The sequence below is a fragment of the Bacillus paralicheniformis genome (assembly GCF_002993925.1).
GTDB classification, from domain to species: Bacteria; Bacillota; Bacilli; order Bacillales; family Bacillaceae; genus Bacillus; species Bacillus paralicheniformis.
The window spans coordinates 3,307,501-3,419,536 of sequence record NZ_CP023665.1; the positions used below are offsets into that span (position 1 = coordinate 3,307,501).

Below are 112,036 nucleotides of genomic sequence, written 5' to 3' on the forward strand. Positions count from 1 at the left end.
TGCTTAATGCGTTTGCTGCAGCACTAAAGGGCGGAAACCCTCTAACACTTAGCACTCATCGTTTACGGCGTGGACTACCAGGGTATCTAATCCTGTTCGCTCCCCACGCTTTCGCGCCTCAGCGTCAGTTACAGACCAGAGAGTCGCCTTCGCCACTGGTGTTCCTCCACATCTCTACGCATTTCACCGCTACACGTGGAATTCCACTCTCCTCTTCTGCACTCAAGTTCCCCAGTTTCCAATGACCCTCCCCGGTTGAGCCGGGGGCTTTCACATCAGACTTAAGAAACCGCCTGCGCGCGCTTTACGCCCAATAATTCCGGACAACGCTTGCCACCTACGTATTACCGCGGCTGCTGGCACGTAGTTAGCCGTGGCTTTCTGGTTAGGTACCGTCAAGGTATCGCCCTATTCGAACGGTACTTGTTCTTCCCTAACAACAGAGTTTTACGATCCGAAAACCTTCATCACTCACGCGGCGTTGCTCCGTCAGACTTTCGTCCATTGCGGAAGATTCCCTACTGCTGCCTCCCGTAGGAGTCTGGGCCGTGTCTCAGTCCCAGTGTGGCCGATCACCCTCTCAGGTCGGCTACGCATCGTTGCCTTGGTGAGCCGTTACCTCACCAACTAGCTAATGCGCCGCGGGTCCATCTGTAAGTGGTAGCTAAAAGCCACCTTTTATAATTGAACCATGCGGTTCAATCAAGCATCCGGTATTAGCCCCGGTTTCCCGGAGTTATCCCAGTCTTACAGGCAGGTTACCCACGTGTTACTCACCCGTCCGCCGCTGACCTAAGGGAGCAAGCTCCCGTCGGTCCGCTCGACTTGCATGTATTAGGCACGCCGCCAGCGTTCGTCCTGAGCCAGGATCAAACTCTCCATGAAATAATGGAGCGCAGATTAAGTTCGTCACATCCTGTGACAACATCTGCATGACCTGCATCGTGCAGGCCCCTGACTACGCACATTCGCATGTACGATTTATTTAATGAATTAACAGGTACGTTTTGTCTTGTTTAGTTTTCAAAGATCATTTCCGCCTCTCGAAGAAGCGACTTTACTAATATAACATTCTATCATCATGAATGTCAACAACTTTTTTCAAAAGATTTTCGAAGTTGTTTTTATAAAGCCTCCTTTTTAGGGGCGGATATTAATATAACATCTATTTTCGTTTTGCACAATAGCTTTTTTAAAAAAATAATAATCAAATGATTTGGACTCAGATGATTCCTGATCATCTCGACCTCAGGCAGTTGACAGCATTTATTTCTTCTTACTGCTTTCTTCTATATAAAAGTATACAGCGGTCTTTAAAAATTGATTTGATAAAGCTGCACATGGTCCAAAGCTTCGAGGATGACATTAAACTCTCCGTTATCAGCTTTTACTTGAATACAAAGCTCCTCATTCCGGAGCTTTGTAACAGGATATATATTCTTCTCATTTTCATTCACGCTGGTTTGCGGATAAAGATTGTGCAGCCTACCTTTTCAGCTTGGCGGTCGAATGTCTGACAACCAGTTCAGGTTTGTAGACGGTGGAATGCTCTAGCTGATTCGTGTTGCGTCCCTCAACTTTGGCAATCATCCATTTTGCCGCCTCAATCCCCATCTGCATTTTCGGATGAGTGACTGACGTCAGCTTCACTTCAGATGCCTCGCTCAAATGTGAGTCGTCATATCCGACAATCGAAATGTCTGCCGGCACTTTCAAACCGAATTCCCTCACGACATCCAACACCATAAGCGCTATCTCGTCATTATAGCAGAATATGGCAGTCGGACGATCTGATGAAGAAAGCCGCTTCCTGGCTTCAGCTATCGTTTTTTGTTTTTTGTTCTCTGTTGTGTACGTCACGACCATTTCAGGGTAAAACGACAAGCCGTTTTCTCTGAAAGCACGGATAAATCCTTTCATCCGGTTGGCGCCCTGCATATCGTCCTGTTTAAAGAAACCGAACACTTTTTCATGGCCGAGTTTAATCAAATGCTCAGTGGCGATAAAGCCGCCGTGTTCATCATCCAAAATGAAATGGGGCGGATTTAGCTCCTGATAAAATTGGTTGATCATCAAATACGGAATATGATGTTGTTCAAGCGTCAGATAGTAACTTAAATTCGGGTTAAAGCTTCCTGTTTTCGTCGGCTCCACGATCAACCCAGCAATTTTTTTATCGAGCATATTCACAAGGCATTGTTTTTCTTTTTCAATGTCATTATTGGTGCTCGCGACGACAAGGGTGTATCCTTCGCTGGACAGTGACGATTCGATTCCTCTTATAATAGAAGGAAAAATGTAATCCGAAAGGTAAGTCGTAATAACCCCGATCATCTTATTTCTTTCCCTTCCTTTTTCAGAAAGCTGAAGACGGTGAGAGCAATACGTCCCTGAGCCCTGCTCTCTGTATAAAAGCCCTTCATGAACAAGGTCGCCAATCGCTTGCCGGATCGTGTGCCTGCTTACATCAAATATTTTCATCAATTCGTTTTCCGAATGAATTTTTTCCCCCGGCTTCACTTTGCCTTCATATATCCACGATTTAATTTTATTTTTCACCATGCTGTATTTTGTAGGTTCACTCATCAGATCAACCCTTTACTGATCTTGTACGTACGAATACGTTCTATTATAAAGGAAAAGATGTTTGCATTGCTACATATTGGAGAAATTAAGCAAAATTTTTCGAAAAATCAGCTTGTCGTCCGTTTCTTTTTTTAGTATAGTAGAATATAACTAAATAACTTGATGACCACAAGGGGAGCCTCGAGGCTGAGAGTGAACGACCGTTCTGACCCTTTGAACCTGTTAGTTAACGCTGGCGTAGGGATGTGGCAAAGTCATTTCTAATTGCATCCAAAGCAGTGCGTGGAAAACTTTCCTACTCCTTCCCCGCATTGCTTTTTTTATTGGGAAAGAAGTCCAGTATCCCTTTGTTCATCAAAAGTGAGGGTTATGATGAATCAATCTAAACAACTTGTACAGCTGATTGAAATTGCGTTTATGACAGGAATAGCACTTATACTTGATATGGTGTCCGGAATGTTTTTAAAAATGCCTCAAGGCGGTTCAATCGCCGTCATGATGATTCCGATCTTCCTGATTTCCTTTAGATGGGGGCTGAAGGCAGGGCTGGCAACCGGGTTTTTAGCCGGATTGCTTCAGTTCGTCACTGGAGGATATTACGTAGTTCATCCTCTGCAGCTTTTTCTTGATTACTTTATCGCGCCTACAGCCGCGGGGATCGGCGGCTTTTTTGCCGGATCGATCAGAAATGCTTCAGTCGAGAAACAAAAAGGAAAGATCATTTTCTATGTTACGCTGGCCGTCTTTCTCGGAAGCGGACTGAAATTTCTCGCTCATGTCATCAGCGGCGCTGTCTTTTTTGGAAACTATGCGCCTGAAGGCACTCCGGTATGGATTTATTCCTTGGTATATAATGGAACATATATGCTTCCGTCTTTCATTGTCTGCACAATTGTCCTTTGTTTACTGCTGCTAACCGCGCCAAAACTCTTGGAAAACAGATCAGACATGAGATAGCATAAAAAAACAGCGGACTCGCCTGAGATTCCGCTGTTTTTTATGATTTAATCAAATCCGCGACCAATATATACCGCTCCGGTGCTGAACCGATAAAGTCAAAAGGATAGCAGGTGGAAACCGTCAATGTTGCTCTCGGCTTTGGTACAATCACCGTCCGGTCATCCGCATCCACGATCCGCACCTTTTTCACTTTGTATGTAAAAGTTCCGTAGGAAGCTTCAACAATTAACTGATCGCCTTTCCCCACTCGGCCGAGTTTTCGGAAAACCGTATCCCGGTGGCCTGATAAAACCGAGTTGTCATCTTCTCCAGGCAGAACGGAACCAGCGAAATGGCCCACGCCTTTTTGCAGCTCGTCTTCATCTGTCCCGTGATATATAGGAATCCTTGCATTGATTTTCGGAATGACAAGATCACCGATTTTCTCCCCGGTTTTAAATGTTTGATCAATCACCGTTTTTTCTTTTTTCGCCGTCTGAATCGGAGGTTTTTCAGGCTTTTCTTCTTCTTTCATCTGCTGAAATGAAAAAAGAGCGTAGCCGTGCATTAACTTGAACACATTCGTTGTTGTAAAATAAGCGCCGCACACAACCATCACAATAGCTGCGAGCCAGATGATTTTTTTTCGATGTGCCTTAATTTCCTTTCACTCCTTATAAAAACTTCCCATTCTCTACATAATTAGAATGGGAAGTGACATGTTAAGCCGCTTTGCGAAGCCTTCTGATCATGAAGAATCCGCCAAACATCAGAACGGCGCCTAAGATCGACCATTCCGCGTAATGCCCGGCTGTCTTTGGAAGCTTTGCACCTTTAACCGTCTTTTTCACATGAGATGGCTTTGAATCATGTTTGACAGCCGTTTGGGTTTGCTTCACTTTTGACCCTGTATCATGAATTAAATCAGATCCGATCATGTCAGGCGTCAGCAATACATCCAAAATGAAGTTGCCTTGCAGATCGTATACTTCCACCAGAAGGCTTGCTCCCTTCAGATCTTCCGCGCTGACAAGCGTTGTCAAAGACACTTCTTTTTTCTTTCCGTCTTTAACAAGATAGTATTTTGTTTTCACTTCAAGCGTCTTCTGAAGATCGTTTAAAATGGATAGCATTTCAGCGATATCCTGAGCTGACAGCTCTGATACAGACTCGAAATCGGCTACCGCTTCAAGACGTTCTCCAAGAGCCATCAAATCATTTTCAAGGTTTGGATTTTTATCGCGCACCTTTCGGAGATGATTCACGAGCCTTTCCCACTCCTGATCATCCACACCCAATTCTTGAAACAGGTTCCCGATCTGAAAATCGTCTTCTTCATATGTCACAGTGAAAAGCGCATCATCCAATTCGTATTCAAACATAAACACGTCGAGAATGTTTTGGCCGCTTTCCATATAGCCATTTTCAACAAAAAGGTCAGCCGCTTCTTTTTCGCTCAATCCGTATTCTTTTAAATAGGATGCCAAAAGTTGATTAGTCAGTCTTTCCCCTAAAAAATCTTTCAACTCTTCCACCGACTCAAAATCTTTTAAACTTTCATCATATGTATCCTGTAAATAAGCTTCCAATTCTTTTTCTGTCATTCCTATTTCTTCAAGATACTCTTGAAGCTCGGCCTGTTTCGGCGCGGCAAAAGCACCAGCTGCCGGCACTAAAACCAGGATGCAGACCAATAGTGACATCAGCCTTTTTTTCATTTCTTATGACCCCCTAAATTTATCTTTCATTTTGATTATAGTGGAAATATTTTTAAAAACATGTATTGTAATTGAAAATCTTTTCGTCTATAATATTTTGTTCTTTTTCCTGTTTAAACAGGCATAATCTTCCCCTCTATTGAATGTAATATAGTAAAGCGAATAGAGGAGGTATGCAAATGAACCCTTACTATATGATGCTCTTATGTTACGTCCTATCGATCATCCACTTTTTAATAGGCTACCGGGAAGCCCTGAAAATAAGCGGAGCTGACGGGCTGGTCAACGGAACCGCAATGATCTCCTGTATTCCGCTTGGCGCGGTTTTCGCTTTTTTCGCGCACTTTTTTTGGAAAATGACGATTTAATTTCAGAAATGAACTTTTCACCGGCGAACTTGCATTTCAGCGTTATTCACAGACGGCAGCAGTTTATGCTATGATTAATAGAACTTCAATTTACAAAAAATTCACAAAGATTGGAGGGAAGAGAATGGCCAAAGCCGTGGCTTCACAAGAAGTCGCCAATATGCTCAACGACTGGTACATACTGATGAAAAAACGAGACATTTCAGGCTCGATCGAAATGAAAGATGACATAGATAAAGCAATTGAAAAAATGGAAGAAGATCATGACGTTCTACTCTATTATCAAATGCTCGATTTTCGCTTAAGGCTCCTTCTTGAAGATATCTCCCAATCTTCCACCGAAAAATTGGAGGCCATCAGTTTTCAAGACAAAGATCCAAAAAGTACGGACGACAAGCTGAATTATTATTTTTACCTGTTTAAAGGGATTTATGAGGACTACAAGCAAAACCATACAGAAGCGCTCAATTTTTTCAGAATAGCGGAAAAAAGACTGAGCGTCATTCAAAATGAAATTGAAAAAGCTGAATTTCATTATAAAATCGGTGTTTTGTATTACAACTTAAAAGCGACATGGCTGTCGATTCATCACATCAACATTGCCTCCGGCATCTTTCAAGGGTATGACGGGTATGCCAAGCGGGTCATCAACTGCAAAATGCTGATCGGGCTCAATTATATTGACCAATTTAAGTTCTCCGAAAGTGAAGTATTATTAAAAGAAGCGATCGAAAAAACCGAAAAAATCGGCGACCAATTCCTTTTACCGTGTACCTACTATAATATGGGCTTTTTGAAGAGTAAGGAAGACAAGCAGGAGGAAGCGCTAAAGTATTACAATAAAGCTTTTGCAATCAAAGATTTTGAAACGAAAGCCAAGTATGCTTACCTTCTTTGCGTTTATGAAAACACAAGGTCTCTTTTCAAAACCAACGCACACAAACAAGCATTTAAATGGATCGAAGTGGGCTTTAAAAAATCCCGGGAAATGAACAGCGAAATTTTCGAATTGAAATTCAAAATTTTATATACATTATATTCTGATACACAGAATAAACTGGAAATAATCAAGGACTATGTTCACCAGTTAGAAAATGAAAAAGCCTGGGTAGATTTGGAGGAATTATTGATGGATGTAGCGAATTACTACTGGCGAGAAAAGTTATATGAAGAAGCCATATACTTTTACATTAAAACAGACAAGGCGAGCAAGCTCGCTGGAAGAGGAGGAGAATAAAATGAAAAAAGTATTATTAACAGCAGTTGTATTAGGCGCAGTTATCAGCTTTTCATTCGTAAACCATGCACCGGAAGCGGCTTCTCAAGGAGATCAGGTACTTCTGGCATCCCGGGGATCAGGAGCATAAAATATTTAAAAAAATACCCATTCAGACATCTTCTGAATGGGTATTTTGCACTTTATATTCATATTCAGGAGGGATCGATATGGGAAAGAAAGTACTGCTGACAGGTTTTGACCCCTTCGGGGGAGAAACGGTCAATCCGTCTTGGGAAGCTGTAAAACGGCTGAACGGAGAAAAAGTCGAAGGCGTCTCTATCGTGGCGGAGCAGATCCCGACCGTTTTTCATCATTCAGCGGCCGTTTTGGAAAAAGCGATCGAAAAGCACCATCCCGATATCGTCATTTGTGTAGGACAAGCAGGCGGCCGGGCTCACATTACTCCAGAACGCATCGCAATCAACATCGATGACGCCCGCATTCCGGATAATGAAAAACGGGAACCGATCGATGAACCGATCGCGGCAGACGGGCCTGCAGCTTACTGGTCCGCGCTTCCGATCAAACTCGTTGTGAAAGAGTTGAGAAAAAACGGAATCCCGGCCTCCGTCTCTAATTCAGCTGGAACATTCGTATGCAACCATCTTTTTTACCAGTTAATGCACCGTATAGACCGCACCTCGACAAACATCCGCGGAGGGTTCATCCACATTCCGTATCTCCCCGAACAAACAGTCGATAAGCACGAGCCGAACCTCAGCCTTGAAACGATCGTCGAAGGGCTGAGGATAGCCGCCGTCGTCTCTGCCCTTCACGAAAAAGACATACGCGAAACCGGAGGCTCGCTCAGCTGAAACCGAAGCCGCCTCAAGGCGGCTCTCCGGATTCGCACACTTCCGGATTCTTGTACATCCCTGTGTGTTTTTCTTTTAAAAAAGTAAACACTATAAGAAAAACAGATAAAAGGGTGAATACGGATGCAGAAATCTTATGCCGTTTTCGGGCTCGGTCAGTTCGGCGGCAGTCTTGTCAAAGCCTTCCACGCAAAAGGGGCGGAAGTCTTAGGCATCGACAAATCCGAAGAAAAAGTAAACGAATATTCTGCTTATGCAACCTACACCATTTGCGCCAATGCCGTTGATGAAAATACATTGAAACAAATCGGAATACGCAACATCGATCACGCCTTTGTATCATTCGGCGATGACATTGAAGCAAGCATTCTGACTTCGCTTTTGCTGATTGAAATGGGCGTTCCCAAAGTATGGACGAAAGCGCAAAATGACTATCACCAAAAGGTTCTCCATAAAATCGGCGTCCATCGTATCATTCATCCCGAAAAAGATATGGCCAAGCGGATAGCCAGCCATATCACCTCGGAAAAGATGATCGATTTTGTTGAGCTGTCGCCAAATTACAGCATCGTCGAAATTGTGGCAACAAAAAAGCTGGACAAAAGAAGCCTGGGGGATATCGATGTACGCGCCAACTTCGGCTGCAACATCGTCGGCATAAAAAGAGACGGGCATTTCATCATCGCACCAAGCGCTGATGACTTGATATACGAAAACGATATTTTGATTGTGATCGGGCAAAACAAAGATATTGAGACCTTTGAAAAAAAGGGCGATTAACCGTGAAGTTTAAACAGATTCAATTAAGCCCGTCCCAACTGCTCGTGCTGGTGTTTTTATTTTTCATCATATTAGGAACTCTTTTATTGAAGACCCCGGCAGCGACGTCTAAACCCATAGGCTGGATTGATACGCTTTTTACATCGACATCGGCGATGACTGTTACCGGCCTAGCCGTCGTTGATACAGGCACGGATTATACGTTGTTCGGTCAGCTCATGATCCTCGTTCTCATCCAGATCGGGGGACTCGGCATCATGTCATTTGCAGTGCTCATTTTTATCATGCTCGGGAAAAAAATCGGCCTGAAAGAACGGCTGTTGATTCAACAGTCTCTCAATCAAACTTCTTTAGGCGGGATCATTAAGCTCATCAAGAGTTTGTTTATTTACTCCTTCGCAATTGAAATGCTGGCCATGGTCATACTGGCTGTCAAATGGGTTCCTGAATACGGTTTCGCACGCGGCGTCTACTACAGCCTGTTCCACGCGGTTTCCGCCTTTAACAATGCGGGATTTTCCATTTGGCCGGACAGTTTAATACGGTATAAAAGCGATCCGCTCGTCAACTTGGTGATCAGTTTTTTGTTTATCATCGGCGGGATAGGGTTTACCGTATTGTCTGATCTATGGCATAAGCGGAGCTTGAAAAAGTTAAGCCTTCATTCGAAATTGATGATATACGGTACGTTTATCATCAATTTGTCAGCCATGATCTTTATTTTTCTGCTTGAGTATCAAAATCAAAAAACGCTCGGCATGCTTCCGCCAGCTGAAAAACTTTGGGGCGCCTATTTTCAGGCCGTGACCCCGCGAACAGCCGGGTTTAACACGACAGATATCGGAAGCCTGCACGAAAGCACGATCACACTTTTGCTCCTTCTTATGTTTGTCGGAGCGGGGAGCGCATCCACCGGCGGAGGAATCAAGCTGACGACGTTTCTTGTCATTCTCCTGTCGGTTATCACTTTTTTAAAAGGCAAAAAACATATTTCGATAGCAAAAAAAACGCTGAAAGACCAATTGATCATTCGTTCGCTCGCTATTTCGACTATCAGTGTGCTGTTGATTTTAGCGGCTGTCTTTATTTTAAATATGACAGAACCTAAGCCGTTTTTGGCGATTTTGTTTGAAGTCGTATCAGCCTTCGGCACGGTCGGCCTGTCAATGGGGATTACGGCTGACCTGACCCCTGTCGGAAAGATACTGATTATTTTCATTATGTTTCTCGGAAAACTCGGACCGCTCACATTGGCGTTTTCCCTGGCCAGACCTGAACAGGAAAACATCCGCTATTCAAGCGAAGATATTTTGACCGGATAAGGTGCAAACTTTAAAGCGCCTTATGTGTCTTCCCTTTAACGGACGGGACGGTGTTTTTCCTCATGCTTTGCGAGGCCATGAACAAAATAATACCTGAAAAAATGACCGCTCCGCCGATCACCTGCGTCATCATGACGGATTCGTCTAAAATCCAATACGCCAGCGCAACCGCTCCGACAGGTTCAAATAAAATCGCCACAGAAATCATATTTGTGCTCAGCCATTTCAGCACCCAGTTAAACAGCGAGTGGCCGAGCAAAGTCGGAATGACGGCAAGCAGAAAGAAATACCCCCAATCTGACGCAGGATAAGAAAAAAAGGCGGCGCCCGAAAACAGACAGTACAGGCATAAAGTGATGGCGCTGATTCCATACACAATAAACGTGTAAACGGTCAAACTGTGGCGTTTTCTGACATGCTGGCCAAACAGCAAATATGCCGTCACAAGCGCGCATGCCAATAGTGCAAGAATGTCGCCGTAGAGCGCCTGGCCGCTTACTTTGAAATCCCCCCAGCTGATGTACGCGCTTCCGCCGATCGCGAGAAGCGCACTGATGATTCCAGCGAACGACACTCTTTCTTTAAATAAAAAGTATGTACCGATAAAAGAAAAAATCGGCTGCAGCGTCACAAGAACAACCGAGCTCGCCACTGAGGTGTATTCAAGCGAACGAAACCATAAAATAAAATGAAATGCCAAAAAGAACCCCGCTGCCGCTGAAAACAGCCAGTCCTTTTTCGAAAAACTCAAGACTTCTTTTCTTTTTCCCCAGAAAAAAGGAAAGATCAGCAAAGCGGAAAAAAAGAGACGATAAAAAGCGATGATTCCAGCGTCAGCCGTTGACAGTCTGACAAAGATGGCGGAGGAAGACACAGCCAGCACCCCGACCACTAATGCGATATACGGGTACAATGTTGTTCTCAAATAAATCCTTCCTTCTATTCATTTTTCTTAAGCATATCCGATGGCGATGCGAAAATCGAGTGTTTTTTGGTTATTTTACCAGCCTGCGATATGGTACAGTAAAAACAGGAGGGGATATGATGAGCATTTTTAATGAAGCGAGAAAAGAACTTTGGAGCGAGATTCAAGGCCTGTCAGACGAAACGCTGAATAAAAGGCCCTCGGAGGACGAATGGAGCATTCAAGAAGTGATCGACCACCTGAAAAAAATCGACCTGATGGCACTTCAAATCCTAAAGGAACAAATCAAGCATGCACCGGTCAAAACAATCGAAGATAAACCGGTGCATCAGTCGGAAGACAGAAGCTCCAAACGAAAGGCGCCCCCATATGCAGAGCCTGAAAGAAAAACGGCGGATGCTTTAACCCTCAAAGCTGAGCTCGACAATGTCAGAACACAATTAACTTCAGTCATCGCCGCCTTCCATGATGAAGATTTTCAAAGGGTGCTGCCGCATCCGGTTTTCGAAGAGCTTACGGTCAGACAGTGGCTCGACTTCATCGGCCATCATGAAAGAAGACATATTAAACAGATCAAGGAAATCAAACAGAAACTATTATAATACACGGAAAGCCCCGGCTTTAGAGGCCCGGGGCTTTTCATCCGCTCAGGCAAACGACCTGGCGTCTTTCGTGGCAGCAGGCGAATACGCCCACACTTCTGCCTGGTCGCCTTGATGGATCAAGCCGGGGCGTTCGACGACGCAGACGATTCCCCTTCTTCCGATCGCATTGCGCACAAAGCGCGAAGCAAGCTTCGGTTTGTCGGGAAACTGCTCCTGAATGACTTCTCCGGGCTGAATGCACGGCTCGTTCTCACCCTCGCTCAACAGAGAGGCGCCGCTTGGAAAAACGATTCTGCTTCCTTCTCTTAATGAAGTTAAATCAGGCAGTCCGCTTAATGCGATATTAGCCCCGAGCCATTCCGGAAGGACCGCAGGAACGTTCAGCCGTCCGGCAATCTCAAGACACTCTTCGACCGAGACAATTGAAATCTGCCTCCTGTTGAAAATCTCCGTCCCTCTTTTATACATCGGCTCCCTTGCTCCCGCTTTTTTCGTCAGTCCAAAATGCAGATCACCCGGTATTCCCCCATAATCAATCACAATCTTTTCTTGTTTCTCTGTCACAAATGACGGTGTGTCCGCTATGTATACGTTCTCTGCAACAGCCGTGTGCTTTTTCCACATTCAACCCATCCCCTTTTTTCAAGATGTGATTTATTTTACAATGCATCCCTTTTTTTCTCAAATTGAGAAAGCCCGCTGTGCGTTCACACAGCGGGATTCATGCATTTCTTTATACAGTTTTCGGGGTTAGATTAAAGCAGCGTTTGTAAATCCAATTGTACGCTTTTTCGTTCAGGTCTCTCGGGTTTCCGACCGTTTGCGGATCTTTCATCGCTTCTTTTGAAAGGCGGTCGATCATGTCAGGTGATACGCCTTGCTCTTCAAGACTAGGAATCTCCAAGTCTTCCACAAGCTGATACATCCAGTTCACTGCAGCTTTAGCCGCTTCCACTGTAGACATGCCGCTTGTGTCAATGCCGAACGCTTTTGCAATGCGGGCAAATTTTTCAGGGTAGCCTTTCCAGTTGTATTCCATTACAGGACCCATCATCGCCGCCACACATTGGCCGTGCGCGACAGGAATGATTCCTCCGAGCGTCTGGCTCATCGCGTGAGCAGCGCCTGCAGATTCGCTTCCGTAAGAAAGGCCTGCAAGCATAGCCGCCTGCGCCATGCCGTATCTCGCTTCAAGATCTTCCCCATCGGCAAACGCTCTGCGGATGTAATGTGCGCCGTATTCGATGGCAAGAAGGGCCACCGCGTCAGTTATCGGCTGAGCAAATTTCATCGTATAGCACTCGATGGCGTGAGCCAAAGCGTCAACGCCGGTCATCGCTGTGACGTGCGGAGGCATTGATACATGCAATTCAGGATCGATAACTGTCAAGTGAGCAGCAATCAGCGGGCCGCCCGTATTGAATTTAAATTCACGCTCTTCATCTGTGATAACCGCCCATTGTGTAACTTCTGAGCCGGTTCCGGCAGTCGTCGGGATCGTTGTAAGCGGAGGAATCCGGTTTTCAAGAGGCTTCTTTCCTTCTGCCGCTTCATAGTCAAGAACCGAGCCTTCATGAGTGGCTTCGACTCCGATCGCTTTCGCCGTATCCATTGAGCTTCCGCCGCCGACTGCTACAAGGCCGTCGCAGTTTTCTTCAGCATACAGTTTGGAACCTTCAGCGACAAGACGGACAGGCGGATTCGGCTCGACTTTATTAAAGACGACAACTTCAACGCCTGCTTCCTGAAGGGATTCAACGACCGGGTTTGTTACACCTGCTTTGTAGATGCCGGGGTCTGTGACAAGCAGTGCTTTTGAAACGCCAAGTTTTTTCACTTCTTCGCCCACATGTTTAACGGCTCCGATTCCGTGCTTAATGACGGTCGGGATTTCAAACGTGTGGAATTTGTTCATCGCTTCTACTTTCATATTTAAAGTCATGAATCATTTCCTCCTTCTTATGCTTTAAACCAATTGACAGCCGCCGGTTTCGTATTGCGGTAGACGTGCTTCACTTCCGTGTATTCTTCAAGGCCCGTGCGGCCAAGCTCGCGGCCGATGCCTGACTGCTTGTAACCTCCCCAAGGCGCTTGTGCGAAATACGGGTGGAAATCATTGATCCAGACGGTTCCCATGCGCAGTTTGGAAGCGACGCGTTCCGCTTTTTCGATGTCTTTTGACCAAACGGCGCCGGCTAAGCCGTAAATCGTATCGTTTGCAAGTGAGACCACTTCTTCTTCTGTTTTGAATGATTCAACTGTTAATACAGGACCGAATACTTCTTCCTGAACGATTCTCATATCTGATGTACAGCCCGAGAAGATCGTCGGCAGATAGAAGAATCCATTTGCAAGTTCAGGGTCCTCCGGACGCTTTCCGCCTGTTTCCAGCTTGGCGCCTTCTTGCAGGCCGATTTCCACATATTTTTCAACTTTGCTGCGGTGTTCAGCTGAAATGAGCGGACCGCTCTGTGTCTCCTCGTGGAATCCGTTGCCGAGCTTGATTTTTTTCGCACGTTTGACAAGCTCTGCGACAAACTCGTCATGAATGGATTTTTCAACGAGAAGACGAGCACCCGCGGAGCAAACCTGTCCTGCGTGGAAGAATACCGCATTCAGCGCCTGGTCAACCGCTACGTCAAAATCTGCGTCTTTAAACACAATATTCGGATTTTTCCCGCCAAGCTCAAGCGCAATTTTTTTCACATTCGTACTTGCAGCCTGCATGATTTTCTTTCCGGTTTCAATTCCGCCGGTGAAAGAAATTAAGTCGACGTCTGTATTTCTGGCAAGTTCATCGCCGACAGTGGCTCCGGGGCCGAGAACAAGGTTGGCAACCCCTTTAGGCACACCGGCTTCTTCCATCAGCTTGAAGATCTTAATGGTTGTCAGCGGTGTGATTTCACTTGGTTTGACAACGATCGTGTTGCCCGCTGCCAAAGCCGGAGCGATTTTCCAGCTAGCCTGCAGAAGCGGATAGTTCCATGGTGTGATCTGCCCGCAGACACCGACCGGCTCCCTGACAATTTCGCTTTTAGAATCGGGAATCGGTGAAGAAATGACTTCTCCGCCATCTTTATCCGCAAGCCCAGCATAATATTGAAATACGTTTGCAATATCATCCATATCGGCTCTGCTTTCTTCAAGCGTCTTGCCGGTATCAAGCGATTCAAGTTCTGCCAGCTCTTCGTGGTCGCGTCTGATCAATTCCGCGATCTTTAATACAATGTTGCCTCGTTCAAGACCCGGCGTATTCGCCCACTCGCCGTCATCAAATGCGCGGCGCGCTGCGGCAATCGCCCGAACAGCGTCTTCTCTGTCTCCTTCACTGACGGTTTCAATATGCTCTTGATTGTAAGGATTGATAATTTGGCGAGTCTCGCCTTTTTTGGCGCCCACCCACTTTCCGTCAATGAAAAGTGTTTGACTCATAAAAGCAGCCTCCTCATTACGCAAAGTTTGTTAAATAAAAATTTAACGTTTTGAACACTTTGAATTTATCATGCGCCATTTTTTGTGTCAAAGGGAATCAGTCTGATTATTTTTTTGAATTTTATGTGAATGCAGAGCTCACATGGGCTGAGGCCGTTTGAAAAAAAAATTTGATTTTGACATTTGAATTTCTTTCGTTAAGATAAAGAACATACAGAAATAACTTAACAAACTTAACGCGGATTTCAGATCAATCCCCGATTTTTCGGGGGGCATTGAATCTGCAATGCTGATGTTCCGCTCCTGTGAAAGGAGGCAAGTTATGGACAATCCCCGTGATCTTTCAGCAAAAGAAGCGATCGCACAGGCAAAGGATCTTGTCATTGATTCAATCGCAGAAACGATGGATCTGTACGGCATTACCCGGAGTGCGGGTATTTTGTACGGAACCATGTACCTATCGGATGAAATGACACTGGACGAGATGCGGGAAGAACTGCAAATGAGCAAGCCCAGCATGAGCACAAGCGTAAAAAAACTCCAGGACTTAAACGTCGTCAAAAAGACATTCCATAGAGGAAGAAGAAAACACAGCTTTGTTGCTGAAAAGGATTTCTTCAAATTTTTCACAAGCTTTTTCCCGCAAAAATGGGAAAGGGAAGTCAAAGTGAATCTCATGGCTATTCAAGACGCTCAAAAAGCATTGGGGGACATCGTCGAAAGCGATGGGCTTGACGAAAGTATAAAAGAAGAAGCGAGAACTCTTTATGACCAGTTGGAACAGTCAAAACCGTATTATGACTGGCTGCTGAGACTCGCGAAATCTGTCCAATCCGGAGAGATTTTTGAGTTTATACCGATTGATAACAAGGAATAAAAAGGTTTTATCCGCTCTGAAGTCAGCAGTTTGCATACTTCCCAGAGTGGCGCAAAACCTTTTTTCATATTTTAATTTCAAGAAAATTCGAAAAATTATTACCGGAGGCGATGTGCATACATGAATTATGCTGAGAAGAAAAAAAACTGGATCAAATTAGGTATTTTTGTGTTGTTTGCGGGAGGCTTACTCGCGTATATCGGCATTTCGAATGCAGACATTCATTGGGGCGGCTTTATCTCGATGATGATATTCTTTGCTTTCACCTATTATTTAGGCGCTTTTTACGCAGCAAAGAAATCAAATTCTTTTTCTGATATGATCGTGGCAAAAAGGAGCATGCCGTTTTTCGTCGGAATGGTGACGATGGCCGCAACATGGGTCGGCGGCGGATATATTAACGGAACGGCCGAATCGGCTTACAGCGACGGTCTCATCTGGGCCCAGGCACCCTGGGGCTACGCATTAAGCCTGATTATCGGCGGTATTTTCTTCGCCAGAAAAATGCGCCGTCATCAATTTATGACCATTATCGATCCTCTCGAACAGCGCTTCGGTAAGCGGATGGCCGGTGTTTTATATATACCGGCGCTGTTAGGAGAATTGTTTTGGAGCGCCGCGATCTTAACGGCATTGGGCACGACTTTCGGAATGATTCTGAATATCGATTTCCAAACGTCGATTATTCTTTCGGCGATGATCGCCATCGCTTATACGGTGGCCGGAGGCATGTGGGCAGTCGCTTTCACAGATGTCTTCCAAATGATCATCATTTTGCTCGGGCTGTTTTTAGTCGTCCCATTTGTGTTGTCAAATGTCGGTTCATTCGATATCGTATGGGCAAATTACAGGCACGATTTCGGAAGCAGCGCCAATCTGTTTCCGCCGTTGGACGGCTGGAAAAATCCTGAATGGGGAAACCTGTTTTGGAACTGGTGGGATAATGCGCTCCTCTTAATTTTCGGTGGTATCGCATGGCAGGTGTACTTTCAGCGCGTTCTTTCGGCAAAATCGGAAAACGCCGCCATGTGGCAGTCGATTATTGCCGGAGTGATCTGTATCATTGCCGCCATTCCGTGCGTGATCATCGGAGCTGCCGGAAACAGTGCGGATTGGAGCCTGTTCGGAGCGAGCGCTCCGGATAACCCGGCGATGATTTTGCCGCAAACGCTTGCGTATTTAACGCCGGGAATTATCGCTGGCATCGGTTTGGGTGCAATTGCAGCTGCCGTTATGTCAAGCATGGACTCATCGATTCTATCGGCATCATCAATGGCCGCATGGAATATTTACCGTCCGCTGATCAAGCCGAAGGCCACCCAAAAACAGCTGCAAAAAGTCGTCAAACGCTCAATCATTTTGTTCGGCGCGGGAGCAGCGATCATCGCGCTGAATGTCAAAAGCGTTTATACTTTATGGTATTTGGCATCGGATTTAGTTTATTGCATTCTTTTTCCCCAGTTAACAATGGCCCTCTTTTATAAAAGAGCAAACCTGTACGGGTCAATTTCCGGATTTGCAGTTGCGGTCATTCTGAGGCTGGGCGGCGGTGAACCCGCATTCGGCATCCCGCCGCTTCTGCCGTATCCGATGATTGAAGACGGCACAGTCCTCTTTCCTTTCCGGACGCTGGCTGCGGTTACAGCATTTATGACGATCTTCGCTGTGTCCGAATTGACGCAGCGCAAATGCCCTCCTAAACAGCTTGTACTCCCCCAAGAAAAACAGAAAGACGATCGCGCGGCTTAAAATAGGAAAAACGCCCGGCCCCGGGCGTTTTTCTTGATTCGTGTTTAATTTTTCACGGCATGAATGTAGTGAATCGTTTCAAAGGCTGACAGATCATCTTTTCGATTTTTAAAATAACGCTCTTGAATATCCGACGGTGACAAATGCTCATAAACGAGCAGTCCGGATTGCTCCAGCATATGCTGGATTTCCTGATACGAATAGCATGACTTCATCGGTTCTCCGCCTGCCGCTGCCATTTTCACCATATTTTCCACCCTGTTGGAGAAACCTTTTTCTTTGAACAGGTTTTCATCCGCATAATCAAAAACGATCGAACTTCCTGAAGGAAGATCAGCCATTAATTGTCTCAGCAATTTTTCGGTTTCTTCCTTTGTTAAGTAGTAGGAAACGCCCAAAAAGCTAAAGAACGTTTTTTTGTTAAAATGAAAACCCTTATCAGCCAATTCTTGATAAGAAAATGCCTTGGCAAAGTCCAAAGGAATAAAATGAAGGTGGGCCGGGATGTGAAAACCTGCTTTGTCCAGCCTTTCCTTTTTCCATTTTTGTGTCGCCGGATGGTCAATTTCAAAGATATCAATTTTGCCTTTTAACTCTAGGTTCCGAAAACAAAAAGTATCCAGCCCTGCCCCAAGAATCACGTATTGTTCTGCTCCAAACCGAATCTCATGATGCAGCACGCTTTCGCAATATGCGGCACGCGCGAGCGGCGTCGGAGAGAGCTGAATTTGTGTGACCCATTTTAATATTTCTTCATCGTCTCCCTCGTATTTTTCCGCTATATCTTTGTTGAAGAACTGTATACCTTGAATGAAACTGTTTTTAATATCAGAAAATTCTTGTTGGGAAATGAGCGTTTTGGCTAGATTGTCATCAAAAATTTTTGGTTCATCATATTGGCTGTGATAAGCTCTGCCAAAAGCCGAAATAAGAGACGTTACACTCGATTCATCTTTTTTCATGTCGTACACTCCTTCATCAAACGCAAAAAAAATAGGATTCTCCCGGCCAGGAGAATCCTATTATACACACCAATATTCAATTAGTAAATTATAGCATAAATAAATTTTTTTGTCAAGAATTTGCACTTTTCCTATTTTATCAATGATCGAGAAAACAGCCTGTGAGTATGGGAAAACTACACGTATAACAGCGGGGTCGACTTTTTAAAAATCTTGCCGTCTCTTATATAAAAACGGGGGACGCGCCAGCTTATTGTAGATACCACTTCATAATTGATCGTATCAAGCATTTCCGCAACTTCATCAACGGAAATTTCAGCTCCCTTTTGCCGGCCGTAAATCACGACTTCCTCTCCTTGTTTACCTTCGCTCTCTCCCAGACTGACCATTATCATGTCCATTGTTACTCTTCCCACCACCGGCACCCGTCTTCCGCGGTGTAGAATAAATCCGCGATTGGAAAGTTCACGGGAATAACCGTCAGCATAGCCGACCGGAATCGTGGCAATCACTTCCCCGCGCTCCGCAACATATGTAGCCCCATAACTAACGGTCCGCGGTTCTGTCAACATGGTTTTCACATAAGCGATGCGCGCCTTCAAGCTTAGTGCAGGCACAAGCTTAACGAGATTGAGCTGCCTGATGTAATCGGAAGGATATAATCCATACATTCCGATACCTAAGCGAATCATATCAGCGCTGAATTCCGGAAAAGCGATCGCCGCGGCCGTGTTGTTCATATGCACCGTAGGCAGCTTAAAGCCTTGTTCTTTCAGAAAGCGGAGAAAGCTGATAAACTTTTCGTGTTGAATCATGGTTAGCTCAGTATCCGGTTCGTCAGCTGTGGAAAAATGCGTGAAAATCCCTTCCCATCTGAGGTTTTCACTTGCCGCCAGCGCTTCCACAATTGCTAAAAGCCTTTCTTTTGTGCGTACACCTAAACGCCCCATGCCGGTATCCACATTGATATGAACAGACAGCCGGTCAGGGGTTGCTTCTGTTTCCAATATCTCGTTCGCTTCTTTAATCCAGTCAACTTGAAATGCTGATAACGATATATTCCAAGCTGCCGCTTCTTTCACACAGCTAAGCGGGGTGAAACCGAGCACAAGGATCGGTGCGTCAATCCCCGCTTTTCGCAAAACGACCGCTTCCTCCACCGAGGCAACGGCGAGCTCACTCGCGCCGTTTTCCAGTGCATGGCGTGCCACTTCCACCGAGCCGTGACCATAAGCGTTCGCTTTTACGACAGCCATAATCTTGCTCCTCTTCGGAATATGCCGCCGAAATGCGCGCAAATTTTTTTTAATCGCATCAAGGTTTACCTCTACCCAGACTTCCCGGCAAAGCTTTTTCATCAACGCTCCCTTCTTTCTTGTCACATAGTATTCATTCATGTAGCCGTTCGAAAATTGCCCGGATGCTTTCTATCTCATTCTTATTCAGCTTCGGGCGAAATCATTCAGTCAGTAATCGTTAGCGGTGGAAGGCAAACAGCAGGAGCCCGTGCCGTGTAGACTTTAAATCGAAGGTTTTCTTCTGCTGCCAAAGGAAATGCAAATCTGTCCATCTAGTTTTTTTAAAAGTGTCTTAAGAAGGCTCCGATTTTTTTCGATTTGATATATTTTAAGCGTCCCTGTCATAAATTTCGGTATACACGACCTGTGAAGGGAGCTTTTTACATGAAAAGAACAGCCGGGACTCCAGCTTGGTACAATCGCGTGCCTCATCCAATAAGACACGATGGTGCGGGCGCGACTGATTTTGGGCCCCGCGACGTAATGCGGGATTTAGAGAATCCCGACATGTTCGTTCCTCCAAAAACAGATGCCGGAGCAATCCCCAATTTAAAGTTTTCTTTTTCAGACACACATATGCAGTTAAATCATGGCGGCTGGTCGCGCGAAATAACTGTCCGGGAGCTGCCGGTATCAACGACGATTGCCGGCGTCAATATGCGGCTGACGCCAGGCGGGGTGCGCGAGCTGCATTGGCATAAGCAATCGGAATGGGCTTACATGATTTTGGGCCATGCGCGCATTACCGCCGTCGATCAGGACGGCCGAAACTTTATCGCCGATGTCGGCCCCGGGGATTTGTGGTTCTTTCCCGCCGGAATACCGCACTCGATTCAAGGGCTTGAGGATGGCTGCGAATTTCTCCTCGTTTTTGACGACGGGAACTTCTCCGAGTTCGATACCTTCACGATTACAGATTGGTTCGCACACACACCGAAAGATGTTCTGGCCGCGAATTTCGGTGTACACGAAAGCGCCTTCGCCCGCATCCCCGACAAACAGCGATACATCTTCCAAGCAAAAGTGCCGGGACCGCTCGAAAACCAAAAAGTGCCCGACCCGTATGGAACCGTACCAAAAAGCTTCGCTTACAGGCTGTTTGCACAAAAACCTATCGTAACACCCGGCGGAACGGTGCGAATTGTTGATTCTTCAAACTTTCCAATTTCGACAACGATCGCCGCCGCGCTCGTCGAAGTCAAGCCCGGTGGAATGAGGGAAATGCACTGGCATCCGAACAACGATGAATGGCAGTACTATATCACAGGAACCGGGCGAATGACAGTATTCGCGGCGAACGGGACTGCCCGCACCTTTAATTACCGGGCGGGTGATGTCGGATATGTCCCGTTTGCCATGGGGCATTACATTCAAAATACAGGCAGCGAAAGCCTGTGGTTTTTAGAAATATTTAAAAGCAGCCGCTTTGCAGACATTTCACTAAATCAATGGATGGCGCTGACTCCAAGAGAGCTGATTGAAGAGCATTTGCATGTAGGACCGGAGCTGATGAACGCTCTGCGAAAAGAAAAATGGCCAGTCGTCAAATACCGTACAGACAGATAGGCCATCACCCCGCAAAAATGGATCGCGTAAAAAAGGCAACAAAAAAACCCTTGAATCTTCAAGGGTTTTAAAGATGGAGCATAGCGGGCTCGAACCGCTGACCTCTACACTGCCAGTGTAGCGCTCTCCCAGCTGAGCTAATGCCCCGTATATTTAAGACATGATTTATTATAGATGGATTTTTGGAGAAAAGCAAGTGGTTTTTGATGTAAAAAAGAAAATGCTCTGTCAGCCGGCATTTTCTTTTTCACCTAGACAAGCGCTATTGCTTTGATTTTTCAAAACAGAACTGAGTGAACCTTTCAGACAAATCCAGAATGTCATCTATCCTAGGCAAGGCAGTGATCCATTCTTCCGGGATGCTTTCCATTTGATCATACATTCCAGCCATTGTACCTGTAATAAAGGCAATTGTATCTGTGTCTTCCCCCAGGTTCACTGCTTCCAATACAGCATCAGAATAACGGTCTGAATTGAGGAAACACCACAATGCCGCTTCTAAAGAGTGCACAACATAGCCGTCTGACATGATGTCTTCTCTTTTAACACTCGCAATGTCATCATTAAGTATCCTCTTATACGAAGAAAACTCATTTTCATACTCGGTTCCTCTCAAATTCTCCACACAAGAATGGACTGCTTGTTTATACGCCTCTTCAGGAGAATGATCAAACAAGTTTATTAAGAATTCTATATAAATAATACATCCCAGCGTAGATCGGGGATGACGATGTGTAATAAATGCCCACCTTTCGATCTCAGCTTGTCTTTTTGAAAAATTTGATTCGTTCCATAGCATAAAAGCCAACGGAGATATTCTCATCAATGCTCCGTTTCCATTATCAAACTCAGACGCTCCGCCGCATTGTTCAATTGGAACGCCCCTTTTGAAGCGCTCGATTGCATCATCAGTCGCTCTGCCAATATCAAACATGCTGCCGTATGGAGTCCAGTACCCTTCCCGATACGCAGCAAACTTTTTCATCAATTCGGTCTCATCTTTTTCTTCGATCAGATTCTCCATTAAACACAAAGTGAGTGATGTATCATCTGACCATGTCCCAGGCGGTTGATTATAAGTCCCGTACCCTATCATTCCAGTGATATTTAAGTTTCTAGCTTTAAATTCCACAGGGACGCCCAGCGCATCACCGATAACCCCGCCAAGGATAGTGGAGTACAGTCTTTTTTTAAATTGTGAGATATGGTTATCATCGTTCCACTGAAACGATATTATTCTTCTTTTCATTTGGCACACCCGCTTTGTTGATTCATCTTGAAAACGCATGGAGATCGATTTCCATGCGTTTTAGTTTTAAATCATATTCATTTAAAAATAATTATACATCAAATATTATTTTCCTAAAATCAATCTTCTTATCTTCTCTTCAAACTGCATATTTATATTGAAATCGTTTTTCCATAGATTTAAAAGAGAGATAACTTCTTTTAATTTCAAGGAAAAGTTATACAATACAAGAAATGCACTTGGAGCTTCTCTATCTTTAATTAAATAAACTTTTTTGAAGTCAGGAGTCATATAAAAAATATTATATAATCCATTTTTTGTTTGTTCTAAGTTAACAGAAATCTTTTTTTCTTTAAAAATTGAAAAAAAATTCTCACCAATTTTCAAATCTAATAAGTTATTTAAAGATTTTATTTCATTATCTTCTAACTCTAATATTTTATCTTGTGTTTCAATATCTCGAATACGATCACCTAAAATTGAAACCGCATAAATACCGAGTGCACAAATTCCCTCTTCTTTATTATCAAATTGCTCTTTAATAAATTCATTCCCTCTTTGATTTAATATTAAATAATATATATTGTTTTCCGTGTTTTCTTGAAGTTCAACAAATGTTTCTTGATAAATACAGTTATTAAACTTTTGATAAACCCCTATTTTATTTTCTTCAGCATGACTTATAACCGCATAATCCTCACCAAGGTTTTCCTTCAACAAATTATGCATTTCTAAAGACCACCTTTTGTAATTGAAACTTCTTTTATATAACCTTTATCTATTGTATCATTGTGATATTTAAGAATAGTGTAATCTTTACTCTCTGTCTCCATAACCTTATGTAGTTTCAATTAAAATCGACCATCTATAATAGATAGATGGTCGATTTTAATTTCATTATAAAAGAAAAGTACTTATGTCTCCTTCAGAGAAATTATTTGCTATTCCTTCAGCTTCCAACAAATTTTTCACTTCATTTTCAAATTGATAAAGCAAATAAACTTTTTTGAACGCAATAAACAGTGCTCTTTGATTTTGGATTGCTACTGTAGATTGAATCACATTACCTTTATTGTTGACAAAAGAGACAATCGAACTTGCTTCGTCTTCCATCTCTAGCATAATCGCTCTATTTTTTACTTGTAATTGTCCCAAAGCAAATAAAGAAGCAGGGATCCCTAATATAGACATGGCTTGAAAAAGCTTACTTTGATCAAATGTAGGTCCACCTATATCCAACTCTTCATGTTCCATCACAAAAAGCTGAAACTTTTCTAAAAAATAAAAAGAAGATAACCTATCCAGAAAAAAGTGTTTTGCCCCTTCAACTTCATTGTAAAATTCTTTTGTTATTTCCAAATAAGGGTTATTTTGTCTTTCAACCATAAACAAACCATAAACCCATTTATCTTTGTCTTTCTTCAATATATAAAAATTTTCATACGGAGCAACATTCTCTTTAATGCAACTATCTTCAAGAGTAGTTGATTTCCCCAGCTTATTCAAAATTTTATGAGCTTGATTAATATTCACTGAAAGTCCACCACATTTATTTTAATAAACTTTGTCAATGAGCTACGGTCGTTGAGCTTGCCTTTTGCTTTCAGTCGCATGCGTTTTTGATTATATCTCATTTGAGTCATACAGCAACTCTTAGCTTATTTCTTCTCCTTTCTAAATGCTATCTCGGAACATCTGCCCACATTCCAGTAGATCTGCCACCATTATGAATAGTTATATTGTGTATTCCAAAAGGTACTAACTCCATTTTACCTGGCACTTCAGTATGGTGCCATGTCATACCTTCTGGTCTTCCTCCAATTGCGTTATCTAGCCATTCAAATTTTGCCTCGTCAGACTTTAACCAGAGACTTTCTGGTAAATCTTTAGTCTCTACCACAAGTCCAGCACCCTTGAAATCTGCAAAACCAATACCTCCTTTTAATAGGTTAGTTTAACATTTAAATAAATTAATTTTTTCTCACTAGAACTCATATTTTGTGCTACACTTCTTATTTGTTCATCCACTATGTCTATTCTATATTTCCATTGAGATCTGAGGGAAGAATTTATTTTTCCTTCTACCAGCTATATTACACAAAAAAGCACCCGTTGTTTTTAACAACAAAGTGCCTTATAGTAACGTACAGAAAGCATTCCACTTAAAGTTTAGCCTAAAGTTGCACAGAAAGCTTCTTCATCTCACTATGTTCCTCAGGTATCCATTATTTAATATCATATTTTTCTTTAATCTTCATTAATAATTCTTCAATAAGCTCTTTCTTCTCAGGATTTCTTTCTATATAAAAATTACACGCAGTACTTATATACTGATACAATTCATCATAACTCACAATATCGTAATCATCGTCACCGTCGCCAGAATAAAATAAAACTTTATTTTGTCCAAAGTATTCCTCTTCATCTTGTTCATATTCATCTGAATAAATTATTCCATTATACTCACGGCGCTCTCCCTCTTTATTTTTAAATTCTTCTAAATGCTGTAGAAAGTTACGTCCATTTACATAAAGATTCAAAACATCTATAACTGCCTCTTTAGTCAAATTATTCTGTTTCATCATCTCAATAAATTCTTCATATACGTTCATACTAATCCACCCATTCTAATACTGGATAAGCATTTTCTATCTCACCAGTTTCTGAATTCATAATGCCTTCAAATTTTAATTTTTTTCCATTATATTCTGTTTGTCCTTGTATTTTTATCTTCTTTTGTTTTAATAGAGGAATTTCTCTTTTATTGCTTAATCCTTCGTCCATTGCCTTTTTACTTAAATTTATTATTTCATCATCCGAAATAATCTTTGGATCATACACTGTCTTTTTATACATTTTGTCTTTATTAGGTATTACTTTGTATTCACCTGTTCCATTTTTTCCGGTATAGTCCATTTTTTCGTACTTCACTTTATATTCAATATCAAAAACTCCTTCTATACTTGGATGTTCTTTCTTAACAACAGTTTCCAACTCATACTTGTTAGAATTACTATCAAAATAATTCTTAAACTCATCATAATTATGTCCACCACTAACACCATTACGTTCAGTAAACTTTTTAACGGGTCCTGTCGTGTGTTCGACATAGTAATCTTCTTTATATTTAAGGTTTGTCGTACCTTTAGAAACACTCTTCCCAGCCTCAATCTCCTTCTCAACCCGCTGAATCGAATCCTGCATCTTCGCTTTCGACGCCTTATGGGCGTCGTTGACGTGGGCGGAGTAATTGGACCCTTTTCGGACGAGGGTGCCGCCGGCTCCTGCTTCTGCACCGCGGGCAATATCGCTCAAAGCGTCGGCGCTTTTGGCGAATTGTTTTTTGATGGCGAAGCCTGCGTCGTTGAGTCGGTCTTGAGCTTTCAGCCCATTCACCTTCATGCGGTTCGCCCAGATGTTTTTGCTGTCTTTAAAAGATTGTACCATATGTTCTGTTTTGCTTGAAATTTGGCCGATTGTGGCTGCGCTTTTAAATGTACCTTTTGCCGCGGCTGCCCCCGGGATGATGTCAAGGGCGCCAAACACGCCTCTTTCAACCCTTTCGTCTGTGTTTAACTCCCGTTGTGTCATCCAGTCTTTTCCGGTTGCGGCGCTCGAAATATTGGCTCCTCCGTAGGCGACGGCCACCGTGAGACCGGCCGGTGCACAAAAGATGGTGAGCACGATGATGCCTGCACCGGCCAGAAGATCCCGCCACAATTCCTGATTCTTTTGGACATCTCCGATTGATTCGTATTCAAATCCGCGGGAAGAGGCAATCGCTTTCATGTATTCTTCATACGATAATTCGATGTCGGGGTGGTTGATCTGGAATTCTTCAAATTCTTTGCTCAGTACGTGATCAAACGATTCCGAGTCTTTGAAGATATCATTTACGCTCACTTTCGCTTTGTCGGTTTCGACCGCTTGTTTGGACATGCCGTATCCGACGTAAGTGGTTTCCTTGGAGCCGATCCGGTTCGCGGTCGTGTAATTATGTATCGTCAGTCCGCGCATTTTTTCGGCGAACGCGTCTATTTTTTTATAAAAAGGGCTGTCAATGTGATCTTCCACCAAACTGCCGGCTTTCAGGCAAAAGTCAGCCAGCTTTTGATAATCCTTAAACAGTTCCTCGATCTTGCTTTTTTTGCTTGTGTGGGTAAAGCTGATCGACCTGTCGCTGTCCTTGTCTTTGATTTTGGATTCGATATCTTCCAAGAGATCGTTGAGTTTGATAAGGCCGGCTTTCATACCGCCGCCATATGGTCCGCCCGTCAGCGCATCGAGCCCGTCTTTCATGCCCTGCCATTCTTCCGGTACGTATTTCACATCCATTTAGATGATCGCCTCATTTCTATTTCTGAATCTTGTAGAGTTTTTGAAGCTCTTTATCTGTTTCATACATTTTCTCCATCGCATAACTGACAATATGGGAAGCTATACAGTAATTATCAAACAGCTCCATCGTCTTCCCGAGAATATCCGCGTAGCTTTCAATCGCTTTTGATGCCTGTCCGGCTTTATAAAAATCGGATTCTGAAAGGTTTTTGATTTCTTTCTGAACCCCTTCTGTATAAATATCGCAGATGCTTTTCAGCTTATTGGAAATGGTGATCATTTCTTCAAACTCGAGATGGATGTTTGTACCGCCGCCTCCTGCTCCGCCTTCTGCATTCATAGCATCGCCCTCCCTGCTCTGAAATTGATGTGCAGTGCGTCATAGATCCGGTTGTTCATAATATAAAGGCTGATCCATTCATATCGATCATTTAAAGGATCAACCGAGATGAAATCTTCGCCTTTTGTAAAGTAAAGTGTTGTCGTCTGGAAACCGGTGTCTGCCGGTTTTTGCTGCGAGGCAAGCTTGAACGTTTCCACAGCAAGAACTTCTTTTTGATCAAGATCCATTGCCCTGACTTCGGCTTTTTCAGCGGCGCTCATCGGTTTTGTCAAAAAAGCGAGATCTTGATCACGCGGCTCTCTTACTAAAAATGACACGTTGGAAATAAGCGATAAATAAACTTCGCGCTTTTCCAAATAATCTAATGTGTAGCCTTTGCCCTGGCTTCTTTCAGTCAGAGCGACAACGCGCTCCTCATCGTCCGGCAAAAATGCGTACATGACGTTATTAAAGCGCACGAATTCTTCGCTTTCTTGATATTGCTTCAGCAGCTTAATCAGAAAAAAAGCGGTCTTGGTCAGCTTGCCTTCCTTTAAAAGGATGCCTTTTTCAATCAGGCTCTCTTTTGCTTTTACTGCACAATCCGGCTCAGCCAAGGCCAGCTGTTCGCGTTCCGGAAGACCGAATATGTAGGTAACTCCGGCTGCTCCTGCTAAAACATAAAGTTCTGCCGCCGACAGCGTATCTGCTTTCACCTGCATGTCATTCTCCTTCCCTGTTATAAGTTTTTGATTTCCTACACTTCACTGAGCTTTGAAAAATCGTCGATGTGCATTTGCAGTGCATCTAATGCAGCCGTATGATCTTTCAAGGCGTCTTTCATATCGGCATTCAATTCGATAATCAGCTCAAGGTAGCTTAAAAATGCGTCGCGGGTTTTTCCGCTCCATTTTCCGCTTTCAACATACGCTTTCAATTCCTTTGCTTTTTTCAGCGAGTCGCCAACATGTTTTTCGATCGCTTTCGCATGGGAATGCGCTTTTATTGTTCCATTATGTGAAATTTTCACAGTCTCTCCGCTTACTTTCGGATTGGCCGCTTGATAGTTGTAGTATCCATATCCGTCCATGACTCGGCTGTTCCTCCTCTACGCCTTTTTCTCTTCAGCTTCAGCTTTTGCTTTATAATACTCCCACTTGCTTTTCGCCTTCGACTTGGCGCTTTGAATGTCATCGACCATATCTTTAAAATGCTTGACCAATTCCTTCAGCTTGGCATCCTTTTCATGGCGTGTATCCTCAAATTCGTGGGAAGGGATTTTCAAGTCCGGGAGATTGCTGTTGTATGCTTTCAAACTTGCATCAACTTCTGCTAATTTCGTCTTAACATCGCTTTCTTTATCAGATAAAAAGTCGTATAAATTTTTATACTCGTCGCGTTTTCGTTCATTTTCCGTGTAGGATATGTGCAAAAAGTTGCCTACTGAATCCCAAAAACCTTCGCTCAAAGCAGCTGCCCCTTTCATTTATCCTAGTCAATAAAAACTATTTTCCTGTAGTGGATGATATTGTAATAGGTTTATCTTACAGGATGGTCCTAGGCGAATGAATAGGTTAAAAGGATTGTTTTTTTCGACGAAAAATAAAATAACCGGTCTTCGAGAGATTTTTATAAGTAAAAGGAATCAGTTCGTTTTCCCCTCTTTTCCGACCGGTCATTTCCTGAGAAATATTTTCTTTTGAGGAACATTCCATTATAATGAAGTTGGTTGGATTTTACATCATGAAAGGAGAAGCGCTATGCGTGAACATAAAGGATGTATCAAGTGCGGAAGTACAGATGCGGGGCAAAAAGAAATCGCGACGACCGGCACCGGCCTGTCAAAATTGTTCGATGTGCAGCATAACCGTTTTCTCGTCGTTTATTGCAAAAACTGCGGGTATTCGGAACTGTACAACAAACAATCTTCAACCGCCGGAAACATTCTCGACCTGTTCTTTGGAGGATGACGGCCCGAAAGGAGAAACGGTTATGAGAGAAAAATACGGATTATTGATTGCCATATTTATTTTGGCTTTATGTGTGCACTCCAATATCGTCGTAGAACATGCACTCTTACAGGCGATCATAAAAACAGTCTCACTATTCGTGATGATCGCTTCGGCGCTTGCAGCATTTGTCAAAGGCATCAGACAGCCGTCATAATCACTGGGAGAGGGGGTTAGTCATTGCCCCGTTCCCAGTGATTTGACTAAATCGAGAATCCATTCTTTCACGTCGACAAGGCGATTGTATGCCGGCTTTGTATCGGTTCCGGTGATGATCATGGATACGAGGGAGTCCTGCTTGTGCAATGCACCGTGGCTGGCTCCTCCGACGTGCGTCGGCGACCCTTCGCCGATAAATTCGTATCCAGGCTTTGCATTGGTGATCAAAAAGTCGCCTTCATGCGAAAAAAATGAAGTGTACAGTCTGGCCAGCGCATCGGGAAACTTTCCGTATGTCATGCTGCTTCGCTCGACCGTCAAATCGAGAATGTTTACATCCCCTTCCAGCGTCCACGTTTGTCCAAATTCATCCGTGTATTTGCCTCCCGGCCGAAATGTGAGCTTCCCGTGCTGCTCCCCCGAAACGACCTCAATTGAATCCGTTTCATTTTTCCAGCCGATGATGTCGATCCTCTCGTCCTGTTGCAGAATATCCGCGATCCTCGCGAGCGGAAGCTTCGCTTTATCGAGCGAATAGATGAACGCCATTCTTTCGTTAACGGCAAGAACGATGTCGTCATCGTCCGCCACGCCTTTCTTTAATTTCACAATGCGAAAGGCGTCCAGAAGACTTCTCAAATCAATCAATGCTTCTTTTTTATTGCCGCTGATCCAGGCCTGTCCGTTATCCCCCATCACGATCCAAATGTGATCTTTTAAAGCGGCTTCCCATGATGGAAAGCTGTCTAAAATCTTTTGAACATGCCGGTCTGCTTTCGCGACCCCTGCTGCGTCGTTTCTCCCATGTTTATGTACGTGCTGGTCGAGATCGGGAAAATAGACGAGTGCAAGAGGCGGCACTTTGTTTGTTTTGATCAGATGAACCAATTCATTCGCAGAAAACCGGTCATTAAAGCCGAATTTTTTGAAAAGCGAGCGGTTTGCCGGATTCACTTTGGAAAAACCGCCGTACGAGAACAGCTGGGACGTGTTGATTTTGACTGATTGGTTTAACCCGGAAATTATTGAAAAAAGAAAAGGAACCTGTAAATAGCCGTCCCGGCTCCCCCTGTGCAAAAGCGCATTGATCGAGCACGTTTCAATTCCTTTTTCATCAAGCTCTTCGTGAAGCGTCTTCACCTGTTGGCTTAAATGAACCTGATTCAAATTGTAAAAGACGTCTCTGGAGGATTGTTTGATGCCTAATTTCAGAAGCTCTCGAATATGGCTGCCATAATTGATGATCCGTTTTTCCTTCGCGTTGTACCACACAAGACCCGGAACTTTATGGCGGTCGCTGCTCGCCCCTGTAAGCAATGTGCTGTCAACATTGACGGACATCGTCGGAAAAGGGCTGATCATATCAGGGACATAGCGCCCGTTTTCCAGAAAATATCGCAGACCAGGAGCCTGTCCGGTTTTCACGGCTTCTTGAAGCGATTCATCCATTAATGAATCAATCAGCAACATGACGACTGATTTCTTGCGGCTCTCAGACATCGTTCTTCCTCCTTCCTTATACGTGAGCATTCCCTAAACCGCTCCGGTTATGAATGATCCCGTCTAAAATGTCGCTGATATCCCGGTCCGATTTTTCACGCAAATATTGACCAACGCTCATTTGATAGCGTCTGATGTCTTCTTCCGAACGGAAAAAGGAGAGCAGCTGCTGTTCAATCGGCTCCTGTTTTTGCTGATTCAGTTCAATGACAAGGTTTTTCTTTTTCAGAATATCGAGATTCATCTCTTCCTGTCCGGGCAGCGCATGGTAGATAAATACCGGAAGCTGTTTTTCAATGCACTCGCTGATCGTGACGCCGCCGGGCTTCGTTATGATGCCCGACGCCTCCTCGTATAAACGGTTCATTTCTGCTTTGCTTTCGATATAAGGCAGCGCTGTAATGTATGGATTGTTTAAATCATGAACATACCGGTAGAGCTTTCGGTTTTTTCCGCATAGTATTTGGTATGCGACATCCCCATTCGGCGACAGCTCCTGCACAAGCTTAAAAATGCCGCCCACCCCCATGCTTCCGCCGGTTATGAGGATGTTGCACACCGCTTTTTTGTCCACGTTCTGCCCAGGCTTTCTCTCCATTTTATAGGAACGATGCACGGGTATTCCGGTCAAAAAAATCTTCTCTTCATCAACGCCTTCTGCGATCAGCTGTTCTTTGATGTCTTTGATCGGCGCAAAATGATAATCAATCTTTTCTCTTCCCCAAATTCGGTTGACGAAAAAATCGGTATAGACATTGACCACTTTCATGTCGGGAAATCGGCCTTTTAAGCGGTTCAGCAAATAGGAGGGCAATGCATGCGTACAGAACACGATATCAGGCTTTTTTTCCGCAATGATCTGCTGCATATCCTTCAAAAAGATCAGCTCGTACAAGAGGTGGCGCTTTGCGGTTTGATGGCGCCCGCACGCCAGGAGATGATAGACCGAGCTGTAGACTTTCGGAAAATACTGAATCCATGACAAATACGCCGCAGAAGAGGCTTTTTCAAGCCGCCGATAAGCATGTGAAAAAATGTCGATTTTTTCACATTGATGGGATTTGAGAAGCAGTTCTGCCTGCAGTGAATCGGCAACGTGATGATGACCGGTGGAAATGCTTAAAAAAGGGAAAATCAGAATCTTTGTCATCTCCATCCTCCATTTCAGAAGAAAAATGTTTTCCATTTATATTTTTCAAATATCCAGCCAAAATATAAGTGTATTTTTTCAGGAAAGGAAAGTGGCGACTTGAGAAACTGTTTTTTGTCGATTTGGAGTGTAATTGACCCGTTTTATTATTTTTTTTCAAGACTGACACTCATTGATCAAACGAAATCGAGCATTTTTCGCGTCCGTCTCACAAGGTACAAAGGGATCGATGTGGTGTTAAACGATGGGACGGTTATTAAGAAGAACGATGTTCTGATCAAAATTCATCTGCATAATATTAAGCTGATTAAAGAGCTACAAAATATTGAGAGCGCTGTCAGAAGAGGCATCCTCATTTATCAAAAGGCGTACTTTTCAATGCCGATCCTGGCCGAATATGTTAAAAATCATCACCGGACAGACCAAATCAAAGGCATCATCGGCATTACCACACTGCATAAAGGCGTTGAAAGGCTCGGTTTTGAAGCCGTTGAGCCCGCAAACCAGTTTTACAGAGTCTTTAAAAAACTGACGCAGATTCCGATTTTATATTTAACAACAAAGCAATTTTCTCTTCGTAAAATCCCTCCTTCCCAATATTTGTTTATCTCGAAAGAAAAATTGTTCAAGTCCTATCTGCAGAAATAACAAAAAAAGAGACTGATCCCTCAAAACAGGAACAGCCTCTTCTTTTTATGAAATGTGATGGAACGTCATTTCCGGACGGCTTCCAATGCGGATATTCGCTCCCGTCTGGCCCAATCCCTCGCTGATATAAAACGGTTTGTCATGATGATAGTGAAGACCTTTAATCATATTCATTCGCACAAGCTTTCCCATCTTCAGAAGATGATAAGGCTTCGGCCAATGAATCTGACCGCCGTGAAAGTGTCCTGACAGAAGATAGTCAAAGTGAAATTCCTGCATATCAAGCACAACGTTCGGATCATGCGTCAATACAAGGTTGTACCCTTCCTTCAGCTCTTTATATGAAGCGGCAATATCGCTTCGCTTCGTGCTGTAATCATCAATCCCGATAATGTTGAGTGCCTCACCTTCCACTTCAATCGAGACATGCTGATTTCGAAGGGTGATGCATCCGTTATCTTCCAGCACACGTTTCAGCTTCCGAAAGTGTTCACCTTTCAATACGTAGTCATGGTTGCCGAATACAGCGTACATCCCGTATGCCGGCTTTAGTTTTTGCAAAGCTTTTAAGTAGTTTGCAAGCTTTGGTATATTTCGTTTCCTATCAAGAAAATCTCCTGTTAAAGCAATGAGATCCACTCGTTTTTTATTGGCAAGTTCAAGAATCTGTTCAGGTGAAATCGAAATGTTTTCTAAATGAAGATCAGACAGATGAAGAATGTTCAGCTTTTTCTTTAAAGCGGGAGCCTGGACTCGCTCGACCGAAATCGTGTTGACTTTCACATCTTTTGTATTGTGGTTCGCTTTATAAAAAATAGGCATTAAACCTAAGATAATCAATAGACATGCGATAATAAACATTTCAATATCTCCTCCCTCTTACTAGTATAGTAAGTTGGCAGGCAGTTTTATAGTGGGAAATAATAGGATATCATTCTTTTTACCTGTAATAAAAACCGATTTCCAGCTGGAAATCGGTTCGTAATTTTACAGAAACAAAATGAACAGAAGAAGCCCTAAAATGATGCGATAGATGGCAAACGGGACAAGCTTGATCTTATTGATCAGTCTGAGGAAAAAGCGGACGACAAAAAGAGCGACAATAAAAGCGCTGATAAACCCTGTAATAAAGAAAGGAAACAGGTCTGCACTTAAATATGCCCAGTTTTTAATTAAAGAGAGCAGGCTGGCTCCCATCATGATCGGAATCGCCATGATGAAGGTGAAATCGGCGGCCGCTCTGTGGTTCAAGCCGAGAATAACACCGCCCGAAATCGTCGAACCCGAGCGCGAGAAGCCCGGCCAGAGCGCCAGACATTGAAACAGCCCCATACCGAGCGCCTGCTTATACGTCATCCGGTCAACCGAATCTGTCGTCTCCGTGCGCCGGTTAATCCAGTCGGCCGCGAGCATCAGCACCGCGCCGGCGATGAGACCGACCGCAACGGTGTGTACGGAAAACAGGTACTGATCAATATAGTCTTCGAATAAAAAGCCGAGCACAGCGGCGGGAACAAGTCCTACAGCGATTTGGGCAATGGAAAGGCGGTTTCCCGATTTCTGCTCTTCCGTCATGTTTTTCTTCACACCTAAGAGGTTGAGAATCCGGTCTTTAAATACGATGGCGACAGCGAGGATGGAGCCGAGTTGAATCACGACTTTAAAGGTATTCGCCGCCTCCGGCGTGAGCAGTTCTTTCGATTTCAGCCAGACGTCGTCAACAATGATCATATGCCCTGTTGACGAAACAGGGGCATATTCTGTTAATCCTTCAACAATTCCGAGTATGATGGCGACAAAAATATCCCAAATGTTCATATGTCATTCCTTTCGCTTCATAAAACTTGTCCTCTAATAAACTATTTATATCGCCTTTAAAAGCCGATTATGCAAGCGGGATTCAGACTTCTTCGTTTTTTTCATAAAGGTGTGAACGCTGTTTAAACCATTCAAACAAATGCGTGACCACCACTTTGATGACCGCGTATCCGGGGATGGCGAGAATGACGCCGATCACGCCGAACAGCTTGGCTGCCGTCAGCAGCACAAAGATGATTGTTACCGGATGGATGTGCAGGTTTTTTCCCATAATTTGCGGCGAAATAAATTTTCCTTCAAACAGCTGCACCACAGTCCAAACGATGATCAGCTTCACAAGCATAAACGGGGAAGTAACCAGGGCAATAATGATTGCCGGCGTGATCGCAATCGTCGGTCCGAGATACGGAACGATGCTCGTACACGCCGCCACAAGGGCCAATAGAGAAGCGTAATCAAGACCGATGATCATATATCCGATAAACAATAGGCAGCCGATACAGAAGCTGACGATGATCTGCCCCCTGATATACGAACTGAGCCGGTGATTCATCTCGGACATCATCACATACGTCTGTTCCCGCAAGCGGACCGGTACGAGCTTCAAAATAAAGAGCGGCAGTTTTTTACCATCTTTCAATAAGTAAAACAGGATAAACGGCACGGTCACAATCGAAATCACAACTTCTGTCACGGCGCCTATGAACGTTCCCACTCCGGTAAATGTGCTGTTTAAAATAGTGGTGGCCTGATCGGATAATTTGCTTGCCAAATCGGTCAGATTGATGTTCAGCGTCTGCTGGACCTGATTAAAAAACTGGCTTCCGATCAGCTGTTTAATTTGGTCTTCCACAATGTGGACATACCTTGGGAAATTATCGACAAGGCTTGTGATCTGTTCCCTTAACAGCGGGATAACGGAGACGATCGAAATCGTGATCAGACCGATGATTACGATATAGAGAAGAAGAATTGAATAAATCCTTTTCACATTTTTCCGCTCTAGAAAATCTACGATCGGATTTAACAAATAATATACGACACCTGTCAGCACGACAGGCAGGGCGATGGTTTCCACAAGAACGATGAAAGGCGTGAAAATAAACGATGCTTTTGTAAATACAAGGATGTTCAATCCGATCAAGAGCAGAACGAGCAGAAACAAAACGAATTTATTGTCTAAAAAAAACTTCTTAAATCTGCCGCCCCACATATTCAAAGAGTCCATGGCGATCCTCCATTAACATTGGTTTTATACATTAAATTGTACACTATTACTCCTCATACTAAAAATAAAACCATTGCTATTGGTCTTTTTTTCCGCTTGCAAATGTTTATTGATGATATACATATACGCCGGTGTTTCCGGCTTTTTGTCTTTCGCCGGCAAAAGAAAACACTGTATAATAAACATATCCTACAGCGAAAGGGGAAAATAGCATGATACGGTTCGGGGTAGTCGGAACAAATTGGATCACCGACCGGTTTCTTGAAGCGGCCCGTTTGGTCGGCGATTTTCAATTAACCGCGGTATATTCAAGGAGCGGGGAGCGCGGACGTGAATTCGCGCAAAAATACGGGGCAGAGGCGGTTTTTGCCGATATCGGCGAAATGGCTGTGAGCGATGTTATTGATGCGGTATATATCGCAAGTCCCAACTCTTTACATAAAGAACAGGCCGTCACATTCATGAAAAGCGGAAAGCACGTCCTATGCGAAAAACCGCTTGCGTCTCATGTCAAAGAAGCTGAAGAAATGGTAAAAACAGCGCAGGAACACCGCGTGACATTTATGGAAGCGATGAAAACGACATTTCTTCCGAATTTTAAAAACATCGAACGCAACCTGCACAAAATCGGCAAAGTCCGCCGTTTTACAGCAAGCTACTGTCAATACTCTTCCCGCTATGACGCCTATAGAAACGGAACCGTCTTAAACGCATTTAACCCGGCTTTATCGAACGGTTCCCTGATGGATATCGGCGTCTATTGCGTCCATCCCGCGATCGTCCTGTTCGGCAAGCCCCTCGAAGTAAAAGCAAACGGGCTGATCCTTGAGTCGGGGGCGGACGGTGAAGGAACAGTGCTGTTAAAATACAAAGAGCATGAAGCTGTTTTGATGCACTCGAAAATCTCCAATTCCTTCACTCCTGCTGAAATTCAAGGGGAGGAAGGCTCTATCGTCATTGATAAAATCCACCGACCTGAAAAAGTCGACATCCGCTATCGGGACGGACGGGTTGAACATCTTACGCTGCCGGATGACAAACCGGCCATGTTTTATGAAACAGAGGAATTCATTCATTTAATTAAACAAGGGCGGATCGAGTCTTCGCTTAACACATTTGAACGCTCTATCAACACCTTGGCGGTCATGGATGAAGCCCGCAAACAGATCGGTCTCGTTTTCCCCGCTGATCAAAAATAAAAAATGAGCCGCCTCGATTCGAATGAACGGGCGGCTCATTTGTTTTAGGATTGCGCCAAAAGATCGGCAAAGGCTTTGACATAGATCGGCAGGTCCGGCGGGCGGCGGCTTGACACGATATGACCGTCGACGACCGCTGCTTCATTTACCCATACCGCTCCGGCATTTTCCATATCGTCTTTGATCCCAGGTGTGCTTGTGACCTTCCTGCCTTCCAATATTCCTGCGGAAATCAGCACCCAGCCGGCATGGCAGATTTGCCCGATAGGCTTCTTCCTTTCGTTGAACCACCGAATCATCTCCAGTACCTCGGGATATCTTCTGAGCTTGTCAGGCGCCCAGCCTCCCGGAACCAGAACTGCGTCGTATTCCTCAATGTTCACACTTTTCAGCTCATAATCAGAGACAGCAGGTACGCCGTATTTGCCCTTATATTCATGATCCGCTTTTTCACCAATGAGGTGTACGATCGCACCTTCTTCCCTCAGCCTTAAAACTGGATACCACAGTTCTAAATCTTCGAAGTCATCGCTGACAAGCGCGATCACTTTCTTGCCTTCAAGTCGCATGATTTATCCCTCCTGTACAACCAGTGTACGATAGATGGCAGTCTGTTTAAACCTATTTATCCCCTTCCCCGTCACTTTTTAAAAATGCTTTTCCCGCGTAAAAGGCTGCCGGATCGCCGGCAGCCTGATGTTTAGTCAATCTTAAATTTTTTCGTCAAATCGCGCAGTTCTTCAGCCATTTGTTCAAGCGTAGCCGCAGAAGAACTGATTTCTTCCATTGAAGCGAGCTGTTCTTCAGCCGAAGCAGCGATGTCTTGAATGCTTCCTGAGCTTTCACGCGATACGTCTGCAATTTCTTCAACCGCTCCCGCGACTTGCTGTGAGCCTTCTGACAGCTCTTCAACTGCCGCATTCATCGTCTGCAGCTTGCCCGCGATTTCGTTTGTCATGTCATAAATCTGCTTAAAGCTTGTATCTGTTTCATCTGTGATGGTAAGTCCCGACTGTACTTCACGGTTGACGTCCTGGAACATGTCCAGCGACTTTCCGATCTCATTGACGATTTCCTGAATGAGCGCTTCGATTTCTTTTGCCGATGAGGCGGATTGCTCAGCCAGTTTGCGCACTTCTTCAGCCACTACTGAAAACCCTCTCCCGGCTTCACCGGCTCTTGCGGCTTCAATTGCAGCGTTCAACGCGAGCAAATTCGTCTGATCTGCGATGCCGTTGATCACCCGCAGGATTGCCGTAATGTCTTTTGACTTGCTTTCAAGTCCTTTCACGACGGATTCTGCCTGTTTAACGGAATGATCGATGGAATTCATTTGTCCGACCGTTTTTTGAACAAGCTCTCCGCCTGTACCGGCAATGTCTGTCGATTGAATGGATGATTCTGTAATCGATGCTGAAACTTTGGACATTTCATGCAATTGGCTGTTCATGTCAGCCAGCTGCTGCGCACTGACTTCCACTTTCTCGTTTTGGCTTTCGTTTCCGTTTGAAAATTGTTCGATCGCAGATGTAATATGTTCTGTCGCCTTGCTTGTCTGATCCGCGCTCGCGGTCAGCTGCTCTGACGAAGAAGCGACGTTTTCAACTGATGTCTGAATGACGCTGATTAAAGAGCTCAGCGATTCGGCCATTTCGTTGAAGCTTGATCCGAGCTGTCCGATTTCATCTTTTGAACGGACAGTGATTTTTTGCGTCAAGTCGCCTCCGCTGATGCTTTTCGCAGAGGAAACGAGTTCGCGGAGCGGACCTGTGATCGATCTGATGATGAAAATCATCAGAAGCACACCGATGATGATGCTGACGCCCAATGTAATCAAAGCTGCATTCAACACAGGCTGTGACGCTTCTTTTAGTTCAGTGATATACATGGTTCCGCCGATTTTCCAGCCGGTCAGTTTATTGGTCGCGAATGCCATCTGCTTTTCGCCGTCAGACGTATATTTGATTGTTCCTTTGTCATTGGCGTATACTTTTTCAACCCAGCTGCCTTCGATGTCTGAGCCCGCATCATGTTTCGGGTGGGCGACAAACTTTTTATCGGCACTGGTGATAAAGGCAAAGCCTTTTTTCCCGATGGTCACACGTTCTGTCGCTTTAATGAGCTCTTCGATTTTCATATTGACGGCGACCACGCCGGATCCGTCTTCATGCATCTTGGCGATGGTGATAACCATCGTTCCGGTTGACGCCGTTTTGTAAGGGTCTGTAATAATGACTTCGCCCTTGTGTTCGGCGGCTTTTTTATACCAGTCCCGCTCTACCGGATTATATCCGCTCGGCATTTCCTGATCCGGGTAGCGGATGAACTTTCCGTCCTTTGATCCGGTAAAGATCCCTTCCACATCGGGATGGAGCTTGGCGAACTGTTCGAATTTCACTTTTAAAGCGTCACTTTCTTTTCCTTTAAAAGAGTTTTCTTTAATGAACCCGCTGAAATAGGACATGGCATTTGTTTTCTGGCTGATATTCTGATTGATGATTTCGTTCAGCTGATTAACGTTTTCGCGCGCATTGTCCATGATTTCTCCGTCAAGCGTACTGCTTGCCGTTTGATACGCGCTATAGGAGAGGACGATGATTGGAACAGTTAAAATAAGCAAGAATGAAAGAATTAATTTCTTTGCAATGGAGGGACGTTTCACCCAATTTATAATATTTTCCATAGAATTGTTGACTCCTCTTTTCTGTTATATTTCTAATATCGGATTCTTTTAAAAGTTTTTATACGCGTTTTATAACTTTTTATAGTCTAAAATAACTAAAAAAACATCCGGAGGAAAACCGGATGTTTTAAAGCTATTCAATCTTAAATTTCCGTGTCAAATCACGAAGTTCTTCAGCCAGCTCCGCCAATGTGGTGGAAGATGCGCTGATCTCTTCCATAGAAGCGAGCTGTTCCTCGGCTGAAGCGGCGATGTCCTGAATGCTTGCCGAACTTTCTTTCGATACATCAGCGATTTCTTCGACCGCGCCCGCGACTTGGCGGGAACCTTGCGTCAATTGTTCGACAGCGGCATTCATCGTCTGCAGCTTGCCTGCGATATCATTGGTCATATCGTAAATCGTTTTGAAGCTTGTCTCTGTTTCATCTGTGATTCGAAGTCCTGACTGTACTTCATGATTGACCGATTTGAACATGTTCAGGGAGTTGTCGATTTCCTTGACGATTTCCTGAATTAAATGTTCAATTTCCTTCGCCGAACCGGCGGATTGTGCGGCGAGCTTCCTGACTTCTTCAGCCACTACCGAGAAGCCGCGGCCCGATTCCCCGGCCCTTGCCGCTTCGATCGCTGCATTGAGCGCGAGCAGATTCGTTTGATCGGCGATTCCGTTAATCACACGCAAAATGCTTGTGATGTCTTTTGATTTGGCTTCGAGCCCTTTGACGACCGCTTCCGCTTGCTTGACAGACCGATCGATCGAGTTCATTTGGCCGACCGTCTTTTGAACAAGCTCTTCCCCTTTGCCTGCAATCTCAGTCGATTTCAGCGACGCATCAGTAATCGCGGCTGAAGTTTTTGACATGTCATATAACCCGTCGTTCATTTCATTCAGCTGATGCGAGCTTGCTTCGACTTTTTCTTTCTGGCTTTCATTACCGTCAGAAAACTGTTCAATGGCCATTGTAATATGCTCAGTCGCTTTGCTTGTCTGCTCTGCGCTGGCATGAAGCTCTTCAGATGAAGAAGCTACATTGTCAACTGATGATTGAATGACGCTGATTAAAGAGCGCAGCGATTCGGCCATTTCATTAAAGCTTGTACCGAGCTGACCGAATTCGTCTTTTGAACGGACTGCGATTTTTTGTGTCAAGTCGCCGCCGCTGATGCTCTTTGCGGATGACACGAGCTCGCTTAACGGCTTGCTGATTCCGCGGATAATGAAGTAGATGAGAATCCCGCCGAGCACGATCGCGGCTGCCAAAATGATGATCGCCATGTGGAAGACAGGCTGAGCAGCCTCTGATATCTCATCCGTGAACATCGTTCCGCCGATTTTCCAGCCGGTCAGCTTGTTCGTCGTAAAGGCCATTCTCTTTTCTTTTCCTTCAAATGTATATTGAAAATCACCTTTTTCACTGCCGTACATTTTTGTAACCCAGTCGCCTTTGCCTTCGGTTCCGGCTTCGATCTTCGGATGAGCGACATATTTTTTATCATTGCTTGAGATAAACGCAAAGCCGCTTTTTCCGATGTTGACGCGTTCTGTCGCTTTGATAAGTTCATCGATTTTCATGTTAACGGCAACAACCCCTGAGCCGTCCTCCGTCTGCTTTGCAATCGTAACGACCATCGTTCCGGTCGACGCTGTTTTATAAGGGTTTGTGATGATCACTTTTCCTTTATTTTCAACGGCTTGCTTATACCAGTCCCTATCCGCCGGGTTATAATCTTTCGCCATTTTTTCAGCGGGATAGCGGATGAACTTGCCGTCTTTTGAACCTGTGTAGATCGCTTCCACATCCTGGTTCAGCTTGGCGTACTGCTCGAATCTCTCTACAAGTGATGCGTTCCCTTTTTCTTGATAAAGCTTTTCATTCACCCAGCCGCTGAAAAAAGAGACGGCCTGCTCTTTCTTTCCGATATTCTGGTCTATGATCTCATTCAGCTGTTCGACATTATCGCGCGCGCTTCTCATGATTTCCGTTTCAAGAGAGCTTCCCGCCGTTTGGTACGCACTATAGGATAAGGCCAAAATCGGCAAAGTTAAAACCAATATAAAGCTGAAAAACAGCTTTTTTGAGATAGACGGCCGTTTAAGCCAGTCCAATACCTTTTTCATTTGATATAACTCCTTTAGCTTCTAGATTATGAAACTAATATCGGAGCTTTCATTTACTTTTGCATATTAAAAAACTTTAAAAAGTATTTCTGAAGATTCTTAAAAAAGAGCTTAAAAAGAGGCTGACCAGCAGCCTCTTTTCATCAAATTGTAAACTTTTTCGTTAAGTCGCGCAGTTCTTCAGCCATTTGTTCGAGCGTCGCAGCGGATGAGCTGATTTCTTCCATTGAAGCCAGCTGTTCTTCCGCTGAAGCAGCGATGTCTTGAATGCCGGCAGAGCTTTCACGCGATACGTCGGCGATCTCTTCGACCGCGTCGGATATTTCGTGAGAACCTGTTGACAAATGCTCTACGGCGGCGTTCATCGTCTGCAGCTTGCCTGCGATTTCGTTCGTCATGTCGTAAATATGTTTAAAACTCGTTTCCGTTTCTTCCGTAATTTCGAGCCCTGACTGTACTTCTTGGTTGACCGATTTGAACATGTTGAGCGAATGTTCGATTTCCTTGACGATATCCTGAATCAGCTCTTCGATTTCTTTTGCCGATCCTGCTGATTGGGCCGCAAGCTTTCTGACTTCTTCAGCGACAACCGAGAATCCTCTGCCTGATTCGCCGGCCCGCGCTGCCTCGATGGCGGCGTTCAGCGCCAGTAAATTCGTTTGATCAGCGATTCCGTTTATGACGCGCAGGATCGCGGTGATATCTTTCGATTTCGCTTCTAGCCCTTTGACAACCTGTTCGGCCTGTCTGACGGACTTGTTGATCGAATTCATCTGCCCGACGGTTTGTTGGACGAGCTCTCCGCCTGTTTCGGCAATTTCCGTCGATTTACCCGAGGATTCTGTAATCGATTCCGATACGCCTGCGATTTCATTCAGCTTGTCATTCATTTGGCTGAGCCGCTGGGAGCTCGCTTCGACTTTTTCATTTTGACTTTCAGCGCCGCTTGAGAACCGCTCGATGGCTAATGTAATGTGCTCCGTCGCTTTACTTGTCTGGTCGGCGCTTGCCGTCAGCTGCTCTGATGAAGATGCCACATTGTCGACCGATTCCTGAATTGTGCTGATCAGCGAACGCAATGAGTCAGCCATTTCGTTGAAGCTTGCGCCCAGCTGTCCGAATTCGTCTCTGGAGCGGACATCGATTTTTTGTGTCAGATCTCCTTCACTGATGCTTTTTGCAGAAGAGACGAGTTGATTTAAAGGCTTGCTGATCGCGCGGACGATAAAGTAAACAAGAATGCCGCCCAGAATAATCGCGCCTGCCAATGTCATGACTGCCATGTGAAGCACAGGCTGTGCAGCGTCTTTAATCTCTGCTGTATTCATCTCTCCGCCGATTTTCCAGCCTGTTAGTTTATTTGTCGTGAAGACCGTTTTCTTTTCTTTGCCTTTTTCATTAAATGTGAACAAGCCGCTCTCTTTGCTGAACATCTGCTCTGTCAGATCGGCTTCTGCTTCTGTGCCGGCTTTCATTTTCGGATGGGCGACATACGTTTTCCCTTCGCCGATGATGAATGCATAGCCGGTTTTTCCGATGCTGATGCTGTTTGCCGATTTGATCAGCTTGTCAATGTTTAAGTCAAGGGCGACTACGCCTGATCCGTCTTTGTTCTGCTTGGCGATCGTGACGACCATATGGCCTGTTGATGCAGACTCATAAGGTTCAGTTACAATCGTTTTCCCTTTTTCCTGGACAGCCTGTTTGTACCAGTCGCGTTCTACCGGGTCATACCCGTCAGGCAATGGAGCATTCGGATATTGTGCGTAAACGCTATCCTCCGAACCGGTGAATACGAGTTCGACGTCGGGATTTTGTTTTGCAAATTGCTCAAACCGCTGTTTAATGGCGGTCTGCCCTTTCTCTTTGTACGCTTTTTGATCAATCCATTCGCTGAAATACGCAATAGAAGTCTCCTTGCTGCCGATATCTTGCTGAATGATGTCGTTCAGTTCATCGATATTGTCTTTCGCACTTCTCAAAATCTCATCCTCAAGCGTGCTGCTGGCCGTAAAATATGAAGTAGCCGAAAGAACCAAGATCGGAATTGTTAAAATGAATATAAATGAAAAAATTAATTTTTTAGAAATAGAAGGCCGTTTCATCCAATTTAAAAGCTTTTTCATGTGTGATTCCCCTTTCTCTACTTTTATCGGAGACGGGGTCTATTTTTTAAGTAAAAAAAGCGGAAAATTAGACCGTTTTCCTGCCCAAGCATCAGGCATACGCTAATAAAAAAGGGAAAAGGGTGTATCCTATGATAAGTGTTTCGGGCTACTGGCTCCGTCCTGAGGATATCGAAAAACTGAATGTCAGTCAGACGCAAAGAGACATTGCCAACCGGATGCTGGCCATGCCGTCCAGATATAGATACGGTTCAATCTCAGAACTGTTATTTGAGCTGAGATTCAGAGTGCATACCGTCGAATCAGCCAGAGAGCTGATCAACAGCGGAGCAAAGTTTGCCACCTTTTCAAAGACATACGGGAATGAAGAGTTTTGGAGGGTGACGCCTGAGGGGGCTTTGGAGTTGAAGTACAGAGCGCCGGCTTCAAAGGCGATTCGAAATATTTTTGAAAGCGGCTCTCTTTATGCTTTTGAGTGCGCAACTGCGATTGTCATCATTTTTTATATGGCGCTCCTCAAAACGATCGGCGATCAGACATTTGACCGGAATTATCAAAGAATCATTTTATACGATTGGCATTATGAGCGGCTGCCGATCTATACGGATAAGGGGAACGACTACCTTCCGGGAGACTGCCTGTATTTCAAGAACCCTGAATTCGATCCCGAAAGACCGCAGTGGCGCGGAGAAAACGCTATTTTACTTGAAAATAATCTCTATGCGGCACACGGTCTGGGGATCTTAAGCGGCGAAACGATCATTGAAAAACTGAACGGGCTGAGAAAGCCTCATGCACAGACGTCCGCCTATCTGCTTTCTCAAGTGACACGGGTTGATATTCCTGCATTAATACAAATGATCAGATAGCACATCGGCAGGCGCAAGCTGATCCATCAGCTCCTTCACCGTCGTTAGCCGGACGGAGGCCCGCACGCCCTGCCCGGACCACAATGACATGCCGTCCGGATTCCCTTCAAGCTTCGCCTGTTTTCTCATCGGCTGCGTCAGCGTATTTTGCAGAGGATAAGGCAGCGCTTCAACTTCGTCCGGGCGCCTGTCTTCCATCCATTGATTGACGATGCCTCTTGCCGGCTTCCCTGAGAACAAACGGGTCAGCCTTGTGTCTGTTTCAACCGCTTCGAGCAATTTTTGTTTGTATGCAGGGTGTGTTCCGCTTTCTTCGCACGTCAAAAAAGCGGTGCCGATTTGAACGCCCTGTGCGCCGAGGGCAAAAGCTGCCGCAACACCTCTTTTGTCAAAAATGCCGCCCGCTGCAATAATCGGAACCGACACATGATCTGCCGCTTGGGGAATTAAAGCCATCGAGCCGACAGCGGGTTCTCCCTTCGTTTTCAAAAAGGCACCCCTGTGGCCGCCAGCTTCACTTCCTTGAACAACGATGACATCCATCCCCAATTCTTCAAGCATCAAGGCTTCTTCAACCGAAACGGCGGTGCCCATTAAACAGCAGTTTCGGTCTTTCAGTTCTTTGACGGCATCGGCCGGCGGCGGGCCAAACGTAAATGAAACGGCGCTGACCCCTTCCCTTAAAATGATTTCGATTTTCTCGTAAAAATCGTCCCAATCGTGTTTCTCTTCTGGCACGGGTGAAGCCGAACGCGCATAAGGTATCTTCTCTTTCCACCCTTCATATTCTTCCCGTCTGACGTTTTCCCGTTTTTCCGGAATGAAGAGGTTGACTTGAAACCCGGCTGATGTCAGCTTTTTAGTCTCCAGAATCTGTCGTTGAAGAACTTCCGGCGTCAAATAGCCGGATGCAAGGCTGCCTAAGCCGCCGCAATCTGATACGGCGGCGGCGAGCCTTGGTGTTGTCGGTCCACCCGCCATCGGCGCCTGGATCACAGGCTTTGATAAAGAGAGACGTTCCATGAACTGATTCATTTTATTTTCTCCTTTCAATCGGCTGTGATTTTAAAATAGCATGTCCGGTGCCTCGGGCCGTCGAACTCGCAAAAATATATGCCCTGCCAAGTCCCGAGGACAAGCCTGCCCCCTTCAATGATCATATGTTGCGATGCCCCGACCGTGCTCGCTTTCAAATGCGCCGCAGTATTCCCTTCCATATGGCGGTCAAGCTCATGTTCCCACGGATACACTTCATCGAACCGTCTCAGCATATCGCGTTTAACATCGGGGTCGGCATTTTCATTAATCGTAATGCCTGCCGTTGTATGCGGACAATAGACAATAACAGTGCCGCTGGAAACGCCATTTTCTGAAATGAATCTTTGGACGTCATTTGTAATATCAAGCATTTCATCGCGCCGGTTTGTTTGAATCTGTATTTTTTTCAACATACGAATCCGCTCCTTTCCTGGCACCCTTTCTCTATTCGTTATAAATCGCCGATTTCCTGTCTGATCATGTAAACGCGCGCCTCATAAGGCTTCATCACAAAAGATGTAAGGTGCTTGTGCGCGTTGATATCAGCATTTGACAGCAGCAGTCCGTCCGTACATAACGGGTATGCGGGATGGTGGTAATACGCCTGGCGCGCGCTAAGGTTGACGATCACGATGGCCGTTTCTTCCCGAAGCTTTCGCAAGTATGCGAAAATCTGCCGGTCCTCAGGCAAGAGCAGTTCATATGATCCGTCGATGAAGACGTCATACCGCTTTCTGATCGCGATCAACCGTTTATAAAAATGATAGACTGACCGGGGGTCATGCTGCTGATGAACTGTATTGATCAGCTTGTAATTTTCGTTCATGCAGAGCCACGGTTCTCCTTTAGTAAAGCCGGCATTTGGCCGATCCGTCCATTGCATCGGCGTGCGGGCGTGATCCCTGCTCTTTTTCCAAACCGCCTTCATGATGTCTTCGTGTGAGCGGCCCTTTTCTTTTTGAATCCGGTAATCATTTTTAATCGATACGTCATCATAATCATCTATATCGAAGAAAATCGCGTTTGTCATTCCGATTTCCTGCCCTTGATAAATAAACGGGGTGCCTTTCATCAAAAAATACATCGCAGCTAAGGCCTTGGCGCTGTCTACTCTGTATTTCCCGTCATCTCCCCAGACTGAAACGGCCCGGGGTTGATCATGATTTTCGATAAAAAGCGCGTTCCACCCTTTCCCCTCAAGAGCCGATTGCCAGTTTGACAATATCCGCTTGAGTTCGGGGAGATCGAGTTCTCCGCCTTCAATCCCCCAAAGACCGAGGTGTTCAAATTGGAAAATCATGCTGAATATCCCGTTTGATTCTCCAACCCAGTCCTCCGCTTCTTCAGCGCTGACACCGTTTGCTTCGCCGACTGTCATGATATGGGGATACCCGGCGAACGTATTTTCTTTTAGTTCCTGCAATAACGCTATAATCCCGTCGACATTCATATGATAAGCAAATGAAGGCACAAAAGAGAGCCCTTCCGGATTCGGCAGATCCGGAAGTCCTTCTTTTTTCTTAATGTGTGAAATCGCGTCAACCCTGAACCCGTCGATTCCTTTTTGAAGCCACCAGTTGACCATGTCATAAAGAGCGCTTCGCATGTCACTGTTTTCCCAATTCAGATCCGGCTGCTTTTCGTGAAACAGGTGCAGATAATATTGCTCTGTTTTTTCGTCATAAGTCCAGGCTGAGCCGCCGAATATGCTTTCCCAGTTGTTCGGTTCGCTCCCGTCCTTTCCGTCTTGCCAAATATACCAGTCCCGCTTCCCGGAATTCCGCTCTGCCCTTGATTCGATAAACCATGGATGTTCATCGCTCGTATGATTGATGACGAGATCGATGATCAGTTTCATTCCGAGCTGATGCGCTTCAGTCAGCAGAGCGTCAAAGTCGTCCATCGTGCCAAATTCCGGCATAATGCTTTGATAATCCCTGATGTCATAACCGTTATCGGCATTGGGAGAATCAAAGACCGGACAAATCCAAATGGCATCTGCCCCGAGCTCCCTGATATACGGAAGCTTCTCTCTGATCCCGTTGATATCTCCGATGCCATCCCCGTTCGAATCCATAAAACTGCGCGGATACACTTGATATATGACAGCCTCTTTCCACCATGCCCTTGTCATTCAAACACCCCTTGTTGTATGAATAAAATATTTTTAGACTCCGAACATAAACATCCTATAAACTTTGATATACCAACGATTATACGTTTCTCAATACTAAATATGCTTTGCGGCTTATAAATCCTTTGAAGGCAGCAAGGGTGATGGCAAGAGTAGGTGAAAGAAGCTTTAATCCTTTTGAAACGGAGCATCTGTTAATACAGAATATGTAAAGCATAAATTACAGTTGCTTTTTTACCTATCGGTAAGTAAAATAAATATACAGATTATGCTAAGGATGATTTCAATGAAAAAGAAAATGAACACCCAAGATGCGATTGTTGAAGCAGCATTTACTCTTATTGCCCAACACGGCCTAAAAGGCACGAGCCTTTCAATGATTGCATCGGAAGTCGGCATTTCTAAACCGGCTATTTACTATTATTTCCCTTCTAAAGAAGAGCTGGTGGATTATCTATTTCACATTGTATTTGATGATCACAATTTCTCTGAATTTTTTTCAATCAATGAGTACACGAAGGAGAACTTTAAAAAACGATTAATAACAGACGGCATACGCTATTTTGAAGAGTATAAACATAACTCTCCTGCTTTAAAAGTGGTACACGAGTTTGTTTTAAGTGCAGCACAAAAACCAAGATATGAGAAAAAGCTTAAATCTATCATGGAACAATTCTTAGAAGGTTTTGAAGCTTTGCTTTCTTACGGTGTCGAACTCGGTGTCATCTCTTCTAAAAACACCAAAGTGAATGCACACTCCCTTGCCCTGATCATTGATAATTTGGGTAACTTTATGATTTTAGGAATCGAGATGGATTATAAAAAAATATGGGAAACAGCAGTCAGTCATGTGATGAAAGGCAGTGAAAGATTTTGAATCAGGAAACGATTATTGGATTATCTAAAATAGAGAAAACCTTATATTGGATCATTCCACCGGTTTTAGGAGCTGTTCTTGGATGGTTTTTGCCTGTTATAGCCGATTGGGTATTGACCATTCCAATCGTTCCTTTTAAAGGGCCTTTGGAATTTATCACATCACTAAACAATTTCTGGGTTTCAATTATCGCTGCAGTTATCGGAATCGTTGCCGGCCTATTTTTTTCACAATATATTTTCACTGAAATTCTTCAGGTGTTCATCTCTGATCAAAATGTGAAGCTGTTGTTTAAAGAGAAAGAAGTAGTGATTGAGAAAAAAGACATTTCTGCAGTTTATCTTGAGAATAAGGATCTTGTTGTTCTTGATCATAAGGGTACTGAATTGTACCGTGAACAACTTGAATCAAAGAGAGCCCTTGCAGAAAGTGCTTTTAAACATCACGGCTATAAATGGGCAGACGAAGATCCTTTTAAGAATGAGTATCAACGCTGGGTTGCGGATCACCCCGATTTTCCCTCGCATATCAATACGCTACTTTTAGCCAGAGAACGAGCTTTACTGGATAATAAACATGAAGAAGCAAAAATTCTGCGCAAAGACCTGGCAAAGCTTGGAGTGGTTATACAGGATGAAGATAAACGGCAATACGTAAGGATGGTATCGTAATATTTCAGTTGCGAACGCCTAAAAAAGAACATTTGGAATAAATTAAACACCGCTCTTTTTGTGAAAGAGCGGTGTGAATCCATCAGCGGACTGTTACGTCCCAATTGGAAATATTAATTTGTCCTGTGCCTCCGAAAACTTCCGTCCCGAATTCCACACTGCTGACATACTTTGTTTTGGAAAGCCAATGTTTGGAGTCGGCAAGATAATTCGTGAAATCCCGAACATTCAGGTTCGCACGTTGGGTGTTTGCCGTTCTGACAAATGAAAACACGTTCCATCCTTTGCCGCTTCCAGCATCAATATAGCCTTTATATACTTTCCAATTGTGCCCGCCGATCGAAACAGTTTCGACATAAGAACCGGCAGGTCCGGCATTTGTGTTATTGAGCCAGATCATAATCTCATCGGTTGGAGCCGAACCCCAGCTTGCCTTGTTTGTATTGTGGAGCCAAATGTCATATGCGGCATTGTACGTGCCGTTCGCACTGATCGAATAGCTGACTTTCGTGTTGATGTTTTTTTGATCTGACAATCGGGTCGGGAAGCCGCTGCCCGCAGTATAGCCTTCAGTCCAATGCCAGCCGCTGACGATCGACGGATAAGCTTTTACTGTGCTTGTATTGCTCGGCCAATTCCATACCCAGCCCATGTCTGAATCATTGTTATGATAAATGGTCTGCCACCAGCCGCTGACCTGGTCGGCTCCCCAAACATTGTTGAATATGTAGTATTTTTTGTTTTTAAAATACAATTTATGCGACGGGTTTGATGACGAAGCAGCAAGCGCTGAGAGCGGCCCCGTCAGCAGCATGATACATACAGCTCCCCATAGCAGGATAGCTTTTAGCAAATGGTTGTTTCTCACGTATTGAAAACCTCCTCATATTTATACACCCTATTATAAAAAAGAACGAAACGGAGTACATTCGTAAAAAGTCATGAATTTCCATAGATATATCCTCTTATCTTTGAAAAGATATCCATTTTATTGAAATAAAGAACGGCCATCGAACTAAAAAACAGCCGCGGTCGCCCGCAGCTGTCTTTTTAAAATTCCGTTTTTTTCACTTCAATGAAACGGATATGATGATCTTCAGCATCAAGAATTTTAAATTCGCATCCCTCAGTTTTGAAGATGTCACCGTTTTTCAGCTCCATCTTTTGCGTCAGAAGCCAGCCGGCAATCGTATCGACTTCTTCGTTTTCAATCGCGATATGAAGGAGGTCATTCACTTCGTCGATTAAAGCCTTTCCGTCCATAATATAATGGTGTTCGCCTTTTTTTATAATGTGCGGCATTTCGTCCTGATCAAACTCATCCCGGATTTCCCCGACGATTTCCTCCAATATGTCTTCAACCGTAACCAGTCCTGCCGTTCCGCCGTACTCATCAACAAGAATGGCCATATGAATCCGTTCCTTCTGCATGCGAATCAAGAGCTCCTGGATCGGTATGTTCTCAATCACCCTGATGACAGGCCTCATTAAGTCCGTTAAAGGAATCGTCTCGTCGAGAAAATACGATTTAAACAAATCCTTGCTGTTGACAATTCCGATAATATGATCTTTATCATCCTTAATGACCGGATATCTCGTATAGCGTTCATTAATGACGGTTTCAATCGCTTCTTTTATGGATTGATCGGCCAACAAGGTAGCCATCTCCGTTCTCGGCACCATGATTTCCCGGGCCAGTCTGTTGTCAAATTCAAAAATTTTGTTGACGTATTTATACTCAGACTGGTTGATTTCTCCTTTTTTATAGCTTTCAGACAGCATAAGCCGCAGCTCTTCCTCACTGATTGCCACTTCATGCTCTTTAACCGAATGGAACCCGAACAGCTTCGTTAACAGCCGGGCCGAGCCATTCAGCAGTTTGATAAACGGGAACATGATTTTATAAAACAAAATGAGCGGCTTCGCCGTCCATAAGCTGACGGCTTCCGCTTTTTGAATCGCAATCGTTTTTGGCGCAAGCTCGCCGACCACAACGTGCAAAAATGTAATAATGACAAAGGCGGTAACAATCGAAGCCACTCTTAAAACGGATTCAGGCAGGCCAAATAGTTCAAAAAGCGGATGGATGATCCTTTCGAATGTCGATTCTCCGAGCCAGCCGAGCCCTAATGCGGTGATGGTAATGCCGAGCTGGCAGGCAGACAAATATTCATCAAGATTTGTCACCACTCTTTTGGCCGCAATCGCCCGCTTATCCCCGCTTTCAACAAGCTGATCGATTTTTGTGCCGCGGATTTTGACGATCGCAAATTCGGCGACAACGAAAAAAGCCGTAGCTGCAATTAAAAGTATGACGAGTATGAGATTCAGGATATTCAAAAAAAGCCCTTACCAAATATGGTAAGGGGCCACCTCCTTAAGACGAATGGTTAGTCATTACGACCGGACAGGAAAATTGCGACGAAGCGCAGCAGCTCAAACAGCGAAACAAGCGCTGCAGCAACATATGTCAGAGCCGCGGCATCCAGCACCTTGCTGACGCCTCTTTCTTCCGTGTTGCGGATCATTCCTTCTGAAACGATGATCCTTTTTGCCCGGGAGCTTGCGTTAAATTCAACAGGCAGTGTCACAAGCTGAAAGAATACGGCCGCCGAAAACAAAATGATGCCGAGTCCGATCAGATTCAGGCTTCCGAGCAGCATTCCGCCGATAAACAAAAACGGCGCCACTCCCGAAGAAAAGTTCACGATCGGAAACATCTTATGCCTCAAAACAAGTGCGCCGTATGATTCCTGATGCTGCAGGGCATGTCCGCATTCATGGGAAGCAACGGAAACCGCTGCAATTGAACGGCCGTAATATACGGGTTCGGACAGGCGCACAACGCGTGCTGTCGGGTCATAATGGTCTGTCAAGGTTCCTCTTACCGGTTCAACCGGGATATCGTAAAGGCCGTTTTGGTCGAGAATCTGTCTGGCCACTTCGGCTCCAGTTCTCCCGCTTGACGCCTCTACTTTTGAATATTTTTCAAAGTTGCTCTTTACTTTAAATTGTGCCCAAATCGATAAACCTAATGCAGCAAATGTTAACAAGTAAAAAATCATGCTCATGCAATCATCTTCCCTCTTGTGATAAGTCGTTTAAAATTTTAATTGTAAATATATTTTATCCCGAGGGATTTCCTTTTGTACAGAAAAGTGCACTACCTTTTTCTTCGCGGTAAACAAACCCCGATAAAGATCAGCACCATTCCTGACACCATGATATAGAAAGGCGGCCTTGTGGACAGCTCCTTGAAAAACTCCCTCCAGAATACCTCATCAGAGGAATGATAAACGGCGTTTAAATCAAAAATGAATTGAATGGATGCCGCCGCCATCAGCTGGACTCCGACCAGTATGAAAAAGAGCCTCATTAAACAGGACATTCCGCTCCCATCCCTCATCCGTTTATAAAAAGTGTATGGAAGGACGGGAACCGATATGACACCCAGTAAAAATCTTCAGCTCTACCGGTTATTGTCGGTTATCGAAGGTTTATTTTTACCTGAAAAATTTTTGTAAAATAGGGATATACTGAATAAAAAGGAGAGCACGGGTGGTGACACGGTGAAAGTAACGGATCAGGAAAAAGAACAGTTAAGCACGGCGATTGATAAAATGAATGAAGGGCTTGATGCGTTCATTCTTCTCTATAACGAATCGGAAAAAGACGAGCAGCTGATCGAATTTGAAGAAGAAACGGCAGAAATGATCAGACAAGCCATTGAACAGCACGGGAAAGTAAGCACCAATCAAAAGTTAAATGCAATCATCAAAGAGATTTTATCATTTTCCCTGCGGAAAGACGGTGAAGAAACATGAAATCAAACCGTGTATTTATCGCATGGCTGAGGTGGCCGATATATGTCCGCATCGCAATCATTATCCTTTTATTGATCATCCTTTTCGGTCAGCTGATCACATTCGTCGAGCCGCAGCAGTTTTCAAACGTTTTTGAAGGCGTATGGTGGGCGCTGATCACCGTGTCCTCAGTCGGATATGGCGATTTTGTCCCTAAAACCGCACTCGGCAAAACCGTCGGCATGCTCCTTATTTTAATAGGGGCAGCGTTTGTCACGGCCTATTTTGCAACGATGGCGACGGCCGCTTTTAGCAAGCAGCAGCGCTACGCCGAAGGCAAGGTCAACTACAGAGGCAAGGGACATATGATCCTGATCGGCTGGAACGAGAAATCCAACAAGCTGATGAGGACGCTCCAGGCCGCCGATTCAAACAAAACGATCGTGCTCATTGATGAAACACTAAAGGAAGGCCCTCTGATGGAAAACATTCATTTCATCAGAGGACCCGCTGCGGATGATGCCACACTGCAAAAAGCCAATATTGAAGAAGCTGAAATCGTCTTTATTACCGCCGATCAGCATAAAAGCGAAATATCTGCAGATATGCAGTCGGTCTTAACATTGCTGGCTGTTAAAGGCTTGAACCCGTCGGTGTATTGCGTTGTAGAAATCTTGACGGAAAAGCAGAAAAAAAATGCCGAGCGCGCCGGAGCGAACCAAATCATCAGTACGGCGGACCTTTTAAAAACAGCGATGCTGCAGCATTTTCTCATTAAAAATCAGCTTCCTGATCCGCTATTTAAGGAAGCCGATATTCATTTCAAAGTCCATCGGGTTCCGCTTCCGAAGACGATGGAAGGTGCGTCTTTTCAAGAAGTGATTCACCATTTCATGAAGGAAGACATTTTCGTCATCGGTATTCACCAAAAAGACGGGCCTGTGCTGTCTCCTTCATTTTCGTACAAGCTTCAGCCGACAGACCAGCTGCTGTCACTTTAGGAAAGAAGCGCCTTTTCGAGTTCTTTTACATACGATTGGCCAAGCTTTTCATAGACGCCGGGAATATCGGCGTCTTTTTCTTTCGGTTCAGCAAACTGGTCAAAAGATGCGCGAAAATTCCCCTGAACGACGTAGTCGTCCAGCGCTTCCTGATAGACGTGGCGAAGCAAAAATGGTGTACCGAGCTTGACCGTCGCATTTTGCGAATCAAGCTGTCCGTCCTCCGCTTCAAACGGAATCCGCAAAAATAAGTATCCTTCCTCATCATCAATTTTATAGTCAAAAAAGCCGCGGTCATATTCCCAGCCGCCGCTGATTACATAACCGAGAGGCTTGAGCGTCTGTTCGAGATGATAAAGAGAAAACGACCGGTTTTCCAGTTCAGAAGGTAAGCTTATCATAAAAAAACTCCTTTTTTCGTTTTTATACTTCAGGGCCCTAGCGCAATTGTTTATCAGGTTCGTGCAGGTGCCCTTCATTGATTTCCTTAAACAGATTGTCCTCCGGCTGCTGCAGGTTGTTTTGCATGCGGAGGAATTTTTTATACTCTCCCATAGTAAAAGGCTTTGCATCATCCGATAACTCGTAGCCGATCTGGCCGTTTGATTCGAGCGTTACGTTTTTCACGTCCGATAATTTTGAAATCCCCTGTGTCCTGAGCCTCATTTCCAGCTGGTCGACAGTCAGGCGGTGCCTTTTTAGGTTCTGCTTCTGAAGCTCGCCGTTTTCGATTAATACAACGGCTTTCCCCGCAATCAGGCTTTCAAAAAAATCAAATTTCATTTTCAAATACTCGATCAACAGAAGGACGATGATAAAGATCGATGCAGCTGCCACCGTTTTAAAAATGCTGTCTTCAATGATCGGCTGAACAATGATCGTTCCGATGGAAATCATGACGACGGTGGTGGCTATTGTCATTTGCGAAATTGATTTCCTCCCCGAAATTCTCAGCAGAACAATACCCGTTAAGATGAGAAACAACGTTTCCAATACAAATAACATGATGTCACTTCACCCGTTTTATTTTTTAGTATGGATCAGAAGCTTGTGCGGTATGAGTATATTTAAACGAATAGGGAAAGACAAAGGTATCAAGCTTACTATGGGGAGGGACTTTTATTGAAGAAGGAAAAAATAGCAACGGCTGTCATCGTGTTTCTCGTTACATATGCACTGTTTTCACTGGCGAGCGTTTTATTTCCCGTAGATCGTGAATGGTATGAGTCATTGAACAAACCGGATTGGACACCGTCAGGCCGTTTGATCGGAACCATCTGGAGCGTGCTGTTCGCCTTCATTTCATTAGCGGCGGCGCTTGTGTATGCCACATATGATCTGAGAAAAGCAGCGGCGCCATTTTGGATCATGCTGATCATTAACTATTTGTTTAACCAGGCATTCAGCTATTTTCAATTCACGGAAAAAAACGTACTTGCTGCCGCGGCCGACTCCTTTTTCGTAGCCTTGACCGCTCTTGCGCTCGCCTTGATTACACTTCGCATTCATAAAAGAGCAGCACTTCTCCTTGTCCCTTATGTGTTGTGGAGTTTTTTCGCGACTTATCTCGCGTTTACGATTTACGGGATGAATCATTAGGTTAACGAGCCCCGCCGGCTATTGCCGTGTTAAAATAAGGTGAACAGCTGCCTTACAAGGGGGACCGGAATGGAATGAAGCACTGCTTTCTGCAAACAACACGCATCGGCTTTTCTTTATGGGCTAAAGAGAATTTGAATTTGGCAAAGACATTGTGGGGAAATCGAGATGTGGCCAAATATCTGACAGCAGACGGAATTATGACCGATAGCGAAATAAGAAATCGTTTGCAGCTTGAGATCGAACAATACAAAACACACGGTGTGCAATACTTCCCGATATTTAAAACAGGAAACAACGAATTCATCGGATGTTGCGGACTTCGCCCCTATGACCCGGAAAATGATGTGTACGAGCTTGGTTTTCATCTCGTCCGTTCGGCTTGGGGGAAAGGTTATGCATCTGAAGCGGCTGAGGCCATGATTGAATACGCATTTAACAAAATCCGGGCAAAAAAGCTGTTTGCGGGACATCACCCTGAAAATACAGCTTCACAAAAACGACTGGAAAAATTGGGATTCGTCTACACTCATGACGAATTTTATCCGTCTACTGGACTTCAGCATCCGTCATATGAATTAAAACAGCCTCCTGGACAATAAGTCCGGAGGCTGTTTTTTCGTTTATTGATCCAAACGTTTCTCAAGCTCTGCTTTTTTCTCTTCGAAGCCAGGCTTGCCGAGGAGAGCGAACATATTGACTTTGTATTTTTCAATTTAAACAGGGTGAAACAGAGGTAAAACACGCGGAGATTATGGGAAACATGTTTTTTAGAATTAACTCGGTTTATGTGGTCATGTGGTCATTTTTGTGGTCATTAAAAAGCATCAAGAGCATTGTTGAAGCCAAGTGTTAGAAGGCTTAATAGAAATTCCCCCTCATTTGTTTTAAAATGTAAATGTTCGTTTTAAAACCAGGGGGGGATCATTATGAAAAAGATATTACTGGTTTTATTTTTGGTGTTAGCAGGATGCAGCAGTGCACCACAAAATAAAACTGATAACCAGACAGCTGCAGCTGAAGAGAAGACAGAAACCACCGAAGCAAAGAGTGATTTTGGTTTTACTCTAAATGAATTTATTGATGAATATAATAAACAAATTGATAATGGTATCTATGACGGTAAGGAAAAAATCCCTTCCCACCTTCAAAAAGATGAGGACTTTTTCAAGGTTGATGGTGGAAGCTATGTTCAAATTTTAGCCAAAGAAACTGATAATGACGCAGAGCATAAAAGCTATACCTTATCAAGTATACATAATAAAGATAAAGAACTTATGGGTATTAACTTTCGTATCAGTACGGCCTTTGATAAAGACAAAGTTTTACACTTTTCCAGCACAGGCACCTTGGCAGGGTATAAATTAATGAAAACTTTAAATTTTGAAGAAGAGACCTTGCAAACTGCTTTTAAAGAGGCAGACCCTGAGTACTCAATCTCAAATGAAATTTGCAATTTGACACTAAAATATCAGCTTAAAAAAAGTGCGATAATAATTGAAATTCGCCCACCAAAATAAAAAGCCTTCTCTTTAAAGAGGGCTTACTTTGGATGGGTTATTTTTCATGTTGAGAATAGAACAAACGTTCCCTTATAATCATTTCAAGGAGATGAACACCATGAAAGATGACAACTTGAAAGATCGGGGATCAATCAAATGGACGGCCATGATGCTGCCCGAGCATGTCGGCCTGCTCCGCGAATTAGAAAGCAATCAGAACAAAGTGAAAAGGCCGGTTCTTGACATGTCTCAGATCGAGGATATGGAAATGGCCATAAGTGAAGCAATGGAGTTTAATAATCCAGTTCAGTTTTCTGTATTTAAGCCGCTGCCAATGCTTAACGGACCGGAAACCGGAGAGATCGTTCAAATTGAGGGCCATATCCATTACATAAACCAGCTACAGAAAACTTTCCATGTCGTGGATTCAAAAGGGGATACCAATCTCATTAAATTTGAGGATGTCGTCGGCGTGGAAATAAAGTAAGCCCTTCTCACAGCTGGAAGGGCTTTACTCATCATATGGGCGGTATTTTTTTCGGCCAGCTTCAAGTTCTTTCTTTTGAGCCTCCACATGATCACGGAGAAACAAGCTAACTGTACCGACCTTCTTCACAGGCTTTAGCTTCCCGGAAGTCACCAATGTACTTAAACGCTGCCTTGTAACCCCGAGGAGCTCGCCTGCTTCTGCAGCTGTCAAAACTTCATCTTGGATAAATTTAATTTTTTCGTTTTCCTTCATGCCTTTTATCGCTCCAAATCAAAATTAATCCTTTTAGCAGTGTGACAATCACAGCCAGGTATAAAATGATGCCTGTGATTTTCCCCAGAGTACCAACTTTTTCAAAATCAATTGCAAAAATGCCCGCTATTAGGATGAGCATAGTTGCCATGTCTAATGAGCTGTAATGCTTAAAATATTGTTTCATAATTTGTGGACGTGATATAATGAATTGGAGAGCAAGGGGATTTCTCCCCTTCTCTCGCTCACTATGTTTAGCGCTTCTTGCTTACCCGGCGGGAGCGCTTTTTCTTTTTCTTGCCTCTTTTTTTGCTTTCGTTTTGCCATATGTCATAAATGTGTTTGAATATGGTCACCACTCCAGCAGTGGCAAGAATCCAGTTTCTTACCTCGTCCACTTTAGCACCTCCTTTCTATATTTTAATTATACCAACTCTATTTACAACGGTCAATAGGTTACTGAAATATCTAGTCTTAATTATCTATGTAAATCGATTCATTTTCATGGATGAACAGGATTTATTCCCCAACTGGTTTCCGTATAGTGGTAAAATCTATACTGATTGTAACCAAAAGGATTAGAGGAGAATGCCATGAAGACGCTGGATGTTCAAGCGCTGCACCATGCAATTGATCAAACGCTCGAACAATTAAAACACCAATCAGACGAATTCGCCAAAGTCAAAAAAGCTGTTGAGGGGATCACATCACTTGATGATGCTTTAAAAGGAAAAGGCGGCGACGCGATCCGCGCCTTTTACGAGGAATGTCACACCCCTTTTCTGCAGTTCTATGATACTTTTATAGAGGAATACAGTTCCACGCTGAAGAAAATGAAAAGCGCGCTGAATTCCCTGGAACCCAACCATAACGGATTTATTTCACAGTCCTTTCTTGAACACGAACTAGAGAATGGCTTAAATGCTGCTGATCGCACAACAAAACATTTAGTTTCTAAGACCAACGCCACGATCGCAAAAGTCAGCCATATCGTCGACTTACCGGATTTGAATGACAGCGGTTTTCATGAACAAAATCAGAAAGCGTTAAAGGAAATCAGCACGACTCTTGAAAAGCTGCATGCGTTTGACCGCGAGCAAACCAACGCCCTCAAAACGGCTGAAAACGATCTTGAGACGATGCAGAGATACATGGCGCGGCTCGAAAAGATGTATACCGGCCCCAAAATTGAAATCACCGGTTATCAAAAAGGTTCGATTTTAAAGCCGGATGAGATGGATAACCTGAGTGGAAATCAAGAAACAGCGATGGGTGCCATGTTGAAAAAAGTCGGAGACAAAGAAGATGCTGACGTAAACACACTCGCCGATCCAGATCGATTAAAAAAATTGGCGACACAAAAGGTTTCCAAGAAAGAGTACACCCAAGAGGAATTGAATGAACTAAAAAAAGATTATAGAGTATTTAACGATACGCTTTACCGGGCATACATAGACGGTGATACAATCGTCAAGATAGAACCCGCCTACACCCTTCCAGAGAATGTGGAAAAAAGCGACTTTGCTAAATATTTCGATACAGCGATGGAATTTACAGGTGTGTATGATGCAGTAAGAGCAGCGTTTGGATACGACCTTGCGACAGGCGAAATCGTTAAAGATAATGGTGATCGTTTGATCGCCGGATTGAGTGTCACACCTTTCGGAAAGGCATTTAAGTACGGAAAGCGCGGCTTCAAGTTATTTAAAGGTGAAGAGGCGGCAAAGAAAGTTGCGAAGGTAGATAAAACCCCTTCCTACGGCAAACAATCCGTTCCAAAAGGTCCGTACCGTGAAGTAAATGGTTTCCCTGCAAAAGTTAAACCAGGAGCTCAAGAAAAACATATTCCAGGTACACCAAACTACAAACAAGAAGTTGCAAATGGCAGAACCAAGAGTATCTTCTATGGGGACAATAAAAAAGCGCAAGAATTGCTTGATAAATATGCTGGCACGGGAGAATTCCCAAGGAAGGGAAGGGAAGTTGTTGACTTCGGCCAGAAAATAGGTAAAGCATATGACATGAAAACTGGTAAATATATTGAAACTACTAGGGGAACAATACATTATTCAAAAGACGGTGCTCATATAGTTCCTGCAAAACCATTAGAACCATAAGAAAAGGATTGATACTCATGGAATATAATTCTTTAATAAAAACATTAGATGAATATGGTGGTAGAGAACTGCGATTAGAATGGGAAAATGGATTAAAAATTATCGGTAATCCAGACACACTTTACGAAACAGATAATGGATTAGAGGATGATGATATCAATTACACCGAATATTATGCAGTTGCCTTTAGAGTGAATAACATTATATCCCACCCTACTAATAACAAAGGCAGTGTATATGATTGGTTAAGGCAAGGGGAAAGCTCCTTGGTTGAGATCTCTCTTTATGATGATCCACCAAATAAAATTTTAGTGGACGGCCAGACAGTATGGGAATTGGACAATAATGAATAACAGTCAGCCCTCTTTTTATAGAGGGCCTTTTTCATCACTTCAACAGAGCTTCAAGTTTCGCCTTTGTCTTCGGCCCGTAAATACCGTCGGCAAACAGTCTTATTTAACACGGATCTTTTGTCCAGCATAAATCTTGTTTGCATTCTTGATGCCATTCCAATTCTGCAACGTCTTGATTGATGTGTTGAATCTTTTGGAGATTCCGGATAAAGTATCGCCGGATTTGATTGTGTAATACTGTTTTTTATTCGATGCTGTTGAAGCACTGCTGCTAATCTTTAATTTTTGGCCAACATAAATTTTATTAGGATCTTTAATATTATTCAAACTCTGAAGAGCTTTGACAGTCGTGTTGTATTTCTTCGCGATAACTGAAAGTGCATCCCCTTTTTTAACAGTGTAAACTGTCTCCGTTTTAACTGGCTTTTTGTTTGAAACAGGTTTTACAGTAGCAGCTTTTTCAGTTGTCACGGCTACCTGAGCCCGTAACCCGTCACGATAACAAATATTCATATCAACATTCCCAGAAATACCGGCGACCCTTCCACAATCAGAATACTGCCAGATATCTGCATGACGGCCAAGTGTGTTGTTATAACGAGCAACCCATAATGCAAATGGCTTCAGCTTGGATTCGTCAAGGCAATTCTCAAGGAAAGACTTACCGCTGTATATCATGGCGAAGTAACCAGCTTTTTCAACTTCCCGTAAAAAGGCCACTGCTGCATCTGTCAAAACTGATTTACTGACATTCCGCTGATTAACTTCAAGATCAAGCACAAGCGGATACGTGAGATGGACCTTATTTGCAACTGACAAAAAGAACCTGGCCTCTGCCAATGCTTCTGACTTGGAACCGAATCTTGCAAAGTGGTAGGCTCCCGTTTTAATCCCCACAGCGTTAGCACCTGAAACATTCGTTTCAAATTTATTGTCCTGTAATGTTGTCCCTTCTGTTGCTTTGATAAAAGCGAATTTAATACCGTCCCCCGCAACTTTCTTCCAATTGATATTACCTTGCCAGTGTGATACGTCGATTCCTTTGATTCCCATTATTAAAATCCTCCTTTAAATTATTAAAAGGCTGCCAGCCGGCAACCTCATTTTGTTAATCCTTTTTGCTTTAAAACTTCTTTTTGCTGCTTGCCTTTACCGGTGACATAGTTGTTTTTATACCAAGCGACCAAAGATGTAATGATGGTGAATGCCGCAGAGCCGGCCAAATACAAGGCGTCGGCCAGCGTATTGACTTGGTCCTCGCTGATCGGCAAAGCTGCCTTTCCAAACATAATCAAAGTCTGGTTTACCAATGCAATAAAAAGAAGCACCGTCCGGACGACCGTGCCTTTGTCAAAGTTTTTCATATTGTGTTTTCCTCCTTATTTCTGCAATAGATTATAAAAAATAGCGATTGCGCCGCCGATGATTCCGGTGCTAACCGCTGTAATGATCGCGCCGGTGATGCTGCGCTTGATCCAAGTTGTGTTTTCCTCGATCTTGTTCAGCTTTTCATTGATAGAAATGATCTGCTGATCATGTCGGTCAGTCGTTCTTTCGAGGGTAGTGATCCGCTGATCTTGTGTTTTTTGATCTGCTTTGATCTCTGCGATTTCTTTTTGTAAAACATCATAATCATTCGGTTGTGTCATGTCCTGAAATCCTCCTGTTCTCACATCGTTTTCACCTCCTTTGAGGCAAAATAAAAACACCCTTATTGGGCGCTTGTCATTCCTAAATCCACACAGACGGCGGGTTTGTCATAGCTCCTCCCCGTTATCTGTTCATACTCTGCCGGGGTGATCCAGTCGATCCTTACATACTCTCGCATCTCATCATCTGTGTAACACCCCCAATCATAGAATTGTTTTATATCTGCAAGAGTGGGATACTTCATGATGCCCCGCCCCCTTTTGATGCTTCAACATCGGCCTGAAGGCGCGCAATTTGCAATGAGAGCAAGGCAATTTGTTTTTTCAATAGGTCAGTTATGTCCGGCTCAGGCTCCGGAGGTTGCAAGCTTTCAATGTACTCTTTTGTAGCCGTCTCCTTCCACACCTTTTCGTCCGGAAAAAACTTCGGAAGATATAAACCCGGGTCAAATGGAATGTCTGTCCATCCATCCGGAATTTCATAGTTCCCTTGATCATCAGGCTGAATGATATCATTATCAATCAACAAGAACGTCTCTTTGTCATATTTAAAAATGTTTTTCATGACTTATCTCTCCTACAGGGGAATAATTTCGTCCAAACCATATGAAGTTATGTTCTCGGACTTATCAGCGATTTGCCCCTCCAGCCTCATATTTCCGTTTGTTTCGATATACAATTTTGTCATCCCTGTTGTACCGAATATAGGAACAAGTCTGCTGCGGAGCTGGTTAGGTCTATAAGAAGCTGGGAGCGTGCCAAAAATCACGCCTCTATTGGTGATAATCTCGCCTTTTAAACACAGAAAACCGCCAACCACCGCACACATAACTTTTCTAGCCCCATGTTTCGCGCCGTTTTTTAAAGGAACTTCAGTCCAGGCAGGCTTTAGATCATTTGAAGTTGGAATCATGCTAAAGTCTGTCCAACCTAAACTATGATACCAATGACGAATGTAAATTCTCGGGTCCTTCGAATTTCCTGCTGGAAAGAAAACTTGGGCAAACCGGTATTGAGTTGATTTCACATTTAAAATACCGCCATATGAACTTGGGTATCCTGTGGCTTCATTAGCTAAAAGCGGAAAAGTTGAGATTCCATCAGGATAATTATCTCCCTCATAAGAAGCATCTTGAAATGCTGAATCATTAATGAGTGTAACCTGCTTTGTTGTTACTTGATGAGGGTTCGACTGATTATTGATATGAGACTCAGCCCGGGACTCCGCCTTATTCCATTTATCCCGCTCAGCTGAAGTGATATGAACATCCGTGTTTTTGGCATGGGTATCCGTGTATTCCTTTGCGCTTACTGCCGCTTTGTCAGTGTATTCTTTCGCGCTCGCTTCAGCTTTGTCCGTGTATTCCTTGGCATTCGCTTCAGCCTTATTCGCCTTTTCCGTCGCCCCGTCTTTTGTTTCAATATTTTCAAACTCCGCAAATTTTGCTTTAATCTCATCAAGAGTTTGACTGATCTCCGCCACCGTTTTGTTAATGCCAGCCCGGAGCGTTTCAAAATCGTCAATATAATACTCCGCAACAGGCACGATGTTTTGATCTTCGAGAGTTTTCTCGATGTGGAAGGTGAAAAAGACCGTCGCAAGCGCCTGACCATTCGTATAATAAAGCTTGATTTCGGCCTTAACTTCGCCGTAGTGTTTGAGTTCTTCGTCAGACAAAACATATTCAGCTTTCCCGTTTACCTTGTCCGTCAGCGTCAGACTGCGTTTATAAAACGAATCGTCCGCATACAGAAGAACAATTTTAGCGTCTACGGCCGAAAGAGGCAATGGAACGCCGTCTTTTGTAAAAGAAAAGGACAGCTTTGCGCTGCCCGTATCCTGGGTGAAAAATTGGATGTTGGTTGATTGCGCGCTCGATTTCTGCGCGTTTATATCAAGTGATATACCACCTTGTTTATAAATCATCAATGAGCCTCCTTTACAGTTGCGGATACATAAAGACCAGGGCGACACCATATCCTTTTTGATGAGAGTAAGGCTGCTTGATACGCATCACATAAAAGCCTGTTCCGTCTTCTGATTTAGTGCCGATTCCACCTGTGGGCACGATGCTGTCCCCTGCCTGGACCGTATCATCAATCCTGACATAGACCTGGCCGACCAGCCCCACAACATGCCACTCGTCCCGCTCTTCCCGCGGAATATATTCTACATCCGGATCGTAATGTGGATTTTCTTTCGGAACGAGTTCTTTTTGAATTACCACATTACCGTCTTTGTCTTCTGATTCAACGTAGATTTCTTCATAGATGATCCCGCCGAACTCATTTCTTAAATAGCGATCATTCCAATAAAAAGCTGCGCCGCCCATAATGACGCCAGCCGTCTCTGAAATAACACCTAAAACCTTTTCACCTTTTTCTGCTTTCCTAATTTTATCGCCGTCCAACGTTACCAGGTAACCAGAATCAATCTTGCTGCCATCTTTGGATTCAAAGTATTCAGCCAAGTCCTTTAAGTCAGAAACACTTTCAATACGACCGGTGCCTAAAACATTCCCAGCCTTTGCGTTTAGCTCTACCTTTTTATTTGAAGCTGATGGATTCCCGGTGCCGTATCCAAGCGCCACCGTATAGCTCTTATTGTTTATGACAGCTTGTGAGGATAAAATTGTCCTAGATACTCCATCCCCCTCAATCCTGACATTATTTGATGATCCGATGACAGACCGGCTTCCGTCTTTTGTTGCGGTCGATCTATCAGAAGAACCGAGCACCACATTCCGCGTACCTTGTGCTTTACATCCGCCGGTTGATCCAATGACAGATGAAGCCTCTCCGGAAGCGACAGGATCACCGGAAGAAGCCGCAATAAAACCGGTCTCTGAGGTCGCATATCCTGAAGTTGTGGCAACTCTCGTCCCGCCTTTTAAGTTGTTTGGCACATATTTATACTTTTGGCCTTTAATCATCGCCGAGAAATCATAACCCTCTGCATAAACACCCACAATATTAGCTTGGCTGTTTGGTGAGGTGATGCCATAAGCGCCTTTTTCCCCTGTCATGATCCCATTGTTGATATTCACGTTATATACTCCCCCGCCAATCACAATGCCGCTTTTAGCAGATTTATAGAACGTGAAGTTTGAAATGTTGACATTATCAGTCCGCTGGTTGCCGCCAAAAAGACGAATATCCGCTTCAGCTTTTTTAAACCCGCGTACTTGAATCCCATTGAGTGAGATGTTTCGGCTGCGATATTGCAATGCGATAGCCGGATAGTTTTTATAATCGTATGAAGGATCACCGATAGCTGTAAAGCCGTTGACCACGACATTTTTATAGGCAGAAATGACAAGCGCACGCGGTGAAAGGTCCTTATACAAGGAATTAAATACCGGTTCAATCGCCGTACAATCTGTTAATGTGACACCGTAAGCTGTCGTGCTTTCAGGGTCAGATGCTAAATGATGGCCGATATGACGGATATCGTATGACCGTACATCACGATAAGACACATGACCGATGACATGGACATTTTGAGCAGCCGGCCATTTGGCATGAGCTTTAACCTCCACGCCCCTGACATTTCCCTCAGAATAGCAATTCAGTATCCAGGCGTGCTTTGAACCGTCGTCAATTTCAATACCGTTGGAATTGGACTCCCCCTGTTTATGAGCTTTGCCGCTTGGATAAACACAATGTGAATTGGAGATGAAAATATATTCGCTGTAATGTGTGGTAATCCCATCGTCGCCATATCCGTATGCAACGCAATTGTCTAGCCATATATAACGACTCCCGATCTTCGTATAATCGGTTGTTGGCAAATGATCATAAGTAGGAGCTGTAATATCAAAACCGTGCAGCCCTGGGTTTATCGCCTCAACATCTTTCACCCAGCCGTATTTCACATTGGCAAGTGTTAAGCAGCTGGAATGTTGCCCGCCAGTCGCCCGAACTCCGCCTTGTCTATTCGGGTTCCAATCAAGCGACATCCCCTGTACAAAAATATTTCTGTTTCCCTGCTCATAGTCTGCATTTGTAATCACCCATTCACTGGCGGGCGTATCCTCATGAAGCTTGATGGTCGTGATACCTTTTCCCTTTCCAATCAAGTACGTCCAGGATGGGAGCTTGATGCCTTTCACAATATAAGTACCGGCACTTAACTCAATTCGCACCCGGCCATTCCCTAAAGCCTTTTTGAAAGCCTCAGTGCTGTCGGTTTTTCCGTCCGGAACGGCCCCAAAGTCATCAACATACACAGTGCGCTTTATTTTTTGAGCAAGCCTATTAAATTCTAAATCTAGCCGGTCTTTCAAGGTTTGCGCGATTTCTCCTTCAGTTGTCACCCGGGCGTCCACTACTTCTTTGACATCTGAACCGTCGTGATTTGTGACCAGGTTGGCAAAGCGCGCTGATAAATTTTTAAGACGGTTTCCAACAGTAAAGCCGCCGTGGTCGATTTGTTCCGACGTATGGGCGGCTTTGGTAGATTCATGGCGTTTTAAATTATATTCGTGTTCATTTAATGTGTTTTCTATGTTGTGAATATCAGATCTTAACTGAGCTTGATGACGGGAATTTCTCGTATGATCATAATCTTTTATTAGCCGAATCAATTTTGCTCACTCCTTTTTTGGCAAAATAAAAAACGCCTACCTGAGCGTTTTGAAAAGCTGGTCAATATATCGTTTTTGATCCCTTAGTTTCTTGGCCTGATTGACTGCAATATCCTGAATATCTTTTCTGAAATTCGCGAACGTCAATTTTGGGCTGCTGTATGGGTTCAACGGGTTGTACTGAATTGAAATCAGCCGAACATCGGCTTCAAACATGATTCCTGATGCCGTAACAGCCAAGACATGGATGGTGTCGCCTTTCCAAAAATCTTGCTCGATCTCTAAAAGCTTCGGCTCATAGATTTTTTGGAAATCTGCTTCAATAGTCAATTCAGGATATGGATTCACATGTTTTTTTAATGCAGAAATCATACTGCTGGCTTTTTTTATGGTTTCATCTTTAATTGGATCGGCCCAGCGCGGCAGGCCTTCGAGTAAAAACTTTTTCTCATCCGGATGTACGTATAAGATCGGTTCAAATTCATATTGTGGGTTTTTACTGTCGGTGCTGCTCTTCTTCAACGCCCCGTAACCCCAGGCGCGCGTTGTACAATTTTGCGAGTTTGTCTTAATAGAAATACCTGGCATGTTATAGCGCGAATCTAAAGTAAAATTGATTTTTTGTCCAATTTTCTTATAAACAAGGATTTTATAATTATCAACATCCAGCTCAGGACCGTAATCCGAAATGATTTTATCCACCAATTCCGTGGAATTTCCGTCACCAAAGTTTTCTTGTTCGGCACTCGGAAAGTCACTCACTGGAGCTTTTAATACATATTTGAATGGCGTCCCTTTTAATGCGATATCAAAAGCCTCTTTAATCGTCATTTTTTTAGATGCCGTTTCAGTCACATAATTGTTGATCAGCAGCACCGAAAAAATATGGCTGGCCGAAACAGTTTTTCTCAATACATTATTTTCTTGCCGTACTTCAACGTTTGTAATGTAATACTTTTGATGATTAAATTTCCGTTCATCCAGAAAAAGAATGTTATCGATCACCAATAGATCAAATTCAATGGCATTTTCTTGCGTTTTGGTGATGGTAAATGTAAAACTCTTCTTCCCCGTCGTATCGTCCGTCAGATCGAGCGAGACGCCCGTTATTTCAACCACATTCTTTCCGTCTCCTGCTAGTACATGCAGCTGTGGAAAATCAATATCCGTAGGCAAATTTTGATTAAGCGGAACGTCTTTCCCATCATATTCTTTGCTTGGTACCTCCGGCGTCGGTATCGGTGTTTCAGGTTCATCTGGTTCGTTCGGTACCACATCCATAGAATCATATTGGGTTAGATTATAAGTTTGAATGAGATTATTCAATTTTGTTGCGTAATTTGGGTCAGTCGCATAACCAGCTTTTACAAGCGCAGCGGTTGCCTTTTTATAATCTTTTTCTCCGACCACAGCTTTATAGTGATTAGGATCCCAGCTTGTTCCGTTCACATACAACTTGGCTAAATCCTGAAATGATTGATACCAAGACGGATACTTTCGGAACTTGGCTTGTACACGGGTGGCATTTCCGCTCTTATCATATTCAGTCGTCCACATGAGGACATATTGGCCGTTATAAGTACCCTTAATACCAAATAAGTTTTTCCCTTTCTGCGCCAGCTCACTTGTACCCCATCCGCTCTCTAAACAGGCTTGAGCAATAATGAGAGACGCGAGAATATCATACTTTTTATAGACTCTTTGGGCGTCTGGTGCAATTGCTTTTATAAAATCTGTATTTGCCATTTTACATGCTCCTTACGCGTAGTAGAAACGGGTATCGAATATGATTTCAAAATCATTGGTATTCTGGATTTCAAAATCATTCATTCCTATATCGAGTCCCGGGAGCCTGCCTGATGTTTTGATAGGTGTTTTATTGATCACCGTGTATTGCTTAATAAAAGAAACGCGCTGTGATTTTTTTAATTCCTGTTCAATTTTCAGTTTCTCACCATTTGTATGGTTGATGATCGTCACATTTTTTCCGACCGCCCATAAGGTCACATTGTAGTCATGTTCAAGAGGATTGATATAGGCGTCCCCAGTGTTATAAACCTGAAACCTCTTTCGATTTTTGAACCTGTATTCCAGATCATCTCGCATTTGAATGTTCATGCCTGGGCTCCAGTATTCCTCGTGAAAATTCTGTTTTGTCAAAGATGTAAATTTTGATTCAGCCAGGCCGGTGACGTTATTAAATTCCACAGTAAAAGAAGTTTGGTTTTTCTGTTTCTCTTTCTGTATGCTGAAATTACCGTCACACGTAACGAGAAAACGGAGATTAGGCAATAGATCGGTTGAAATATAATAAGGGAACGGCTTCACCAAAAGCGCATAAAGTTCTCGCCTGTACTGATAAAAATTTTCTGCGATGATCGAGTTTAATAGAATTTCTACCTTGATAGATCGCTCTTTAAAAACAACATCGCGGGGATGCTGTGGCAAGACAAGGCCGTTGATCCTCGGTATCTTCACTGTTTCCCGTTCAATGGCCGGTGAATCAGGTGTAAAGCTCAGCAACTTAAAATGGGGGAGCAAACTTGATAAGCTCTGTTCCCCCAGGCCATTATTAAAATCTAAATAAAGGTTCATCAGGTTCGTCTCACCCCACTCTGATAAGCATTTTGATCATATCGATCTAAACTCTTCCTATCCAAAATCCTGCCGTCACCTTGTTCAAAAACGATTTCCGCCACTTGTTTTCCATCAATATTGACAGGCGCCGGATAAATTCTAATTGGCCCGCCTGCGGCCGCTGGCTCTGTTTGTCCTCCAAACGATGAACCATTTGAAAGAAGCGTAATGAGAGCATCCAGCTTCTGATTCAAAGAAGGTGTATCAACTTCATTTCGGACGACTAACTCCGAACGCAAGGACAGCAACTCATCAGCCGCGCCTTTTATGTTGTAAGCCATTTTGTTGATCTCCTGTTTGAGTGACAGGTTGGCTCCTTGCCCTAACGCCTGGGCGCTTCGTTTTGCACGCGCGACTGTTTTACTTATTCCTATCGCGAATCCATCTGTAAAGTTGTTACCTTCAGCCATACTCTTTTTCGCCGGCGAATGGGAGTCAATCGACTTTTTCAAGGCTGATAATGCAGATTTACCAAGATTCCAAGCTGCTTTGAAAAGCGAGTTGCTGCCGATTCCGCCCTTAATTCCATTAACAAATCCAGAGACAAAATCAGAACCCACACTGCTGGTTTTCACACTTTTTAACCCGGATTTCGCCTTGTTTGATACCTTCGAACCGGCATTGTAAGACGCGGTTTGCTGACTCATCAATCCTTTGGTCAAGTCCATACCGGCTTTCTTACCGCCCCCGCCGTCAGTTGTCTGACCGAGACGACCGGACACGTTTTTTGAAAGGCTTGCTGCAGTATTATTGTTTTTAGGCTTTGTGGAACTTAAACCGGCATTGTGTTGATCACCTTTTTCTTTACCGGCTGTACGAGCTTGGCCGCTATTTTTAGACAGTTCGCTGTTGACAGATTGGCGGAGTACGCTGCTGGATTGTTTATTAATCCCGAGCGTGTTTCTTAAACCGAGAGCAAAAGCATTTCCTTTTTCCATTCCAAACTGCTTCGGCTGCATCTTTCCTTGGCTTAATCCCTGATTGGCTCCTTTACCAATAAGACTCCCTGTTTCCTGGGCCTGCCCTAATGTACTGCTTAAACCAAGGGTGAATGCTGATCCTTTTTCTCGTCCAGCCTTTTCAGCTTTTTCATTGCCGCCGTTCATTTTTTCAAGGACGTTTTGGATTGCTTCGTCTGCTTTTGCCTGGGCTTCCTGTTCTGAATTACCAAGACCTCTATAGAAGTCCTCAAGAGCTTGTCTGGTGGTCTCGATAGCTTTCTCTTTGTTTTCTCCAATCCTGTTCATATACTCAATCTGCTTTTGAGCCCAGCGTTCTTGATATTCAGAATCGGATTCTTCAATTTTGACCATAATACCCATGGAATTAGAAATATATTTATCCTGCCTATCAAGAGCCTTTTGAGTTTCTAAGTCAAGCAGCTTGCCATTCTTGGCCATCTTTGAAAAAAGCGCGCGAGTATTTTCCTCATATGAAGCAGAATTTTTCGCCATCGTTTTTTGATAGTCGGCCAAGCTTTTTTTCAAGAGAGCTTCTTTTTGTTGAGCATCTATATAGCCCTGTGCATACAACTGATTCAAGACTTTGTTCCGGTATTCATAATCTTCTTTCGCGGCTTTTTTGCCCTCGTCGTAGACTTTTTTAATCTTGTCGTTGTATTCTTTTGCTTGCTTGAAAGAGAGCTTTCCTTGCTGCTCTGTCACCGCTTTTTGCATTGCAAGAGCTTCTTTTTGATTGGCCGCGAATTTGCTGGTTGATTCCTCAAAATACGAAATAATTTCATTGAATCTTCGTTTCTGAGCATCATTCATTTTCGATGAGACAAGGCCTGTTTCTTTTTGGAGCTTCTCCAGCTCCTTCACTTTTTCCCTTGCCTCCTGGATATCCTGATCAATATTGCCGACCATTTTATCAACGATTTTTTCCCCGGCCTTTTGAGTGTTTTTATCCGTATCATCCAGCAGGCCATTAATAACGACTAAAGCATCTTTTTTCAGCATCTGAAGTTGCTGCACCAGCTCATCACGCATTTTAGAATACGTTTCAACTAATTTTGCTGCCATCTTATCAGCCTGCTCCCCGGAAACGCGGGTGAGTTCAAAAAGTTGGACCTCTGCTTTTTCTCTCAAATTCACATACGAGCCGGCAGCTTTTTGTGTCGCCTTTGAAACTCCTTCACCAAAAAGCAAAGCCTTTTCCCTGGCCTCTTCCTGCTTCTTTTTCATGTTTTCGGTTTGTTCGGAAACGGCATACATGGCGACTCCTAAAGCACCCAATAAAGCCGTTCCTCCGACAATAGCCAAGCCCACAGGACCAGTAAAAGCTAACAGAGCGCCGACTCCTGCCGTTAGTGTAGCGACAGCCGTCGTCACGCCTAATACTCCCGCAGTAAGAACCGCAGTTTTTCCAATGGTTGCTTGTGTGCCTTTATCCAGGTTGTTAAACATGGTAAGAAGGGCGGAACCTTTATCCGCAAGGTCACCGATTGAAGGAAGAAGTCCCTCGGCTAACGCTATTTTCGCGCCTTCCAATGCGGATTCGAATTGAATGATACTTCCGTGAGCGTTATCAAGCATCGTGTCGGCCATTTTCTTGGCAGCACCGTCGGATTCTTTCAGCTTTTTCGTGTTTTCTCCGAGTGCTTTCGAGCCTTTTTGAAGAAGGACAGCCCAATGCTTGTATGCTTCAGCGCCGACAATCGTCTTCAAAGTTGCCGCCTGCTGCTCTTTGGTCATGCCTTTCATGCCCTTTTCCATTTCTGCGATGACTTCAGGCATGCTTTTCATGTTGCCGGCAGCATCAAAAAATTCAAAACCAAGTCGATCAATTTCTTTTTGTGCCTTCCTGGCAGGAGTTGCGAGACGGATCAGGGACGTACCGAAAGCTTGACCTGCAATAGTACCCTGTAAGCCGGCATCACCAAACGCCATGATCGCGGCGGCCGATTCTTCCATGCCCCAGCCGAGTGAGTTCGCATTTGGAGCAAGAAATTTCATTGCCTCGCCCATTTGTTCAACATTGGTATTGGCGTTGGATGCTGCGTACGCTATCACATCAGCAGCATGTGCCGATTCTTCGGCCTTTAATGCAAAGGCAGACATGATGTTTGATGTAATATCTGCAGCTGTTCCAAGTTCAAGCTGTCCGGCCGCTGCAAGGCTTAACATGCCAGGCATAGCCCCGTAAATCTCATTGGTTTTAAATCCGGCCATCGCAAGAAAGGTTTGAGCGTCCGCGGCCTGGCTGGCAGTAAAAACTGTAGTGGCACCAAGTTCTTTCGCCTGTGCCGTTAATTTGGCAAGATCTCCCGCTGTGCCGCCGGAAATCGCCTGCACTTTACTCATTTGCTTTTCAAAATCCATGCCGACTTGAACCGCATCTTTTAAAGGAAGGACCAAACCACCAAAGGCAATACCCGATGTCATGGCGACAGATGAACCGACATTCCTCATTGTGCTGCCGACTGCATTCATTCTTTGGCCCATTCTGTGGATGGTGGCAGAAGCACGCCTTGATTCATCCTCCAGCCTTTTAATCCTCTGCGTGGTCTGCGTCAAAGCATTTTGCGTTTTATTCATTTCAGCTGTCGCATAGTTCAGCCGCCGAGCCAGCGTCTGAGTTTCTTGAGCATCTTTGCCCTTTTTTATAGCTGAATCAGCATAAGCACGCTCAAGAGCTTTTACTTTTCGCTTGTGAATGTCCAACTGCTGGCTGAGTGTTTTCGCCTTTTCTCGGGACGTTCTTAACTCGTTGCCCCACACGCCTACAGCTGTACGGTTCTTTTCAAATTCAGATTTGACGTTCTTCATTTGCTGAGCAACAGCACGCATTTCCGTTCTGAATTGGTTCGAGTTTGAATACAGTCTGACTTTTATGTCCTTAGCCAATCGGTCACCCCCTTACCCGAGCACCTGGTCAATGTAAAGGCGCTTTTCTTCTTTCTCTCCTGCTGGCTTTCCACCGGCTTCTTTTCGGCGTGCCAGGCGCCGCAGGTGATAAACAATGTCCATTTCATCAATCTGGTTTTGCGTATAACCGATTTGTTCTAACGCGTTGTACATGTCAATGACAGCGTCAGACAAATTTACTTCCCCGGCTCTTCACCGTCTTTTGGATCAGGGTTTAAAATCTGACTGGCTTCAGCGATATTTCCTAAAACGTAGTTTGCTGTGCCGTAAATTGTTCTCGTGACCAGCCTCGCATCAATGCCATTTTCAAATTCATCAGCTGAGAATTTGTTTCCAAACGCAGCACAGATAAATTCAATTTGCTTTTCAGTGTAGATTCGTTCAGGGTCGGTTGACTCAATATCTTCTGCGATCTCGGCCGCGTCCCGGAACAGCTTTCCTGAAATGAAATTTGGTGTGACAAACTTTTTGTTTTTACCATTGATTCTGATATTGATTGAAATAGGTTCCATCTTGATTCCTCCCTGTTTTTGGACAATAAAAAAGAGCGCCTATAAGCGCTCCAAATTCTTTATTTACCTAAACCAATTGCTTCGGTTTTAGTATCTGTTGCAAAAGCAGAACCATCGTATACAACTTGATTAAACCAGTTTTCACCGTTAAATGTTTCGCTGTCCTCTGCTTGCGCTTTCCAGCGCCGTTTTCCTTTCGGGCTTTGAAGTGGCATAAATGAAACTTTGAACTTAGCACTTTCCGGATCAGCTTTGTCTTCGGTCGTCTTTGATTCAATTGGCATTAATTCAGGCAGCCCTTTAAGAAACCAATAATACCGGTACCCGCCGGTTGATTTCTTCGATCTGAAGCCGAAAGCCAGATGAATTGCCTGGTCATCAGCACTTCCAAAGGAAACCCCATTCTCTTCTGTATGACCATAAATTTTCTTTTGTACACTCATTGGCAAATCGGCCATTTCAGCTTCTAAATCAATATCACCCATACTATTAAAAATGTCATAGACGCCGTTATCCGCATAAAATTTTGTTTGCTCTGATTTTGGGTCTACCTTTATGCTAACGGCTCCCGGAATCCGCTCTGGAATACCGAATTTCAAGTCTTTTTCATCATCCTGCACGACTACTGCATAATGAAACATATCTAATCCGTAAATTGTTTGTCCCACTACTTTTCCTCCTTTAAAAAAGCTTTCTTATATCGCATAGCTTTGTGAAAAAACTTGTCCGCCTCTTCGTATAAATCTTGAGAATCATACCGACCGTAACCGATTGACTTCATAAGCCTGTCAATTTCTTTTGCGATTTTTGTTTCTTGACTGACTGTATTCGAATTAGTAAAAATGCTGATCTGAAAACGAACCTCCGAGGATTGCGACTGATTATCGGCATATGAATTATCAGCATTTTTCAATTCTGTATATATGACTCTTGGGTATACGTTGACGTCTGAAGCGACTCTATTATGAAAGCCGCCTGTCACCAGTTCTTTTAATGAGAAATCGTTGACCAGGGCAGCGCTCAATTCTGCTTTTGCATCAAAACTCATTTGATTGGCGCTGTTAGAATGCGGGCCATTACTTCCACAGCTGACGCCTCCCCTTCATCCCTGCCTTTTTCGATAAAAGGATAAGGTGGCATTTTTGATGTCCCATACTCCAAGAATCTCGCCCGGTAAGCGACTTTTTTATTGGGCCCAATTGACACGAATTTTTCTGCGCCTTTCGATTCCCTGGCCTTTGAAACCGTAATGTTATCAGCTATATGGGGCTGATTCTTATCGCTTCGATTAACATTTTGTCGCTGGTGCTGCGCGATAATTTCCCCGCCTGCTTGTAAGGCCACATCTTCTGCCTTTTCTACGTCTTCCCCGATTCTTTCAAAATATTGATCCAGGTCGTCCAGCCCTTCAAAGTTCATTTCAGCCATTGAGCCCCACCTCCTGGCACATAATTTCAAGCCACTTTTTTGAGTCTTCAGGATCGTTAAAGTCAAGGATGTCAAAGGCTCGGAAAACAGGTTCACCCTTTTCATTTGTGCCGATCTGTTCAACAATTCTCATATCGCGTTGAATATCCTGTCGGAACCGAATGGTGATCTTTTTAGGCGATTTAACGCCCCATGCCCCCGCAACCATAGATTCATTATTTCCGAGAGAGCTAAAACCATCTATAGCACCCCATACAGTGAATACATCAACATAAGCGTCAATCCAATTCAGCTCTTCATCTTGAATCTTGGTTTTCTTTTGAAAGATCAGACGGTGCCGCAGATCGCTGGTCCTCTTTCTCTTCATCTTCCTGCACCTCATCATCCGTATAACGCAGTTGCGTCAATAGATTTTCGACAGTAAAAGGGATGGACGAGCCGGTTGTCCCTGACTCATACATCCCTCTGTTTTCATACCAATGCTGGACAAGCATTTTGACCACAATTTCAAATTGTGAGTTTCCGTCAACAAACCGCCCAATAGCATTGACAATATAGCTCTTCGCTGCCGCAATAAATTGCGATAACATTTCATCATCTTCAGAATGGTCCAGACGGAGATAGTTTTTCATATCCACCAAATTCATGATGGTTCACCCGCCTTATTCTTGTGGCTCATTGTTCGGGGAATCGTCAGAGCCTGCCACTTTTTCTTTCAACTCATCAATTTGAGATTGAAGACTATCAAACATGGCCTTTACTTCGCTGTTTAAGTTATCCGGCATGACGCTGCCGGTACCAATGTTTTTGCTTCTGACAACATTTTCACCAAGCATTTCGTGGGTGATGCTCCCGTCTTCAATGACAGCCGGATCACCTTTCTCACCTTTGGGGCCTGGCTCTCCCTGTGGACCTTGTGGGCCGGTATCTCCTTTTTCCCCTTTTGGTCCTTGTGGTCCCTGGGGCCCTGGTTCCCCCTGCATTCCTTTAATATACAAAGGGTTGTCTTCACTGTTATTTTTCAAATAAACAGCTGTTACAGGCTTTCCTGTGCCGTCATCCTCTGCGGAAGTGTAAACACCATTACTTTGGTTTAAAAATTGTTCTGCCATTTTTCATCATCCTTTGCTTGAAATTTTATTCAGTGCCAGATGAACCCTCTAACTCTTTCAGCTTGGCTTCAATATCGGTAAAACGCTTCAAGATAGTCGAGTTCAAATGCTCTTCCATTACACTGCCGGTACCGATGTTGTTACTTCGAACTGATTTGTCATCGAGCATTTCATGAGTCACGCGGATATTTGATCCGTCCCCGCCAAAAGTAACTTCCTGTCCGTCCTTTATGACTTTTCCGCCGTTAATCTCTAAAACACCGCCTATGACCGTTCGATCTCCGCCATCAGTGTTATAGTTTTTTGTTACGTGTGACATCAAGGCTTCCTCCTTATTATTTTGCTACCTCTTCAAGTGTTAACTGACCATATACAGCTGCTTCAGAGTCCCACAGTTTGACATCTTCGCGTTCAATAGCGCGTACTTTTGTTGTGTTGGTTTCGAATGCACCGGCACCAACATCCGTGGAAGCGATGGACTGCTGTTGACGGTCGAACAAGACAATTGCCTCTTTCAGATCCCCAACGATCACAGGTGCTTTTCCTGATTTTGTTTTCAGCACTCTGTTAGAAACGACAACAACCCGGCGACCAAACAGCATTTTTTGTGTTGGCTCAGTCGGGTTGTCTTTAAGAAGATAACGGCCGTCACCATCTTTCAAATTGTCAAGGTAATCAAAACCGTCCTGGTTCGTCATAATGATAGCGTTTGGTGAAATCGCAGGATCAAGGGTCACATTAAGGGTTTTCTTAATGGCATCTAAACCTTTAAAATCAACTTTTTTCAGTTTTTCAAGAGCTGCAAGAATAAGAGCATTACGGGTTGTGATCGACTTTTTGGCAAACCACTTTGCCACATAGTTCATAATTGCTTGGTCTGTATCTTGCAACAATGTATTTGAAAGAGGCAAGATTCCAGAATAATCAACAATGTTGTAGGATAGCTTGCTGAATTTCGGCTGATCTGTTTCTTGAATTTCATCCATTTCTTCAAGAACCGCAAACGGAGTCATGTCGCTGTTTTTCTCAAGCATCCTTGTTCCTGAACGCGTGGCAACCGGTTCTACTGTCACGTATTGTTCAAGCTGGTGTTCCTGCTCCCGCTTTAATTCTTTAATAGTTCTGGAAATATCTTCAGGAATTAAAATGCCGCCGTCTTCCTCATTTTTACCGGACATGGCTCTAAATTCAGGGCTTTCAAGTAAGTCCCGTTCTTCCTCAGTCAGACGCTTACCACGAATTGATTTGACAAAGACAGAAGTAAATTCTTTTTGTCTTTCTTCCTTATCTTCATTTCCGTTTGATCGATTTTGCAAATCGCTCCCCAATTTAGAACCAAAATTATCTTCGGGTAATTCCGGAACAGCAAGAGAACGGCCTTCCGCCAATAATTCAATTTGATCTTTTAAGGTCTTGGCCTCGTCAAGAAGCGTACGAGCCCCTTCGGCATTTCCCTCCTGCAGCTTTTGATCAGCTTCTTTTTTCTTTTCCGTAAATTGTTGTCTCAATTCAATTTCTTTTTTGCTCATTTGCATTGGCATAAATCGTTTCCTCCTTGTTTTTAGACACAAAAAAGACCTCTATTCAGGGAGAATAAGGTCTAATAGTTCTAATTCCATTTTCAAATTGTCATCCGGCAATTTCCGGGCTTCTTTGAGCTGCTCCACTTTCTCCAAACTCCGGGATCCGACGACTGCCTCCGTGTCGTTATAAGCCGGGGTGGTGACAAGTGAAATATCATAAATGCGATGGATTTTATTGATCCGTCTCTCATAAATGTCTTCCTCATCATTAAAACGCCATTCATCAGCATCCGCCTCATTGTGATTTAAGGAAAAAGCAAAAGAACACTGATTTATGACACCGCTTCTTATATTCGCCATCAAATCACGCGCGTATGACGTATCTGACGGCTTAAAACGGAATTTGAGACCTATGTTGTCCGCTTCTAATTCAAGCCGCCCTGTGTCCCCTGAGACGGTATTTCGAGCTAACGGGAAATCTTGCCGATGATTAAACAGCGCGATGACATTTGTTAGATCGGTCGAATTCAGGGCATTCCGACTAATAATTTCCTTAAACCACCCCCCAAGCCGCTCAGACCATTTTTCAAATTTCAAGGCGTATCCTTCCACAAATTCGCTTTTATCCTCACCCTCAGAACGAATTTCTATAGGTGTGGTTAACTGCCGAATCTCTTTATCCTTCATCCTTTTTGTCACCTCCCTTCAGGGCACCGCCAGCTTTAAGCCGCTGGTATTCCTCCATAAAGTCCAGAAAAACATAGTTTAAGCTGGACATGTATTTTTCTCCGTATTCAATCGGATTCCGCTCAATTAATGCCCTGATTTCGTTTTTATTTAAGGCGCCGATTTCATGGAGTATTTTCAAATATTCGGCCTGTGTCTTGCTGTCTCCGCGCAGCTCACTATCAATGTTGAATTTCACATAGTGGCCGGATTCCGTTTCATGGTCCATAAAGAGCTTAACGTTAAGCTCTTGTTCGAAATTAATAATCCACGGCTGGAGAGTGTTTCTCACATATTCAATGGATTGGTGTTCGATATTTGAGAATGTAGCCTTATCCAGCTCATTAAGCTTGTGCAAAGGTACTTTGTAAATCATCGATATTTGGGCCTTATTGAATTTCATCGATTCCACAAATTGTGCCTCTTGCAGCGGCATAGCGATTGGTTGATATTCAAGACCATTGTCGATGATCGCAATATTTTCACCTTGATTGACTCGTTTCCATTCTTTTCGTACATTTTCTTTCGGCTTCTCATCTAAAAAAGCAGGAACCTTTAAGATCCCGCGCGGCGTTGCCTCGTTTTTATACAACTTTGCATTATACTTAGTTGCGGCGGCCTGGGCTCCGATGTGTTCGCGGACGACGCCGATGGGTGATTTTCCGTGTATGCCGTCAGTGGAAAGCCCTTTGAAATGTAATACCTCATGCTCATAAAGCTCCACCGTCTGCCCATTGAGAACAGTTTGATACCACAACATGCCCGTTTTTGGATGAACATAAGCATTTGTAGCGTCCGGCCGTAATGGATACAAGCCTTTTGGATAGCCGTTGGATCCAAACTCAATGTATGAGTAGCCATTCCCCCAAGTCAAAACATGAGTCATCATTAGTTTTTTCCAAGTGAACGCGGTCATGTAAGGGTTTGGCCGAGCATAGACAACATAAGCAGACGGATGACTCGGCTTTCGCTCGATCCCGCTTTCTAATTTTTGATAGGTATGAATAGGGAGCTTGGCGATGTCATCAGATAATACATTCACACAGGCAAAAACATCCGGCTGCACAAGCGAATTTCTTTCATTCACTTTCTCGCCGCTCGCTGTCTGCCTGGCGCCGAATAAATTTAAAAACAAATCGTTGAAGCCATTGATATCCTTGGAGTCGGATCGTTTCTCAAACACCCGATCAATTAGCAATTATTTCACCTCTCTTTCTTGGTCAGGAGATAGGCATAAAACATAAAAAATACACCCGTCAGGATCAGACCGATGTTTGTATTAAATCTATATGCAGCTGCAAGAATGAAGGCGGCCCCCACCACAAACAGCAGATCATTTAAAATTAAAAGCAGAAAGGCCAGCAATTTTTTCATTCTCTCACATCCTAAAAGCTGAAATTATCAGACATGAAATGTGCATTCAAGTCCACTTTTTGGTTTGTTTCGTGATACATCGCCCTGGCGTATGCGTTAATGACAGCTGCAGCCGGGTCGATTCTTTGCGGAGATTTTGCTTTATCCAGCATGATATTTTCCTGAGGATCAATTTTCATGATCGCGTTATTGATCGCCCAATTTAAAACCGGGTCATCCCCGTGAACAACTTTGCCGTCATACACTTTTTGACGAAAGTCTTTTGTCGGCAAAGATAGATGATTGATTCTTTGCGGAATCTCCACCATGGTATGGCCTTTAGATTCAAGCCGTTGGGCCAAATGCAAGGCATTCCATTTGTCATATGCGGTTTCCTGTGGCCGGAACCGATGCTTGTAAATAAATTCAATGATCCATTTTTCAACTATTTGATAATCAACGGCATCTCCAGGCGTATAAGTGATGTAGCCCATCTCTTTCCACAGATCATACGGCACTTTATCCGTTGCCATTTTTTCTTTTGCGCGCCCTTCAGGCATGAAGGAATGTTGTCCGACATAATAGATTCCATCAAGAACACCAACCCAGCCGACTGATGTTAAGTCGGTAGTCATGGACAAATCCAGTCCGAGATATACGGCCATGTTTTCCAGATCAGGAATTTCACCGCTGCACGCGCGCCATTTTGACATTTTCATATAGCCGTTATCCTTTTGATCAACCCATCGGTTCATATTCTTGGTAAGGAAGCTTCGCATTTTTTCTGGAACTTCGAGCGCAACCTTTAAGGCAGAGCGTAGTGACTCCATACCTTCCGGATACGTTGCAACAATAGGGTTGGCTTTGATCCAGTTTGACTCGTCTTTTATGTCGTCATCTGGATCAAGTTCGCAGATCATAACAAAATAATCATCGTTTTCTGTGTCGGCATCAGGATCGAGAATCTTGCTTGTATATTGGTATTCCTTAAAACATGGCCGCTCCATGTTAAACCCGGCTGTCGTAATGATTGCCATTAACGGGCTGCGCCGGGCGACCATACCACTGTCAATCACATCATAAATTTCACTTGTCTCGTGGGCATGATATTCCACATTGTTATCGTAAAGGCTTTTTATCCTCTACTTCTTACAGTTTCCTGTAAGGTCAGCATATATTTTCACCTTTAACTGAATAGTAAGGTGTCAACCACTCGTGGGGGCTTTTTTGCTCTCTTAACGCTCAGCCCCTATGCGTTACGGTGGCGAGTGATGTTCTCGCTTACCACGGTATTATCATGAGCCAGTTTTATTAATCTGTAACTATGGCTTTTAGATTCCACCGTTTTTGGTTGATTTTCACTAACTTATTTCTAAGTTAGGCGACAAATAATTTATCGACTATGCCCAAGCTAGGGTTTTTACCGTCTCCGAGCTTCCGCGCCTCCCGGGAAAGAGGCTGAATTATTGAGTTCGTTTTATACTTTTTTACCCGGCCGTTTGCAGATGTATATTTCCCTTCAAGGATCGGAGCATGCTGCAGCTGTTCAAGAATCGCCTGGTAAACTTCGTCCGACTGCTCCCGGGACCATCCAGCAATAAACACCCGATGTTTTTCGGTTGTTGGGAACACTTCATAAGAAGCCATGAGGGCGAGAAATTGCGATTTCGCATTCTTACGAGCTAGCTGGATATAAACTTTTCGGAACCGGCGGGCACCGTTTTCCTTTTTAAAAAAGCCGTATACATTGGCCGCAATAAAAAGCTGAAAGTCCGTCAGCTCAATCGGCTCACCCGCAAGTATCCCCTCAACATGCCTGAACTGCCGCGCCCATTCGTAAAAATCTAGCACTGCTTCAGCGTCATAGTAAAAGGGGCAATCCGGGTCCGCTAACGCCTCAACATCTTTAAAAAATCGCTGCACAGCCCATTTATGCTTTTGACAAGCCTTTATCTCACCGGAAAGTATTTTTTCGCAATAGGCCCATACACGCTCAATCAGAATTTCAGCGGTGACCTCTTGCATTACATCCGGCCCCCAAACCGCTCTTCCTCTTTTGATTTCGGCTTGTCGTCATCCTTTTTAGGAATAACGAGCTTGCAGCGCGAGGAAATGGTTAAGCCCAAATCACTGGAAGCCTGCCGACATTGTTTGAATAGTTTATCTTGATTGATAAGCAAGTCCGAATACGCTTCATTGACTACCGTTTTTTCTTTTTCCCCCACGATATTTCCCTGTTCGTCCACATCTCTGACGACTATTGTTTTCATTGGCCCCTGCTCAAGCAGCTGGTCCGTTACCTGAAGGTAAAGCTTCCGCGAATATAAAAAACGGGCGAGCGCATCAACATCTAAATTCGTCATAATTCCGATGTTTTTCAGCTCGTCCGCTATTTTTTTGAACTCCCTTTTTAAATCTTTCGGCAAATAAGAAGGCGCCTTTACTTTGTCGCTTGGCGCCTTGATCTCCTGCTTTCTTCGTTCCTCAATCTCCTGTTTTGTCAGGTTTTTCTTACCTTTCACAAGCAATAAATCAACCGGTTGCCTTGGTCTTGCCATTCCCTCACCTCCTTCCGAAATTTCATTTAGGGAATTTTTCAAAATGTGGAGGGGAGCGCGGTCTCCGGCGAATCCTTTCCAGAGATTTAAGGGCGGGGGGTCTCCATTTCCTCCCGCAGCTGCAGCATGGCCGTTTCTAATTCCTCTCGAGCTTGCGTGTATTTCTGCTTGTATACGTCAATTCCCTTTTGAGCTTGTGCTTTAAGACGTAGTACAGTCAGCTTCTTGACCTTCTGCTGTATGCGCCTGATCGTCTCGTTTGTGTAGTAGGACGTGTATTCAGTCTGACACCGAGGACACTTGATGTAATGCTGCCGTACCCCGTTATCATGCTTCCTAACCTTCGAACATCCTTTGATATGGAACTTGGTTCCACAGTGATCACATACGCAGGGTTGATGTTCTGTTGCCAAAGCCTCCATCCTCCTTCGCGGTCTTCCTGTTGTGGCAGGGCGCACACAGCGGCTGCCAGTTGGAAGAGTCCCAAAATAGTTTTTTATCTCCTTTATGCGGTGTGATATGGTCAACAACTGTCGCGGGAACCCGCCTGCCCTCCTTCATGCAGGAAACACAGAAAGGATGCTTTGACAGATAACCTTGTCTTGCCTTCCGCCACTTGCTATCATACCCCCGGCGGGCAGCTGACTCCCGGTATTGGTCATAGGTTGGCTTTGTCCGCTTGTGCTGTTCGCAGTAACCTTCCCGGGTGAGAGTCGGACAGCCTGGCTCATTGCAGGGCTTTAAAGGTTTATTCATTATGAACCTCCCCTCGGTTGTTAAGGTATCGATTATAAACAATCACCCTTGTCCCAACCCCACGTTGTTGTCCTATTGTTTTTGCCATTTTCAACCCTTCTGAAATAAAAAGAAGACACCGTACGGTATCTTCCCTTTTTTAGATTATTTCTTTTCCAAAGTGATTTCGTCATCCTGAATCCGACAAATTAAATAAAGACCTGTATAAATACCGAACATTCCACCCAAGTCTTCAAATTTAATGCTCGAAATAATTACCTCTTGATCCGCCAGCTTTTTAAAAGATTGTACTACTTTAGAGTCCGAGGCTTCTACAAATATTTCTTCATCAAATTTTTCATAGTAACCTTCACCTAACACTTCGACATCTTTGTTAATTACTATTTTGCTAAATTTTTTCATAATCTATCACCTCCCCTTTACTTTATTATCGATTAAAGAGACTGACAATGGAATCGTGAAATTTGTCGAACAATTATCCTTTACGATCTTATCAAACTTATATTCTTTCTAAACCGGGCCCACACTCAGAGGCACCCTTTGCCACCAATCGTTTTGTCTGAGATTCACTGAACCCGGTTTACAGAGAACATAAAACACCGGCGTTTAAGACTGCCCCCCCTGAAAACACTCGCTTTCGTCCAGCTATCCGTTTGCACCCGAACGCCTTCCGTGGTCAGTAGCTACGCAAATAAAAAAGCACCCCGAAGGGTGTTTTTATACTTCTATGCAAGTAAGATCTTTTTTCATATCGCTAAGATATTTGTTTTCATAAGATTTTTTTCTTTGTTTAGCAACAGAGATACGTACCTTAAAAGGTTTATTTTTATACCACTCAGTTAAACTGATCAATAAGTCGGTATAAGAAAATTCACCAGCTCTATACAACGTTAAGAAAATTCTAGATCGTCTACCTAAAATATGTCTAATTTTGTTTTTTTGTTCATCAGTTAATTTCGTGTCTTTCTCCAAGTTTTCCAATAATTTTTTACGCTCACTATAAACAATGTTTACTGCCTTAAACGGCATCTTAAAAAACAAGTCGAAGAAGATAACTGTAAGAAATACAGATGTTAATAAATCTTTACCGAAAGTATAAATGTTTAAGAAGGTAAACAGCAAAAATAACATGGCCATTGCCAAGAGAATGTATAATATATTATCAAGTAGAAACACGCTCCATCAGCCCCTCTCTAGAACTACCTCTTTATTAGAAGCATGTTGTTTCTGTTTCTTGTTCATTTTCTTCTTCTTTAAATACTCATCGAAAGCAATTGTGTAATTTAATGTTATTGATCCTACAAACACAGCGGTATAAACAACGCAAGCGATTAATAAATAAGTCTTGACCTTAAGATTAAGTGATATTGGAGATACATAATCTTGAACAAAACTGATTTTTGAGTCAATAATAGTAATTATACCTGTTATGCCTAATATATTCGCTAAAAGTATTGATATTCCTGCCGCCCAAATAAGTCCAGCGAGAATTTTTAAAGGACGGTTCAACAATTTTTTTAATATTGGATAGAAATCGACTAGATACGGTGAGAAAAATATGGTTTGCGTAATAAACAAATTTCTTGCATCCTGCGGTATACCACCCACATAATTGGCTAAAATCAGCCCCACTACAAATATAATACTCTTGACAGATCTCAATATAGACATCCTCCCTGTTAGGGTTCCAGTCTAATAATAGCATATTTTGTCATACAATGAACAAAAATCACCTGAAAAAAACACCGATTTTGGATACTTTCGACTCATTCCACATCTCAGCCATCATATCGGACAGGAACAATGACAATAAGCTTTAGTAAAATTTGTCGAACGATTTCCCCCTTACGCTAAACGCTTATTAAAATAGCGCCTTACATATACTCCGGGAGGAAGCCAAGCATTGTAAGACGGCATGTCCAAAAAACATACTGCTTACAAACCCTCCCGATACCAAAGCCGCAAGACTAGCGCGATCCGGCTCAGAATGTTCCTCCCGTTTGGCTACATTCTTCATCGCCTTAATTTGAGTATCCGAATTCACCTTGATAAGGGAATGGTGCATATCCCGTTATTTCTTGATAAGTAAATCTTATCGATAAATTACACATAAAAATTCCCCCTCTTTATCCCCCCGATTATCGGAAAATTGTCGGGATTTTGTCGGGTTTTTCTCGATGAAAAAAGCACTCAGATAATTCCGAGTGCTGTTGCTATACGGCAGATTGCCCGTTGCTTTATTTCATAATAGGTATCCTTTTTCATCCCGAGTTCCATATAAATATTAATGTCTTTCACCCTGGCAGCCGTCAGGTATTTCTTTTCGATGATCAAACGTTCCTCATCGTCCAAGCTGTTTTGTAAAGCCCGTTCCATCTGCTTAACCTTGAGCTCGTTAACGGAAAATGAATCCCGGAGGGAAGGGAAAATATTAATGCCGGCAGATGAACACTCTTTTTTATTCTCTAATTGGACTTTGAGCGCGCGGTAATTTTTCAGTTCTTTGATGACTATTTTTCGGACGGCTTTTTCGTCCACATCATCGAGAAATGATAGCTGTTCCTTTGACATCTTTTCCCTCCATTCGTTCATTTTTCTTTTTCCCATTCCTGGATCCGTCTTTCCATAATCTCCATCCAGATGAATGGAGCGGCAAGAATGACGATTCCTATAATTAGATAAAACATAGCTTCCCCCTTCACGGTTCCGACCGCATCATCTGATCTTGTGATTATCAAAAACCATTTGAATAGACATCAACACTAAATAATTGAGATCGTTCATGCTTTTTGCATATGCAATTCTCCTAATAGTTCCGATTTCAAAATCACTAAACTCATGCCCTTTTCTGTCACACTTTGCAATGAGCCTATCTATTTTTTTTTTAATCGGGTCAATTCCTTGTCTTCTCTCATTTCGATGCCTCCCATCATTTCACCCTTTGAAGTCTATGCACATCATCAATATTCATTTGATAGTCAGCCTCTCTGACGGCTGCAGCGAATGATTCAATCCCTTTTTCCCAAAGGCCGTGACGCTCAATGATTTCCGAAAACTCTTCAACATCATGCTCGCGGATCCCCCAACTGTCAGGATCTTCTCCAGGCCCATACATAGTAACCCATTTGCTTGAGTCATTCGGATCCGGTTCCTCCCATTCCACACGGGTGAAATGACAAAGCTCATGATCGACCAGGGCGGCTCGCTGCTCTTGGTTCATCGTCTTCCAGGCTTCTTTATTGATGAAAACGAAAAGCATGTAATCGGTCATATGACGCTCAAAGGCCGTGCATTTTTTCGCCTTCCCGGCCCATTTGCTGTTACCTTCCCGGATGTAAAAACCAACGTGTTCCTTTGCATCTTTTAAATGCGGGTGGTGCTCATCGATTAAACTTTCGGCCAGCTGCCGCACCTCTGCTGATTCTTCAAACCCTACAAATGCCATGATCATTTTCCCCTTTCAATCAATTTCTTTTTGAATATTTCGTCTAATTCAGTTAATGAAAGCTCATACAGCTGCCGGCCGTCTGGCGTTTTAAAAAATCCCATTTTAAGCAGCCGCGATTTAAGCTCGTCCTTTTTCCTTTCACAATAAAGGGCCTTCATTAAGTCATTCACAACAGGCCCCCCTTTAACAGCTCCCGGGCCATATAATGAAAATGGTGATAGATATAGTTTCCGGTCGCGCTTGGATTAATAAAAACGGTTGAAAAATTGTAACGGACTTCAAACGTTTTTAAGCTGCCAAGTAAAGATTGCGGCTTATATTGTGAGCGATATTTTCCGTTCAATATTTTTTGATAGCCTTCCAGATCCTCCACAAGAAGAGTGAAAGGGTGTTTGGCTGCGCGAATCAATTCATTTTCAAACCTGGAACGATCCTTAATGGATTGAACGAGCTCATCAACTCCATTTTTCCGTTCGATAGCAGCGTTCAAATACATGTCCCGGCTAATCCCGTATTCCTCGTTTCTCGGGATCATGGCGGAATAGTCGCCCGTCTTCATCCCTTTGAATTTGATGGATACGTTCTTTTTGCGGAGATAGTCAAGAACATGCTGGTTCTTCTGCTCCCTCGTATCCACAATAATGATCATGCTGTCGAGAATATTTTTCATTTCAGTATCCGAATAGTTATAGTGAATAATCGTCATGCTTTCTTCCCCTTAAAGTACGACATGGCCCTTTCATAGATTTCTAAAGAAAGCTTGTCCGTTTCTTCATCCTCAAAATTCGAAACGGAGCTGTTCAGAGCTCTCCAGCCGTTCTCCCAAAATAGAACGAGCAATCTCGCGGCTTTAGTTGCCGCATCCCACTCATGATTGAACCAGTCGTCTATTTTTGGATTCATTTCTTGATCTATGCCCATAAAATAATTGATGATTTTATCAATAGTTTGTTTGATTTTATGATCCTGCATTGAGTATTCACCTTTTAAGTACTGGATGATCCGTTTTTTATGTGACTGAACAAATTCCACAAGTTCTGGATATACATTCTCCGGATTCTCAATATAAAGGTCATCCCCGTCCAGAACTAAAGGTGATCCCAAAAAGGCAAGGTCATCACAAATTTGTTTTGGATGCAAAATAATCACCCGCCTTGCTGTTACTTTTTGTTACTTTTTAAGTAACACTGCTCGTCCTTACTCTCCCAAGGGATCGAGCCCTTTTTGTTACTTTTGTTACTCATTTTCATATATAAAGCTATATAGAATATATATATATTTTTTTTTATTTATTTATTTTCAGTACATGGAACAGGGGATTTAAGTAACAAAAGTAACACCATATTTTAGAAAAACTCTTAAAACCCCTGTCGTATCAAAATTTATAGCTTTTTCCTCTGGATGCTTGTGACGTTATTTTTGTTACTTTTTATATCCGATGGGCTCTGACCCTGTTTAAAAAGATTTAATTGTTTATGCAAATCTCGGTTCTCTTTTATTAAACCGATCCCATCAAAATAATTTTTGTTATAATTTCCGCGATATTTTTTAAAGCCGCGGATTTCCATTTGTCGATAAAATGCCCGGTTCTTCAGTTCAATTTCGTCATTTTCAAAGCACCAGTCCTTGTAATCCTTATAAAGCTCCTTTGCTTCTACCTTTGCGGTCGGATGCTGGATACATCTTTCTTCCATATACGGACCGAGAATGTCCATATCCTCCCGGTAGCCTTCCGTGGCCTTCCTGATCGCTTCCGGCTCTCCAAGGCCTTCCTTCTGCCACTTCAAGCAGCCCTCAATAGCCCACCTCAGGATCCCTGGCATTTCCTCAGCCAGTTTCTGCGGCAGCTTCTTGTCTACTTTTTCTTTTGGAATTGTGACAGTAAACGGGATCAGCCGGATCCGGCGCCAAATACCCTCATCGCTGCCTTTAACGATCGGTTTATGGTTTGTGGTAAAGAAGACTTTAAATTCCGGTGTAAACTCAAAGTATTCCTGACGCAGAAAACGCGCTGACATCTTTTCGCCGCCGGTGATCTGCTTCACCAACGATTCAGACAGCTGCTGTCCCTCTTCACTCTCGACAGCCGACACAAACCGGGCGCCGTCCAACCTGGCAATGTCATTGTTTATGGCGCTGTCATTTTTCTTCTTTATGAAGGTGTCGCTGTTTGTCTGCCGCCCATAGTCCCCGAACAGGTGCTGAACAGTATTGATAAAGGTTGATTTACCATTCCGACCGTTCCCAAATAGAAAGAACATGACCTGTTCTGTGGTGTCCCCGGTCAGCGAATAGCCAATCGCCTTCTGCATGAAATGAATAATTTCATAGTTCGGTGCGCCCTGGTCATCTATAAAAATACTTTCCAAGAAAGCTTTCCAGTTCGGACAGTCGGCGTCCGGTTGATAAGAGACAGGAGATATTTTTGTAAAAAGCAGATCCCGATCATGCGGCAGAAGTTCTCCTGTTTTCAGATCAATCACACCGTTATCGCAATTAAAAAGATATTTGTGGGAATCCAGTTCCTGCTTCCTCACTGAAACCATTGGCCGGACATCTAAAATGGTGTTCATCCGTATATTGCGGCGCTCGCATTTCTTCGCCCAATCATTGAGCTGTTTTTTTCGGAATTTGTCTTCTGTGGCCTTGGCCTCGCCGTATAACGCCCGTAATGTTTTCGCGGTGATAGCTTCAATTTTCCGTTTGCTGTCTTCTTCCCATCGCTTGCCGTTCCAGATCAGCCAGTCAAGCTCGTTACAGTATCGGATATTCTTTCCGTGGTAGTAGACAATTCGTTCAGCGTTGCCTAGCTCCGTTAAATGAAAGACCGGCGTGGTGTCAATGATCTCTTCTGTATCCTCAACTTGAGAATTATCGGAATGAGAAATGTACACCTCATACGGCTGTTCCTGCTGCTCTTCAAGCAAATCAGAAATTGTCGTATGAGTAGAATAAACGGCAGCGGCAATGGTCATGTCTCCATATGTAGCGCCGTCAGATGAGTGCTGTCGATCCCATTTCTCCCGAAACAACCCCGACTCCCGAAACATCGAATCCATTTTTGCGGGATCCTTATCCGTCCAGAATGCCAAGTGATTACACAAAGCCATATCTGTGGCCGAGTGATCATCATTTATCAGATGACCGTTAAACAGATCCTGAATGCTCTTCCCGTTCTTGCTGTTGAACATCCTTTCCCATATCTCCTTATTGGAGAGATTGCTCATATCATTGGATGAAACAGCAGGCAGGGTGGACGGTTTCGATTCTTCTTTTTTGTCCTTCAAATACTTTTCGAACAGCTCTTTGAGCTCGTCTGTTCGTTCTTCAACGGCCCCAATCCCGAGACTATTACCGGTAAAGGTGAAATAGCGGCCGTGGCGGTATACTTCCAGCCCAAGTTCAGGATTTTTTCTCCCTGTACCCGGCCCGCGCAATGGGATCTTACCTTTTGTGATGATGTGGACTCCTTTGCCGCTGGGTGAATATTCGGTGTAGCTGCTAATCGCCTGAACGATTTCCTCAGCGAACGTGGACAAGACACCGTCCTCCACACAATGATCTATGTCTATGCCGATGAACGGATCATCTTTTGAAAACATGAAGCCGATCCCGTCATAATCTCGATCGTTATAAAATTTCAAAACGGTCGGGAATGTCGACCAGGTTCTTTTATTACTGGATTGAGCCATGCTGCCGTCAATCTGGTATGGCACTTTTGTTTTCTTACCGTCACGTTCTTCGGAACGCCATAAAATCCACTGAGGGGCGCTTTTTAACTCTTGCGGTATGTTCTTAAATTCGTACATGTGATAACTCCCCTTTAAAAACGAGGGAGCTATACACTCCCTCAAATGTGTTTTTTATGATCAAAACGGTACATCATCGTCACTGATGTTAACTGGAGCTGCTTCCGGTGCTGGCGCCTCAGACGGCTTAAACGCTTTGACTTCCGGATATTTTTTGCCGTTGTGCTCTCGTTCTCCGACAACCAGGCGAACCGGTTTATTCAGGAACGCATTGGCCCATTCGATATGATCTTTAAATTTCATTCCATTCGGAAAACCCGCGGCCTTTGATGCTTGATGAAATCTCCACATTGCATTGTCTGTAACCGTAAAGTTATCGTATAGTATTTTTTGGCCCTGACATGGCTGCTCAACGTCAGAACGAATTTCATAGTCTACGACAAGTCGCTTATTTCCGGATGAAGCTGCTGTTTTCTCCTCAAAATTGATAACTGTTGCCTCATATTCTCCTGGTTTAATCGGTTCAAAAGCTTCACCTTTGCTGTGGTCTACTGTAAACATTATTTTTCCTCCTTAGTCTTTAAAGCTTGTAATCTATCAAGTGCGGCGGATGCCAGCTTAATAGTCCATTGATCAAGTTTTTTATTGGCTTTAATCTGAAATTCTTCAACCATCTGCGCGGCTGCTTCGTTGCCGGAAACGATCGCTTTAATTTCCTCAATCAAACGGAGCCGCTCAGCTTCTTCCTCTGCCTTCACGTCAATGCCGAGCTCGAGCCATTGGTAAAGCTTGCGGCCGACTTCTGGATTGAGTTTAAAAGAAGAACCTTCAAACATGCGGGTATTGTCTTTGGATGTTTCCGCCATGTGATCGATACTGATATTGAAATTGAGCATGAATTCATATTCCATTTCATCCTTCTGCACAGGCTTGGTCCCGACTTTGCGCGGTGCCATCTTTCCGTTTTCATCCGGTTCGACTACATACTCCGTTTTTGTTCTCAATGTCGCCAAGATGTGGACATCGTTTTGCGTTAAGGTCTTAATCAATTTGGTTGTTTCAGGCGCAAGCTTGCCCCAATTTTGAAATGAGTTGCCTGACATGCTCCCGTGTTTTTCTACTATCCCTCCTTCCCCTTGCCAGTTGTGGGAAAGCGAATCAATTACGACCACCTCGGCCCCGGCGTTCTTGATAGCCTCCACAGCTAATTGATAACGTTCTGTGGTGTAAGGCGGCGTAAAATCAATATGTTTAAAACTACCGATCCGCACGTCATCAAATTGCAGGTTTGCATATAGTTTGGCGCGGCGGTGCTCAGTATCCACAACACCAATCTTTGACCAGACTTCCTCATCGCTTGCTTCTGGGTATGCTTCCCGCATCATTCCGTAAGCAACAAGCAGGGCGCCGGCAGTCTTTCCGGATCCACTCGGCCCGATAAAGCCGACAATTGCCTTTTCCTTTTCACGCTGTGCGTTTGTGACTTGAAACATCTATCACACCTCCACTTTGAAGCTTGTGGAGGCAGGTTCTATTTCTACCCCCGGAACAGCTTGTCCATTTTCATCAACGACAACCTTTTTGCCGTCCACCTCTTTGATAGACAGAGATTTTTTAAAGTCGCCCCATTTGACATCTTCTTTGATAAATTCAGTAAGCTCGGCCTCTTTAACATGCTTGAGAAGCTGGTCCTTATCGGCTGGTTTAGGTTGTTCTTTAATTGCGCGGCTTTTTGACTTGCCGTAAGGTGTGGAAAGTGTTTTTGCTTTCGGATCCTGCTCGAGCTGCTTTGAGTGATAAACGCTGACCAGGTTTTCAAAGAACTCCAGATTGTCCGCAACAGGTTTTAGCTCCTGGGTTTCCCATTCATCGATGCGTTGCCTTTCCGTTGCCGCCAGGGCCTTGATTTCTTTTTCCTGTGTCTTTAAAGCAGCAATTTTCCGGAACGCCCAATTTAGACTATTCATGTCCGTGATCTCAAACTGTGGACGGCTCTCCTGCTGCAGGCTATTATTTGAAATCTCGTTTAGTTCAAACGCCTGTAAAGGATTCATGTATTTTGCCTCCTAATTGATTTTGTAACAGATTCCATTTAAAATGAGGTTGTTAAGTATTGTTTTTGTCGCCTTTGCCGAGGCGGCTTTTTTGTTTATAAGCTGACGGATAAAAAGCAACAACTTGAATTTCCCTATTAATTTCAGTTGTGTACCAAAAGCTATTATCGTAGGAACGCTGATTAATTTTTGTGTTCAATTTTTCAGCTGCATCCTGCACTTTTTGAAGAGCTGTCTCTTCATTCTTACAGTGATAGTCAATGCCAATCTGCCCACCATTTTTCAATGCACTTTCAACAAGTTGCAATACTGTGTCAATCTGCTTTGGATCCATTTTCATCCTCTCTTTCTGCATCATTCTCGTCCTTCAAATATTCCATAGGATAGCCGTAACGGTTAATCTCAGTGATCATTGGGTGCTCGATATTCATTGAAACGGTCTCCCTACGGCTGAAACATTTAACCCCCTACCCGCGAATTTGGACGCGATTTCGCGAAGCCGAACAACCTGTTCCGGGTGCTCCATTCGTTTAAGGTCTTTGCAATGTGAAATGATTGTCGCCGCAATTTCTACACATCCTTCAAAATCATGGTCTTCGATAGCGGCGGGCAATTCGGAAATAAGGTCTCGCGTTGAAATAAATAGTCTTTCCGCTTTTTCGCGGTCAGCTTTTAGAAAATTGTTAAGGTTCATACTTGCGCTCCTTTCGATTTTGCAAATGCTTGATAAATCTTCATAAAACGTTCCGCCTCGCTTAAAGCAAGCCATTCTTTGGTTTTGATCTTCAATTCCTCACCTCCCCTCATTTAGTAGGGCTTAATTTCTTGGCTGTTCGGCTAACCATGTCAGTAGAAATTCTTTCATTTCAGCTGCAGGAAACCTCCACTTGGTTCCAACCTTGTATTTAGGGCACCTTGGATCGTATAAAAACTTATCTATAATTTCAGGCCAACTCATATCTGTTTTTTCCTTCAAGGTTTTTGTATTCCAAAAAACCTTTTCATTATCCAAAGCTTTTAAGTGTTCCTCAATTTTTTCTGAACAGATCTGTTTAATTTCGTCTTTATCAACCTGAACCGTTAGCATGCCTATTATGAAACCTCCTTCATGTCTAGGATCTTGACAATTTTCTCTCTGACTTTTTTGCCTTCTCTTTTACCGTGTAAAATATCGGAGAGATAGGGTCCTGAAATGTTTAGCATTTCGGCTAATTCTTTCTGCTGCATGCCGTTAATTATTAACCAGGTCTTAACCCGTTTTCCGAAATCTAATTCCACAGAAAACACCTCCTATATATTTTTTGCTAATTATTTAGCTTTTTGTTGACTGAAAAATAGGATATATGCTAATATCTAAGCATAGCTAATAAACCCTACAATTACAGCCTTTTACGTTGGGGAACGTGGTCTTAGGCTTTAGTTTGTAGTGTCCTGAAAGCTAAATAAGTAGCTTATGAACACAGTTTAATAAACTATATGCTAATTGTCAATACAAAAATAGCATAAAGTTTAATTTTTGTCATAGGCTCATTTAAGGATGGTTGATATGACAATAGTTGAAAGGGTAAAAAAGTTGGCAAAAGAGCATAAAATATCTTTGGCTGAACTTGAAAGGAAGACCAAATTATCAAATGGAACAATTAGAAGATGGGATGAAAAAACTCCAGGTATAGACAAAGTTCAAAAAGTAGCTGATTATTTTAACGTCTCAGTTGATTACCTTCTCGGCAGAACAGAAAAGGAAAACTTTGAGCCAGAACTTACAGAAAAAGATGAAAGAGATATACAGAAAGAGCTACAAAAAATTATAGAAGGGTTAGAAGGCAAGAACGGTTATGCCGCATTTGACGGCCAAACTCTTGACGATATGGATGAAGAAGACAAAGAGTTATTAATTGCCAGCCTGGAAAATTCCTTACGTCTCGCCAAAAGAATTTCAAAACAAAAATTCACTCCGAAAAAATATCGTAAGTAGGTGCTTTTGTGGAGTCAATTACTAAAAAGATAAAATCAATAACAAAAAAATTTGAAACAAACAATCCATTTAAAATTGCAAAAGAACTAGGAATTGAAGTGGTATATGAAGATTTAGGAAAAGCCCTGGGGTATTACAGTAGACATTTCAGAGTTAAGGTCATTCACATTAATCAGAATGCGAATGAACATAACAAGGAGTTCATTTGCGCTCATGAGTTAGGTCATGCGATCTTTCATCCGGACGCAAACACTCCTTTTTTAAAAAGAAAGACATTATTCTCAACAGATCAAATCGAGTTAGAAGCAAATTTTTTTGCAGTAAATTTGTTATTCTCATCTATCAGTGGGTGTGTAACTGCAAAGGAAGCAATTGAACAATATGGGATTCCAGAACAGTTAGTTTTATCTAACATTACAAAAAATTTTTAATCCCAAAACAGAACATATATTCCGTTTTTAAGGAGCTGAGAAGATTGATTAGTTTCTCAAAAGTCTACAAAAACAAAGTGCATGTCGGTTGGAAAGGAACAGCCGAGGGGCCGAAGCATCCAGTTACCGGCAAACGTCAGCAAATCACACGGAGAGGAAAAACACAAGCGATAGTAAAGGAAAAAATTTTGCAGGCTCTGAAGGATATTGAATCAAACTTAAACAAACCGATTAAGTCTAAATTAATTAAAGATTATCTTCCTGAATGGCTAGAATTATATAAAAAAGGGAAAGTAAAGCCTTCAACATATCGGGCTCATTATAGGAATATTCACAAATACCTTATACCTGAATTTGGTCATATTCAAGTTAACAAATTGACTAGGGCACAATATCAGTCATTTATTAATAAGTTGTTAACATCCCGCAAAACAAGCTCTGTAAGCCATATAAATGCAACAATGAGTAATGCCATGAGACAGGCTTACTTGAATGACGAGATTGTTAAAAACCCATGTACTGGTGTAATCATAAAAAAGATCGAAGAAATTGAGGAAGAGAAAAAAATCCATTATTGGGCTAAGAACCACATAAAACAATTTTTGAATGGTTTTGAAAATGAGGAGAAGGTTTATTACTATTTTTTTCTAACGTTGATCTATGCAGGTCCTAGGAAAGGTGAAGCTATGGCGTTACAAGAAGAAGATTTAGATTTTGAAAATGATTATATAGATATTAACAAAACACTCCTCTATCACCTTTCAAGTGAAGAAGCTGTTTTCGGGCCTCCAAAAACAAAACATTCAAAAAGGAGAGTTAAAATAGATCCGTTTCTTTCAAGTCAATTAAAACAGCTTATTACTGTGAACAAAAAAAATAGACTTTCTGCTGGCTCATTAACTTCACCGCACCGATTCGTTTTCTGCAAAAAAGACGGATCTCGACTACGTGAAAGAACCATTCAAAATGTCTTTACAAGAGTAAAAAGAAAAACGGGGGTTCCGGATATCTCCATCCATGATTTACGACATACTCACGCTGTTATGATGTTAGAGGCTGAAGCAAGTATGAAGGAAGTTCAAGAACGATTAGGCCACAAAGATATAAGAACAACATCAAATATTTATTCTCATATCACTCCCAAGATGGAAAATGAGGCAGTAAATAAATTTTCAAAATATATGGCCGACTGATCCAAATGTGGTCATATTGTGGTCAGCCAGCCATACTTTTAAATTAAACCTTTAATAACCTCTGTCAAAAAACACCCTTAACCTTACTCTCCCAAACGCTTCTCAAGCTCTGCTTTTTTCTCTTCGAAGCCAGGCTTGCCGAGGAGAGCGAACATATTGACTTTGTACGCTTCCACTCCAGGCTGGTCAAACGGGTTGACGCCGAGCAGGTATCCGCTCATTGCGCAGGCTTTTTCAAAGAAGTACACGAGGTAGCCGAACGTGTAAGCGTTCATTTCAGGTACGTTCACGATCAGGTTCGGCACATTACCGTCTGTGTGCGCGAGCATTGTGCCTTGGAACGCTTTTTTATTGACGAAGTCGACCGTTTTGCCGGCAAGGTAGTTTAAGCCGTCAAGATCATTGTCCGCTTCTTCGATTGTCAGCTCATGTCTCGGCTTTTCAACGTTCAGCACCGTTTCGAACATGTCTCTTCTTCCTTCTTGTACGTATTGTCCAAGAGAGTGAAGATCCGTCGAGAAGTTGGCTGAAGATGGATAAATGCCTTTTTCGTCTTTTCCTTCACTTTCGCCAAAGAGCTGCTTCCACCATTCTGCAAAGTACTGAAGGCCCGGCTCGTAGTTGATCAGCATTTCAATCGTTTTGCCTTTGTTATAAAGGACATTTCTGACGACCGCGTATTGGTAAGCCGGATTGTCTTCAAGCTCTGATGTGGAGAAGTCTTTGCTCGCATCGCGGGCGCCCTTCATCATTTCATCGATATCGGCTCCGCTGACTGCGATTGGAAGCAAGCCGACCGCTGTGAGCACAGAAAAGCGGCCACCGACATCGTCAGGAATGATAAATGATTCAAAGCCTTCCTCATTAGCAAGCGTTTTTAATGCGCCCCGCTCTTTATCAGTTGTTGCATAAATGCGGCGTTTCGCTTCTTCTTTTCCATACTTTTCTTCAAGAAGCTTGCGGAAGATCCGGAAAGCAATCGCCGGTTCTGTCGTTGTGCCTGATTTAGAAATCACGTTGATTGAAAAATCAGCGTCTTCAAGAAGATCCATCACGTCTCTCATGTAAGAAGAGCTGATGTTGTTGCCGATGAAAATCACTTGCGGCGTTTTACGCTTTTCTTTCGGCAGCACATTGTAAAATGAATGATTCAGCATTTCGATCGCCGCTCTTGCGCCGAGGTATGAACCGCCAATTCCGACAACCAGCAAAACATCGGAATCATTTTGAATTTTTTCAGCGCATTTTTTAATGCGGGCGAATTCTTCTTTGTCGTAGTCAGTCGGAAGATCCACCCATCCTAAAAAGTCGCTGCCTGCACCTGTTTTTTCGTGAATGGTATGGTGGGCGACTTTCACGAAGTCACGCAGATATGTAAGTTCATGTTCTTTAAAGAATGGCAATGCTCTTGAGTAGTCAAAACGGACATGCGTCATATTATTAAACCTCCAGTACTAGCTGTTTTCTTCCATATACCCGCCAGCGCTTTCATTTTCATGAGAGTGCGGGCCAAAGGGTTTTAAAACATGTCGATTTTCGGCGACAGCCTCTTCCCTTTTCACTTTATATGAACTCCTTCGTTAAATCAAGTGACGAAAAAAAGGAGGATGGAGGCAGGCGCGCAAAAATGCATGTTTTTCAGCCGCCACGCGCAGTTTTGTCAAAAAGATAACAAATGAACAACGGCTCAAGGTATGGCGGTCCTCCTTGAGCCGTCAAGAAATCTTATAAAGAAGCCTTCAAAATAGACAGAACATCGTCTTTATTCAGCGTTTTAAAGCGGCCGAATTCGCCGTTTGCCATCGCTTTGTCGGCAATCAGATCCAGCTTCTCATCTGTGATGTCATAATCAGCAAGACGATTTGGCGCGCCAAGGCTGGTCCAGAATTCAGACAGCTTCTCGATTCCAACAAGCGCCACTTCACGATCGGTTTTTCCTGTTTCATCTACGTCAAAAACGCGTACGGCAAGCTGTTTAAAGCGGCCGACATTTTCGGAAAGCGTGTGCTTCATCCAATTCGGGAACAGGATCGCAAGCCCTCCCGCATGCGGAATATCGTAGACGGCCGAAACAGCGTGCTCGATATTGTGCGTCGCCCAGTCTCCGCGTGCGCCCATTGATAGCATACCGTTCAGCGCAATGGTGCCTGTATAGAGAATCGTTTCGCGCAGCTCATAGTTTTCAAGGTCTTCAATGAGCTTAGGAGCTGTTTCAATCACCGTTTTGAGCAGGGATTCGCACATCCGGTCCTGATAAGGAGTATTTTCGGTATGGTGAAAATATTGCTCAAACACGTGGGACATCATGTCGACAATGCCGTAAATCGTGTGGTCTTTCGGAACGGTAAATGTGTTGACCGGATCAAGAATTGAAAATTTAGGGAATACGAGCGGGCTTCCCCAGCCGTATTTTTCATTGGTTTCCCAATTTGTGATCACAGATCCCGAGTTCATTTCCGATCCTGTTGCTGCCAACGTTAAAACCGTTCCAAACGGCAGCGCATCAGCAGGAATATGTTTTTTTGTCACAATATCCCATGCATCGCCGTCGTATTTCGCTCCGGCGGCGATCGCTTTCGTACAATCGATGACGCTTCCGCCGCCGACTGCCAATAGAAAGTCAATATCGTTCTCTTTGCATATCGCGACTCCTTTATTCACAGTGGCAACACGCGGATTCGGTTCGACACCGGGCAATTCATGGACGGTCGCGCCTGCCTTTTCAAGAATTGAAATCACTTGATCGTATAAACCATTTCGTTTAATGCTGCCTCCTCCGTATACGAGCAGGACATTGCGGCCGTAGTGTTTCACCTCTTCTGCCAGCTTTTCAACTTCTCCCCGGCCGAATATCAGCTTCGTGGGATTCCAATATGTAAAATTATCCATCTACATCTCCTCCTTTATTTACTATTATGGGAAATCGCCGAATGCCCTGTAAAGCGATCTGCTCCTCAGGCGTATAATGTTTCCAAATCCGTCGCAATCTATAAATGTGAAATATAGGACTTCAAAAAGGAGGAAAAACAAATGAATGCACTTCAACGTATTGCATTGGTATTAACAATCATTGGAGCAATCAATTGGGGACTGATAGGATTTTTTCAATTTGACTTGGTTGCAGCCATTTTTGGCGGTCAAGGATCCGCTTTAGCCCGGACCGTTTACGCGCTTGTCGGAATTGCAGGTCTGATCAACCTCGGACTTTTATTTAGACCGGCTGAAGAGACTGCTGGCGAAGACGCCAAGCAGCCGGAAATGCGATAAAAAAACTCCGGCTTTTGCCGGAGTTTTTTCATTTACTTCTTAATAAGATCTTTTCTGTTGGACTGCTCGATCCACTCTTCAAGTTTGTCTTTTAACGTGTTGAATCCTTGTGGAGCGGCTGTATCTTCGGCTTGAACAGCCTTTTGTCTTCTAGGCTTGCTTTCTTTTCGTTCAGGAGCTGCCTGTGTAGCGCGGATAGAAAGGCTGATTTTGCCTTTTTCCTCATCTACAGAAAGAACCTTCACTTGCACCTCATCACCGATCGCCAAGTGCTCATTAATATCTTTAACGAAACCGTGTGTTACTTCAGAAATATGCACGAGTCCCTGTGTTTCTTCATCTAATGCAACAAACGCTCCGTACGCCTGTAATCCAGTCACTTTTCCAGTGTAAACACTGCCTACTTCAAATTTTGCTGTCATAACTAACAACTCCTAAATCATATGAATTTAACTCTTTTTATACGCAATAAAAAATTATATCATACAAGTCTTTATTAAGCAAAAAAACTTTTTTAAGCATTGTATGTTTAAAACCGAGCTGAAAGGGGAATACTAAAGAACAACTAAGGCTTTCTAGTATTCCCCCCCTTATGTTGATGCGGACCTTTTAGGTGCGCATTTTTTTATTGAACTGCACCGGTCTTCTGGACAAAGCGTTTCATTCTGACGAGCGCTTCCTGAAGCTGTTCAAGCGAGGAAGCGTAAGAACATCTGATATAGCCTTCGCCGCTCGGCCCGAAAACATTGCCCGGGACGACGGCGACTTTTTCTGCGATGAGAAGCTCCTCAGCAAACTGTTCTGAACTCATGCCCGTTTTTTTAACGGAGGGAAACGCGTAAAAAGCGCCCCCCGGCTGATGACAGTCAAGCCCGATTTCGTTCAGTGAATCCACAAACACATTCCTTCGGCGGCGATAGCTTTTTTTCATCTTTTCGACGTCTTCGAGACCGTTTTTAAGGGCTTCCTCCGCCGCAAATTGAGCCATGCTCGGCGCGCACATCATCGAGTACTGGTGAATTTTCAGCATAGGATCCCTTAAATATGCAGGAGCTGCGACATATCCAAGGCGCCAGCCTGTCATGGCAAACCCTTTCGAAAAACCCGATATCAATATCGTCCGCTTTTTCATTCCGGCGATTTCCGCAAAGCTTGTATACGCTTCATCGTATGTCAGCTCGGCGTATATTTCATCCGCTATTACAATCAGGTCATGCTGTTCAGCAAAAGTCGCGATCTCTTCCAGTTCTTTTTTTGTATACACAGAGCCTGTCGGATTAGACGGGGTGCAAAGGATAATGGCCTTCGTACGTTCAGTCAGAACGGCTTCAAAATCGGCTGCGCTCGCTTTAAATCCGCGTTCTGCGTTCGTGTGAATGTGAACCGCTTTCCCCCCCGCCAAAGAAACAAGCGCTTCATAAGCGACAAAACAAGGCTCGGGAATCAGCACTTCTTCTCCGGGATCAAGGATCGCCCTGACCGCAATATCAAGCGCCTGGCTTGCTCCGACTGTGACAATCAGCTCGTCATCAGGAGCATAATCCAGATGAAAGCGTTTATTCAGATAAGCGCTGATCTCTTTTCGCAAAGAAAGAAGACCCGCGTTTGCCGTATATGACGTGTAGCCCTGTTCAAGGGAAAGGATGCTCGCTTCCCTGACATTCCACGCCGTTACAAAATCGGGCTCTCCGACGCCCAATGAAATCACGCCTTCCATTGTGGACGCAAGATCAAAAAATTTGCGGATGCCCGACGGTTTGATTTGCTGGGCTGCTTTAGAAATATAAGTTGTCCTCATTTAAGGAGACACCACGATTCTTTTGTCATCATCACCGGAGTCAAAAACTTTACCGTCATGCTTGTATTTCTTTAAAATAAAGTGGGTGGTTGTCGACACGACCGATTCGAGCGTCGATAATTTTTCGGACACGAAATGCGAAATATCCGACATCGTTCTGCCGCGGATGACAACAGACAGATCATATACGCCTGACATCAAGTAAACGGATTCAACTTCCTGAAAACGATAAATCCGCTCGGCCACTTCGTCAAATCCGACGCCGCGCTTCGGTGTTACCTTCACATCGATCATCGCTGTCACGCCTTCATGGCCGTCGACTTTTCGCCAGTCGATCATTGCCGAATAATCGATGATGACCTTTTCTTTTTCAAGCTTTTCGATAATCGCTTTTGTTTCTTCCTGTGAAATGTTCGCCATTTTAGCAATGGTTTCAGGTTCGAGGCGGCTGTTTTCCTCTAATATTTCCAATATTTCTGTTTCTTTTTCTGTTAGCTTCATCTCGTTATCACACCTTTATATGTCAAGAAATCTTCTGAATATTATAGCACGTTTTTGAACGAATGTAAGGCGGTAAAAAAAGCGAAATCAAAGCGTGAAAAAAATTTTTTCGGGTACGATAAATAACGTACTCAGGACTTAGGCGACAACATGCAGCCAGCAGCCAGATTGTTTGAACATGAAAGAAAAACATTCGGAGTGATTTGGATCATGCTGTTAACAAAACCTTCTATTGAAACCATTCAAGGGGTCAATATATATTATGAGCATTACGAGAATCCGGGCAGGCAATCGCTCGTTTTAATACACGGCTTTCTTTCTTCCTCGTTTTGCTACAGAAAAATCATTCCTCTTCTGAAGGATGAGTTTAATTTAGTCGCCGTTGACCTGCCTCCCTTCGGCCAATCAGAAAAATCCAGCACCTTTGTGTATACCTATCAAAACATGGCCAGGGTGGTCATCGAACTGATCGAAAGGCTGAGGATTAGAGACGCCGTGCTTGTCGGACATTCGATGGGCGGCCAGATTTCACTTTATGCGATAAAGGAAAGGCCTGAACTGTTCAAAAAAGTCGTCCTGCTGTGCAGCTCAGGCTATTTAAAGCGTTCCCCCCGCCCGCTCATTTTCGGGAGCCATATTCCTTATTTTTATTTGTACATCAAGCGCTGGCTGTCAAAACAAGGCGTCCTGAAAAATCTCATGAATGTTGTCTACGACAGATCTCTGATCGATCAGGAGATGATCAATGGCTACCTGAAACCGTTTCTCGACGATCAAATTTTCAGGGCGCTCGCGCGTCTCATCAGACACCGGGAAGGCGATTTATTACCGGACGATTTGAAGAAAATCGAGACGCCTTCCCTCTTAATCTGGGGCGAAGAGGACCGCGTTGTCCCTGTACAGATCGGCAAAAGGCTTCATCAGGATTTGCCCAATTCTATTTTCTATTCCCTGCGGGAAACCGGCCACCTCGTCCCCGAAGAAAATCCGGATTATGTATCAGACAAAATTGCCGATTTCATTTTGACATGAATATAAAAAAACCGCCGTTTGGCGGTTTTTAATTTTGATCAGCACGAACTGCTGTCTTTGATCGCAAGGAGCCGTTCAGCCAGCTGTTTGCATTTTGCCAGCGGCAGCGTCTGATCAAATGATACTTCAAAAACGGACTGGATAGCTTCGCCCAGCCGCTCTGCGTCGTTTTCCGTGTAGACGGCCTGAACAATCTCGGCCGCTTCCGTTTCATAAAAATCGGGTCCGGCTTGAAACGGATCCCATTCCTTTATGATGTGGATGATTTGTGCTGCTGCCTGACTTTCTTTCATCATGATCACCGCTTCATTGTAATGTTTCAAAAGCTATTGTATCATAACGCGCCGGCTTGTCGATAAGGAAAGCACCAGGCTATCGGCCGGCTTGTCTCCGCTTCCTCCGCCAGGCGATCAGCAGCAGCCCGATGCCGTTGACGAGAATCAATCCGAACACGGTATTTCCGAGGGGCGCCCAGCCGTTTTCCCCCGTCAGCATCACTGACAGCACAACCTTGCCGATCAGCGTCACATTCAATACCGCAAGTCCCCACCCTAAGGAGCGCTTCCAAAATGCCGCGCCAATCAACACGAGAAACCCCATCATAAAAGCGAGCGTGAGCACGGCAGAAAGCGGGTTGGACAAAAGCATCTGCTCGTAATCCAAAACAGCCTGCATCTCCGGATTGATCCGCTCGGGGACGGGAAACCAAAACATGCTGCTCGTCATCAGCAAAAAAGTAACGATGACGCCTTTCCAAGTCCGCCTATAGCAAAAATACGCAAGCGCCACAAGAAAGACCGGGCGAATATACCAGCTCATAGGGTTGAGATGACGCTGAAAAGCCCACTCAGGGCACACTGCTCCATTCCATCGGATGCCACTCCCTTTACTTTATAAAAGCTTTCATGGTTAAAACATTGCAATCTATCCTTATCACAGTTAATGTATAACATATGAAAAAGACATGAGGTGAGATCATGGATTTTAATACAGAACATAACAGACGCGGGACCCAGTCTGTGAAGTGGGACTTAACACAGGAATTATTCGGTGTAGATGACGCGCTTCCAATGTGGGTGGCTGATATGGATTTCCGCGCCCCCCAGCCCGTTATCGACGCTCTTCAGCAGCGCTTGGAGCACGGGGTTTTTGGCTATACATCTGCAAGCGCGGGCACGAACGAAGCTGTCACCGATTGGCTTAGCCGCCGGCACGGATGGAATACTGAACCGGCGTTTATCACTTTCAGCCCGGGCATTGTAACAGCGCTAGCCCAAGCGGTGCAGGCGTACACAGAGCCAGGAGAGCGGGTGGTCGTACAGCCGCCTGTATATACGCCGTTCTTTGATATAGTTGAAAAAAACGGACGGGTTGTGTTACACAATCCATTAATCGAAAAAGACGGCCGCTATGAAATGGATTTTTCCGACCTTGAAAAAAAGCTTGGGGAACCGGATGTGAAGATGTTCATTCTTTGCAATCCGCACAATCCTTCCGGACGTTCATGGTCGAAAGAAGAGCTGACAACGCTGGGCGAACTCTGCCTTAAACACGGTGTCACAGTTGTTTCCGACGAAATCCATTCAGACCTGATGCTGAACGGACTGAACCATACGCCGTTCGCCTCTTTATCTCCGGAATTCGCGGATATTTCGATCACATGTATTGCACCGAGCAAAACGTTTAACTTGGCCGGGTTGCAGGCCTCAGCCATCATCATACCCGACAAGGCGAAGAGAACCGCCTTTGCAAAAGTTATGCAGCGTCAGGGACTGCATTCTTTAAATACATTTGCAGTTGCAGCAATCGAAGCGGCCTATTCAAAAGGCGAACCGTGGCTCGATCAGCTTATCCCTTACATCGAACGAAATATGGAAGAAGTCCGCCGCTTTTTAGCAGAGGAGCTGCCCGAGGTCCGCATGATGGAGCCAGACGCCTCTTACTTGGCATGGCTTGACTGCCGCAAGCTCGGATTGACGGATCAGGACATCAAACGGCTTCTCCTTCATAAAGGAAAGCTGATTCTGGAGCCGGGACCAAAGTACGGACCGGGCGGAGAAGGATTCGTCAGAATGAATGTCGGATGTTCGCTCTCTGTTGTAAAAGACGGGCTCAGACGTCTGAAGACCGCTTTTTCATAAGCGTTCCGGCTGAAAAACGGGCGCTTCTAAGAGCGCTTGTGGATGGTTTCATTCAATTCTCTTTCCAGCTTTTCCGCTTTTTCAGCTTCTTTTTTGGAATGTTTAATGATCAGCCGGAATACAACAATTGCGATGATAAAGAAAACGGCCAGCGTAATAAAAGAAGGGATATATTCTCTTTTGTCTTCAGGAAAATAGAGCATAAACTGAATCAGAAACGGCGCCATTTTTCTTCCTCCCTGAAATGATTTTTTTACCATTTATTTATTATGATACCATTAGGAGGCAGATGCAGTGAACAACCAATTTCAAGTCGGCGATCGTGTAAAGGGCTTTTATAAGACAGGCGTCTACATCGGCGAAATTACGGATGTTAAACCGATGCACTACCTTGTCAAAATCCTCGCCGTGCTGACCCACCCGAAGCAAGGCGATCTTCACCATCCCAACAAGGCAGACGTCCCTTTTTTTCATGAACGAAAAGCGCTCGCTTTCGGTGAACAGACAAATATCCCGCATCGTATGGTGAAGCCGTTCGATGAAGCTGTACCGGATTATGCGGATTCGCTCCGCTCAGCTTTAAACCGTTTAAAAACGGATCTGCAAAACGATTCGTCCGAATACGCGGCAAAATCGCTTGAACTTATTCATGCGCTTGAAAATGAATATTTCCCGCACAAATAACCCAATCTGTTCGCCAGATTGGGTTATTTATGTGGCGTGCGGAAAAACTTTTGAAAGATCAACCCGTTCGCCGATCGTCGTCGGTTTCGGATTTTCCAAATACTTCTTATCCCGTTCTACGAGCCGAAACAGCTTATACGTTGTCATCGCGTCGTCTAGCGCTTTATGCTGTTTTCCCGTTCCTGAATCGCCGTACTCTTCCGCTGCTTTCCACAAATTCGTCAATGTTTTGTCACCAAAGAATTCCTTGTACTCCATGGAAAGATCCCTCATCTCTCCTTTAAACGGAAACGGAACATGGTTGAACATGCAATTTTGCTTCAGCACTTTCATATCCATGTTTCCCCATGTAATGATGGCGCTGTTTTGGTCAGGATCAAGCTCCCGCAGCTTTTCAATCAACGCGTTAAACGTGATGCCTTGGTCAACCTGTTCCTGTGTAATGCTGAGAAATTTTTTGCAGCGCCTCGTTAATTTAGGGAACTTCTTCGGCTTAATATAGCTTGAAAATGTCTCAACCACCTCATCATGAACCGCCTTTACAATCCCTGCTTCTATGATTTCCGGGAAAAAATTTTGCGGGTGATACTTTCCCTCAGGCATTGTAAATTCAAAATCAATAATCAGTAAGGTGCTCGCTTCCAACTTTCACACCTGCCTTTCTATCTCAATATAAAAAACTTATGGATGTAGCGCAGCGGATTGAAATCGTCCAAGCCTAAAGCCTTCTGAATGTTTTCAAAAGTACGTTCATATTTCTCTTATTATATCATTATATTTCTATATTTAAGGTTTTAATTTCTGAAAATGTTGAAAATTCCTTCAAATACCCAATTTTCATTTTTTCAATGAGCAGCGATTCCATACAGCTTCCACATTTCATTTATAATGAAGGAAATTCAAACTTTTTAAGAAGGTGATTCGCATCTCTGTTTATAAGAAAAACCTTGTGATCATGTGGTTCGCGAATTTTTTCGTGGCCGCAAGCTCTACAATGGTTCTGCCGTTTCTTTCCCTCTATATCGAAACGCTCGGCAGCTATTCGGACGGATTTACGGCAAAATGGAGCGGATACGTTTTCGGCGTCACATTTTTGATGGCCTTTTTGGTTTCTCCTTTTTGGGGAAGGTTCGGAGATAAACACGGCTATAAAAAAATCCTCTTGATCACGGGCACCGGCATCGGCACTTGCATTCTTCTCATGTCCCTTGTCTCTTCCGTATACGAACTGTTTTTTTTGAGAATGGCGATGGGGCTCGTAACCGGGTTCATTCCCACTTCCCTTGCCATGATTTCGGCTCAGACGCCGAAAAAAACGGCTGGCAAAGTGCTCGGCACGCTGCAGATGGGCACGGTCTCAGGAGGGTTATTCGGCCCCTTGCTCGGCGGTCTGCTCGCCGATCGCGTCGGTTTTACATATACGTTTTTCATTACGGCATTTGCCATTTACAGCGCCGTTTTCCTCGTGTTTACCGGAGTGCGTGAACGTCCTTTGAAGGCGAAGCGCGATGCCTCCGCCGGGTATACGAGAAAGCAGGTGCTGCAGACGATTTTGCACCAGCGCCCGCTGATTACGGCGATGATCCTCACCGCTGTGATTCAAGTGGGAAACTTCAGTGTTCAGCCGCTGCTCGCCTTATATGTCAGCGAGCTGCACGGAACTGACAATCTCGCATTTTTCTCAGGGCTGGCTTTTTCTGCAACCGGCCTTGGAAGCCTTCTCGCCGCGAGAAAATGGGGCGTCTTAGGCGATCGGTTCGGCCATGGAAAAATATTGATGATTCTCGCGCTGGCTGCCGCGGTTTGCGTTATTCCGCAAGGACTTACATCTCAGTATGAAATGCTTGTGTTCTTCCGCTTTCTGTTCGGAATCGCGCTTGGCGGGATGATTCCCTGCATCACCGCCTTAATCCGAGTTGAATCTCCGGGGCCTATTCAAGGGGAAGTGCTTGGCTATAATGTAAGTTTCAGATTTTTGGGCAATGTCATCGGCCCGGTGCTCGGCGGCGTTCTTTCCAGCTTTTTCGGAATTTCTTCCGCTTTTTACGCAACTGCCGTCCTCTTTTTCGGCGGAGCATGCCTTCTGATATTCCAAAGGTCCCAGCAAAAAAAATCAGAGGCAAAAGCAAGCTGAAATCGGATAAAAAACTGCCAATCTATCAAATTATCCTTCTCGATATCGAAAAAGAATGGTACGATATGGCTAGAATTTAGCGAAAAGAGAGTGACAAAGTTGCGTTCATTTTTTGGATGGATTTTTCTGTTGATGTTAATTCCTATATTTGTCTTTACCTTAATGGCCTCCGGCCGGGAAGCTCAGGATATGAAGCCTCTCGATCAGGTGCTCGATGAGAAGATCAATATAAAAGATATCGGCCTTGTACAAAACAGCTACATGTATGACAGGGACGGCGCCCTGATTTCAGAAATTGTTTCAGATCACCAAAACCGGGTATTTGTCCCCTATAAAAATATCCCTGAGCATGTGAAGCAGCTGTTTCTCACTTCAGAGGATCGGCATTTCTTTCAGCATAAAGGCTTTGATTTTATCGGAATGGCCCGGGCCGCCGCAGCCAATGTCAAAAAAGGCGGCATTGATCAGGGAGCCAGCACGATTACACAGCAGCTTTCGAGAAACTTGTATTTGAACCATGAACGAACCTTCGACCGCAAGTTCACAGAGCTCCTGTATTCCTATCAGCTGGAAAAAAAGCTTTCAAAAGAAGAAATTTTTGAGAAATATTTAAACACGATCTATTTTAATCATGGGGTCTACGGAATTGGATCCGCGTCTTATTTCTATTTCAGCAAGCCTTTGAAATCTCTCAACCTTGCCGAAACGGCGTTTATTTGCGCGATCCCTAATAACCCTACATTATATGATCCTTTGAAACATTTTGACTACACAAAAACCCGCCAAAAGCGGCTGCTTGAAGGGCTGAAAAAAGCGGGCGTGATCACTGAAAAAGAATACAGCAAAGCCGTAAAGCAAAAAATTACGCTTCATGTAAAAGAAAAGAAAGACGCTTATCCCGACTATACGACTTATGTCAACGAGGAATTCACCAAATTGGTGTCTGCTTCGGAAGGGTTTGACGAACGGCTGAAAAAGGCAAAAACAAAAGAAGAAAAGAAAAAAATCGAAAAAGAGCTGTCTAACCGCATCAGCTCCCTCACGACGAGCGGGATCAAAATTTATACGGCGCTCGATACCGGGATGCAAAACCGGGTCGTCCAGCAAGTGAATAATCGCCTCCCTTATGAAGGCGTACAAGGCGGAGCGGTGGTGATCAACCACCAAACCCATCAAATCGTCGCCATGTCCGGCGGGAAAAACTATAAAAAGTATGATTACAACCTGGCATTCCAGGCATACAGGCAGCCGGGATCATCGATTAAACCGCTCCTTGACTACGGGCCGTACATTGAAGAAACGGGTGCGACGGCAGGCAGCATGATTGACGCAAGCAAATTTTGCAGCAAAGAATACTGTCCGAACAACTTCAACGAAAGAACATACGGAACCGTGTCGATCAAGACAGCCTTTAAAAATTCGTATAATACACCGGCCGTACGAATGCTGAACCGGGTCGGCGTGCAAAAAGGATTCAGCTATTTAAAACCGTTCGGATTTGATAAAATCGTTCAAAATGACTACCGTCTTCCTGCTGCACTGGGCGGATTTACATGGGGCTTCTCACCGCTGGAGATGGCCGATGCCTATACGACTTTCGGCAATAACGGCAGCTATACATCCAGCCATGCCATCACAAAGGTGACGGACTTAAAAGGCAAAACGCTTTACAAATGGAAAGACAAACCGCAGCAAGTATTCAGCATGCGGACAAACAACCAAATGCGTCAGCTCTTATCAGCGGTTGTCAAAGAAGGAACCGGGAAAAAAGCGAATTTCAGCGGCGGATATGTAGGAGGCAAAACCGGAACATCCAACGGGTACAGAGACCTTTGGTTTGTCGGATTGACGGATACGTACACAATGAGTGTATGGGTCGGAAAAGAGGCAAAAGGCAATGTCGAGTATCTGCATCACGCGGGACCTCAACTTTTAATCTGGAGAGGAACGCTTGCATACGCATCTTAAATCAAAAAAGGGGTGGCTGAAAGTGGCTGATATGCCTGAGCGAATCGTTCTGTTTGACGGCGTGTGCAACTTTTGCGACGGAGCCGTTCAATTCATCATCAAGCATGATCCAGAAGGCTTATTTTCATTCGCTTCCCTGCAATCTGATGCCGGGGGGAAGCTGCTCAAGCAATATCAGCTCCCCTCCGATCATTTTGACAGCTTTATTTTGATCGAAAACGGACGGGTATATCAGAAATCAACCGCGGCCTTGCATGTGGTGAAAAGCCTTCCTGGTCTTTGGCGGGCCGCTTCCGCCCTCTTGATCATTCCCAGACCGCTACGGGACGCCATCTACAGCGTGATTGCGAAAAACCGTTACAAATGGTTTGGGCAAAAAAGCGAGTGCACCATTCCCGGTCCTGAGATCAGAAAACGATTTTTGTCATAAAAAAACCGGAGCCGTCGGACAAACGTCCGCGCTCCGGTTTTTTGCATGGCTCAAACGGGCAGGTTCGCCATGACGCTGTTATATAGCTTGATGACGATATACACCGTGCCGATTAAAAACGTAAACCAAAACAGCAGCTCAAACATAATAAAGCCGATTAATGACATAAATGAAAGCGTGCTGTGGATCGCATAAACGATAAAAATTAAATATACGAGTGTTGCGAGTAAAAAAAGCGCTGCAATTCCAGCGGCATATTGGACAAAAATAAAGGATAAAAGGCTTGCTCCCAGATACACGGCAGAACCGACCCTGATTTTCCTCAGGTTCGCTCCTTCAGGATCTTTGGCGAAAAATAAGAGGGCAAGCTCTGTCACTGTATTGGCAATCAGCTTCAAAGCGGAAAATACCATGAAAAAAATCAGCGTAAACACAGCAAACAAAGCCATCCGGATGCCGCTCTCAGAGAAAAATTCGAGCATTCCTTTGTAAATGCCGAGAGAAGACAGTATCCCCATGGCATAGATAACGGAAGAAATCGCAAGAGATGAACTGAAAAGAAGAATTGCGATAAAAGGAAAAAAGCCTGTTACATACGTATTTTTCATAAAAAAAGTCCCTTTCTGATATGTTCCTCATTCATTATGTACGACTTAGGACCTGTTGACAAGAATATTTTCCATATTTTTAATTTCTGCTGTTCGCGGCAGAAAGGGGCAGGATTCTTCACAAATTCGCCATTTACTTGTAAAGTATTATGTGTTGACTAATCAATAGATCGCGAGGAATCGCCGTTGAAAAAAACATTAAAACTGCAGACACGATTAACGATATTTGTCTGCGTCGTCGTTTTGATTTCTTTATTGATCGCGTTTTTTATGGTCGGGTCCGAGACCGCAAGGAACATTCGGGAGCAGGAGCAGCAGATTGCCCTGCAGACGGCGGAGATGGTCGCCGAAGCTCCGATTACGGCGCAATCGCTGGAAAGCGGCGAATACGATGAGCTCCGAACATACACCGCCCGCGTTCAAAAAATCACCGAGACTGAATTCGTCGTTGTCATGGATATGAACAGCATCCGTAAAACCCACCCGGATCCGAATAAAATCGGAAAGAAATTTGCCGGCGGGGACGAAAAAGAAGTGCTGAAGGGCCGCCGCCACATTAGTACGGCAAAAGGCACGCTCGGTGAATCACTGAGGGCTTTTGTTCCCATCTATAATAAAACGGGCAGCCAGGTCGGAGCGGTAGCGGTCGGAATCACCCTTAACGAGATTGAGCAGATCACCCAGCAAAATCTCCGCCCTTTATATACGGTTATCGTCCTCAGCATCTTCGCCGGAATCATCGGAGCTGTCATCGTGGCGAGGAAAGTAAAAACGATTATGTTCGGTATGGAACCGTATGAAATTGCAACGCTTTTGAATGAACGAAGCGCGATGCTTGAGTCGACAAAAGAAGGGATACTCGCCGTTGACCGAACAGGAAAAATCAAGCTCGCCAACGCGGAAGCGAAGCGCCTGTTTCATAAAATGGGGATCGAAGAGAATCCGATCGACCGGGATGTCACCGACATCTTGCCAAACAACCGCCTGAAACAAGTGATCGATACTCAGAAGCCCGTTCTGGACCGCGACGTTAGAATCAACGGGCTAGAACTTGTCTTTAATGAAGTTCCGATCCACTTAAAAAAGGGAAACATCGTCGGAGCGATTGCCACATTCCGCGACAAAACCGAAGTGAAGCACTTAGCTGAGCAGCTGTCCGGTGTTAAAATGTACGCAAACGCGCTCAGGGCGCAGTCGCACGAGTTTATGAACAAGCTCCACGTGATTCTCGGTCTCGTTCAATTAAAGAACTACGACGAGCTTGGAAACTATATAAAAGACATTGCGATCTATCAGCAGTCTGAAGCGAGCGAAATTATCAACCATATTAAAAACTCGGTGCTCGCCGGCTTTTTGCTCGGCAAGCAGAGCTATATCCGGGAACAGGGGGCCTCGCTGGAGGTTCATTGCAGCACGAGGATTCCGGATACAGCCAACAC

General features: G+C 43.9%; 128 protein-coding genes, 1 tRNA gene, 1 rRNA gene, 3 pseudogenes and 1 riboswitch (2 of these 134 running past the window's edge). Of the genes and pseudogenes, 37 read left to right on the forward strand and 96 right to left on the reverse strand.

The window, feature by feature from the left end:
- Positions 1 to 885 (reverse strand): 16S ribosomal RNA (locus CP943_RS16880); it reaches 665 nt to the left of the window's first position.
- 600 nt (positions 886 to 1,485) lie between these two features.
- Positions 1,486 to 2,586 (reverse strand): GntR family transcriptional regulator, encoded by a 1,101-nt coding sequence (locus tag CP943_RS16885; RefSeq protein WP_105981162.1) that lies wholly within the window; start codon positions 2,584 to 2,586, stop codon positions 1,486 to 1,488.
- 161 nt (positions 2,587 to 2,747) lie between these two features.
- Positions 2,748 to 2,847: riboswitch (TPP riboswitch) on the forward strand.
- 111 nt (positions 2,848 to 2,958) lie between these two features.
- On the opposite strand from CP943_RS16885, the gene thiT reads away from it, so the two are divergent.
- A complete protein-coding gene (thiT, locus tag CP943_RS16890) occupies positions 2,959 to 3,543 on the forward strand; it encodes an energy-coupled thiamine transporter ThiT (protein ID WP_095292443.1) in 585 nt (194 codons plus the stop codon).
- 40 nt (positions 3,544 to 3,583) lie between these two features.
- Here thiT and CP943_RS16895 read toward each other — a convergent pair whose 3' ends face one another.
- The gene (locus tag CP943_RS16895) at positions 3,584 to 4,141 is read right to left on the reverse strand and encodes a class D sortase (RefSeq protein ID WP_023856005.1); all 558 of its coding nucleotides are present in this window, start codon (positions 4,139 to 4,141) and stop codon (positions 3,584 to 3,586) included.
- 106 nt (positions 4,142 to 4,247) lie between these two features.
- A complete protein-coding gene (locus tag CP943_RS16900) occupies positions 4,248 to 5,243 on the reverse strand; it encodes a processed acidic surface protein (RefSeq protein ID WP_020452707.1) in 996 nt (331 codons plus the stop codon).
- A 179-nt stretch (positions 5,244 to 5,422) separates the two neighbouring features.
- Here CP943_RS16900 and CP943_RS16905 point away from each other — a divergent pair, with 179 nt between their 5' ends.
- From CP943_RS16905 to CP943_RS16925, 6 genes are all read left to right on the forward strand, one after another.
- On the forward strand, positions 5,423 to 5,611 hold the full coding sequence (locus CP943_RS16905) for a hypothetical protein (RefSeq protein ID WP_003184678.1): 189 nt from the start codon (positions 5,423 to 5,425) through the stop codon (positions 5,609 to 5,611).
- A 124-nt stretch (positions 5,612 to 5,735) separates the two neighbouring features.
- Positions 5,736 to 6,848: a response regulator aspartate phosphatase gene (locus CP943_RS16910; RefSeq protein WP_105981163.1), complete on the forward strand. Its 1,113-nt coding sequence runs from the start codon at positions 5,736 to 5,738 to the stop codon at positions 6,846 to 6,848.
- Between the two features lies 1 nt (position 6,849).
- Complete coding sequence (locus tag CP943_RS22860) at positions 6,850 to 6,978, forward strand: hypothetical protein (protein WP_023856006.1); 129 nt, start codon at positions 6,850 to 6,852, stop codon at positions 6,976 to 6,978.
- Between the two features lie 79 nt (positions 6,979 to 7,057).
- Positions 7,058 to 7,705, forward strand: a complete 648-nt coding sequence (gene pcp / locus CP943_RS16915) for a pyroglutamyl-peptidase I (protein ID WP_105981164.1) — start codon at positions 7,058 to 7,060, stop codon at positions 7,703 to 7,705.
- A 123-nt stretch (positions 7,706 to 7,828) separates the two neighbouring features.
- On the forward strand, positions 7,829 to 8,485 hold the full coding sequence (locus CP943_RS16920) for a potassium channel family protein (protein ID WP_020452710.1): 657 nt from the start codon (positions 7,829 to 7,831) through the stop codon (positions 8,483 to 8,485).
- A gap of 2 nt (positions 8,486 to 8,487) precedes the next feature.
- The gene (locus CP943_RS16925) at positions 8,488 to 9,807 is read left to right on the forward strand and encodes a TrkH family potassium uptake protein (RefSeq protein ID WP_026580030.1); all 1,320 of its coding nucleotides are present in this window, start codon (positions 8,488 to 8,490) and stop codon (positions 9,805 to 9,807) included.
- A gap of 10 nt (positions 9,808 to 9,817) precedes the next feature.
- On the opposite strand, the gene CP943_RS16930 is transcribed toward CP943_RS16925, so the two are convergent.
- Positions 9,818 to 10,732, reverse strand: a complete 915-nt coding sequence (locus CP943_RS16930) for a DMT family transporter (protein WP_020452711.1) — start codon at positions 10,730 to 10,732, stop codon at positions 9,818 to 9,820.
- A gap of 116 nt (positions 10,733 to 10,848) precedes the next feature.
- Between CP943_RS16930 and CP943_RS16935 the strand changes: the two genes are divergently transcribed.
- The gene (locus tag CP943_RS16935; protein WP_033155020.1) at positions 10,849 to 11,334 is read left to right on the forward strand and encodes a DinB family protein; all 486 of its coding nucleotides are present in this window, start codon (positions 10,849 to 10,851) and stop codon (positions 11,332 to 11,334) included.
- A 45-nt stretch (positions 11,335 to 11,379) separates the two neighbouring features.
- Here CP943_RS16935 and CP943_RS16940 read toward each other — a convergent pair whose 3' ends face one another.
- From CP943_RS16940 to betB, 3 genes are all read right to left on the reverse strand, one after another.
- Entirely contained in the window at positions 11,380 to 11,961 is a 582-nt protein-coding gene (locus CP943_RS16940; RefSeq protein ID WP_105981165.1) for an MOSC domain-containing protein, read from the reverse strand.
- Between the two features lie 109 nt (positions 11,962 to 12,070).
- Complete coding sequence (locus CP943_RS16945) at positions 12,071 to 13,279, reverse strand: choline dehydrogenase (RefSeq protein ID WP_020452714.1); 1,209 nt, start codon at positions 13,277 to 13,279, stop codon at positions 12,071 to 12,073.
- Between the two features lie 17 nt (positions 13,280 to 13,296).
- Positions 13,297 to 14,769 (reverse strand): betaine-aldehyde dehydrogenase, encoded by a 1,473-nt coding sequence (gene betB / locus CP943_RS16950; protein ID WP_026580031.1) that lies wholly within the window; start codon positions 14,767 to 14,769, stop codon positions 13,297 to 13,299.
- Between the two features lie 322 nt (positions 14,770 to 15,091).
- Here betB and cudC point away from each other — a divergent pair, with 322 nt between their 5' ends.
- Both cudC and CP943_RS16960 read left to right on the forward strand, forming a co-directional pair.
- The gene (gene cudC / locus CP943_RS16955; protein ID WP_095292430.1) at positions 15,092 to 15,646 is read left to right on the forward strand and encodes a transcriptional regulator GbsR; all 555 of its coding nucleotides are present in this window, start codon (positions 15,092 to 15,094) and stop codon (positions 15,644 to 15,646) included.
- A gap of 120 nt (positions 15,647 to 15,766) precedes the next feature.
- Positions 15,767 to 17,395 carry a high affinity choline transporter 1 gene (locus CP943_RS16960; RefSeq protein ID WP_023856014.1) on the forward strand — a complete coding sequence of 543 codons (1,629 nt, stop codon included), beginning with the start codon at positions 15,767 to 15,769 and terminating at the stop codon, positions 17,393 to 17,395.
- A gap of 44 nt (positions 17,396 to 17,439) precedes the next feature.
- On the opposite strand, the gene CP943_RS16965 is transcribed toward CP943_RS16960, so the two are convergent.
- Together CP943_RS16965 and alr are read right to left on the reverse strand one after the other, a co-directional pair.
- Entirely contained in the window at positions 17,440 to 18,357 is a 918-nt protein-coding gene (locus CP943_RS16965; RefSeq protein ID WP_023856015.1) for a class I SAM-dependent methyltransferase, read from the reverse strand.
- Between the two features lie 176 nt (positions 18,358 to 18,533).
- Positions 18,534 to 19,715: an alanine racemase gene (alr, locus tag CP943_RS16970; RefSeq protein ID WP_075212801.1), complete on the reverse strand. Its 1,182-nt coding sequence runs from the start codon at positions 19,713 to 19,715 to the stop codon at positions 18,534 to 18,536.
- Positions 19,716 to 20,039: 324 nt separating this feature from the next.
- Here alr and CP943_RS16975 point away from each other — a divergent pair, with 324 nt between their 5' ends.
- Positions 20,040 to 21,221, forward strand: coding sequence for an oxalate decarboxylase family bicupin (locus CP943_RS16975; protein ID WP_105981166.1), 1,182 nt, complete (start codon positions 20,040 to 20,042; stop codon positions 21,219 to 21,221).
- A 74-nt stretch (positions 21,222 to 21,295) separates the two neighbouring features.
- On the opposite strand, the gene CP943_RS16980 is transcribed toward CP943_RS16975, so the two are convergent.
- The 12 genes from CP943_RS16980 to CP943_RS17035 form a co-directional block, all read right to left on the reverse strand.
- Positions 21,296 to 21,368 (reverse strand) — tRNA-Ala (locus CP943_RS16980).
- A 115-nt stretch (positions 21,369 to 21,483) separates the two neighbouring features.
- Positions 21,484 to 22,470, reverse strand: coding sequence for an ADP-ribosylglycohydrolase family protein (locus CP943_RS16985; protein ID WP_105981167.1), 987 nt, complete (start codon positions 22,468 to 22,470; stop codon positions 21,484 to 21,486).
- A 105-nt stretch (positions 22,471 to 22,575) separates the two neighbouring features.
- Complete coding sequence (locus tag CP943_RS16990; RefSeq protein ID WP_105981168.1) at positions 22,576 to 23,199, reverse strand: hypothetical protein; 624 nt, start codon at positions 23,197 to 23,199, stop codon at positions 22,576 to 22,578.
- Between the two features lie 168 nt (positions 23,200 to 23,367).
- On the reverse strand, positions 23,368 to 24,003 hold the full coding sequence (locus CP943_RS16995; RefSeq protein ID WP_075212930.1) for a hypothetical protein: 636 nt from the start codon (positions 24,001 to 24,003) through the stop codon (positions 23,368 to 23,370).
- A 148-nt stretch (positions 24,004 to 24,151) separates the two neighbouring features.
- Positions 24,152 to 24,370, reverse strand: a complete 219-nt coding sequence (locus tag CP943_RS17000; RefSeq protein ID WP_020452730.1) for an HNH endonuclease signature motif containing protein — start codon at positions 24,368 to 24,370, stop codon at positions 24,152 to 24,154.
- A 41-nt stretch (positions 24,371 to 24,411) separates the two neighbouring features.
- Positions 24,412 to 24,498, reverse strand: a complete 87-nt coding sequence (locus CP943_RS22735) for a hypothetical protein (protein WP_234026581.1) — start codon at positions 24,496 to 24,498, stop codon at positions 24,412 to 24,414.
- Between the two features lie 197 nt (positions 24,499 to 24,695).
- Entirely contained in the window at positions 24,696 to 25,082 is a 387-nt protein-coding gene (cdiI, locus tag CP943_RS17010) for a ribonuclease toxin immunity protein CdiI (protein ID WP_020452731.1), read from the reverse strand.
- A gap of 1 nt (position 25,083) precedes the next feature.
- Positions 25,084 to 26,805, reverse strand: coding sequence for an EndoU domain-containing protein (locus CP943_RS17015; RefSeq protein ID WP_051967025.1), 1,722 nt, complete (start codon positions 26,803 to 26,805; stop codon positions 25,084 to 25,086).
- 19 nt (positions 26,806 to 26,824) lie between these two features.
- Positions 26,825 to 27,148 (reverse strand): hypothetical protein, encoded by a 324-nt coding sequence (locus tag CP943_RS17020; RefSeq protein WP_003184717.1) that lies wholly within the window; start codon positions 27,146 to 27,148, stop codon positions 26,825 to 26,827.
- Positions 27,145 to 27,852 carry a DUF5081 family protein gene (locus tag CP943_RS17025; protein ID WP_105981170.1) on the reverse strand — a complete coding sequence of 236 codons (708 nt, stop codon included), beginning with the start codon at positions 27,850 to 27,852 and terminating at the stop codon, positions 27,145 to 27,147. The genes CP943_RS17020 and CP943_RS17025 overlap by 4 nt, the downstream gene beginning before the upstream one ends.
- Before the next feature lie 35 nt (positions 27,853 to 27,887).
- Complete coding sequence (locus CP943_RS17030) at positions 27,888 to 28,220, reverse strand: WXG100 family type VII secretion target (RefSeq protein WP_105981171.1); 333 nt, start codon at positions 28,218 to 28,220, stop codon at positions 27,888 to 27,890.
- An 18-nt stretch (positions 28,221 to 28,238) separates the two neighbouring features.
- Positions 28,239 to 28,598, reverse strand: a complete 360-nt coding sequence (locus tag CP943_RS17035) for a hypothetical protein (protein ID WP_023856112.1) — start codon at positions 28,596 to 28,598, stop codon at positions 28,239 to 28,241.
- A gap of 292 nt (positions 28,599 to 28,890) precedes the next feature.
- Between CP943_RS17035 and CP943_RS17040 the strand changes: the two genes are divergently transcribed.
- Together CP943_RS17040 and CP943_RS22500 are read left to right on the forward strand one after the other, a co-directional pair.
- Complete coding sequence (locus CP943_RS17040; protein ID WP_003184724.1) at positions 28,891 to 29,100, forward strand: zinc ribbon domain-containing protein; 210 nt, start codon at positions 28,891 to 28,893, stop codon at positions 29,098 to 29,100.
- A gap of 22 nt (positions 29,101 to 29,122) precedes the next feature.
- Entirely contained in the window at positions 29,123 to 29,296 is a 174-nt protein-coding gene (locus CP943_RS22500; RefSeq protein WP_020452736.1) for a hypothetical protein, read from the forward strand.
- Between the two features lie 20 nt (positions 29,297 to 29,316).
- Here the strand turns inward: CP943_RS22500 and CP943_RS17045 are convergent, their stop codons facing one another.
- Together CP943_RS17045 and CP943_RS17050 are read right to left on the reverse strand one after the other, a co-directional pair.
- Positions 29,317 to 30,798 (reverse strand): alkaline phosphatase family protein, encoded by a 1,482-nt coding sequence (locus tag CP943_RS17045; protein WP_105981172.1) that lies wholly within the window; start codon positions 30,796 to 30,798, stop codon positions 29,317 to 29,319.
- A 16-nt stretch (positions 30,799 to 30,814) separates the two neighbouring features.
- Positions 30,815 to 31,948: an MGDG synthase family glycosyltransferase gene (locus tag CP943_RS17050; protein ID WP_105981173.1), complete on the reverse strand. Its 1,134-nt coding sequence runs from the start codon at positions 31,946 to 31,948 to the stop codon at positions 30,815 to 30,817.
- Between the two features lie 99 nt (positions 31,949 to 32,047).
- Here CP943_RS17050 and CP943_RS17055 point away from each other — a divergent pair, with 99 nt between their 5' ends.
- Positions 32,048 to 32,596, forward strand: coding sequence for a YkoP family protein (locus tag CP943_RS17055; RefSeq protein WP_023856115.1), 549 nt, complete (start codon positions 32,048 to 32,050; stop codon positions 32,594 to 32,596).
- 45 nt (positions 32,597 to 32,641) lie between these two features.
- Here CP943_RS17055 and CP943_RS17060 read toward each other — a convergent pair whose 3' ends face one another.
- From CP943_RS17060 to CP943_RS17070, 3 genes are all read right to left on the reverse strand, one after another.
- A complete protein-coding gene (locus CP943_RS17060; protein WP_020452740.1) occupies positions 32,642 to 33,457 on the reverse strand; it encodes a metallophosphoesterase in 816 nt (271 codons plus the stop codon).
- A gap of 126 nt (positions 33,458 to 33,583) precedes the next feature.
- A complete protein-coding gene (locus CP943_RS17065) occupies positions 33,584 to 34,414 on the reverse strand; it encodes an undecaprenyl-diphosphate phosphatase (protein WP_020452741.1) in 831 nt (276 codons plus the stop codon).
- An 82-nt stretch (positions 34,415 to 34,496) separates the two neighbouring features.
- Complete coding sequence (locus CP943_RS17070; RefSeq protein ID WP_025809685.1) at positions 34,497 to 35,642, reverse strand: AI-2E family transporter; 1,146 nt, start codon at positions 35,640 to 35,642, stop codon at positions 34,497 to 34,499.
- Positions 35,643 to 35,854: 212 nt separating this feature from the next.
- On the opposite strand from CP943_RS17070, the gene CP943_RS17075 reads away from it, so the two are divergent.
- A complete protein-coding gene (locus tag CP943_RS17075) occupies positions 35,855 to 36,841 on the forward strand; it encodes a Gfo/Idh/MocA family protein (RefSeq protein ID WP_105981174.1) in 987 nt (328 codons plus the stop codon).
- A gap of 44 nt (positions 36,842 to 36,885) precedes the next feature.
- Here CP943_RS17075 and CP943_RS17080 read toward each other — a convergent pair whose 3' ends face one another.
- The 4 genes from CP943_RS17080 to tlpB (CP943_RS23105) all read right to left on the reverse strand — a co-directional run bounded on the left by CP943_RS17080 (position 36,886) and on the right by tlpB (CP943_RS23105) (position 43,769).
- Positions 36,886 to 37,410: a type 1 glutamine amidotransferase domain-containing protein gene (locus CP943_RS17080; RefSeq protein WP_025809689.1), complete on the reverse strand. Its 525-nt coding sequence runs from the start codon at positions 37,408 to 37,410 to the stop codon at positions 36,886 to 36,888.
- Positions 37,411 to 37,541: 131 nt separating this feature from the next.
- A complete protein-coding gene (gene tlpB, locus CP943_RS23095) occupies positions 37,542 to 39,524 on the reverse strand; it encodes a methyl-accepting chemotaxis protein (protein ID WP_025809691.1) in 1,983 nt (660 codons plus the stop codon).
- Between the two features lie 133 nt (positions 39,525 to 39,657).
- The gene (gene tlpB, locus CP943_RS23100) at positions 39,658 to 41,643 is read right to left on the reverse strand and encodes a methyl-accepting chemotaxis protein (RefSeq protein ID WP_039072950.1); all 1,986 of its coding nucleotides are present in this window, start codon (positions 41,641 to 41,643) and stop codon (positions 39,658 to 39,660) included.
- A 143-nt stretch (positions 41,644 to 41,786) separates the two neighbouring features.
- On the reverse strand, positions 41,787 to 43,769 hold the full coding sequence (gene tlpB / locus CP943_RS23105; RefSeq protein ID WP_025809696.1) for a methyl-accepting chemotaxis protein: 1,983 nt from the start codon (positions 43,767 to 43,769) through the stop codon (positions 41,787 to 41,789).
- Positions 43,770 to 43,900: 131 nt separating this feature from the next.
- Between tlpB (CP943_RS23105) and CP943_RS17100 the strand changes: the two genes are divergently transcribed.
- Positions 43,901 to 44,638, forward strand: a complete 738-nt coding sequence (locus CP943_RS17100) for a protein-glutamine gamma-glutamyltransferase (RefSeq protein WP_020452748.1) — start codon at positions 43,901 to 43,903, stop codon at positions 44,636 to 44,638.
- On the opposite strand, the gene CP943_RS17105 is transcribed toward CP943_RS17100, so the two are convergent.
- From CP943_RS17105 to CP943_RS17115, 3 genes are read right to left on the reverse strand one after another with little or no spacing between them, the layout of a single operon-like run.
- Positions 44,618 to 45,673, reverse strand: coding sequence for a nitronate monooxygenase (locus CP943_RS17105; RefSeq protein ID WP_035337568.1), 1,056 nt, complete (start codon positions 45,671 to 45,673; stop codon positions 44,618 to 44,620). The two genes, CP943_RS17100 and CP943_RS17105, sit on opposite strands and share 21 nt — an antisense overlap.
- A gap of 14 nt (positions 45,674 to 45,687) precedes the next feature.
- Positions 45,688 to 46,089: a secondary thiamine-phosphate synthase enzyme YjbQ gene (locus CP943_RS17110; protein ID WP_020452750.1), complete on the reverse strand. Its 402-nt coding sequence runs from the start codon at positions 46,087 to 46,089 to the stop codon at positions 45,688 to 45,690.
- Between the two features lie 38 nt (positions 46,090 to 46,127).
- Positions 46,128 to 47,810, reverse strand: a complete 1,683-nt coding sequence (locus CP943_RS17115) for a glycoside hydrolase family 13 protein (protein WP_020452751.1) — start codon at positions 47,808 to 47,810, stop codon at positions 46,128 to 46,130.
- A gap of 286 nt (positions 47,811 to 48,096) precedes the next feature.
- Between CP943_RS17115 and CP943_RS17120 the strand changes: the two genes are divergently transcribed.
- Both CP943_RS17120 and CP943_RS17125 read left to right on the forward strand, forming a co-directional pair.
- Complete coding sequence (locus CP943_RS17120; protein WP_016886099.1) at positions 48,097 to 48,687, forward strand: TetR/AcrR family transcriptional regulator; 591 nt, start codon at positions 48,097 to 48,099, stop codon at positions 48,685 to 48,687.
- Positions 48,684 to 49,358: a YqeB family protein gene (locus CP943_RS17125; RefSeq protein WP_016886100.1), complete on the forward strand. Its 675-nt coding sequence runs from the start codon at positions 48,684 to 48,686 to the stop codon at positions 49,356 to 49,358. The genes CP943_RS17120 and CP943_RS17125 overlap by 4 nt, the downstream gene beginning before the upstream one ends.
- An 82-nt stretch (positions 49,359 to 49,440) precedes the next feature.
- Here the strand turns inward: CP943_RS17125 and CP943_RS17130 are convergent, their stop codons facing one another.
- From CP943_RS17130 to CP943_RS17145, 4 genes are all read right to left on the reverse strand, one after another.
- Complete coding sequence (locus tag CP943_RS17130; protein ID WP_105981175.1) at positions 49,441 to 50,226, reverse strand: GH12 family glycosyl hydrolase domain-containing protein; 786 nt, start codon at positions 50,224 to 50,226, stop codon at positions 49,441 to 49,443.
- Positions 50,227 to 50,408: 182 nt separating this feature from the next.
- Positions 50,409 to 51,698 carry a hemolysin family protein gene (locus CP943_RS17135; protein ID WP_026580038.1) on the reverse strand — a complete coding sequence of 430 codons (1,290 nt, stop codon included), beginning with the start codon at positions 51,696 to 51,698 and terminating at the stop codon, positions 50,409 to 50,411.
- A gap of 50 nt (positions 51,699 to 51,748) precedes the next feature.
- A complete protein-coding gene (locus CP943_RS17140; RefSeq protein ID WP_023856125.1) occupies positions 51,749 to 52,423 on the reverse strand; it encodes a zinc metallopeptidase in 675 nt (224 codons plus the stop codon).
- 98 nt (positions 52,424 to 52,521) lie between these two features.
- The gene (locus CP943_RS17145; protein WP_023856126.1) at positions 52,522 to 52,746 is read right to left on the reverse strand and encodes a YuzI family membrane protein; all 225 of its coding nucleotides are present in this window, start codon (positions 52,744 to 52,746) and stop codon (positions 52,522 to 52,524) included.
- 181 nt (positions 52,747 to 52,927) lie between these two features.
- Here CP943_RS17145 and CP943_RS17150 point away from each other — a divergent pair, with 181 nt between their 5' ends.
- Positions 52,928 to 53,182 carry a membrane-integrating protein MstX gene (locus tag CP943_RS17150; protein ID WP_020452756.1) on the forward strand — a complete coding sequence of 85 codons (255 nt, stop codon included), beginning with the start codon at positions 52,928 to 52,930 and terminating at the stop codon, positions 53,180 to 53,182.
- On the forward strand, positions 53,179 to 54,162 hold the full coding sequence (locus CP943_RS17155; RefSeq protein ID WP_020452757.1) for a potassium channel family protein: 984 nt from the start codon (positions 53,179 to 53,181) through the stop codon (positions 54,160 to 54,162). Before CP943_RS17150 ends, CP943_RS17155 begins: the two co-directional genes overlap by 4 nt.
- Here the strand turns inward: CP943_RS17155 and CP943_RS17160 are convergent.
- A complete protein-coding gene (locus tag CP943_RS17160; protein ID WP_020452758.1) occupies positions 54,159 to 54,563 on the reverse strand; it encodes a YugN-like family protein in 405 nt (134 codons plus the stop codon). The genes CP943_RS17155 and CP943_RS17160 overlap by 4 nt on opposite strands.
- A gap of 37 nt (positions 54,564 to 54,600) precedes the next feature.
- Positions 54,601 to 55,167, reverse strand: coding sequence for a DUF421 domain-containing protein (locus tag CP943_RS17165; RefSeq protein WP_023856128.1), 567 nt, complete (start codon positions 55,165 to 55,167; stop codon positions 54,601 to 54,603).
- Positions 55,168 to 55,284: 117 nt separating this feature from the next.
- Here CP943_RS17165 and CP943_RS17170 point away from each other — a divergent pair, with 117 nt between their 5' ends.
- Together CP943_RS17170 and CP943_RS17175 are read left to right on the forward strand one after the other, a co-directional pair.
- Positions 55,285 to 55,761, forward strand: coding sequence for a TspO/MBR family protein (locus tag CP943_RS17170; RefSeq protein ID WP_026580041.1), 477 nt, complete (start codon positions 55,285 to 55,287; stop codon positions 55,759 to 55,761).
- A 74-nt stretch (positions 55,762 to 55,835) separates the two neighbouring features.
- Positions 55,836 to 56,363, forward strand: coding sequence for a GNAT family N-acetyltransferase (locus tag CP943_RS17175; protein ID WP_105981176.1), 528 nt, complete (start codon positions 55,836 to 55,838; stop codon positions 56,361 to 56,363).
- Positions 56,364 to 56,384: 21 nt separating this feature from the next.
- Here CP943_RS17175 and CP943_RS23055 read toward each other — a convergent pair.
- Positions 56,385 to 56,477: pseudogene (locus CP943_RS23055) on the reverse strand (hypothetical protein); the annotation flags it as partial.
- A 213-nt stretch (positions 56,478 to 56,690) separates the two neighbouring features.
- Here CP943_RS23055 and CP943_RS17180 point away from each other — a divergent pair.
- Complete coding sequence (locus CP943_RS17180; protein WP_095240270.1) at positions 56,691 to 57,281, forward strand: hypothetical protein; 591 nt, start codon at positions 56,691 to 56,693, stop codon at positions 57,279 to 57,281.
- Between the two features lie 100 nt (positions 57,282 to 57,381).
- Positions 57,382 to 57,750 carry a YolD-like family protein gene (locus tag CP943_RS17185; protein ID WP_199792112.1) on the forward strand — a complete coding sequence of 123 codons (369 nt, stop codon included), beginning with the start codon at positions 57,382 to 57,384 and terminating at the stop codon, positions 57,748 to 57,750.
- Between the two features lie 24 nt (positions 57,751 to 57,774).
- On the opposite strand, the gene CP943_RS17190 is transcribed toward CP943_RS17185, so the two are convergent.
- Both CP943_RS17190 and CP943_RS22505 read right to left on the reverse strand, forming a co-directional pair.
- Positions 57,775 to 58,005, reverse strand: a complete 231-nt coding sequence (locus tag CP943_RS17190) for a helix-turn-helix domain-containing protein (protein ID WP_105979942.1) — start codon at positions 58,003 to 58,005, stop codon at positions 57,775 to 57,777.
- A 254-nt stretch (positions 58,006 to 58,259) separates the two neighbouring features.
- Entirely contained in the window at positions 58,260 to 58,403 is a 144-nt protein-coding gene (locus CP943_RS22505) for a hypothetical protein (protein ID WP_021837703.1), read from the reverse strand.
- 195 nt (positions 58,404 to 58,598) lie between these two features.
- Here CP943_RS22505 and CP943_RS17200 point away from each other — a divergent pair, with 195 nt between their 5' ends.
- Both CP943_RS17200 and CP943_RS17205 read left to right on the forward strand, forming a co-directional pair.
- Positions 58,599 to 60,122, forward strand: a complete 1,524-nt coding sequence (locus CP943_RS17200; RefSeq protein WP_105979939.1) for a T7SS effector LXG polymorphic toxin — start codon at positions 58,599 to 58,601, stop codon at positions 60,120 to 60,122.
- A gap of 17 nt (positions 60,123 to 60,139) precedes the next feature.
- Positions 60,140 to 60,475 carry a hypothetical protein gene (locus CP943_RS17205; RefSeq protein ID WP_105979937.1) on the forward strand — a complete coding sequence of 112 codons (336 nt, stop codon included), beginning with the start codon at positions 60,140 to 60,142 and terminating at the stop codon, positions 60,473 to 60,475.
- Between the two features lie 99 nt (positions 60,476 to 60,574).
- Here the strand turns inward: CP943_RS17205 and CP943_RS17210 are convergent, their stop codons facing one another.
- The 43 genes and pseudogenes from CP943_RS17210 to CP943_RS17420 form a co-directional block, all read right to left on the reverse strand.
- Positions 60,575 to 61,528: a glycoside hydrolase family 25 protein gene (locus CP943_RS17210; RefSeq protein WP_059231663.1), complete on the reverse strand. Its 954-nt coding sequence runs from the start codon at positions 61,526 to 61,528 to the stop codon at positions 60,575 to 60,577.
- Between the two features lie 47 nt (positions 61,529 to 61,575).
- Entirely contained in the window at positions 61,576 to 61,839 is a 264-nt protein-coding gene (locus tag CP943_RS17215; protein WP_080618532.1) for a phage holin, read from the reverse strand.
- Between the two features lie 15 nt (positions 61,840 to 61,854).
- Entirely contained in the window at positions 61,855 to 62,124 is a 270-nt protein-coding gene (locus tag CP943_RS17220) for a hemolysin XhlA family protein (protein ID WP_071583811.1), read from the reverse strand.
- A gap of 62 nt (positions 62,125 to 62,186) precedes the next feature.
- Complete coding sequence (locus CP943_RS17225) at positions 62,187 to 62,369, reverse strand: XkdX family protein (RefSeq protein WP_080627006.1); 183 nt, start codon at positions 62,367 to 62,369, stop codon at positions 62,187 to 62,189.
- Positions 62,366 to 62,689, reverse strand: coding sequence for a hypothetical protein (locus CP943_RS17230; RefSeq protein WP_080627007.1), 324 nt, complete (start codon positions 62,687 to 62,689; stop codon positions 62,366 to 62,368). The genes CP943_RS17225 and CP943_RS17230 overlap by 4 nt, the downstream gene beginning before the upstream one ends.
- Positions 62,690 to 62,701: 12 nt before the next feature.
- A complete protein-coding gene (locus CP943_RS17235; RefSeq protein WP_199792113.1) occupies positions 62,702 to 64,051 on the reverse strand; it encodes a phage baseplate upper protein in 1,350 nt (449 codons plus the stop codon).
- A 13-nt stretch (positions 64,052 to 64,064) separates the two neighbouring features.
- Positions 64,065 to 66,710 (reverse strand): peptidase G2 autoproteolytic cleavage domain-containing protein, encoded by a 2,646-nt coding sequence (locus tag CP943_RS17240; protein ID WP_105981177.1) that lies wholly within the window; start codon positions 66,708 to 66,710, stop codon positions 64,065 to 64,067.
- Between the two features lie 36 nt (positions 66,711 to 66,746).
- Complete coding sequence (locus tag CP943_RS17245) at positions 66,747 to 68,456, reverse strand: glucosaminidase domain-containing protein (protein WP_105979933.1); 1,710 nt, start codon at positions 68,454 to 68,456, stop codon at positions 66,747 to 66,749.
- A gap of 12 nt (positions 68,457 to 68,468) precedes the next feature.
- Positions 68,469 to 69,305 carry a phage tail family protein gene (locus tag CP943_RS17250; RefSeq protein ID WP_105979931.1) on the reverse strand — a complete coding sequence of 279 codons (837 nt, stop codon included), beginning with the start codon at positions 69,303 to 69,305 and terminating at the stop codon, positions 68,469 to 68,471.
- A complete protein-coding gene (locus tag CP943_RS17255) occupies positions 69,305 to 73,195 on the reverse strand; it encodes a phage tail tape measure protein (RefSeq protein ID WP_105981178.1) in 3,891 nt (1,296 codons plus the stop codon). Before CP943_RS17255 ends, CP943_RS17250 begins: the two co-directional genes overlap by 1 nt.
- Positions 73,196 to 73,207: 12 nt before the next feature.
- On the reverse strand, positions 73,208 to 73,390 hold the full coding sequence (locus tag CP943_RS17260; protein WP_050821090.1) for a hypothetical protein: 183 nt from the start codon (positions 73,388 to 73,390) through the stop codon (positions 73,208 to 73,210).
- Between the two features lie 2 nt (positions 73,391 to 73,392).
- A complete protein-coding gene (gene gpG, locus CP943_RS17265) occupies positions 73,393 to 73,728 on the reverse strand; it encodes a phage tail assembly chaperone G (protein ID WP_105979929.1) in 336 nt (111 codons plus the stop codon).
- A gap of 59 nt (positions 73,729 to 73,787) precedes the next feature.
- A complete protein-coding gene (locus CP943_RS17270; RefSeq protein WP_105179740.1) occupies positions 73,788 to 74,396 on the reverse strand; it encodes a major tail protein in 609 nt (202 codons plus the stop codon).
- Entirely contained in the window at positions 74,396 to 74,776 is a 381-nt protein-coding gene (locus CP943_RS17275; RefSeq protein ID WP_105981179.1) for a DUF3168 domain-containing protein, read from the reverse strand. Before CP943_RS17275 ends, CP943_RS17270 begins: the two co-directional genes overlap by 1 nt.
- A complete protein-coding gene (locus CP943_RS17280; protein WP_105179742.1) occupies positions 74,773 to 75,156 on the reverse strand; it encodes an HK97-gp10 family putative phage morphogenesis protein in 384 nt (127 codons plus the stop codon). Before CP943_RS17280 ends, CP943_RS17275 begins: the two co-directional genes overlap by 4 nt.
- Positions 75,149 to 75,523, reverse strand: a complete 375-nt coding sequence (locus tag CP943_RS17285) for a phage head closure protein (RefSeq protein ID WP_105179743.1) — start codon at positions 75,521 to 75,523, stop codon at positions 75,149 to 75,151. The genes CP943_RS17280 and CP943_RS17285 overlap by 8 nt, the downstream gene beginning before the upstream one ends.
- Complete coding sequence (locus CP943_RS17290) at positions 75,453 to 75,803, reverse strand: head-tail connector protein (protein ID WP_105179744.1); 351 nt, start codon at positions 75,801 to 75,803, stop codon at positions 75,453 to 75,455. Before CP943_RS17290 ends, CP943_RS17285 begins: the two co-directional genes overlap by 71 nt.
- Before the next feature lie 15 nt (positions 75,804 to 75,818).
- Positions 75,819 to 76,268, reverse strand: coding sequence for a collagen-like protein (locus tag CP943_RS17295; protein ID WP_105981180.1), 450 nt, complete (start codon positions 76,266 to 76,268; stop codon positions 75,819 to 75,821).
- Between the two features lie 25 nt (positions 76,269 to 76,293).
- Positions 76,294 to 76,587, reverse strand: coding sequence for a hypothetical protein (locus tag CP943_RS17300; RefSeq protein ID WP_026587168.1), 294 nt, complete (start codon positions 76,585 to 76,587; stop codon positions 76,294 to 76,296).
- 16 nt (positions 76,588 to 76,603) lie between these two features.
- Positions 76,604 to 77,809, reverse strand: coding sequence for a phage major capsid protein (locus CP943_RS17305; protein WP_105981181.1), 1,206 nt, complete (start codon positions 77,807 to 77,809; stop codon positions 76,604 to 76,606).
- Positions 77,810 to 77,848: 39 nt separating this feature from the next.
- Positions 77,849 to 78,478 carry an HK97 family phage prohead protease gene (locus tag CP943_RS17310; protein WP_059231694.1) on the reverse strand — a complete coding sequence of 210 codons (630 nt, stop codon included), beginning with the start codon at positions 78,476 to 78,478 and terminating at the stop codon, positions 77,849 to 77,851.
- Positions 78,468 to 79,715, reverse strand: a complete 1,248-nt coding sequence (locus CP943_RS17315) for a phage portal protein (protein ID WP_105981182.1) — start codon at positions 79,713 to 79,715, stop codon at positions 78,468 to 78,470. The genes CP943_RS17310 and CP943_RS17315 overlap by 11 nt, the downstream gene beginning before the upstream one ends.
- A gap of 5 nt (positions 79,716 to 79,720) precedes the next feature.
- Complete coding sequence (locus CP943_RS22510) at positions 79,721 to 79,891, reverse strand: hypothetical protein (protein WP_199792114.1); 171 nt, start codon at positions 79,889 to 79,891, stop codon at positions 79,721 to 79,723.
- 11 nt (positions 79,892 to 79,902) lie between these two features.
- Positions 79,903 to 80,982 (reverse strand): annotated as a pseudogene (locus tag CP943_RS17320) (terminase large subunit); the annotation flags it as partial.
- Between the two features lie 265 nt (positions 80,983 to 81,247).
- Positions 81,248 to 81,895 carry a terminase large subunit domain-containing protein gene (locus tag CP943_RS17325; protein WP_232513475.1) on the reverse strand — a complete coding sequence of 216 codons (648 nt, stop codon included), beginning with the start codon at positions 81,893 to 81,895 and terminating at the stop codon, positions 81,248 to 81,250.
- A complete protein-coding gene (locus tag CP943_RS17330) occupies positions 81,895 to 82,428 on the reverse strand; it encodes a phage terminase small subunit P27 family (protein WP_009330377.1) in 534 nt (177 codons plus the stop codon). Before CP943_RS17330 ends, CP943_RS17325 begins: the two co-directional genes overlap by 1 nt.
- Before the next feature lie 381 nt (positions 82,429 to 82,809).
- Positions 82,810 to 83,184 carry an HNH endonuclease signature motif containing protein gene (locus CP943_RS17340; RefSeq protein ID WP_105981184.1) on the reverse strand — a complete coding sequence of 125 codons (375 nt, stop codon included), beginning with the start codon at positions 83,182 to 83,184 and terminating at the stop codon, positions 82,810 to 82,812.
- 144 nt (positions 83,185 to 83,328) lie between these two features.
- Positions 83,329 to 83,586: a hypothetical protein gene (locus tag CP943_RS17345; protein WP_105981185.1), complete on the reverse strand. Its 258-nt coding sequence runs from the start codon at positions 83,584 to 83,586 to the stop codon at positions 83,329 to 83,331.
- Between the two features lie 315 nt (positions 83,587 to 83,901).
- Positions 83,902 to 84,360, reverse strand: a complete 459-nt coding sequence (locus tag CP943_RS17350) for a hypothetical protein (protein WP_020450347.1) — start codon at positions 84,358 to 84,360, stop codon at positions 83,902 to 83,904.
- Positions 84,361 to 84,366: 6 nt separating this feature from the next.
- Positions 84,367 to 84,846 carry a hypothetical protein gene (locus CP943_RS17355; protein ID WP_020450346.1) on the reverse strand — a complete coding sequence of 160 codons (480 nt, stop codon included), beginning with the start codon at positions 84,844 to 84,846 and terminating at the stop codon, positions 84,367 to 84,369.
- A gap of 528 nt (positions 84,847 to 85,374) precedes the next feature.
- On the reverse strand, positions 85,375 to 85,755 hold the full coding sequence (locus tag CP943_RS17360) for an ArpU family phage packaging/lysis transcriptional regulator (RefSeq protein WP_009330080.1): 381 nt from the start codon (positions 85,753 to 85,755) through the stop codon (positions 85,375 to 85,377).
- A gap of 358 nt (positions 85,756 to 86,113) precedes the next feature.
- Positions 86,114 to 86,629 (reverse strand): putative metallopeptidase, encoded by a 516-nt coding sequence (locus tag CP943_RS17365; protein ID WP_105981186.1) that lies wholly within the window; start codon positions 86,627 to 86,629, stop codon positions 86,114 to 86,116.
- A gap of 2 nt (positions 86,630 to 86,631) precedes the next feature.
- Positions 86,632 to 86,802, reverse strand: a complete 171-nt coding sequence (locus CP943_RS17370) for a Fur-regulated basic protein FbpA (RefSeq protein WP_105981187.1) — start codon at positions 86,800 to 86,802, stop codon at positions 86,632 to 86,634.
- A complete protein-coding gene (locus CP943_RS17375; protein WP_105981188.1) occupies positions 86,799 to 87,338 on the reverse strand; it encodes an ERCC4 domain-containing protein in 540 nt (179 codons plus the stop codon). Before CP943_RS17375 ends, CP943_RS17370 begins: the two co-directional genes overlap by 4 nt.
- Positions 87,335 to 87,772, reverse strand: coding sequence for a hypothetical protein (locus tag CP943_RS17380; protein ID WP_105981189.1), 438 nt, complete (start codon positions 87,770 to 87,772; stop codon positions 87,335 to 87,337). The genes CP943_RS17375 and CP943_RS17380 overlap by 4 nt, the downstream gene beginning before the upstream one ends.
- Positions 87,773 to 88,014: 242 nt before the next feature.
- A complete protein-coding gene (locus CP943_RS17385) occupies positions 88,015 to 90,441 on the reverse strand; it encodes a phage/plasmid primase, P4 family (protein ID WP_105981190.1) in 2,427 nt (808 codons plus the stop codon).
- A gap of 60 nt (positions 90,442 to 90,501) precedes the next feature.
- Entirely contained in the window at positions 90,502 to 90,942 is a 441-nt protein-coding gene (locus CP943_RS17390) for a DUF669 domain-containing protein (protein WP_061578359.1), read from the reverse strand.
- Positions 90,942 to 91,874 (reverse strand): AAA family ATPase, encoded by a 933-nt coding sequence (locus CP943_RS17395; RefSeq protein ID WP_065643444.1) that lies wholly within the window; start codon positions 91,872 to 91,874, stop codon positions 90,942 to 90,944. The genes CP943_RS17390 and CP943_RS17395 overlap by 1 nt, the downstream gene beginning before the upstream one ends.
- Positions 91,875 to 91,877: 3 nt before the next feature.
- A complete protein-coding gene (locus CP943_RS17400; RefSeq protein WP_059231718.1) occupies positions 91,878 to 92,435 on the reverse strand; it encodes a host-nuclease inhibitor Gam family protein in 558 nt (185 codons plus the stop codon).
- Positions 92,436 to 92,487: 52 nt separating this feature from the next.
- Positions 92,488 to 92,769: a hypothetical protein gene (locus CP943_RS17405; protein ID WP_105981191.1), complete on the reverse strand. Its 282-nt coding sequence runs from the start codon at positions 92,767 to 92,769 to the stop codon at positions 92,488 to 92,490.
- A 93-nt stretch (positions 92,770 to 92,862) separates the two neighbouring features.
- Positions 92,863 to 93,129, reverse strand: coding sequence for a YqaH family protein (locus CP943_RS17410; RefSeq protein WP_105981192.1), 267 nt, complete (start codon positions 93,127 to 93,129; stop codon positions 92,863 to 92,865).
- A 123-nt stretch (positions 93,130 to 93,252) separates the two neighbouring features.
- Positions 93,253 to 93,522, reverse strand: coding sequence for a group-specific protein (locus CP943_RS17415; protein WP_105981193.1), 270 nt, complete (start codon positions 93,520 to 93,522; stop codon positions 93,253 to 93,255).
- A gap of 5 nt (positions 93,523 to 93,527) precedes the next feature.
- Entirely contained in the window at positions 93,528 to 93,713 is a 186-nt protein-coding gene (locus CP943_RS17420) for a helix-turn-helix domain-containing protein (RefSeq protein WP_026587143.1), read from the reverse strand.
- Positions 93,714 to 93,981: 268 nt separating this feature from the next.
- Between CP943_RS17420 and CP943_RS17425 the strand changes: the two genes are divergently transcribed.
- The 3 genes from CP943_RS17425 to CP943_RS17435 are packed head-to-tail and all read left to right on the forward strand — an operon-like array spanning position 93,982 to position 96,034.
- Entirely contained in the window at positions 93,982 to 94,410 is a 429-nt protein-coding gene (locus tag CP943_RS17425) for a helix-turn-helix domain-containing protein (protein ID WP_087634984.1), read from the forward strand.
- 8 nt (positions 94,411 to 94,418) lie between these two features.
- Entirely contained in the window at positions 94,419 to 94,841 is a 423-nt protein-coding gene (locus CP943_RS17430; protein WP_105981194.1) for an ImmA/IrrE family metallo-endopeptidase, read from the forward strand.
- Between the two features lie 44 nt (positions 94,842 to 94,885).
- A complete protein-coding gene (locus CP943_RS17435; RefSeq protein ID WP_105981195.1) occupies positions 94,886 to 96,034 on the forward strand; it encodes a tyrosine-type recombinase/integrase in 1,149 nt (382 codons plus the stop codon).
- Between the two features lie 83 nt (positions 96,035 to 96,117).
- Here the strand turns inward: CP943_RS17435 and CP943_RS17440 are convergent, their stop codons facing one another.
- Positions 96,118 to 97,470, reverse strand: coding sequence for a glucose-6-phosphate isomerase (locus CP943_RS17440; protein WP_079289531.1), 1,353 nt, complete (start codon positions 97,468 to 97,470; stop codon positions 96,118 to 96,120).
- Positions 97,471 to 97,759: 289 nt separating this feature from the next.
- Entirely contained in the window at positions 97,760 to 98,923 is a 1,164-nt protein-coding gene (locus tag CP943_RS17445; protein ID WP_023856133.1) for an iron-containing alcohol dehydrogenase, read from the reverse strand.
- A 141-nt stretch (positions 98,924 to 99,064) separates the two neighbouring features.
- Between CP943_RS17445 and CP943_RS17450 the strand changes: the two genes are divergently transcribed.
- Positions 99,065 to 99,301: a DUF378 domain-containing protein gene (locus CP943_RS17450; protein ID WP_020452764.1), complete on the forward strand. Its 237-nt coding sequence runs from the start codon at positions 99,065 to 99,067 to the stop codon at positions 99,299 to 99,301.
- Positions 99,302 to 99,333: 32 nt separating this feature from the next.
- On the opposite strand, the gene yugI is transcribed toward CP943_RS17450, so the two are convergent.
- From yugI to CP943_RS17465, 3 genes are all read right to left on the reverse strand, one after another.
- A complete protein-coding gene (yugI, locus tag CP943_RS17455; protein WP_020452765.1) occupies positions 99,334 to 99,723 on the reverse strand; it encodes a S1 domain-containing post-transcriptional regulator GSP13 in 390 nt (129 codons plus the stop codon).
- Between the two features lie 203 nt (positions 99,724 to 99,926).
- A complete protein-coding gene (locus CP943_RS17460) occupies positions 99,927 to 101,099 on the reverse strand; it encodes an aminotransferase (RefSeq protein ID WP_023856135.1) in 1,173 nt (390 codons plus the stop codon).
- Positions 101,100 to 101,600 (reverse strand): Lrp/AsnC family transcriptional regulator, encoded by a 501-nt coding sequence (locus CP943_RS17465; protein WP_003184796.1) that lies wholly within the window; start codon positions 101,598 to 101,600, stop codon positions 101,100 to 101,102.
- Between the two features lie 210 nt (positions 101,601 to 101,810).
- Between CP943_RS17465 and CP943_RS17470 the strand changes: the two genes are divergently transcribed.
- The gene (locus tag CP943_RS17470) at positions 101,811 to 102,632 is read left to right on the forward strand and encodes an alpha/beta fold hydrolase (RefSeq protein WP_023856136.1); all 822 of its coding nucleotides are present in this window, start codon (positions 101,811 to 101,813) and stop codon (positions 102,630 to 102,632) included.
- Between the two features lie 38 nt (positions 102,633 to 102,670).
- On the opposite strand, the gene CP943_RS17475 is transcribed toward CP943_RS17470, so the two are convergent.
- The gene (locus tag CP943_RS17475; RefSeq protein WP_023856137.1) at positions 102,671 to 102,925 is read right to left on the reverse strand and encodes a DUF1871 family protein; all 255 of its coding nucleotides are present in this window, start codon (positions 102,923 to 102,925) and stop codon (positions 102,671 to 102,673) included.
- 79 nt (positions 102,926 to 103,004) lie between these two features.
- Positions 103,005 to 103,503: pseudogene (locus CP943_RS17480) on the reverse strand (hypothetical protein).
- Between the two features lie 106 nt (positions 103,504 to 103,609).
- On the opposite strand from CP943_RS17480, the gene CP943_RS17485 reads away from it, so the two are divergent.
- Positions 103,610 to 104,773, forward strand: coding sequence for a MalY/PatB family protein (locus CP943_RS17485; RefSeq protein ID WP_025809718.1), 1,164 nt, complete (start codon positions 103,610 to 103,612; stop codon positions 104,771 to 104,773).
- 26 nt (positions 104,774 to 104,799) lie between these two features.
- On the opposite strand, the gene CP943_RS17490 is transcribed toward CP943_RS17485, so the two are convergent.
- Positions 104,800 to 105,000, reverse strand: a complete 201-nt coding sequence (locus CP943_RS17490; protein ID WP_020452772.1) for a hypothetical protein — start codon at positions 104,998 to 105,000, stop codon at positions 104,800 to 104,802.
- Between the two features lie 67 nt (positions 105,001 to 105,067).
- Here CP943_RS17490 and CP943_RS17495 point away from each other — a divergent pair, with 67 nt between their 5' ends.
- Positions 105,068 to 105,457: a kinase-associated lipoprotein KapB gene (locus CP943_RS17495; protein ID WP_023856140.1), complete on the forward strand. Its 390-nt coding sequence runs from the start codon at positions 105,068 to 105,070 to the stop codon at positions 105,455 to 105,457.
- A 27-nt stretch (positions 105,458 to 105,484) separates the two neighbouring features.
- Here the strand turns inward: CP943_RS17495 and kapD are convergent, their stop codons facing one another.
- Entirely contained in the window at positions 105,485 to 106,060 is a 576-nt protein-coding gene (gene kapD, locus CP943_RS17500; RefSeq protein ID WP_373926117.1) for a 3'-5' exonuclease KapD, read from the reverse strand.
- A gap of 352 nt (positions 106,061 to 106,412) precedes the next feature.
- Here kapD and CP943_RS17505 point away from each other — a divergent pair, with 352 nt between their 5' ends.
- The 3 genes from CP943_RS17505 (at position 106,413) to CP943_RS17515 (ending at position 109,989) form a co-directional block, all read left to right on the forward strand.
- Positions 106,413 to 107,591 carry an MFS transporter gene (locus CP943_RS17505; RefSeq protein WP_026580045.1) on the forward strand — a complete coding sequence of 393 codons (1,179 nt, stop codon included), beginning with the start codon at positions 106,413 to 106,415 and terminating at the stop codon, positions 107,589 to 107,591.
- A 132-nt stretch (positions 107,592 to 107,723) separates the two neighbouring features.
- Complete coding sequence (locus CP943_RS17510; protein ID WP_051303794.1) at positions 107,724 to 109,559, forward strand: transglycosylase domain-containing protein; 1,836 nt, start codon at positions 107,724 to 107,726, stop codon at positions 109,557 to 109,559.
- 31 nt (positions 109,560 to 109,590) lie between these two features.
- On the forward strand, positions 109,591 to 109,989 hold the full coding sequence (locus CP943_RS17515; protein ID WP_033155026.1) for a thiol-disulfide oxidoreductase DCC family protein: 399 nt from the start codon (positions 109,591 to 109,593) through the stop codon (positions 109,987 to 109,989).
- A gap of 50 nt (positions 109,990 to 110,039) precedes the next feature.
- Here CP943_RS17515 and CP943_RS17520 read toward each other — a convergent pair whose 3' ends face one another.
- Positions 110,040 to 110,597, reverse strand: coding sequence for a YufK family protein (locus CP943_RS17520; protein WP_105981196.1), 558 nt, complete (start codon positions 110,595 to 110,597; stop codon positions 110,040 to 110,042).
- 186 nt (positions 110,598 to 110,783) lie between these two features.
- Between CP943_RS17520 and malK the strand changes: the two genes are divergently transcribed.
- Positions 110,784 to 112,036, forward strand: the 5' portion of a protein-coding gene (malK, locus tag CP943_RS17525) for a malate sensor histidine kinase MalK (protein ID WP_023856146.1). 349 nt of this gene lie beyond the right edge of the window; only the first 1,253 of its 1,602 coding nucleotides appear in the window; it begins with the start codon at positions 110,784 to 110,786; its stop codon lies off the right edge, out of view.

Bases quoted from the DNA above. Each gene is read 5' to 3' on its own strand.
- CP943_RS16885 (WP_105981162.1), bottom strand. From the start codon at position 2,586: ATGAGTGAACCTACAAAATACAGCATGGTGAAAAATAAAATTAAATCG.
- thiT (WP_095292443.1), top strand. From the start codon at position 2,959: ATGAATCAATCTAAACAACTTGTACAGCTGATTGAAATTGCGTTTATG.
- CP943_RS16895 (WP_023856005.1), bottom strand. From the start codon at position 4,141: ATGGTTGTGTGCGGCGCTTATTTTACAACAACGAATGTGTTCAAGTTA.
- CP943_RS16900 (WP_020452707.1), bottom strand. From the start codon at position 5,243: ATGAAAAAAAGGCTGATGTCACTATTGGTCTGCATCCTGGTTTTAGTG.
- CP943_RS16905 (WP_003184678.1), top strand. From the start codon at position 5,423: ATGAACCCTTACTATATGATGCTCTTATGTTACGTCCTATCGATCATC.
- CP943_RS16910 (WP_105981163.1), top strand. From the start codon at position 5,736: ATGGCCAAAGCCGTGGCTTCACAAGAAGTCGCCAATATGCTCAACGAC.
- CP943_RS22860 (WP_023856006.1), top strand. From the start codon at position 6,850: ATGAAAAAAGTATTATTAACAGCAGTTGTATTAGGCGCAGTTATCAGC.
- pcp (WP_105981164.1), top strand. From the start codon at position 7,058: ATGGGAAAGAAAGTACTGCTGACAGGTTTTGACCCCTTCGGGGGAGAA.
- CP943_RS16920 (WP_020452710.1), top strand. From the start codon at position 7,829: ATGCAGAAATCTTATGCCGTTTTCGGGCTCGGTCAGTTCGGCGGCAGT.
- CP943_RS16935 (WP_033155020.1), top strand. From the start codon at position 10,849: ATGATGAGCATTTTTAATGAAGCGAGAAAAGAACTTTGGAGCGAGATT.
- CP943_RS16940 (WP_105981165.1), bottom strand. From the start codon at position 11,961: ATGTGGAAAAAGCACACGGCTGTTGCAGAGAACGTATACATAGCGGAC.
- CP943_RS16945 (WP_020452714.1), bottom strand. From the start codon at position 13,279: ATGACTTTAAATATGAAAGTAGAAGCGATGAACAAATTCCACACGTTT.
- betB (WP_026580031.1), bottom strand. From the start codon at position 14,769: ATGAGTCAAACACTTTTCATTGACGGAAAGTGGGTGGGCGCCAAAAAA.
- cudC (WP_095292430.1), top strand. From the start codon at position 15,092: ATGGACAATCCCCGTGATCTTTCAGCAAAAGAAGCGATCGCACAGGCA.
- CP943_RS16960 (WP_023856014.1), top strand. From the start codon at position 15,767: ATGAATTATGCTGAGAAGAAAAAAAACTGGATCAAATTAGGTATTTTT.
- CP943_RS16965 (WP_023856015.1), bottom strand. From the start codon at position 18,357: ATGAAAAAAGATGAATCGAGTGTAACGTCTCTTATTTCGGCTTTTGGC.
- alr (WP_075212801.1), bottom strand. From the start codon at position 19,715: ATGAAAAAGCTTTGCCGGGAAGTCTGGGTAGAGGTAAACCTTGATGCG.
- CP943_RS16975 (WP_105981166.1), top strand. From the start codon at position 20,040: ATGAAAAGAACAGCCGGGACTCCAGCTTGGTACAATCGCGTGCCTCAT.
- CP943_RS16985 (WP_105981167.1), bottom strand. From the start codon at position 22,470: ATGAAAAGAAGAATAATATCGTTTCAGTGGAACGATGATAACCATATC.
- CP943_RS16990 (WP_105981168.1), bottom strand. From the start codon at position 23,199: ATGCATAATTTGTTGAAGGAAAACCTTGGTGAGGATTATGCGGTTATA.
- cdiI (WP_020452731.1), bottom strand. From the start codon at position 25,082: ATGAACGTATATGAAGAATTTATTGAGATGATGAAACAGAATAATTTG.
- CP943_RS17015 (WP_051967025.1), bottom strand. From the start codon at position 26,805: ATGGATGTGAAATACGTACCGGAAGAATGGCAGGGCATGAAAGACGGG.
- CP943_RS17020 (WP_003184717.1), bottom strand. From the start codon at position 27,148: ATGAATGCAGAAGGCGGAGCAGGAGGCGGCGGTACAAACATCCATCTC.
- CP943_RS17025 (WP_105981170.1), bottom strand. From the start codon at position 27,852: ATGCAGGTGAAAGCAGATACGCTGTCGGCGGCAGAACTTTATGTTTTA.
- CP943_RS17030 (WP_105981171.1), bottom strand. From the start codon at position 28,220: ATGGACGGATATGGATACTACAACTATCAAGCGGCCAATCCGAAAGTA.
- CP943_RS17040 (WP_003184724.1), top strand. From the start codon at position 28,891: ATGCGTGAACATAAAGGATGTATCAAGTGCGGAAGTACAGATGCGGGG.
- CP943_RS22500 (WP_020452736.1), top strand. From the start codon at position 29,123: ATGAGAGAAAAATACGGATTATTGATTGCCATATTTATTTTGGCTTTA.
- CP943_RS17045 (WP_105981172.1), bottom strand. From the start codon at position 30,798: ATGTCTGAGAGCCGCAAGAAATCAGTCGTCATGTTGCTGATTGATTCA.
- CP943_RS17050 (WP_105981173.1), bottom strand. From the start codon at position 31,948: ATGACAAAGATTCTGATTTTCCCTTTTTTAAGCATTTCCACCGGTCAT.
- CP943_RS17060 (WP_020452740.1), bottom strand. From the start codon at position 33,457: ATGTTTATTATCGCATGTCTATTGATTATCTTAGGTTTAATGCCTATT.
- CP943_RS17065 (WP_020452741.1), bottom strand. From the start codon at position 34,414: ATGAACATTTGGGATATTTTTGTCGCCATCATACTCGGAATTGTTGAA.
- CP943_RS17070 (WP_025809685.1), bottom strand. From the start codon at position 35,642: ATGGACTCTTTGAATATGTGGGGCGGCAGATTTAAGAAGTTTTTTTTA.
- CP943_RS17075 (WP_105981174.1), top strand. From the start codon at position 35,855: ATGATACGGTTCGGGGTAGTCGGAACAAATTGGATCACCGACCGGTTT.
- CP943_RS17080 (WP_025809689.1), bottom strand. From the start codon at position 37,410: ATGCGACTTGAAGGCAAGAAAGTGATCGCGCTTGTCAGCGATGACTTC.
- tlpB (WP_025809691.1), bottom strand. From the start codon at position 39,524: ATGGAAAATATTATAAATTGGGTGAAACGTCCCTCCATTGCAAAGAAA.
- tlpB (WP_039072950.1), bottom strand. From the start codon at position 41,643: ATGAAAAAGGTATTGGACTGGCTTAAACGGCCGTCTATCTCAAAAAAG.
- tlpB (WP_025809696.1), bottom strand. From the start codon at position 43,769: ATGAAAAAGCTTTTAAATTGGATGAAACGGCCTTCTATTTCTAAAAAA.
- CP943_RS17100 (WP_020452748.1), top strand. From the start codon at position 43,901: ATGATAAGTGTTTCGGGCTACTGGCTCCGTCCTGAGGATATCGAAAAA.
- CP943_RS17105 (WP_035337568.1), bottom strand. From the start codon at position 45,673: ATGAATCAGTTCATGGAACGTCTCTCTTTATCAAAGCCTGTGATCCAG.
- CP943_RS17110 (WP_020452750.1), bottom strand. From the start codon at position 46,089: ATGTTGAAAAAAATACAGATTCAAACAAACCGGCGCGATGAAATGCTT.
- CP943_RS17115 (WP_020452751.1), bottom strand. From the start codon at position 47,810: ATGACAAGGGCATGGTGGAAAGAGGCTGTCATATATCAAGTGTATCCG.
- CP943_RS17120 (WP_016886099.1), top strand. From the start codon at position 48,097: ATGAAAAAGAAAATGAACACCCAAGATGCGATTGTTGAAGCAGCATTT.
- CP943_RS17140 (WP_023856125.1), bottom strand. From the start codon at position 52,423: ATGATTTTTTACTTGTTAACATTTGCTGCATTAGGTTTATCGATTTGG.
- CP943_RS17145 (WP_023856126.1), bottom strand. From the start codon at position 52,746: ATGTCCTGTTTAATGAGGCTCTTTTTCATACTGGTCGGAGTCCAGCTG.
- CP943_RS17155 (WP_020452757.1), top strand. From the start codon at position 53,179: ATGAAATCAAACCGTGTATTTATCGCATGGCTGAGGTGGCCGATATAT.
- CP943_RS17160 (WP_020452758.1), bottom strand. From the start codon at position 54,563: ATGATAAGCTTACCTTCTGAACTGGAAAACCGGTCGTTTTCTCTTTAT.
- CP943_RS17165 (WP_023856128.1), bottom strand. From the start codon at position 55,167: ATGTTATTTGTATTGGAAACGTTGTTTCTCATCTTAACGGGTATTGTT.
- CP943_RS17175 (WP_105981176.1), top strand. From the start codon at position 55,836: ATGAAGCACTGCTTTCTGCAAACAACACGCATCGGCTTTTCTTTATGG.
- CP943_RS17180 (WP_095240270.1), top strand. From the start codon at position 56,691: ATGAAAAAGATATTACTGGTTTTATTTTTGGTGTTAGCAGGATGCAGC.
- CP943_RS17185 (WP_199792112.1), top strand. From the start codon at position 57,382: ATGAAAGATGACAACTTGAAAGATCGGGGATCAATCAAATGGACGGCC.
- CP943_RS17190 (WP_105979942.1), bottom strand. From the start codon at position 58,005: ATGAAGGAAAACGAAAAAATTAAATTTATCCAAGATGAAGTTTTGACA.
- CP943_RS17200 (WP_105979939.1), top strand. From the start codon at position 58,599: ATGAAGACGCTGGATGTTCAAGCGCTGCACCATGCAATTGATCAAACG.
- CP943_RS17205 (WP_105979937.1), top strand. From the start codon at position 60,140: ATGGAATATAATTCTTTAATAAAAACATTAGATGAATATGGTGGTAGA.
- CP943_RS17210 (WP_059231663.1), bottom strand. From the start codon at position 61,528: ATGGGAATCAAAGGAATCGACGTATCACACTGGCAAGGTAATATCAAT.
- CP943_RS17215 (WP_080618532.1), bottom strand. From the start codon at position 61,839: ATGAAAAACTTTGACAAAGGCACGGTCGTCCGGACGGTGCTTCTTTTT.
- CP943_RS17220 (WP_071583811.1), bottom strand. From the start codon at position 62,124: ATGACACAACCGAATGATTATGATGTTTTACAAAAAGAAATCGCAGAG.
- CP943_RS17225 (WP_080627006.1), bottom strand. From the start codon at position 62,369: ATGAAGTATCCCACTCTTGCAGATATAAAACAATTCTATGATTGGGGG.
- CP943_RS17230 (WP_080627007.1), bottom strand. From the start codon at position 62,689: ATGAAAAACATTTTTAAATATGACAAAGAGACGTTCTTGTTGATTGAT.
- CP943_RS17235 (WP_199792113.1), bottom strand. From the start codon at position 64,051: ATGATTTATAAACAAGGTGGTATATCACTTGATATAAACGCGCAGAAA.
- CP943_RS17245 (WP_105979933.1), bottom strand. From the start codon at position 68,456: ATGGCAAATACAGATTTTATAAAAGCAATTGCACCAGACGCCCAAAGA.
- CP943_RS17250 (WP_105979931.1), bottom strand. From the start codon at position 69,305: ATGAACCTTTATTTAGATTTTAATAATGGCCTGGGGGAACAGAGCTTA.
- gpG (WP_105979929.1), bottom strand. From the start codon at position 73,728: ATGGAACCTATTTCAATCAATATCAGAATCAATGGTAAAAACAAAAAG.
- CP943_RS17275 (WP_105981179.1), bottom strand. From the start codon at position 74,776: ATGAGTTTTGATGCAAAAGCAGAATTGAGCGCTGCCCTGGTCAACGAT.
- CP943_RS17280 (WP_105179742.1), bottom strand. From the start codon at position 75,156: ATGGCTGAAATGAACTTTGAAGGGCTGGACGACCTGGATCAATATTTT.
- CP943_RS17285 (WP_105179743.1), bottom strand. From the start codon at position 75,523: ATGAAGAGAAAGAGGACCAGCGATCTGCGGCACCGTCTGATCTTTCAA.
- CP943_RS17290 (WP_105179744.1), bottom strand. From the start codon at position 75,803: ATGAATTTGGTGGATATGAAAAACTATCTCCGTCTGGACCATTCTGAA.
- CP943_RS17295 (WP_105981180.1), bottom strand. From the start codon at position 76,268: ATGGCAGAACAATTTTTAAACCAAAGTAATGGTGTTTACACTTCCGCA.
- CP943_RS17300 (WP_026587168.1), bottom strand. From the start codon at position 76,587: ATGTCACACGTAACAAAAAACTATAACACTGATGGCGGAGATCGAACG.
- CP943_RS17305 (WP_105981181.1), bottom strand. From the start codon at position 77,809: ATGCCAATGCAAATGAGCAAAAAAGAAATTGAATTGAGACAACAATTT.
- CP943_RS17310 (WP_059231694.1), bottom strand. From the start codon at position 78,478: ATGAAGGATAAAGAGATTCGGCAGTTAACCACACCTATAGAAATTCGT.
- CP943_RS22510 (WP_199792114.1), bottom strand. From the start codon at position 79,891: ATGAAAAAATTGCTGGCCTTTCTGCTTTTAATTTTAAATGATCTGCTG.
- CP943_RS17325 (WP_232513475.1), bottom strand. From the start codon at position 81,895: ATGCAAGAGGTCACCGCTGAAATTCTGATTGAGCGTGTATGGGCCTAT.
- CP943_RS17330 (WP_009330377.1), bottom strand. From the start codon at position 82,428: ATGGCAAGACCAAGGCAACCGGTTGATTTATTGCTTGTGAAAGGTAAG.
- CP943_RS17340 (WP_105981184.1), bottom strand. From the start codon at position 83,184: ATGAATAAACCTTTAAAGCCCTGCAATGAGCCAGGCTGTCCGACTCTC.
- CP943_RS17345 (WP_105981185.1), bottom strand. From the start codon at position 83,586: ATGAAAAAATTTAGCAAAATAGTAATTAACAAAGATGTCGAAGTGTTA.
- CP943_RS17360 (WP_009330080.1), bottom strand. From the start codon at position 85,755: ATGTCAAAGGAACAGCTATCATTTCTCGATGATGTGGACGAAAAAGCC.
- CP943_RS17365 (WP_105981186.1), bottom strand. From the start codon at position 86,629: ATGGCATTTGTAGGGTTTGAAGAATCAGCAGAGGTGCGGCAGCTGGCC.
- CP943_RS17375 (WP_105981188.1), bottom strand. From the start codon at position 87,338: ATGACGATTATTCACTATAACTATTCGGATACTGAAATGAAAAATATT.
- CP943_RS17385 (WP_105981190.1), bottom strand. From the start codon at position 90,441: ATGTACGAATTTAAGAACATACCGCAAGAGTTAAAAAGCGCCCCTCAG.
- CP943_RS17390 (WP_061578359.1), bottom strand. From the start codon at position 90,942: ATGTTTACAGTAGACCACAGCAAAGGTGAAGCTTTTGAACCGATTAAA.
- CP943_RS17395 (WP_065643444.1), bottom strand. From the start codon at position 91,874: ATGTTTCAAGTCACAAACGCACAGCGTGAAAAGGAAAAGGCAATTGTC.
- CP943_RS17400 (WP_059231718.1), bottom strand. From the start codon at position 92,435: ATGAATCCTTTACAGGCGTTTGAACTAAACGAGATTTCAAATAATAGC.
- CP943_RS17405 (WP_105981191.1), bottom strand. From the start codon at position 92,769: ATGGATCCAAAGCAGATTGACACAGTATTGCAACTTGTTGAAAGTGCA.
- CP943_RS17410 (WP_105981192.1), bottom strand. From the start codon at position 93,129: ATGAACCTTAACAATTTTCTAAAAGCTGACCGCGAAAAAGCGGAAAGA.
- CP943_RS17415 (WP_105981193.1), bottom strand. From the start codon at position 93,522: ATGCTAACGGTTCAGGTTGATAAAGACGAAATTAAACAGATCTGTTCA.
- CP943_RS17425 (WP_087634984.1), top strand. From the start codon at position 93,982: ATGACAATAGTTGAAAGGGTAAAAAAGTTGGCAAAAGAGCATAAAATA.
- CP943_RS17440 (WP_079289531.1), bottom strand. From the start codon at position 97,470: ATGACGCATGTCCGTTTTGACTACTCAAGAGCATTGCCATTCTTTAAA.
- CP943_RS17445 (WP_023856133.1), bottom strand. From the start codon at position 98,923: ATGGATAATTTTACATATTGGAATCCCACGAAGCTGATATTCGGCCGG.
- CP943_RS17450 (WP_020452764.1), top strand. From the start codon at position 99,065: ATGAATGCACTTCAACGTATTGCATTGGTATTAACAATCATTGGAGCA.
- yugI (WP_020452765.1), bottom strand. From the start codon at position 99,723: ATGACAGCAAAATTTGAAGTAGGCAGTGTTTACACTGGAAAAGTGACT.
- CP943_RS17460 (WP_023856135.1), bottom strand. From the start codon at position 101,099: ATGAGGACAACTTATATTTCTAAAGCAGCCCAGCAAATCAAACCGTCG.
- CP943_RS17465 (WP_003184796.1), bottom strand. From the start codon at position 101,600: ATGAAGCTAACAGAAAAAGAAACAGAAATATTGGAAATATTAGAGGAA.
- CP943_RS17470 (WP_023856136.1), top strand. From the start codon at position 101,811: ATGCTGTTAACAAAACCTTCTATTGAAACCATTCAAGGGGTCAATATA.
- CP943_RS17475 (WP_023856137.1), bottom strand. From the start codon at position 102,925: ATGAAAGAAAGTCAGGCAGCAGCACAAATCATCCACATCATAAAGGAA.
- CP943_RS17485 (WP_025809718.1), top strand. From the start codon at position 103,610: ATGGATTTTAATACAGAACATAACAGACGCGGGACCCAGTCTGTGAAG.
- CP943_RS17490 (WP_020452772.1), bottom strand. From the start codon at position 105,000: ATGGCGCCGTTTCTGATTCAGTTTATGCTCTATTTTCCTGAAGACAAA.
- kapD (WP_373926117.1), bottom strand. From the start codon at position 106,060: ATGCCTGAGGGAAAGTATCACCCGCAAAATTTTTTCCCGGAAATCATA.
- CP943_RS17505 (WP_026580045.1), top strand. From the start codon at position 106,413: ATGTGGTTCGCGAATTTTTTCGTGGCCGCAAGCTCTACAATGGTTCTG.
- CP943_RS17510 (WP_051303794.1), top strand. From the start codon at position 107,724: ATGTTAATTCCTATATTTGTCTTTACCTTAATGGCCTCCGGCCGGGAA.
- CP943_RS17515 (WP_033155026.1), top strand. From the start codon at position 109,591: ATGCCTGAGCGAATCGTTCTGTTTGACGGCGTGTGCAACTTTTGCGAC.
- CP943_RS17520 (WP_105981196.1), bottom strand. From the start codon at position 110,597: ATGAAAAATACGTATGTAACAGGCTTTTTTCCTTTTATCGCAATTCTT.